Origin of the sequence: Methylobacterium sp. J-043 (genome assembly GCF_022829505.1) — a bacterium.
Taxonomy (GTDB): Bacteria; Pseudomonadota; Alphaproteobacteria; order Rhizobiales; family Beijerinckiaceae; genus Methylobacterium; species Methylobacterium extorquens_A.
The window spans coordinates 114,021-227,053 of record NZ_JAKSYB010000034.1 but is presented as its reverse complement, the minus strand read 5'-3'; the positions used below and the strand labels follow the sequence as shown (position 1 = coordinate 227,053).

At 68.8% G+C, this 113,033-nt stretch carries 106 protein-coding genes, 2 tRNA genes and 1 pseudogene (2 of these 109 cut by a window edge); 59 read left to right on the top strand and 50 right to left on the bottom strand.

What is annotated here, in order from left to right; genetic code table 11:
• Nucleotides 1-1,519 carry the 3' portion of a methyl-accepting chemotaxis protein gene (locus MKK50_RS07760; protein ID WP_499021525.1) on the top strand. 158 nt of this gene lie to the left of the window's left edge, so only the last 1,519 of its 1,677 coding nucleotides appear in the window; its start codon lies off the left edge, out of view; it ends in the stop codon at nt 1,517-1,519.
• Nucleotides 1,520-1,629: 110 nt separating this feature from the next.
• Here MKK50_RS07760 and MKK50_RS07755 read toward each other — a convergent pair whose 3' ends face one another.
• The 3 genes from MKK50_RS07755 to MKK50_RS07745 are packed head-to-tail and all read right to left on the bottom strand — an operon-like array spanning nt 1,630 to nt 4,715.
• On the bottom strand, nt 1,630-2,922 hold the full coding sequence (locus MKK50_RS07755) for a type III PLP-dependent enzyme (RefSeq protein ID WP_499021523.1): 1,293 nt from the start codon (nt 2,920-2,922) through the stop codon (nt 1,630-1,632).
• Between the two features lie 4 nt (nt 2,923-2,926).
• Nucleotides 2,927-4,444, bottom strand: coding sequence for an AMP-binding protein (locus MKK50_RS07750; protein ID WP_499021522.1), 1,518 nt, complete (start codon nt 4,442-4,444; stop codon nt 2,927-2,929).
• Between the two features lie 19 nt (nt 4,445-4,463).
• Nucleotides 4,464-4,715, bottom strand: coding sequence for an acyl carrier protein (locus tag MKK50_RS07745; protein ID WP_003602486.1), 252 nt, complete (start codon nt 4,713-4,715; stop codon nt 4,464-4,466).
• A 969-nt stretch (nt 4,716-5,684) separates the two neighbouring features.
• On the opposite strand from MKK50_RS07745, the gene MKK50_RS07740 reads away from it, so the two are divergent.
• Nucleotides 5,685-6,212 carry a DoxX family protein gene (locus MKK50_RS07740; protein ID WP_499021521.1) on the top strand — a complete coding sequence of 176 codons (528 nt, stop codon included), beginning with the start codon at nt 5,685-5,687 and terminating at the stop codon, nt 6,210-6,212.
• On the opposite strand, the gene MKK50_RS07735 is transcribed toward MKK50_RS07740, so the two are convergent.
• Nucleotides 6,169-7,650 (bottom strand): MFS transporter, encoded by a 1,482-nt coding sequence (locus MKK50_RS07735; protein ID WP_499021604.1) that lies wholly within the window; start codon nt 7,648-7,650, stop codon nt 6,169-6,171. The genes MKK50_RS07740 and MKK50_RS07735 overlap by 44 nt on opposite strands.
• Nucleotides 7,651-7,945: 295 nt before the next feature.
• Here MKK50_RS07735 and MKK50_RS07730 point away from each other — a divergent pair, with 295 nt between their 5' ends.
• Entirely contained in the window at nt 7,946-8,833 is an 888-nt protein-coding gene (locus MKK50_RS07730) for a DUF3313 domain-containing protein (protein ID WP_253370717.1), read from the top strand.
• Between the two features lie 82 nt (nt 8,834-8,915).
• Here the strand turns inward: MKK50_RS07730 and MKK50_RS07725 are convergent, their stop codons facing one another.
• Together MKK50_RS07725 and MKK50_RS07720 are read right to left on the bottom strand one after the other, a co-directional pair.
• On the bottom strand, nt 8,916-10,721 hold the full coding sequence (locus tag MKK50_RS07725; protein ID WP_499021519.1) for an adenine deaminase C-terminal domain-containing protein: 1,806 nt from the start codon (nt 10,719-10,721) through the stop codon (nt 8,916-8,918).
• Nucleotides 10,722-10,806: 85 nt separating this feature from the next.
• Nucleotides 10,807-11,526: an RlmE family RNA methyltransferase gene (locus tag MKK50_RS07720; RefSeq protein ID WP_499021517.1), complete on the bottom strand. Its 720-nt coding sequence runs from the start codon at nt 11,524-11,526 to the stop codon at nt 10,807-10,809.
• A gap of 230 nt (nt 11,527-11,756) precedes the next feature.
• On the opposite strand from MKK50_RS07720, the gene MKK50_RS07715 reads away from it, so the two are divergent.
• On the top strand, nt 11,757-12,206 hold the full coding sequence (locus MKK50_RS07715; RefSeq protein ID WP_499021516.1) for a DUF4440 domain-containing protein: 450 nt from the start codon (nt 11,757-11,759) through the stop codon (nt 12,204-12,206).
• Nucleotides 12,207-12,414: 208 nt separating this feature from the next.
• Here the strand turns inward: MKK50_RS07715 and MKK50_RS07710 are convergent, their stop codons facing one another.
• The 12 genes from MKK50_RS07710 to croR form a co-directional block, all read right to left on the bottom strand.
• Complete coding sequence (locus MKK50_RS07710; protein ID WP_060770772.1) at nt 12,415-13,542, bottom strand: Ppx/GppA phosphatase family protein; 1,128 nt, start codon at nt 13,540-13,542, stop codon at nt 12,415-12,417.
• A gap of 160 nt (nt 13,543-13,702) precedes the next feature.
• Complete coding sequence (locus MKK50_RS07705) at nt 13,703-14,857, bottom strand: glycosyltransferase family 2 protein (protein ID WP_499021515.1); 1,155 nt, start codon at nt 14,855-14,857, stop codon at nt 13,703-13,705.
• Entirely contained in the window at nt 14,854-15,669 is an 816-nt protein-coding gene (locus MKK50_RS07700; RefSeq protein WP_499021514.1) for a lysophospholipid acyltransferase family protein, read from the bottom strand. The genes MKK50_RS07705 and MKK50_RS07700 overlap by 4 nt, the downstream gene beginning before the upstream one ends.
• Nucleotides 15,670-15,680: 11 nt before the next feature.
• Nucleotides 15,681-17,219 (bottom strand): phytoene desaturase family protein, encoded by a 1,539-nt coding sequence (locus MKK50_RS07695; protein WP_253370704.1) that lies wholly within the window; start codon nt 17,217-17,219, stop codon nt 15,681-15,683.
• 70 nt (nt 17,220-17,289) lie between these two features.
• Complete coding sequence (locus MKK50_RS07690) at nt 17,290-18,177, bottom strand: type 1 glutamine amidotransferase (protein ID WP_499021512.1); 888 nt, start codon at nt 18,175-18,177, stop codon at nt 17,290-17,292.
• A 129-nt stretch (nt 18,178-18,306) separates the two neighbouring features.
• The gene (locus tag MKK50_RS07685) at nt 18,307-19,518 is read right to left on the bottom strand and encodes an ABC transporter permease (RefSeq protein WP_499021511.1); all 1,212 of its coding nucleotides are present in this window, start codon (nt 19,516-19,518) and stop codon (nt 18,307-18,309) included.
• Complete coding sequence (locus MKK50_RS07680) at nt 19,515-20,480, bottom strand: ABC transporter ATP-binding protein (RefSeq protein ID WP_499021509.1); 966 nt, start codon at nt 20,478-20,480, stop codon at nt 19,515-19,517. The genes MKK50_RS07685 and MKK50_RS07680 overlap by 4 nt, the downstream gene beginning before the upstream one ends.
• 7 nt (nt 20,481-20,487) lie before the next feature.
• Nucleotides 20,488-20,916, bottom strand: coding sequence for a DUF2141 domain-containing protein (locus MKK50_RS07675; protein ID WP_499021507.1), 429 nt, complete (start codon nt 20,914-20,916; stop codon nt 20,488-20,490).
• Entirely contained in the window at nt 20,916-22,508 is a 1,593-nt protein-coding gene (gene crtI, locus MKK50_RS07670) for a phytoene desaturase family protein (protein ID WP_499021506.1), read from the bottom strand. The genes MKK50_RS07675 and crtI overlap by 1 nt, the downstream gene beginning before the upstream one ends.
• A gap of 133 nt (nt 22,509-22,641) precedes the next feature.
• Nucleotides 22,642-24,141 carry a helicase HerA domain-containing protein gene (locus tag MKK50_RS07665; RefSeq protein WP_499021505.1) on the bottom strand — a complete coding sequence of 500 codons (1,500 nt, stop codon included), beginning with the start codon at nt 24,139-24,141 and terminating at the stop codon, nt 22,642-22,644.
• Between the two features lie 112 nt (nt 24,142-24,253).
• Nucleotides 24,254-25,063: a TrmH family RNA methyltransferase gene (locus tag MKK50_RS07660; RefSeq protein ID WP_499021504.1), complete on the bottom strand. Its 810-nt coding sequence runs from the start codon at nt 25,061-25,063 to the stop codon at nt 24,254-24,256.
• A gap of 6 nt (nt 25,064-25,069) precedes the next feature.
• On the bottom strand, nt 25,070-25,543 hold the full coding sequence (gene croR, locus MKK50_RS07655) for a 3-hydroxybutyryl-CoA dehydratase (protein WP_253370688.1): 474 nt from the start codon (nt 25,541-25,543) through the stop codon (nt 25,070-25,072).
• Between the two features lie 200 nt (nt 25,544-25,743).
• Here croR and MKK50_RS07650 point away from each other — a divergent pair, with 200 nt between their 5' ends.
• The 6 genes from MKK50_RS07650 to MKK50_RS07625 all read left to right on the top strand — a co-directional run bounded on the left by MKK50_RS07650 (nt 25,744) and on the right by MKK50_RS07625 (nt 29,880).
• Nucleotides 25,744-26,361, top strand: coding sequence for a cation efflux transmembrane domain-containing protein (locus MKK50_RS07650; protein WP_499021502.1), 618 nt, complete (start codon nt 25,744-25,746; stop codon nt 26,359-26,361).
• Nucleotides 26,362-26,510: 149 nt separating this feature from the next.
• Nucleotides 26,511-27,359: a metallophosphoesterase gene (locus MKK50_RS07645; protein WP_499021501.1), complete on the top strand. Its 849-nt coding sequence runs from the start codon at nt 26,511-26,513 to the stop codon at nt 27,357-27,359.
• Between the two features lie 93 nt (nt 27,360-27,452).
• Nucleotides 27,453-27,674, top strand: coding sequence for a hypothetical protein (locus MKK50_RS07640; RefSeq protein ID WP_499021500.1), 222 nt, complete (start codon nt 27,453-27,455; stop codon nt 27,672-27,674).
• Between the two features lie 135 nt (nt 27,675-27,809).
• Nucleotides 27,810-28,952 carry a dienelactone hydrolase family protein gene (locus MKK50_RS07635; protein WP_499021499.1) on the top strand — a complete coding sequence of 381 codons (1,143 nt, stop codon included), beginning with the start codon at nt 27,810-27,812 and terminating at the stop codon, nt 28,950-28,952.
• Between the two features lie 35 nt (nt 28,953-28,987).
• A complete protein-coding gene (locus MKK50_RS07630) occupies nt 28,988-29,599 on the top strand; it encodes a glutathione S-transferase (RefSeq protein WP_499021496.1) in 612 nt (203 codons plus the stop codon).
• Between the two features lie 68 nt (nt 29,600-29,667).
• A complete protein-coding gene (locus MKK50_RS07625; protein ID WP_499021494.1) occupies nt 29,668-29,880 on the top strand; it encodes a hypothetical protein in 213 nt (70 codons plus the stop codon).
• A 343-nt stretch (nt 29,881-30,223) separates the two neighbouring features.
• Here MKK50_RS07625 and MKK50_RS07620 read toward each other — a convergent pair whose 3' ends face one another.
• On the bottom strand, nt 30,224-31,414 hold the full coding sequence (locus tag MKK50_RS07620) for an amidinotransferase (protein WP_253370680.1): 1,191 nt from the start codon (nt 31,412-31,414) through the stop codon (nt 30,224-30,226).
• Nucleotides 31,415-31,625: 211 nt separating this feature from the next.
• On the opposite strand from MKK50_RS07620, the gene MKK50_RS07615 reads away from it, so the two are divergent.
• The 6 genes from MKK50_RS07615 to MKK50_RS07590 all read left to right on the top strand — a co-directional run bounded on the left by MKK50_RS07615 (nt 31,626) and on the right by MKK50_RS07590 (nt 37,727).
• Entirely contained in the window at nt 31,626-32,759 is a 1,134-nt protein-coding gene (locus MKK50_RS07615) for an HpnL family protein (RefSeq protein ID WP_499021492.1), read from the top strand.
• On the top strand, nt 32,750-33,373 hold the full coding sequence (locus tag MKK50_RS07610) for an MlaC/ttg2D family ABC transporter substrate-binding protein (RefSeq protein ID WP_253370678.1): 624 nt from the start codon (nt 32,750-32,752) through the stop codon (nt 33,371-33,373). Before MKK50_RS07615 ends, MKK50_RS07610 begins: the two co-directional genes overlap by 10 nt.
• A gap of 183 nt (nt 33,374-33,556) precedes the next feature.
• Nucleotides 33,557-34,753: a bacteriohopanetetrol glucosamine biosynthesis glycosyltransferase HpnI gene (gene hpnI, locus MKK50_RS07605; RefSeq protein ID WP_499021490.1), complete on the top strand. Its 1,197-nt coding sequence runs from the start codon at nt 33,557-33,559 to the stop codon at nt 34,751-34,753.
• A gap of 58 nt (nt 34,754-34,811) precedes the next feature.
• The gene (hpnJ, locus tag MKK50_RS07600; RefSeq protein WP_060770791.1) at nt 34,812-36,236 is read left to right on the top strand and encodes a hopanoid biosynthesis associated radical SAM protein HpnJ; all 1,425 of its coding nucleotides are present in this window, start codon (nt 34,812-34,814) and stop codon (nt 36,234-36,236) included.
• Nucleotides 36,237-36,367: 131 nt separating this feature from the next.
• Nucleotides 36,368-37,210, top strand: a complete 843-nt coding sequence (gene hpnK, locus MKK50_RS07595; protein WP_499021489.1) for a hopanoid biosynthesis-associated protein HpnK — start codon at nt 36,368-36,370, stop codon at nt 37,208-37,210.
• Nucleotides 37,211-37,433: 223 nt separating this feature from the next.
• Nucleotides 37,434-37,727, top strand: coding sequence for a hypothetical protein (locus MKK50_RS07590; protein WP_499021488.1), 294 nt, complete (start codon nt 37,434-37,436; stop codon nt 37,725-37,727).
• 31 nt (nt 37,728-37,758) lie between these two features.
• Here the strand turns inward: MKK50_RS07590 and MKK50_RS07585 are convergent, their stop codons facing one another.
• Complete coding sequence (locus MKK50_RS07585; protein WP_499021487.1) at nt 37,759-40,407, bottom strand: MMPL family transporter; 2,649 nt, start codon at nt 40,405-40,407, stop codon at nt 37,759-37,761.
• Nucleotides 40,408-41,139: 732 nt separating this feature from the next.
• Here MKK50_RS07585 and hpnH point away from each other — a divergent pair.
• Entirely contained in the window at nt 41,140-42,303 is a 1,164-nt protein-coding gene (gene hpnH / locus MKK50_RS07580) for an adenosyl-hopene transferase HpnH (protein WP_253370673.1), read from the top strand.
• Nucleotides 42,304-42,466: 163 nt separating this feature from the next.
• Here hpnH and MKK50_RS07575 read toward each other — a convergent pair whose 3' ends face one another.
• Together MKK50_RS07575 and MKK50_RS07570 are read right to left on the bottom strand one after the other, a co-directional pair.
• A complete protein-coding gene (locus MKK50_RS07575; protein ID WP_499021485.1) occupies nt 42,467-43,174 on the bottom strand; it encodes a phosphorylase in 708 nt (235 codons plus the stop codon).
• The gene (locus MKK50_RS07570) at nt 43,171-44,337 is read right to left on the bottom strand and encodes a polysaccharide biosynthesis/export family protein (protein WP_499021484.1); all 1,167 of its coding nucleotides are present in this window, start codon (nt 44,335-44,337) and stop codon (nt 43,171-43,173) included. Before MKK50_RS07570 ends, MKK50_RS07575 begins: the two co-directional genes overlap by 4 nt.
• Before the next feature lie 302 nt (nt 44,338-44,639).
• On the opposite strand from MKK50_RS07570, the gene MKK50_RS07565 reads away from it, so the two are divergent.
• From MKK50_RS07565 to rpmF, 4 genes are all read left to right on the top strand, one after another.
• Nucleotides 44,640-45,182, top strand: coding sequence for a gluconokinase (locus MKK50_RS07565; protein WP_253370671.1), 543 nt, complete (start codon nt 44,640-44,642; stop codon nt 45,180-45,182).
• Nucleotides 45,183-45,190: 8 nt separating this feature from the next.
• Nucleotides 45,191-45,994 (top strand): Cof-type HAD-IIB family hydrolase, encoded by an 804-nt coding sequence (locus tag MKK50_RS07560; protein ID WP_499021482.1) that lies wholly within the window; start codon nt 45,191-45,193, stop codon nt 45,992-45,994.
• Between the two features lie 249 nt (nt 45,995-46,243).
• Nucleotides 46,244-47,140, top strand: a complete 897-nt coding sequence (locus tag MKK50_RS07555) for a transglycosylase SLT domain-containing protein (protein ID WP_253370668.1) — start codon at nt 46,244-46,246, stop codon at nt 47,138-47,140.
• 259 nt (nt 47,141-47,399) lie between these two features.
• Nucleotides 47,400-47,588 (top strand): 50S ribosomal protein L32, encoded by a 189-nt coding sequence (rpmF, locus tag MKK50_RS07550; protein ID WP_003601373.1) that lies wholly within the window; start codon nt 47,400-47,402, stop codon nt 47,586-47,588.
• Between the two features lie 81 nt (nt 47,589-47,669).
• On the opposite strand, the gene MKK50_RS07545 is transcribed toward rpmF, so the two are convergent.
• Together MKK50_RS07545 and phaR are read right to left on the bottom strand one after the other, a co-directional pair.
• On the bottom strand, nt 47,670-47,918 hold the full coding sequence (locus MKK50_RS07545) for a hypothetical protein (RefSeq protein WP_499021480.1): 249 nt from the start codon (nt 47,916-47,918) through the stop codon (nt 47,670-47,672).
• Between the two features lie 157 nt (nt 47,919-48,075).
• On the bottom strand, nt 48,076-48,687 hold the full coding sequence (gene phaR / locus MKK50_RS07540) for a polyhydroxyalkanoate synthesis repressor PhaR (protein WP_499021478.1): 612 nt from the start codon (nt 48,685-48,687) through the stop codon (nt 48,076-48,078).
• 325 nt (nt 48,688-49,012) lie between these two features.
• Between phaR and MKK50_RS07535 the strand changes: the two genes are divergently transcribed.
• The 3 genes from MKK50_RS07535 (at nt 49,013) to MKK50_RS07525 (ending at nt 52,312) form a co-directional block, all read left to right on the top strand.
• Entirely contained in the window at nt 49,013-50,197 is a 1,185-nt protein-coding gene (locus tag MKK50_RS07535) for an acetyl-CoA C-acetyltransferase (RefSeq protein ID WP_499021477.1), read from the top strand.
• A 260-nt stretch (nt 50,198-50,457) separates the two neighbouring features.
• Nucleotides 50,458-51,186 carry an acetoacetyl-CoA reductase gene (gene phbB / locus MKK50_RS07530; RefSeq protein WP_253370660.1) on the top strand — a complete coding sequence of 243 codons (729 nt, stop codon included), beginning with the start codon at nt 50,458-50,460 and terminating at the stop codon, nt 51,184-51,186.
• Between the two features lie 154 nt (nt 51,187-51,340).
• Entirely contained in the window at nt 51,341-52,312 is a 972-nt protein-coding gene (locus tag MKK50_RS07525) for a lipid A biosynthesis lauroyl acyltransferase (RefSeq protein WP_499021474.1), read from the top strand.
• Between the two features lie 13 nt (nt 52,313-52,325).
• Here MKK50_RS07525 and MKK50_RS07520 read toward each other — a convergent pair whose 3' ends face one another.
• From MKK50_RS07520 to MKK50_RS07500, 5 genes are all read right to left on the bottom strand, one after another.
• On the bottom strand, nt 52,326-52,781 hold the full coding sequence (locus tag MKK50_RS07520; protein WP_499021472.1) for an adenylyltransferase/cytidyltransferase family protein: 456 nt from the start codon (nt 52,779-52,781) through the stop codon (nt 52,326-52,328).
• On the bottom strand, nt 52,778-53,797 hold the full coding sequence (locus MKK50_RS07515; protein ID WP_499021470.1) for a CDP-glycerol glycerophosphotransferase family protein: 1,020 nt from the start codon (nt 53,795-53,797) through the stop codon (nt 52,778-52,780). The genes MKK50_RS07520 and MKK50_RS07515 overlap by 4 nt, the downstream gene beginning before the upstream one ends.
• A 197-nt stretch (nt 53,798-53,994) precedes the next feature.
• On the bottom strand, nt 53,995-55,251 hold the full coding sequence (locus MKK50_RS07510; protein WP_253370653.1) for an aminopeptidase: 1,257 nt from the start codon (nt 55,249-55,251) through the stop codon (nt 53,995-53,997).
• A 78-nt stretch (nt 55,252-55,329) separates the two neighbouring features.
• Entirely contained in the window at nt 55,330-55,623 is a 294-nt protein-coding gene (locus MKK50_RS07505; RefSeq protein WP_056203309.1) for a DUF2218 domain-containing protein, read from the bottom strand.
• A gap of 378 nt (nt 55,624-56,001) precedes the next feature.
• A complete protein-coding gene (locus MKK50_RS07500; RefSeq protein ID WP_499021468.1) occupies nt 56,002-57,456 on the bottom strand; it encodes an FAD-binding oxidoreductase in 1,455 nt (484 codons plus the stop codon).
• A gap of 222 nt (nt 57,457-57,678) precedes the next feature.
• Here MKK50_RS07500 and MKK50_RS07495 point away from each other — a divergent pair, with 222 nt between their 5' ends.
• The 10 genes from MKK50_RS07495 to MKK50_RS07450 all read left to right on the top strand — a co-directional run bounded on the left by MKK50_RS07495 (nt 57,679) and on the right by MKK50_RS07450 (nt 66,548).
• Nucleotides 57,679-58,374: a fumarylacetoacetate hydrolase family protein gene (locus MKK50_RS07495; protein WP_499021466.1), complete on the top strand. Its 696-nt coding sequence runs from the start codon at nt 57,679-57,681 to the stop codon at nt 58,372-58,374.
• A 43-nt stretch (nt 58,375-58,417) separates the two neighbouring features.
• Complete coding sequence (locus tag MKK50_RS07490) at nt 58,418-58,894, top strand: NUDIX domain-containing protein (RefSeq protein ID WP_499021465.1); 477 nt, start codon at nt 58,418-58,420, stop codon at nt 58,892-58,894.
• A 105-nt stretch (nt 58,895-58,999) separates the two neighbouring features.
• Nucleotides 59,000-59,074: transfer RNA gene (locus MKK50_RS07485), tRNA-Gly, on the top strand.
• Between the two features lie 149 nt (nt 59,075-59,223).
• Nucleotides 59,224-61,389: a tetratricopeptide repeat protein gene (locus MKK50_RS07480; RefSeq protein ID WP_499021464.1), complete on the top strand. Its 2,166-nt coding sequence runs from the start codon at nt 59,224-59,226 to the stop codon at nt 61,387-61,389.
• The gene (locus tag MKK50_RS07475) at nt 61,370-62,647 is read left to right on the top strand and encodes a DegT/DnrJ/EryC1/StrS family aminotransferase (protein WP_499021462.1); all 1,278 of its coding nucleotides are present in this window, start codon (nt 61,370-61,372) and stop codon (nt 62,645-62,647) included. Before MKK50_RS07480 ends, MKK50_RS07475 begins: the two co-directional genes overlap by 20 nt.
• Entirely contained in the window at nt 62,644-63,435 is a 792-nt protein-coding gene (locus MKK50_RS07470) for a WbqC family protein (protein ID WP_499021459.1), read from the top strand. The genes MKK50_RS07475 and MKK50_RS07470 overlap by 4 nt, the downstream gene beginning before the upstream one ends.
• Nucleotides 63,369-64,331, top strand: coding sequence for a glycoside hydrolase family protein (locus tag MKK50_RS07465; RefSeq protein WP_499021457.1), 963 nt, complete (start codon nt 63,369-63,371; stop codon nt 64,329-64,331). The genes MKK50_RS07470 and MKK50_RS07465 overlap by 67 nt, the downstream gene beginning before the upstream one ends.
• Nucleotides 64,332-64,345: 14 nt before the next feature.
• Complete coding sequence (locus MKK50_RS07460) at nt 64,346-65,302, top strand: glycoside hydrolase family protein (RefSeq protein ID WP_499021455.1); 957 nt, start codon at nt 64,346-64,348, stop codon at nt 65,300-65,302.
• Nucleotides 65,299-65,799 (top strand): GNAT family N-acetyltransferase, encoded by a 501-nt coding sequence (locus MKK50_RS07455; RefSeq protein ID WP_499021454.1) that lies wholly within the window; start codon nt 65,299-65,301, stop codon nt 65,797-65,799. Before MKK50_RS07460 ends, MKK50_RS07455 begins: the two co-directional genes overlap by 4 nt.
• A complete protein-coding gene (locus tag MKK50_RS07450; RefSeq protein ID WP_499021453.1) occupies nt 65,796-66,548 on the top strand; it encodes a class I SAM-dependent methyltransferase in 753 nt (250 codons plus the stop codon). The genes MKK50_RS07455 and MKK50_RS07450 overlap by 4 nt, the downstream gene beginning before the upstream one ends.
• A gap of 66 nt (nt 66,549-66,614) precedes the next feature.
• Here the strand turns inward: MKK50_RS07450 and MKK50_RS07445 are convergent, their stop codons facing one another.
• Complete coding sequence (locus tag MKK50_RS07445; RefSeq protein WP_499021451.1) at nt 66,615-67,343, bottom strand: recombinase family protein; 729 nt, start codon at nt 67,341-67,343, stop codon at nt 66,615-66,617.
• 116 nt (nt 67,344-67,459) lie between these two features.
• On the opposite strand from MKK50_RS07445, the gene MKK50_RS07440 reads away from it, so the two are divergent.
• The 4 genes from MKK50_RS07440 (at nt 67,460) to MKK50_RS07425 (ending at nt 70,951) form a co-directional block, all read left to right on the top strand.
• Complete coding sequence (locus MKK50_RS07440) at nt 67,460-68,539, top strand: substrate-binding domain-containing protein (protein WP_499021449.1); 1,080 nt, start codon at nt 67,460-67,462, stop codon at nt 68,537-68,539.
• A 496-nt stretch (nt 68,540-69,035) separates the two neighbouring features.
• Complete coding sequence (locus MKK50_RS07435) at nt 69,036-69,785, top strand: Crp/Fnr family transcriptional regulator (RefSeq protein WP_499021602.1); 750 nt, start codon at nt 69,036-69,038, stop codon at nt 69,783-69,785.
• Between the two features lie 361 nt (nt 69,786-70,146).
• Complete coding sequence (locus MKK50_RS07430; protein ID WP_253370623.1) at nt 70,147-70,410, top strand: hypothetical protein; 264 nt, start codon at nt 70,147-70,149, stop codon at nt 70,408-70,410.
• Nucleotides 70,411-70,528: 118 nt separating this feature from the next.
• Nucleotides 70,529-70,951 (top strand): hypothetical protein, encoded by a 423-nt coding sequence (locus tag MKK50_RS07425; RefSeq protein WP_499021448.1) that lies wholly within the window; start codon nt 70,529-70,531, stop codon nt 70,949-70,951.
• A 109-nt stretch (nt 70,952-71,060) separates the two neighbouring features.
• Here MKK50_RS07425 and MKK50_RS07420 read toward each other — a convergent pair whose 3' ends face one another.
• Genes MKK50_RS07420 through MKK50_RS07400 form a run of 5 tightly spaced genes read right to left on the bottom strand, consistent with a single transcriptional unit; the run spans nt 71,061 to nt 75,569 of the window.
• On the bottom strand, nt 71,061-72,137 hold the full coding sequence (locus tag MKK50_RS07420) for an acyl-CoA dehydrogenase family protein (RefSeq protein WP_499021445.1): 1,077 nt from the start codon (nt 72,135-72,137) through the stop codon (nt 71,061-71,063).
• A gap of 5 nt (nt 72,138-72,142) precedes the next feature.
• A complete protein-coding gene (locus tag MKK50_RS07415; protein ID WP_499021443.1) occupies nt 72,143-72,700 on the bottom strand; it encodes an OsmC family protein in 558 nt (185 codons plus the stop codon).
• Between the two features lie 10 nt (nt 72,701-72,710).
• Nucleotides 72,711-73,568, bottom strand: a complete 858-nt coding sequence (locus tag MKK50_RS07410) for an ABC transporter permease (RefSeq protein ID WP_499021442.1) — start codon at nt 73,566-73,568, stop codon at nt 72,711-72,713.
• Complete coding sequence (locus MKK50_RS07405) at nt 73,565-74,791, bottom strand: ABC transporter substrate-binding protein (protein ID WP_499021440.1); 1,227 nt, start codon at nt 74,789-74,791, stop codon at nt 73,565-73,567. Before MKK50_RS07405 ends, MKK50_RS07410 begins: the two co-directional genes overlap by 4 nt.
• Before the next feature lie 22 nt (nt 74,792-74,813).
• Nucleotides 74,814-75,569: an ABC transporter ATP-binding protein gene (locus tag MKK50_RS07400; RefSeq protein WP_499021438.1), complete on the bottom strand. Its 756-nt coding sequence runs from the start codon at nt 75,567-75,569 to the stop codon at nt 74,814-74,816.
• A gap of 686 nt (nt 75,570-76,255) precedes the next feature.
• On the opposite strand from MKK50_RS07400, the gene MKK50_RS07395 reads away from it, so the two are divergent.
• From MKK50_RS07395 to MKK50_RS07355, 9 genes are all read left to right on the top strand, one after another.
• A complete protein-coding gene (locus MKK50_RS07395) occupies nt 76,256-77,710 on the top strand; it encodes a carbohydrate porin (RefSeq protein WP_499021436.1) in 1,455 nt (484 codons plus the stop codon).
• A gap of 50 nt (nt 77,711-77,760) precedes the next feature.
• A complete protein-coding gene (locus tag MKK50_RS07390; protein WP_499021434.1) occupies nt 77,761-79,164 on the top strand; it encodes an LLM class flavin-dependent oxidoreductase in 1,404 nt (467 codons plus the stop codon).
• A gap of 5 nt (nt 79,165-79,169) precedes the next feature.
• Complete coding sequence (locus MKK50_RS07385) at nt 79,170-79,940, top strand: ABC transporter ATP-binding protein (RefSeq protein ID WP_499021433.1); 771 nt, start codon at nt 79,170-79,172, stop codon at nt 79,938-79,940.
• A gap of 10 nt (nt 79,941-79,950) precedes the next feature.
• Nucleotides 79,951-80,832 carry a branched-chain amino acid ABC transporter permease gene (locus MKK50_RS07380; protein WP_499021431.1) on the top strand — a complete coding sequence of 294 codons (882 nt, stop codon included), beginning with the start codon at nt 79,951-79,953 and terminating at the stop codon, nt 80,830-80,832.
• Nucleotides 80,833-80,836: 4 nt separating this feature from the next.
• Complete coding sequence (locus tag MKK50_RS07375) at nt 80,837-81,880, top strand: branched-chain amino acid ABC transporter permease (RefSeq protein ID WP_499021430.1); 1,044 nt, start codon at nt 80,837-80,839, stop codon at nt 81,878-81,880.
• A 35-nt stretch (nt 81,881-81,915) separates the two neighbouring features.
• On the top strand, nt 81,916-83,289 hold the full coding sequence (locus tag MKK50_RS07370) for an ABC transporter substrate-binding protein (protein WP_499021429.1): 1,374 nt from the start codon (nt 81,916-81,918) through the stop codon (nt 83,287-83,289).
• Nucleotides 83,286-84,047, top strand: coding sequence for an ABC transporter ATP-binding protein (locus MKK50_RS07365; RefSeq protein WP_499021427.1), 762 nt, complete (start codon nt 83,286-83,288; stop codon nt 84,045-84,047). The genes MKK50_RS07370 and MKK50_RS07365 overlap by 4 nt, the downstream gene beginning before the upstream one ends.
• Nucleotides 84,048-84,078: 31 nt before the next feature.
• Nucleotides 84,079-85,341, top strand: a complete 1,263-nt coding sequence (locus MKK50_RS07360; RefSeq protein WP_499021425.1) for an acyl-CoA dehydrogenase family protein — start codon at nt 84,079-84,081, stop codon at nt 85,339-85,341.
• 251 nt (nt 85,342-85,592) lie between these two features.
• Nucleotides 85,593-86,594 (top strand): hypothetical protein, encoded by a 1,002-nt coding sequence (locus MKK50_RS07355; protein ID WP_499021423.1) that lies wholly within the window; start codon nt 85,593-85,595, stop codon nt 86,592-86,594.
• Between the two features lie 111 nt (nt 86,595-86,705).
• On the opposite strand, the gene MKK50_RS07350 is transcribed toward MKK50_RS07355, so the two are convergent.
• Nucleotides 86,706-90,404 (bottom strand): flagellin hook IN motif-containing protein, encoded by a 3,699-nt coding sequence (locus tag MKK50_RS07350; RefSeq protein WP_499021421.1) that lies wholly within the window; start codon nt 90,402-90,404, stop codon nt 86,706-86,708.
• Nucleotides 90,405-91,097: 693 nt separating this feature from the next.
• Between MKK50_RS07350 and MKK50_RS07345 the strand changes: the two genes are divergently transcribed.
• Entirely contained in the window at nt 91,098-92,030 is a 933-nt protein-coding gene (locus MKK50_RS07345; protein ID WP_499021420.1) for a helix-turn-helix domain-containing protein, read from the top strand.
• 320 nt (nt 92,031-92,350) lie between these two features.
• Here MKK50_RS07345 and MKK50_RS07340 read toward each other — a convergent pair whose 3' ends face one another.
• Nucleotides 92,351-92,575: a hypothetical protein gene (locus tag MKK50_RS07340; protein WP_253370588.1), complete on the bottom strand. Its 225-nt coding sequence runs from the start codon at nt 92,573-92,575 to the stop codon at nt 92,351-92,353.
• A 406-nt stretch (nt 92,576-92,981) separates the two neighbouring features.
• Here MKK50_RS07340 and MKK50_RS07335 point away from each other — a divergent pair, with 406 nt between their 5' ends.
• Complete coding sequence (locus tag MKK50_RS07335) at nt 92,982-94,037, top strand: HD-GYP domain-containing protein (RefSeq protein ID WP_253370586.1); 1,056 nt, start codon at nt 92,982-92,984, stop codon at nt 94,035-94,037.
• Between the two features lie 205 nt (nt 94,038-94,242).
• On the opposite strand, the gene MKK50_RS07330 is transcribed toward MKK50_RS07335, so the two are convergent.
• The 4 genes from MKK50_RS07330 to MKK50_RS07315 all read right to left on the bottom strand — a co-directional run bounded on the left by MKK50_RS07330 (nt 94,243) and on the right by MKK50_RS07315 (nt 99,836).
• Nucleotides 94,243-96,993, bottom strand: coding sequence for an ATP-binding protein (locus MKK50_RS07330; RefSeq protein ID WP_499021417.1), 2,751 nt, complete (start codon nt 96,991-96,993; stop codon nt 94,243-94,245).
• 66 nt (nt 96,994-97,059) lie between these two features.
• A complete protein-coding gene (locus MKK50_RS07325) occupies nt 97,060-98,481 on the bottom strand; it encodes a TadE/TadG family type IV pilus assembly protein (RefSeq protein ID WP_253370582.1) in 1,422 nt (473 codons plus the stop codon).
• Between the two features lie 198 nt (nt 98,482-98,679).
• Nucleotides 98,680-99,288 carry a TadE/TadG family type IV pilus assembly protein gene (locus MKK50_RS07320; RefSeq protein WP_499021415.1) on the bottom strand — a complete coding sequence of 203 codons (609 nt, stop codon included), beginning with the start codon at nt 99,286-99,288 and terminating at the stop codon, nt 98,680-98,682.
• The gene (locus MKK50_RS07315; protein WP_499021413.1) at nt 99,285-99,836 is read right to left on the bottom strand and encodes a TadE/TadG family type IV pilus assembly protein; all 552 of its coding nucleotides are present in this window, start codon (nt 99,834-99,836) and stop codon (nt 99,285-99,287) included. The genes MKK50_RS07320 and MKK50_RS07315 overlap by 4 nt, the downstream gene beginning before the upstream one ends.
• 314 nt (nt 99,837-100,150) lie before the next feature.
• Here MKK50_RS07315 and MKK50_RS07310 point away from each other — a divergent pair.
• Nucleotides 100,151-100,258, top strand: a pseudogene (locus tag MKK50_RS07310) (IS5/IS1182 family transposase); the annotation flags it as partial.
• A gap of 106 nt (nt 100,259-100,364) precedes the next feature.
• Here the strand turns inward: MKK50_RS07310 and MKK50_RS07305 are convergent.
• The 3 genes from MKK50_RS07305 to MKK50_RS07295 all read right to left on the bottom strand — a co-directional run bounded on the left by MKK50_RS07305 (nt 100,365) and on the right by MKK50_RS07295 (nt 103,559).
• A complete protein-coding gene (locus tag MKK50_RS07305) occupies nt 100,365-102,518 on the bottom strand; it encodes a methyl-accepting chemotaxis protein (RefSeq protein ID WP_499021411.1) in 2,154 nt (717 codons plus the stop codon).
• Between the two features lie 134 nt (nt 102,519-102,652).
• On the bottom strand, nt 102,653-102,910 hold the full coding sequence (locus MKK50_RS07300; protein WP_499021409.1) for a hypothetical protein: 258 nt from the start codon (nt 102,908-102,910) through the stop codon (nt 102,653-102,655).
• A gap of 573 nt (nt 102,911-103,483) precedes the next feature.
• A tRNA-Ile gene (locus MKK50_RS07295) sits at nt 103,484-103,559 on the bottom strand.
• A gap of 630 nt (nt 103,560-104,189) precedes the next feature.
• Here MKK50_RS07295 and MKK50_RS07290 point away from each other — a divergent pair.
• The 4 genes from MKK50_RS07290 (at nt 104,190) to MKK50_RS07275 (ending at nt 106,110) form a co-directional block, all read left to right on the top strand.
• Nucleotides 104,190-104,585, top strand: a complete 396-nt coding sequence (locus MKK50_RS07290) for a hypothetical protein (RefSeq protein ID WP_499021407.1) — start codon at nt 104,190-104,192, stop codon at nt 104,583-104,585.
• 152 nt (nt 104,586-104,737) lie between these two features.
• On the top strand, nt 104,738-105,010 hold the full coding sequence (locus MKK50_RS07285; RefSeq protein ID WP_499021405.1) for a hypothetical protein: 273 nt from the start codon (nt 104,738-104,740) through the stop codon (nt 105,008-105,010).
• 564 nt (nt 105,011-105,574) lie between these two features.
• Entirely contained in the window at nt 105,575-105,793 is a 219-nt protein-coding gene (locus MKK50_RS07280) for a hypothetical protein (RefSeq protein ID WP_499021403.1), read from the top strand.
• Entirely contained in the window at nt 105,790-106,110 is a 321-nt protein-coding gene (locus MKK50_RS07275) for a hypothetical protein (RefSeq protein ID WP_253370563.1), read from the top strand. Before MKK50_RS07280 ends, MKK50_RS07275 begins: the two co-directional genes overlap by 4 nt.
• 138 nt (nt 106,111-106,248) lie before the next feature.
• Here MKK50_RS07275 and MKK50_RS07270 read toward each other — a convergent pair whose 3' ends face one another.
• Nucleotides 106,249-107,295, bottom strand: a complete 1,047-nt coding sequence (locus MKK50_RS07270; protein WP_499021401.1) for an endonuclease/exonuclease/phosphatase family protein — start codon at nt 107,293-107,295, stop codon at nt 106,249-106,251.
• A 45-nt stretch (nt 107,296-107,340) separates the two neighbouring features.
• Nucleotides 107,341-108,051, bottom strand: a complete 711-nt coding sequence (locus MKK50_RS07265) for a L,D-transpeptidase (RefSeq protein WP_253370558.1) — start codon at nt 108,049-108,051, stop codon at nt 107,341-107,343.
• A 370-nt stretch (nt 108,052-108,421) separates the two neighbouring features.
• Here MKK50_RS07265 and MKK50_RS07260 point away from each other — a divergent pair, with 370 nt between their 5' ends.
• The 3 genes from MKK50_RS07260 to MKK50_RS07250 all read left to right on the top strand — a co-directional run bounded on the left by MKK50_RS07260 (nt 108,422) and on the right by MKK50_RS07250 (nt 110,214).
• Entirely contained in the window at nt 108,422-108,784 is a 363-nt protein-coding gene (locus MKK50_RS07260; RefSeq protein WP_499021399.1) for a phage holin family protein, read from the top strand.
• Nucleotides 108,785-109,005: 221 nt separating this feature from the next.
• Nucleotides 109,006-109,461, top strand: a complete 456-nt coding sequence (locus MKK50_RS07255) for a cupredoxin domain-containing protein (protein WP_499021397.1) — start codon at nt 109,006-109,008, stop codon at nt 109,459-109,461.
• 459 nt (nt 109,462-109,920) lie between these two features.
• Complete coding sequence (locus MKK50_RS07250) at nt 109,921-110,214, top strand: hypothetical protein (RefSeq protein ID WP_499021600.1); 294 nt, start codon at nt 109,921-109,923, stop codon at nt 110,212-110,214.
• A 421-nt stretch (nt 110,215-110,635) separates the two neighbouring features.
• On the opposite strand, the gene MKK50_RS07245 is transcribed toward MKK50_RS07250, so the two are convergent.
• Nucleotides 110,636-110,827, bottom strand: a complete 192-nt coding sequence (locus MKK50_RS07245) for a hypothetical protein (RefSeq protein WP_499021396.1) — start codon at nt 110,825-110,827, stop codon at nt 110,636-110,638.
• A gap of 260 nt (nt 110,828-111,087) precedes the next feature.
• On the opposite strand from MKK50_RS07245, the gene MKK50_RS07240 reads away from it, so the two are divergent.
• Nucleotides 111,088-111,294, top strand: coding sequence for a hypothetical protein (locus MKK50_RS07240; protein ID WP_253370547.1), 207 nt, complete (start codon nt 111,088-111,090; stop codon nt 111,292-111,294).
• A 51-nt stretch (nt 111,295-111,345) separates the two neighbouring features.
• Here MKK50_RS07240 and MKK50_RS07235 read toward each other — a convergent pair whose 3' ends face one another.
• The 3 genes from MKK50_RS07235 to mntR all read right to left on the bottom strand — a co-directional run bounded on the left by MKK50_RS07235 (nt 111,346) and on the right by mntR (nt 112,478).
• Entirely contained in the window at nt 111,346-111,549 is a 204-nt protein-coding gene (locus tag MKK50_RS07235) for a hypothetical protein (protein WP_499021394.1), read from the bottom strand.
• An 84-nt stretch (nt 111,550-111,633) separates the two neighbouring features.
• Nucleotides 111,634-111,942: a hypothetical protein gene (locus MKK50_RS07230; RefSeq protein WP_253370543.1), complete on the bottom strand. Its 309-nt coding sequence runs from the start codon at nt 111,940-111,942 to the stop codon at nt 111,634-111,636.
• Between the two features lie 68 nt (nt 111,943-112,010).
• Nucleotides 112,011-112,478, bottom strand: coding sequence for a manganese-binding transcriptional regulator MntR (gene mntR / locus MKK50_RS07225; protein ID WP_253374019.1), 468 nt, complete (start codon nt 112,476-112,478; stop codon nt 112,011-112,013).
• A 390-nt stretch (nt 112,479-112,868) separates the two neighbouring features.
• Between mntR and MKK50_RS07220 the strand changes: the two genes are divergently transcribed.
• Nucleotides 112,869-113,033: the 5' end (the start) of an Nramp family divalent metal transporter gene (locus tag MKK50_RS07220; RefSeq protein WP_499021392.1), read on the top strand. 1,170 nt of this gene lie beyond the right edge of the window; only the first 165 of its 1,335 coding nucleotides appear in the window; its start codon is at nt 112,869-112,871; its stop codon lies beyond the right edge, outside the window.

Genomic DNA, 113,033 nt, shown 5'->3' with positions numbered 1-113,033 from the left:
CCGCATCAACAGGCTCATCCTGCAGGTCAGAACAACTCAGCTGCGCTTCCTGACCGCGCCTAATGATGAAATCAGGAAAGAAGACCTTGCCTTGGCGAATGAGTTGATCGAGGCGCGCAGCTCCGAGATCGCCAAGTATAAGGCTCTCGTCGCCAGCAGCGCCGAGCAGGCTGCCTACGACGACCTCATCCAGAGGGTCGACGTGCTGAAGCAGGACTGGTCCAACCTGCGGCGGCTTGCCGAAACAAACATCGAGCAGGCCTTGGTGATGTTCCGTACGGAGAACCATACGCGGTATCGCGCCGCCGCCGCCGCCGCGACCCGGCTCGTCGATCTGAACTTCGAGGCCAGCAAGGCCGCCGGAGAGGCCGCGCAGATCCAACAATCTGAGGCGATCCGCACGGCCGTCACGATGCTGGCCGTGGGCCTCGTCGTCACGATCCTGGCCATGGCGTTCTCCATCTTCGGCGTGGCCCGGCCGATCCAGCAGATGACGGGCGCGATGCGCGACATCGCGAGCGGCGATACCGAGCGGGAGGTTCCGTCCAAGGGCCGCCGGAACGAGATCGGCGAGATGGCATCCGCCGTCGAGGTGTTCCGCACCAACCTGATCCATACGCGCAAGCTGGAGGAGGACACCGCTCTCGCCCGCGCCTCGGCGGAGGAGCAGCGCAAGGCCGGCATGCGGCAGATGGCCGATCATTTCGAGACGATGGTCAGTGGGATCATCGGCATGGTGACCTCGTCCGCCAGCCAGTTGCAGGCGACGGCTCAGAGCATGTCGGGAACGGCCACCGAGACGGCATCGCAATCCCTGACCGTGGCGTCTGCGGCCGAGGAGGCGGCGGCGAACGTGCAGACCGTTGCCGCCGCAGCCGAGGAACTGGGCGCATCGGTTCAGGAGATCGGCCGCCAGGTGGCGAGTTCGGCGGATCTGGCCGAGAGCGCGGTCGGCGAGGCCGACCATACGGCGGTGCTGGTGCAGAACCTGTCGAACGCCGCCGCCCAGATCAACAACGTCGTTTCGATGATCTCGACGATCGCCGGTCAGACGAACCTGCTGGCGCTGAACGCGACGATCGAGGCCGCCCGTGCCGGCGAGGCGGGCCGCGGCTTCGCCGTCGTCGCGACGGAAGTGAAGGAACTCGCCACCCAGACGTCGCGCGCCACCGACGAGATCGCCGCCCAGATCGGCACGATCCAGGGGGCGACCGGGCAGGCGGTGGCCGCGATCGGCGGCATTGCCGGCCGCATCAGGGAGATCAACGGCGTGGCGTCGAGCATCGCCGCCGCGGTCGAGCAGCAGGGGGCGGCGACCCAGGAGATCGTGCGCAACGTCGCCCAGGCCGCGATCGGCACCGGCGAGGTGACGACGAACATCAGCAGCGTGGCCGGTGCGGCCGAGGAGACGGGGGCTGCCGCGAGCCAGGTCCTGAGCGCTGCCGCGGAGCTGTCACGCCAGTCCGAGACCCTCTCGACGGAGGTTCAGCGCTTCCTCGCCACGGTGCGGGCCGCCTGATCGAAGCGCAAAGCCGCATCGGCACGTCCGAGCGGCACCCGAGGCCCCCGTCGCGCTCGCGCGATGGGGGCTTGCGCAACCGCGCCGCGCGGCCCCGGACAGCGCCAGGATCAAGCCCCGCGCGCCCGGATCTCCCTGGCCTCGCCCCCCTCCACCAGCACCTCGGCCGGCATCGGGTGGCTGAGGAAGCCCGTGGGGCTCGCGGTAAGGCCATAGGCCCCCGATTGCAGCACCGCCACGAGGTCGCCCTCGGCGAGCGGCGGCAGGGGGGCGGCGCGGGCCAGCATGTCCAGCGGCGTGCAGAGCGGTCCGACCACGGCGGTGGGCGCCCGTTCCACCTCGGCCCCCTCAACCACCGCGGCAAGCGGAAAGTCGCGCTTGACGATCTGGCCGAGATTGCCGCTCGCGGCGAGATGGTGATGCATGCCGCCATCGGTGATGACGAAGCGGCTGCCGCGCGATTCCTTCACCGCCAGCACCCGCGCCACGTAGACGCCCGCCGGCCCGGTGAGGTAGCGGCCGGGCTCCAGCACCACGCGGGCGCTCGCCAGCCTCGGGTCCGCCCGCAGGGTGGCGATCAGATCGGGCAGACCGGCCCGGATCGCACCGAGATCGAGGGCGGTGTCGCCGGAGAAGTACGGGATGCCGAGGCCGCCGCCGAGATCGATCGTCTCCAGCGGCCGCCCGATCCTCCCCGCGATCCGCGCGGCAAGCCCGAGCCCGTAGGCCCACTGGCCGAGGAGGGTGTCCGCCTTCAGCCCTTGGGTGCCCGCGAACAGGTGGAGCCCGATGAGCCGCAGGCGCGGTGAGGCTTCCACCGCGTCGATGGCGGCTTCGATGTCTTCCTCGTCGAAGCCGAACGGCGAGGGCTTGCCGCCCATCCGCATCGCCCCGCCCTGCGCGGTCGCGCCGGGATTGACCCGCAGCGCCACCCGCACCCACACGCCGTGGCGCTCGGCCGCCGCTGCGACGCGATCCATCTCCTCGCGGTTTTCGAGATGGATCTCGCCGATGCCGCCGCCGATCACCCGGTCGAGGTCGGCCGCGCCCTTACCCGGACCGGCGAACAGGATCTTGTCCGCAGGGACGCCCGCCCGGATGGCGGCCTCGAACTCGGCACCGGAGGCGATCTCGGCCCCCGCCCCCTCCTCGGAGAAGACGCGGATCACCGCCGGGTTGGGGTTCGCCTTGACCGAAAAATCCACCTCCGCGAAACCGGCGAGTGCCGCGCATAGCGCCCGGTAGGTCCGGCGCATCGTGTCGGCGTCGTAGACGAAGAGCGGCGTGCCGAACTCTTGTGTCAGCTCAGTCAGCGGCAAGCCGCCGACCTGGAGCACGCCGCCCGCATCACGGATAAAATTCTCGGCGATCAGCGCGGCGGCGAGGTCGGGTGCGTCAGCCATCGGCCTAGATCTCCGCCGCCGCGCGCTCGGCAGTGAGGCGCTTGTAATCGACCTTGCCGTTGGGCGTGGTCGGCAGCGCGGCCACCGCCTCGATGGTGCGGGGCACGAGGTGGGGCGCCAGCGCGGTGCGCAAGGCCTGCAGCACGTCCGCCGTGCCCGGCGCGCCCTCGGCGGGGACGGTGACGGCATGGATACGCTGGCCGAGGCTCGGGTCGGGCAGGCCGATCACGGCGGCGGCGCGGAAGGCGCCCGTCTCCATCAAGGCCGCCTCGACCTCGGTGGGGCTCACGCGAAACCCTTGCGTCTTGATCATCGTGTCCTCGCGGCCGATGAACCGGAAGAAGCCCTCAGCATCCTCCACCACGAGGTCGCCGGAGCGGCAGACGAGATCCGGTTCGGCTCCGGGCGGCGGGAACGGGTCGGGCACCAGCACGCGGGCGGTGTCCTCGGGCCGCTTCCAGTAGCCCAGCGAGACGGTGGGGCCACGGTGGTGCAGGATGCCGGGCTCGCCGGGTCGCGCCCGGCGCCCTGCGAGGGTGATGGCGAAGATTTCGGTCTCGGGTATGGCGCGGCCGATCGAGTCCGGCCGCCAGTCGATCTCCTCCGGCGGCAGGTAGGTCGAGCGGAAGGCTTCCGTGAGGCCGTACATCAGCACGACGGCCGTATGCGGCAACCGCGCGCGCAGGCGCTCGATCGTCGGTAGCGCAAGGCTGCCGCCGGAATTGGTGATCGACCGCAGGGCCGAAAGATCCGCCTTGGCCAGATGGGGTGCTGCCCGTGTCAGCAGCGTCCACAGCGTCGGCACGCCGGCCAGCACGGTGATGCGGTGCGCCTCCAGCGCCTGCACCACGTCGTCACCGAGACGCGGCGTCAGCAGCACGATGCGCGCGCCCTGCTCGATGCTGGTGAGGAGCTGGTTGAGGCCGTAATCGAACGAGAACGGCAGCACCGAGAGAAGGCGGTCGCCGGGGCCGATGCCGAGATAGGTCCGCACGATGCGGGTGCCGGCGATCAGGTTGGCGTGGGAGAGCATCACGCCCTTGGGCAGTCCGGTCGAGCCCGAGGTGTAGAGGATCGCCGCCAACCCCTCCGGCGCCGGCTCGCCGGGTTGGAGGGCGGCGCCGTCGTCACCGGTTTCCCCGTCCAAGATTCGCAGATCCGCGAGATCATCCAGCGCGCCTTCGAGCCCAGCGGCGTGGGCGGCATCGGTCAGCAGCACCCGCGCGCCGCTATCGGCGACGATATGGTGGACCTGACGCGGGCGTAAGGATGGGTGGATCGGCACGAACACGCCGCCGGCCGCGCTGGCGGCAAAGATCGCGACGCATTCACGGATCGATTTCGGCAGCAGGATCGCGACCCGGTCGCCGGGCCGCAGGCCGTGGCGCGCCAAGCGCTCCGCCAAGGCGGCGACGCGGGCCCGAAAGGCGCCGTAGGTGAGGGTCTCGCCCCCCTCGACGATCGCGGGGGAATCGTCCGCGCCGGCTCCTTCGAGCAGGTGGTGCAGCAGCGTCGGGGCCATGGGACGGGTCAGGCGCGGATCAGACGTCGGAACGCCGGTCGTCGATGAAATGGGCCAGCGTGTCGACGCTGGCGAAGTTCGCGAGGTCGAAGCTGTCCTCGTCGACCTCGACGCCGAAGCGGTCGCCGAGATGCATCATCAGGTCGAGGATGCCGATCGAATCGAGCGCATCGCTGGTCACAAGGGAAGTCTCCCCGGTGACGGCGCCGGAGGGAAGGCCCGGGTTGCGGGCCGCGATGAAGGCGAAGATCGCCTCCCGCACGTCGGCCATCGACTGAACCACGGCTTGGATGCCCCTCGATCCGTCCTGTGCTGCTCTCGGGTTGCGGACTTAAGCCCAACGCTCGGGCAAGTCCATGGTGGGCCAGCCTAGCACACGCATTTCGGCTTCAGACTTGGGGCCAAACTCTTGGAGGCTTATTTTTCCGAGCGAAATCCCGCGCCGTGAATTGCAAACGCGAAAATCCGCGCTACGTTTGCGAGTGAGGGCCCGCGGGTGGCCGCCCGCGAGCCCTCTTATTGGACCAAGGTTACATCAGCCCGAGCGTGATGGTCACCGACCACTCACCGCTCGGGTTTTTCGTGATGGTGATCCGCAAGAGCGGTATCATCAGCACATCGCTCACCCCCTTCCCGTCTGCCTACTCACACGACAGCGGTCGGCTAAGCCGCCATAAGCTCCGCGAGCCACGGAGCCGTCGCGACAGGAAGTTTCGCGTCCAACGATGATGAGTATGGAGGCGCTTTAGCCAACTTCAACCGCTTTCATCGACTCGAGAGCGTATGTTGGGAGAGCTGTGGCAAAAATGCACTCGCCAAGCGGCGCGCGCATGCCGTCCGAACATTCGAAGTCACAGCGACAATTTTGCAACCCAAGGCGGACCGCCTCATTCCGAGATGCTGAGCGCTGTCATATTCCCAATTACCCACACGTAAAACTCATTAATTTATGACTATAAAATTCCACTGCTTTCGTTGGATATTTTAGCTTTTATCAGAACTCACGACTGAATATCGCATCCTGCCTGTCGCACCGTTATTTTGGGCTCACCTCCGGCGATGCTGAATGATAATCGCGTAGATAGGTTCAGTTGATCCAGGGTCACGACCTTGCCCTGACGGGCACATGGTCCGCGGAAGATCCCCAGGCATCGGCGGTTTAGCGCGGTCCGCTTAACCCGCGATTCACGCTGCCCCCCGAGGCTTCCCGGCATTCCTTCTCGCCCGGAGTCCTCGGCCCGTGTTCGGTTCAGCCCAGAACGGCGTCCTTCTCGCCGCCCGCCTCCTCATGGCCTCGGCCCTGCTGCCGACCGGCATCGCGCGCGCACTCAACGTCTCCGGCTTCGCGGTGACGCTGGCGGGCGCGGGCTGTCCCGCCCCCAACGCGGTCGCGACGGCCGCGGTGATCGTGCAGGTGTTCGGGCCGCTCGCGGTGATCCTCGGCGTGATGCCGCGGCTCACCGGGCTCGCCATGGCCGGTTTCGTCGCCGGCATGGCCGCCCTGCTGCACCCGTTCTGGCTCCATGCCGGGGCCGCCGCGGTGACCGAGCGCAGCTTCCTGCTCGCCGATCTCGGGCTGGCCGGCGCCTTCCTGATGTACGCGATGACCGGCCCCGGCGCCTGGAGCTGGCGCGGGATCTTCAACTCGGGCGAGGCTCCGGCGCCCGTACGCACCCCTGCCAAGGTGGCGGCCAAGGCGCCCGCGCGGCCCAAATCCGGCGGCGTCAAGCGGACGGGCGGCCGGGCTCCGGCGCGGGCTGCGGCGTAACGGGGGCAAGACTCTGAGGCGAGCCGTCAGCGGGTCTCGGCACGGCCGCAGCGACCCGTCGCTGACCCGAGACCTCCGCGCCCGCATCCGGCGCCAGCCGCCGGAACACGAAGAACGAGCCCGCCGAGACCAGAGCTACCCCGATGAAGGCGAGGGAGAAATCCTCCGCCTCGATCCCGGCATGGCCGTGCCAGGCGGCGGCGCCCTCCAGCGCCAGGGCGCCGATGGAGACGCCGAGGCTCAGGGACAATTGCTGCGCGACGCTGGCCAGACTCGTGGCCGCGCTCATCTCCCGCGATTCGAGATCGGCATAGGCGATGGCGTTGACGCAGGTGAATTGCAGCGAGCGCACGCAGCCGCCGAGCAGCAGCACGCCGACGATGATCCAGTGCGGGGTCTCGACCGTGAACAGCCCGTTGGCGGCGAGAAAGGCGGCGGCGACCAGCGCGTTCGTCACCATCACCCGGCGGAAGCCATAAGCCCGCAGGATGCGCGGGCCGACGATCTTGATGAGAAGGGCGCCGGCCGCCGCGGCGAAGGTGATGAGCCCGGAATGCAGGGGATCGAGCCCGAAGCCGATCTGCAGCATCAGCGGCAGCAGGAAGGGGATGGCGCCCGTGCCGATGCGGAACAGGCTTCCCCCCGTCACCGCCGCGCGGAAGGTGTCGTGCTTGAGTAGGTCGAGGCGGATGAGCGGATGCTTGGTGCGCTTGGCGTGGCGCAGATAGAGCCCGATGAGCGCGAGGCCGCCGGCCATGCAGCCCCAGGAGACGCCGTCCGGCAGGAGATGGCGCCCGGTCGCGGCAAAGCCCAGCATCAGCAGGGCGAGCCCGCCGCCCGAAAGCAGGAAGCCCGTCACGTCGAGCGGCGGGCGCGTCTCCTCGCGGATGTCGCCGAAATACAGGGTCGCCAGCACGATGCCGGCGAGCCCGATCGGGATGTTGATGAAGAAGATCCAGCGCCAGTCGGCATAGGTGGTGATGAAGCCGCCGAGCGGCGGCCCGAGAATCGGGCCGATCAGCGCCGGAATCGTGAGGTAGGCCAGCGCCCCGACGAGTTCGGATTTCGGCACCGAGCGCAGGATCACGAGACGGCCGACCGGCACCATCATCGCCCCGCCGACCCCCTGCACGAAGCGGGCGGCGACGAAGCCGGTGAGCGAGTTCGCGGCGGCGCAGGCGAGCGAGCCGGCCATGAACACGCACAGGGCGGCGCGAAAGACGTTGCGGGCGCCGTAGCGGTCGGCGGCCCAGCCCGAGACCGGAATGAAGATCGCCAGACTCACGAGATAGGCCGTGAGCGCCAGCTTGAGGGCGATCGGATCGACGCCGAGGCTCGCCGCGATCGCCGGCAGGGCCGTGGCGATCACCGTCGAGTCGGTGTTCTCCATGAACAAAGCGGTGGCGACGACGAGGGGGACGATCTGGGCGGGACGCATCGGCAGGGACAAGCGCGCGACGCGCCGAAGGGTTGCGCAGGCGCGCGCGTGAGGCGCGAAAGCGTTGCAGGGAGGCGACTCTATGATTCGGCGTTGCGTGGGGTTGGGATGAAACAACGTGGCTGAACGGTCACAGGCCCGCGGGATACGCGCACCGTCCCCCGCCCGATCCTTCCGGGAGTGCCGGCTTAAGGCTAGGCTTCCGCCCGAAAAGCGATGCTGTCCCGCCGGTCTCGGCAGGATGCGCGTCCCCGAGCGTCTTCCGGCGCCGGCCTCCATCCCGCGAAAGAGCCTGATGCCCCTGCGGTCGAACCTTCGTCCCGGCGTTTCCCGTCTCGCGCTCGCCGCCGCCCTGCTCGCCGGGTTGGCCGGCTGCGGCGACGTGGTGCTCACCGACGGCGGCGCCCTCTCGCGCCGCGACCAGTTCGTGGCCAGCGACGCCGTCGCCTCCGAATCCAAGCTGTTCATCGATCCGACCCTGCCGCAGACGGTACGCACCGTGCGCATCGTGCCGACGGTCTTCTCCGAGGCCGTCTCAGGCCCCGGCCTGTCGCCGGTGGAACGGCGCCTGATCGCCAACGCCGCCGACCGGGCGCTCTGCTACGACCTCTCGCTGCGCTACGACGTGGTGTCGTCGGGGCGCGCCGACCTCACGGTGCGCTCGGCGGTGACCCGGGTCGATCTCACCAACGTGCCGGCCTCCGGCGCGACCGTCGCCGCCACGACGGCGATTTCGGTGGCCGGCCAGGTCGGCGTCGGCTTCGCCAACACGATCGGCCGGATTCCGGTGCCGCGGGTGCCGATCGGGCTCGGCAGCCTGACCATCGAGTCCGAGGCGCTCGACACCCGCAACCGCCAGCGCGCGGCGATGATCTGGGCGGGCGCGGCCAACTCCTTCACCAATCAAGCCCGGTTCTCGGCCGCCAGCGATGCCTACGATCTGGCCGGCGAGTTCGGCCAGGATTTCGGCTCCTACCTCGCCACCGGCAAGGATCCGTTCAAGGGCGAGCTGCAGTTGCCCACCTATGACCGGATCCGCATCACCACGCTCGGCGAAGCGCCCCTCGACCCGGATTGCGAGGCCTTCGGCCGGGCGCCCGGCTTCGACGGCATCCTGGCCGACATGATCGGCCTGCCGCCGGAATGGACCGACAAGGGGCCGGGCGTCTCGGCGGCACGCTGAGCCCGCGTTCGATCGCCCAGGTCAACGCGGATCTCCTCTCCCCGCTCGCGGGGAGAGGGGAGAGCCCGCCTCTTCGGCCGTCTCAAGCCGCCTCGAACAGCGGCACCGGGCGCATCTCCGGCACCAGTACCACGCCCTTGTCGGTGATGCGGATCTGCGGGATCACTGCGAGCGGGATCAGGTTGAAGCCCATATAGGGGATGCTGCAGCCCGCCCGCTCCCAGGCGCGCTTGAGCGCCTTCACCTCGTCCGCCACCGCGCCCACGCGCTTGTCGGAGAGGAGGCCCGCCACCGGCAGCGTCACCATCGCGACGACTTGGCCCTCCTCGACGACGCAGACGCCGCCTTGATGCCCGGCGATGACGTCGAGGGCCACCCGCATGTCGGCTTCGTTCAGCCCCGCGACGACGAGGTTGTGCGAATCGTGGCCGACGCTGCTCGCCACCGCGCCGCGCTTCAAGCCGAAGGCCGAGAGCAGCCCGTGGGCGACGCCGCCGGAGCGGCCGTGCCGCTCGACCACCGCGACGTGGCAGAGATCGTGCGCGGCGAGCGTCGCCGCCCAATCCGCGCCGGGGGTGAGCGCGACGCGCTCATGCGTCAGCTCGATGCCCGGCAGCGTGGTGCGGATCGCGTTGACCGTGCAGGGCGCGGGCGGCAGCGCCGGGATCAGCGCGGGAACGGGATCGGGCAGGCGGACCGTGGCGTAGGCCGGCGCCGGGTAGCGGTAGGGCCGGGCCAGCGCCTCTTCGAGCCGCGGCGTCGGTTTACGGTCCTCCACAACCTGCACACCGCCGTACCACGTCGCCTGCGGGACGAGATCGTCGTTCAGGAGCACGAGGTCGGCCCGGCGCCCGCCGCCGAGGCCGCCGACCTCGCCGTCGAGGCCGTAGCGGGTGGCCCCGTGCAGCGAGCCCATCGCCCAGGCGGCGGGTTTCGGAATGCCGCGCGCCACCGCCTCGCGCACCACCCAGTCGAGGCCGAAGGCGAGGAGGTCGTCGGCGTCGCGATCGTCGGTGCAGGCACAGACCCGCTTCCAGGCGGCGCCGTACTCGGTGACGGTGCCGATCGCCTTCGGCAGCGAGTGCCAGGGCGTGGTGGGCGGCCCCCCGCGCAGGAAGATCCAGAGGCCGGCCTCCAAGAGGTCGTCGGCGATGTCGGCATCCACCGCCTCATGGGTGTCGGTGACGCCGCTCGCGGCGTAGGCCGCCACGAAGTCACGGCCGTAGACGTGACCCGAGACCGGGCGGCCCCGTTCCAGCGCGGCGCGGATGATGGCGTGCGCCCGCTCGTCCCCGGCGGCCACCGCGACGAAATCCATCTTCTCGCCGAGCCCGATCGCCTCGGGCCACGCATCGAACAGGGCGCCGATCTTCTCCGCCGTCAGGTCGCCGCCCGCGGTCTCGAGATCCGGCGTGGTGGCGGGCACCGTGCTCGGCACGGTCAGGAAGATGTTGAGGGGCGCCGCGCGGGCATCCTCCAGCATCCATTCCACGCCGTTCACGTCGAGCACGTTGCCGATCTCGTGGCTGTCGCAGACGATCGTGGTGGTGCCGTTGATCAGCGCGGCCTCGGCATAGGCGCAGGCCGTCACCATGCTGCTCTCGATGTGCAGGTGCGGATCGACCAGCCCCGGCGCGATCAGGCCGCCGCGCGCGTCGTAGCGTGGAGCGGCGCCGCGATGGTGGCCCGCCGGCTTCAACGCAGCGATGCGCCCGCCCGCGATCCAGATCTCGCGGTCGGGCAGGATGCGTTCGGAATAGGTCGAGAGCACCCGCGCACCCGTGATCACCAGATCAGGCTCGGCGCGGCCTGCGGCGACATCGGCGAGGCGCCGCGTCATTTGGGCCAGGGGCGCGACGGTGAAGCGGGTGAGGGGTTGGGCGGTCATCGGGGCCTTCCTTGCACGGCTCTCGGGCAGGACGCGCAGGCATCGTGCCACGAAAGGAAGGAAGGGTGCAGCCGCCCGTGACAGATCAGTCGTCTTCGTCCGCCGCATCCCCTGCGCCGGTCTCACCGCGGAAGCCGGTGGCCAGCACGTAGAGCTCGCTCGAATCCGCCCGGCTCGCCTGCGGCTTGACGTGGCGCACGCTGGCGAAGTCGCGCTTCAGCTCGGTCAACAGGTCGCCCTCGGTGCCGCCCTGGAACACCTTGGCGAGATAGGCGCCGCCCGGCGCCAGGATCTCGCGGGCGAAGGCGGCGGCGGTCTCGGCCAGACCGATGATGCGCAGGTGGTCGGTCTTCTTGTGGCCGGTGGTGTTGGCGGCCATGTCGGAGAGAACGAGGTCGGCCCGGCCGCCCAGCAACTCGGTCAGGCGCTCGGGGGCGGAAGGATCGAGGAAGTCGAGGGTGATGAAGGTCGCGCCCGGCATCGGCTCGATCTCGAGCAGATCGATGCCGACGATGCAGCCGCTCTCGCCGAGGATCCGCGCCGCCACCTGCGACCAGCCGCCGGGCGCCGCGCCGAGATCGACGATCCGCTGGCCAGGCTTCAAGAGCTTGAAGCGCTCGTCGATTTCGAGAAGCTTGAACGCCGCGCGGGAGCGGTAGCCCTCGCGCTTGGCGCGGGCGACGTAGGGGTCGTTGAGCTGGCGTTCCAGCCAGCGCTTCTGGGAGAGGGTGCGCCCGCGGCCGGTCTTCACCCGCTGCTTCAGGTCGCCGCGCAGGCCGCCTGTCCCGCCTCGCCGGTCGCTCATGGTCCTGTCCCCAAGCATCGGCACGCGCCGATGCGCTCGCAGCCGCAGGATGGTCCCTATCCCGCCGCAGCGAGCGCGTGAAGCCGGTATCCCGGCGCGAGCTGTGATGAGGACGGCGTAGCTCCCGGATGACGAGCGTATTTGATACGTTATAACACTACGCTCGCTACCTCGGTTCGATGAACGGACCAGGCCCCGAGGAGCGTCGGACCAGGGAGACGGGAATGATCATGGCGGATGACACGCTGGAGGCCGCTACGCGGACGGATGCGGGGGAGCGGACGGTCGGCGCCTGCCTATCCGAGGCGGGCAAGGTGCTGTTGAGATGGGCCGAGACCGTCGGAACCCGCAACGTCGATGCAGTGCTCGCGCTCTACGCCCCCGACGCCATCCTCGTGCCGACGATGTCGGACGACGTCCGGGGCCGCGAGGCTGATCGTCGGCGCTACTTCGAGATCTTTCTCGACAATGACGGCATGAGTTGCGGCGTGACCGTGCAGAAACAGCGGGTGAGCCGAAAGCTCGGCACCGTCGTGATCGGTGGACTTTACACCTTCCAGATCCGCCGCAATGGCGAGGAGACGGTGGTGCCGGCCCGGTTTCTCTTCACCTTCGAGGAAATCGACGGGCGTTGGCTGATAACGGGACACCATTCCTCAAAAGCGATCGAGGATGTCTGATACGGCGCCCACCGGATGAAAGCGGGCACCGTTTCGAGCCCGCGCGGGACATGAAGAGAAATCCCATCGCGTGAGCGCGATGGGGCCCCGCAAAGCGTCAGGTACAGATTACGAAGCGACCAACCGGATTCCGTACCAATCCGATCGACCGGCATCCGCTCTTCACGCCGTGGGCAGAGCGAGGGTCAGCCCGCGGGACGGCCCATCCCTACCGATACCGCCCGCGGCGCCAGACGCCGTCCTCGCGCATCATGTTCATGAGAAGGCCCTCGCGCAGGCCCCGGTCGGCGATGCGCAGGCGCTCGGACGGGAACACCCGGCGGATCGCCTCCAGGATGGCGCAGCCAGCGAGGACGAGGTCGGCCCGGTCGCGGCCGATGCAGGGGTTGTCGGCGCGCTGTTCGAGGCGGGTGTCGAGCAGATCCTCGATCGCGTCGCCGACCTCGTCGTCGCTCATCCAGAGGCCATCGACCCGGCGCCGCTCGTAGCGGGCGAGCCGCAGATGCATGGCCGCGAGCGTGGTCACGGTGCCCGAGGTGCCGAGCAGGTGGAAATAGGGGGCGGTGGCGGCCGCCGCAGCGCGGATCGCGAAGGGGGAGATGAGGTCGCCGACCTCCTCGACCATGCCCTCGAAGGTCCGCCGCGTCACCTCGGTGCCGCCGTGGCGCTCGGCCAGCGTCACCACGCCGACGGGCAGGGAATCCCAAGCGCGGATGCGCAAGGTCGGGTCGGTCGAGGGGTTGGCCGCCGCCCCGTCGAGCCATGCGATCTCGGTGGAGCCGCCGCCGATGTCGAAGATCACGACCGATTCCGCCCGCGGGTCGGCGAGCGCGGCGCAGCCGGTCACGGCGAGATAGGCCTCCGTCTGCCGGTCCACGATCTCGAGGTCGAGCCCGACCTCGGCGCGCACCCGCGCCACGAACTCGGCACCGTTGACGGCAAGCCGGCACGCTTCGGTGGCGATGACCTTGGAGCGGGCCACCGCACGGGACTTCATCTTGCCCCGGCAGATGCGCAGGGCCTCCACCGTGCGCTCGATCGCCGCCTCGGTGAGGCGGTTGGAATTGCCCAGTCCCTCGCCGAGCCGGACGATGCGGGAAAAGGCGTCGATCACCCGGAAGCCGTTGGGCGTCGGCTCGGCGACGAGCAGGCGGCAATTGTTGGTGCCGAGATCGAGCGCGGCATAGGCGTCGCGGCGGCCGTGACGACCGGTCTCGTAGCGGGGGGGGAAGCTCTCGATCGGGCGTCCGCCCGTGACCGTGCGGGAGCCCTCCCGCGATGTCTGCGGGTCGGCGGTGGGGCGGGCCGACACGGCGGCGGCGCTCTCATCCCTCATCGACGCGACCGAACTTCCTGGCGATGCGACCCGGCAAGGCACCGAGCCGTCGTGGCACCAAGGCTACAGGCGTTATTCAGGAACTGCAAAGGCTGGATGGCCGACGTTACACGATTTGCCGCATGGATTGTGCCCGGATGAAATTCGTCCGTGACCTTTCTCAGCCTGGATCCCGCTGCGGCTTCGGCGCTCCGCCCACCGCGTAGCTGCGCCCCTTCCATACCGCCCGGCCGGCCCGTCCCGGGCGCAGCAGCACGTTCCACTGGATCGCCAGCGCCGTGCCGACGGTGGCCGGGTGCAGGAGGATCGTCGCGAGCGGCTCGGCGACCCTCAGCGTGATCGCCGCCCGCGTCGCGAGCGAGACGACGACGACGGCCCCGGCCAAGACGGCGGGCGTGCCGGCGCCCAGCACCAGGGCGGCGGCGAGAACGAGCCAGGGCAGGATATGGCCGCCGAACAGCAGCACCGTCCAGACCGGGAGTGCGGCGGGCGTCGCCATGCCCTCATGCGCGTTCTTCGAGAAGCCGGCCCAGCTCTGGGGAAAATCCCGGTACATCCGGCAGGCGGCGAGCGCGTGGCCCGCGACGAGATCGGTGCGTAAGCCCTGCTCGCGGAACAGCCGCGGCAGGCGCACGCCATCGTGCAGCGAAGTGCGGATCGCGCCGTGGCCGCCGGTGGCGGCATAGGCGTCGCGCGCGATCAGGATCATCTGCCCGCAGGCGGCGCCGAGCGCGGTGCGGGGCGAGGCGCGCATCAGGGCGATCGGCAGGTAGCCGAGCAGCAGGAAATCGATCATCGGCACGGTCAGGCGCTCGCCCAGGGTCTCCATCACCTGCCGGGGCACGCCGCTGACGAGATCGGCACCGCTCCTGACGGCATGGGCGGCCAGCGCCGCCGCGCCCTCGGGCGCCAGCGTTACGTCGGCATCGAGGAACAGCAGGCGCTCGCCGCGCGCCGCCTCGGAGAGGGCGGTGCAGGCGTGGTTCTTGCCGGTCCAGCCCTCGGGCAGGGCGGGCACGGAAATCAGCCGCAGGCGCGGATCGGTGCGGGCGATGCGCGTAACGATTTCGGCGGTCGCGTCGGTCGAGTGGTCGTCGCCGACGATGACCTCGACCGGGACGCCGCGGCTCGCGAGTGCGGCCCGCACCGTACCCTCGATCACGGCGGCCTCGTTGCGGGCGGGGATCAGGATCGAGACGAGCCCGTCGCTCGGTGTGGGTTCGGGGCTGCGCAGGATCGCGAGGTTGACCGCCGCGAGGCCCGCCGGGAGCAGGGCCAGCGCAAGGGCTGCGAGCGCGAGGAGGGTGAGTGTCATCGGGTCCGCGTCTCCTCGGCGTCGCCGTCCCGGTGCCCCGGCTCGAAGCGGCGGCCGGTCAGCAGGGCCGCGAACCGCCGCCAGCCGTCATACACGCCGCCGACCCCGCGCCGACCCGCCAGCAGCGTCTCGAACCGGGCGGAGTCGCGGGCGATCACGTCCGCCGAGAGCCGGTCGAGGGTGGCAGTCAACGCCGCCTCCATCCGGGCGAGGCGCTCGGGGCGGGGCAGTTCGAGCAATTCGGCGGAGGTGAGCGGCGCGCCGAAGGCGAGGAAGGCTTCCGCCCCGCGCTCGTCCCAGAAGGCGTATTCCACGGCAAGCGGCAGGAAGGTCGCCTCGGGCGCGATCTCCGCGAGCCGCGCGACGCCGGGCTTCAACCCGAGGGGGCGGGTCCGCACGTCGGCGAAGCGCCCCTGGGCGGTGATCCAGAGGACGCGGTCGGGTCGCGCGAGGATCGCACGGGAGGCGGACAGGAATTGCGCGCCGCCCCGCGCGCTGTCGAGATCAACGGGGAAGGCGCCCATCTTCCGGAAGATGCCGTACTTCTCCAGCATCGCGGCCTCGATCGGCGCGAAGCTCTCGCGCCCCGGAAACAGCCGGTCGGTGGCCACGACCAGCACCGCCGCGTCCCACCACGAAGGATGGTTGGCGTAGATCACCAACGGCGCCGCGTCCGTGATACCGGCCGGAACGCCCCAGCGCGCGAGGCGCAGGGCGTTCAGATGGCGCCGGACGAAGCGGTCGAAATAAGCGGCCATGAACCGCCAGAGCGGGGCCGAGCGCTCGGGCGGCAGCGGTTTCGCCCGTACCATGACGGAGTGACTCAGGCGGTCTTGCGCAGCTCCGGTTCCCCGCTGCCGCGCAGATCCTGATCGAGGGCGTCGGCGGCGATCCAGCCGGACATCATCACCATCGGCATGCCCGGCCCCGGATGGGCGGCGCCGCCCGCGAGGTAAAGGCCGCGCACCTCCCGCGAGCGGTTGCCGGGCTTGAACGCGCCCATCATACGCCCGTGCGAGGCCAGCCCGTAGATCGCGCCGTTGAGCACCTTGTAGCGGTCGTGGATGTCCTGCGGGGTGAGATGACGCTCGACGACGATGCGCTCCTCGAGGTCCGGCATGCCGCCGGTGCGCTTGAGCTTCTCCAGGATCGTCCGGCGATAGGCCGGAAACATCTTCGACCAATCGTGGTGCGGCCGCAGATACGGCGTGTGGACGAGGACGTAGAGCGCCTCGCCGCCCTCCGGCGCCACGCTCGGATCGGTGGAGGAGGGGGCGGCGAGATAGGCGGTCGGGTCGGGGGCCGGCTCGCCCTTGCGGTAGATGAAGTCGAACTCCTCCTCCGGGTCGCGGGAGAAGACGAAATCGTGGTGGTTCAGGTGCTCGTAGCGCTTGTTCAGCCCGAGATAGAGCACCACGCCGGAGCAGGCCGGCTCGAAGGACTTCTTCTCGTAGGTTTTGCCGACCTCGCCGCCGACGAGTTCGCGGTAGGTGCGCACCGAATCCATGTTGGAGATCACGGCGTCGTAAGGCGTGATGCCGTCGCGGGTGCGCAGGCCGCGGAGCTGGCCCGCGGCAATGTCGAGGCCCAGCACCTCGTCGGCAGGCTTCATCGTGGCGCCGAGTTCGGTGGCGAGCCGCATCAGCCCCTCGGCGACCGCGCGGGTGCCGCCCATCGGGTACCACACGCCTTCGGCCGTCTGCATGTGGGCGATGGCGCAGAGCACCGCCGGCGCACCGTAGGGCGAGGAGCCGACATACTGCACGAAGTGGTCGAGCATCTGGGCGAGGCGCGCATCCTTCACCTTGCCGCGGATCGTGCTCGCGACGGTGGCGTGCATACGCAGGGACAGCACATCGCGGAGCGTGCCGGGGTTCATGTTGGCGCGGATATCGATCGTATCGAACAGATCCTGCACCGCCTTCCAGAAGAAGAACCGCTCCGAGACGCCGTGCAGATGCTCGGAGACCGCGATGAACTTCTTGTAGCCGTCGCCCACCCCTTGGCCGGGCGCGAACCGGTCCATGGAGGCGGCCATGGCGTCCACGTCCTCGATCAGGTCGACGCGCGAGCCGTCATCGAAGAAGCAGCGCCATTGCGGGTCGAGGCGGCGCAGATCCATGTAATCGTGCACCGAGCGCCCGGCCTCGGAGAAGATGCGCTCCAGCACCCGCGGTACGGTGAGGATGGTCGGGCCCATGTCGAAGCGGAAGCCGCCCTCGTGCAGAACCGCCGCCTTGCCGCCCATCCAGTCGTTCTTGTCGTAGACCGTGACGCGATGGCCGCGCGCGGCCGCCACGCAGGCCGAGGCCAACCCACCGAGCCCGCTTCCGACGACCGCGACCGAAGAACCCTGGCTCATTGGAAACGCGTCTCCCGCGCGGCCTGAAAGGAAGGCCGACAAAGCAAAGCTAGATGCGCAGCAGGGCGGGTCAACGTGCCACCCGGTCGCGCTCGGTCCATTCCACGCCGCGGGCTGTGGACAGAGACGCGAGAAAATTGCCGATTTCCCGGCGCCGCTGCCCGGATTCGAGCACGTCCGCGCCGATTCCGAGACGCCAGGCGCGATGGCGGCGGGCGGCGCCCTCGCTCCCGTCGAGATCCGAAATCTCGCCCGCATAGGCTTCGACCGCGGCGGGATCGGCGGCCAGCCCGGCGGAGACGACGTCCTCAGCGCTCAGGCGCAGCATCGCGGCGAGTTCGTCGAGGTCGGTTTCCGGGTGGTACTGCGTGCCCCAGAACAGCCCACGCCCGTAGCGAATCTCGATCGCCTGCACGTCGAGCACGGCGTTCGCCGCGAGCACCCGCGCACCGGACGGCGCGCCGACGACCGCATCGCAATGGATCGCGGGCGCGTCCCAGGCCGGTGCGCGACCGGCCAGCAGCGGGTGGGCGGCTCCGTCTCCCGTGGCGGTGAGGCGCCGGGCGAAACCGTATTCCGGCCCGCGCGGGTTCTCGCCGACATCCCCGCCCGCGATCGCCGCGGCGACCTGCATGCCCCAGCACGAGCCGAAGACCGGCAACCCGGCCTCCAGCGCCGCGCGCATCAGGTCGAGTTGGCGCCGCACCGCCGGCCCGCCATCGGCGAGCCGCAGGGTGGAGCCGGTGAGCACCATCCCGTCGAACCCGGCGAGATCGGACCCGATCCCGGCCTCGGCATCGGCGGGGTTCACCAGCGTGCAGGCCGCCTCGGGTGCGAGGTCGGCGACCACGGCGGCAAAGGCCTGCGAGGTGGTCCGACCGACGGCGGCCTCGCGCTTCGCACGGCCGTCGCGGTCGTTGCCGTCGGCGATCAGCAGGCGCAGCATCGCATTGGTCATGGGGTTGGGGCGGCTCCGAAGGCATCGGGCAAGAAGGCATCCGGCAAGCGTGCCTGCGGATGAGACCGAAGGCCCTGCCCGATCTGCCCGGCGCCGTCGCGGAGACGGGTCGCCACGGGTCAATCCGCCTCAGACCGTCCTCCGGCCCACCACTCCTACGGCCACCGCCAGCCCCGCCACCGCCAGGCCCGCGAGCACACCCCAGGCCGGCAGAGCGGCGGAGACACCCTCGCCGAGGGCGGCCTGGTAAGCCTCGATCGCCCAGGCGTTGGGCGTGAGCCAGCCGGCCTGCTGCAGCCAGGGGGGCATGAGGAAGCGGGGCACCATGCTGCCGCCGACCGCCGAGAGCAGCAGTACGCCGAAGGTCGCGGCCAGATGCGCCTGCTGGCGGGTGGCCGAGAGCGCGCAGGCGGCGAGCGCAAGGCCGGCCGCCATGGCGGAAACGAGGATCGAGGTGACGAGCCAGCCGATCCAGTGGCCGGAGACATCGACGCCGTGCAGCAGAGCGGCGGCGGAAAAGATCAGCCCGGCCTGGACCACGCCCTGGCCGAGCAGGAACAGGAATTTGCCCAGCACGATCACGGGCAGGCCGCCGGGGCCGGCGGCGAGGCGGTCGGCCAGCCCGCCCTCGCGCTCGTCCACCAGGGAGAGCGCCCCCTGCATCGCCGCGAACAGCAGGAACACGGCGGCGATGGCGCCCGCGTAGTAGCTCACCCGCTCGTTGCCGCGCCCGCTCGCGGTGGTGCGGGTCTCGACGAGACGGGTGAAGGAGAACGGCTCCTTCTTCGCCCGCTGCTCGGCGAAGGCCTCGTCGAGGAAGGCGCGCTCGTCCGGCCCGATCTTGCCGGAGCGCTCGACGTCCGCGACGATGCGCGAGAGCACGACATCGGGCAGGGCGTCGTTGAGGGCGCGCTGAAGCTGGCCCAGCGCGATCGGCGTGGCGAGCGCCCGCGACGGGCTCTCGATCAGCAGCACCGGCTGGCGCGCCGCCGCGCTCCCCTTGTCCGTGCCGGCGGGCGCTGCGAGGTCGCTGCGCAGCACCAGAGCCACATCGACTTCGCCCCGGCGCACGGCGCGGACGGCCGCCGCCTCGTCCGCCACGTCAAGGCGGGCGATGCGCAAGGACGGCTCGGCCTCCAGCGCGGTCACGAGGCGTTGCGTGGTGGCGGTGCCCGCGAGGTCGGCAAGCCCGAGATGGATGCGGATGCGGTCGCCGATCGCGCCGGAAAAGATCGCCGCGAAAATCGCGAAGATGACGGTCGGCAGCACAAAGGCCATGGTCAGCGCCGCGCGGTCGCGCACGAGCGAGAGCCACATCACACGGAACGCCGCCGCGATCACGCCGCCGTCTCCAGGCCCGAACGGTCGGTGAGACTGTCGCGGTAGAGGGTTTCCAGGCCGGGGCGGCGCACGCGGATCTCGGCGACCGGCACGCCGGCTCCCCGCAGGGCGGCGAGCAGAGCTGCGCCGTCGAGCCCGCCGACGGCACCGTGGTCGGCGCGCCAGATGCGCGCGTCGCCTGCGAGCGGCGAGAAGCCGGATCGCCGCAGGGCCGCCTCGGCGGCGTCCGGGAGGCTCTCCAGCACCGCCTCGTGCTCGGGCGGGGCGGCCTCGAGCGGGCGCATCAGCGCCGGCAGGGCGCCTTCGAGCCGGACCCGCCCGTCGGCCAGGATAGCGACGCGGTCCGCAAGGCGCTCGGCTTCGGAGAAATCGTGGGTGCTGACGACGAGCCCAGCGCCACCCGCGCGCAAGGTCGCCAGCACCGCGTGGATCGCTGCGCGGGCGTCGAGATCGACGCCCTGCGTCGGCTCGTCGAGCAGGATCAGGTCGGGCTCGCCGAGCAAGCTCACGGCGATGTTGACCCGGCGCTGGTAGCCGCCCGAGAGCGTGGCGACGAGCCGCCCCGCCACCTCGGCCAGCGCACAGCGCCCGATCGCCGCCGCGACCGCCTCGCGCCGCTCCCCGCGCTTCAGGCCGGCGAGCCGGGCGAACACGTCGAGATTCTCCGCGACGGTGAGGCGGGGATAGAGCGCGATCTCCTGCGGCACGAAGCCGATCCGCTTGCGGGTCGCGCGGTCGGCATGGGGATCGCCGTCGAGAATGCGAACGCGTCCGGCATCGGGCTTGAGCCGCCCGGCCAGCAGGCGGATCAAGCTGGTCTTGCCAGCCCCGTTCGGCCCGAGAAGGGCCAGCGTCGTGCCGCGGACGAGGGTGAGGTCGAGCCCGCGCAGGGCCGGACGGCCGCGATAGGCGAGGGCGGCGCCCTCGACGGAGACGAGGGGCGGGGCCTTGCTGTCCATCATCCGCCCGTCAGCGCCGCGGCAGGGGACGGGCGATACGGATCCGTACGGCAGCGCCGGGTTCGCGCAGGGCGAAGCTCGCGCTGGCAAAGTCCGGCCGGGCCCGGCGCGCGACCGCGCCGGAGAAACCGTAAGGCTCCAGCGGCAGGCCGAGCCCGGTGCGATCGAGCCGGCCGTTGCCGTTCTCGTCCTGAAAGGCGGCGACCGCCCAGACGCCCGCGGGCACGTCGGTGAAGACGAAGCGCTCGGCCGCAGCGCGGGCCGGAACGCTCCGGCCGATCGGGCAGGCGGCCTCGCTCAGCCCGCCCTGACACAGGGTGACGTAGACTTCGCCTGCCCCCGGCTCGGCGCCCTCGACGATCACCTCCACGCTCGCCGCCCGCGCCGAACCCGCAAGGGCGGCCAGCACGGCGAGCCCCGGGAGAAGCGCCGCCCGCATCAGCTCGGGTCGCCCTGCGTGGCGAGCGGCGAGGTCGTCGGCAGGTCCGCCAGGATCGCGGGCGCCTTCTCCTTGGCGAGATCCTCGATCAGGAGCCGGGCCGAGATGCGCGCACCCTCGTAGATCACGGGAAGGCCCGAGCCCGGATGGGTGCCGCCGCCGACGAGGTAGAGCCCCGGCCCGAAGCGGTTATGGGGCCGGAACCACAGCATCTGCATGAGGTCGTGGGCGAGGTTGAAGGTTGCGCCCTCGTGCACGGCGAACTCGTCGCGCCAATCGCGGGGATCGACCACGCGCTCGTAGCGGATGCGGCTCTCGATGTCGGGAAGGCCGAGAAGCTTCAGGCGCTCCAGAATCAGCTTGCGATAGCTCGGGCCGACCGCCTCCCAATCGATGCCCGCCTTCAGGTTCGGCACCGGCACCAGCACGTAGAGGGCGGTGTGGCCGGGGGGCGCCATGCCGCCATCGGTGAAGCCGGCGTGCTGCACGTAGATCGAAGGCTCCATCGGCAGCGTGCCGCCGGTGATCTCCTTGATGTTGCGCTCGTATTCCTTGGACAGCAGGATGGTGTGGTGGCCGAGACTCTCGGGCATTTTGCCCTCCAGCCCCAAGTAGAGCATGAACGTCGAGCAGGAGAGCCGGGCCTTGGCGATCTTGGCATCGCGCCAGCGCGGGCGGCGCTTCTCCGGCACGAGATCAGGCATCACCTTGGCGAAGTCGCCGTTCACGACGACCGCGTCGGCCTTCAGCGTCTCGCCGCCGACGACCACGCCGCAGGCGCGCTTGCCCTCGAACAGGATCCGCTCGACCGATTGCCCGAGGCGGATGTCGACGCCCATGCGGCGGGCCAGCCCCGCCATCGCCTCCGAGACCGCGCCGCAGCCGCCGACCGGGTGGTAGACCCCGTGCTCGTATTCAAGGAACGAGAGGATCGTGAACAGGCTAGGGCAGCGGAAAGGGCTCATCCCGAGATATTTGGTCTGGAACGAGAAGGCGAGGCGCACCCGCGGGTCGGCGAAGTAGCGCTTGAGATCCCGGTCCACGCTGCGGCCGGGATGAAGATGGGGCAGGGCCGCCAGCATGGCCGGGCTCGCCATCGATAGAAAATTGTCGAAGGGCTGCTCCAGCACCGGTTTGAAGTAGTTCAGCTTGGTCCGGTTCTCTTCGAAGAATTTCTCGACGTTCTCGGCATCGGCGGGTGCGAGGCGGGCGATCTCGGCCTTCAGCCGCGGCACGTCGCCGGTGGCACGGATCTGACCCGAGACGCTGCCCTCACCCTCGAAGACGAGGTTGTATTGCGGGTCGAGCCGCTCCAGCCGGACATGGTCCTCCAGGCGCTCGCCGCAGGATTCGAAGATGTCGGCGAGGATCTGCGGATAGAGGAAGAAGGTCGGGCCGATGTCGAAGCGGTAGCCGCCCGGCGCCTCGACCGTCTTGGTGCGTCCGCCGACTTGGGCATCCTTCTCAATCAGCGTGACGTGCAGTCCGGCCTTGGCCAGGAGCAGCGCAGTGGCCAGCCCGCCGGGGCCGGCCCCGACGACGATGGTGCGGCGGCCCGACAGGGTACGCAAACCTTCCCGCGACTGCAGCAACGCCCCAAGACTCCCAACCTGACATCGTCGGCGCAATCTTGGCCGGAAGCGGGCCAGGGGCAAGAGGCACGGATTGTCGCGTGCCGCCGGTCTCAACAGGTTCCGGCCATCGATCGGCCGAAACCGTCCGCGTTCAGGGCCGTCGCCGACGAAGCGGGAGCACGGCGGCCGCGCCGATCTGCGGGCCGGTCTCGGCATCGAGATCGGGCACGGCGATGATCGGCGCGCCGCGCAGATCCCGGCGCATGACGATGGCGCCGCGCTCCTCGAGATAGCCGAGCATGCGCCGGGCGCGGCCCGCCGAGGAGGTGCCGTAGGCCTCCGCGAGCGCCGCGTCGGACGGGCAGGGGGAGCCTTCGAGCGCCGTGCGGGCGATGAGCAGGAACAGCCCGGCCAAATCCTCCGGCAGGCCGGCGGCGATCCCCTGCGCCCGCTCCCAGCCGGGTCCTTCCGCGGTGGCCCCCTGGACGCCGGCCCGCGCCACGGCGAGCCGCCGCTTGAACTCGGGCAGCCCCATCGCCTCGCCGCCGATCCGGCGGATGCGGCAGCGGACGGTGAAGTCCTGGTAGAGGGTGGCGGGCGTGCAGGCGGCCGCATCCGAATCCGCGAGCACCGAGGCGAGGATTTCGGCCATCGCCACCTCGCGCTCGGCCGGGTCCATCGGCTCCTCCTCCGGCAGATCCTCGCGCACCGGCGGGCGGTAATTGGCGAGCTGGACCAGCACGTCGGGGCCGGGCGCGCGCACGGGCTTGGGCCGGGGGCTGAGCAGCGGCCGGGCCTCCTCCTCGGCCGACGCCGTCATGATCAAGGCGCGTGCCTCCTCGCCCATGGTGGGCAGGGGGAGCAAGTCGGGGGCGGCGTTGCGGCTCTCGGTCACCGTCGGGCCGATGGCGATGGGCAGCGGGCGCTTCGAGAGTGCGGGACCCAGGCCGACGAAATGCCCGCGGGCGAGGTCGCGGAACATCTCGGCCCCGCGGCGGTCGATGCCGAGCAGGTCGGCGGCGCGCGCCATGTCGATGTCGAGGAAGGTGCGACCCATCAGGAAGTTCGAGGCTTCCGCCGCGACGTTCTTGGCGAGCTTGGCCAGACGCTGCGTGGCGATGATGCCGGCCAAGCCCCGCTTTCGCCCGCGGCACATCAGGTTGGTCATGGCGCCGAGCGACAGGCGGCGGGCCTCGTCGGAGACCTCGCCCGCGGCGGCCGGGGCGAAGAGCTGCGCCTCGTCCACCACCACGAGCATCGGGTACCAGAGCGAGCGGTCGGCATCGAACAGCCCGCCGAGGAAGGCGGCGGCAGCGCGCATCTGGTCCTCGGCGTCGAGCCCTTCGAGGGACAGCACGACGGAGACCCGGTGCTCGCGCACGCGGGCGGCGATGCGCAGCAATTCAGCCTCGTTGCCGTCTGCCTCGACCACGACGTGGCCGTAGCGTTCGGCCAGCGTGACGAAATCGCCCTCGGGGTCGATGATCGCCTGCTGCACGAGGCCCGCGCTCTGTTCGAGCAGGCGGCGCAACAGGTGCGACTTGCCCGAACCGGAATTGCCCTGGACGAGGAGACGCGTCGCCAGCAGTTCGGTGAGGTCCATCGTCCCGGGCCTATCGCCGGCCCGCCCCAGATCGATCTCGTAGCCCATCCCGTACCCCGCTGGCGCCCGCTGCTTCTAACATGCGCGGGCCGGCCAGGGTCCGCGAGGGCCCGAGCCGTCCACAGGCGGGAGGCCGCAGCCGTGCCCCGAGGATCCGGCTTCAGCCCGCGAGCCGCCGTCCGGCCAGATGATGCAGCGCGATCGCCCCCGCCGTCGCGACATTGAGCGAGTCGAAGCCCGGCGCCATGGCGATACGCACGCGGCGGGCGCGGGCCATCAGCGATTCAGGCAGTCCGGGCCCCTCGGTGCCGAGCAGCAGCAGCGTGCGGGACGGCGGCTCGAGGGCGTCGAGGGTCTCGCGGCCACCGGGGGTCAGCGCCAGCGGCGTCAGGCCATGGTGTTCGGCAAGGTCGAGCAGCGCCGCCCCGCTCCGCGCGCGGGCGAAGGGCACGGTCAGCGCCGCGCCAGCCGAGACGCGGATCGCCTTGCGGTAGAGCGGATCGCAGGTCTCGGCGTCGAGCCAGACCGCGTCGGCGCCGAAGGCGGCGGCGTTGCGAAACAGACCGCCGACATTGTCGTGGTTGGTCAACCCGACGAGCCCGACGACGAGAGCCGGCGCAGGGGCGGGCGGGATCAGGGACTCGGGCGGAGGCTCCTGGCCGCGCAGCCCCACCGCCAGCACGCCGCGATGGATCGGAAAGCCCGCGACCGCGCTCATCACGTCCTTGCCGGCGAGATAGACCAGCGGCCCATCCCCATTCAGCAGAGCCGAAAAGCCCGGCCAGCGCTCGGGCGCCAGCAGCACCGATTCCGCGGCGAAGCGGGCATCCCCTGAGAACAGCAGCCGCAGGGTCACCTCGCCCTCGACGATGAAGCGGCCCTGCCGGCCCACGAGGTCGCGCTCGCGCACGTCTCGGTAGGCGGAGAGCCGCGGGTCGTCGGGATCGTCGATGGTGATCGGTTCGGGCAAGCGTTTTTAAACGCGGCCGCCGCCCATGCGCATGGCGAGCGGGTCGGCCTCTTCCTTCTTCGGCACCTTCACCAGGGCCTCGCCGTCGAGCACCACCTCGTCGCCGACGGAGCAGGTGCAGGCGAGCCGGGCGCGGCGGCGCTCGGGGATCAGCTCGGCGACCTCGACCTTCACCTCGACGATGTCGCCGATGCGCACCGGCGCGCGGAAGTTCAGGGTCTGCGAGATGTAGACCGCGCCCGGCCCCGGCAGGCGGGTGCCGAGCACCGCCGAGATCAGGCCCGCGGTGTAGAGGCCGTGGGCGATGCGGGTGCCGAACGGCGTGCGCGCGGCGAAGTGCTCGGAGAGGTGGATCGGGTTGCGGTCGCCGGTGATCTCGGCAAAGCCCACCACGTCGGAGGAGGAGATCTCTTTCTTCAGGATCTCCGTCAGTCCGACTTCGAGATCCTCGAAATAGAGCACGCGCAGTTCGGGCAACATGTCCAACGCCTCCCCGGTCCGGATCGCCGCTCGATAGGCGGCTTGGCTGTCCTTCGGCAGATCTCTCGCCTTGCACAGCCGCGCGTGCAAATCCAGCCGGACAATAGGCCGAGAGGCCCTACGGCCGGGAAGGGCCTCGACAGGGCAGGGTGCCTCGGTCCATCACCGGCCCGCTTCGCTCCACCCCCGGGAACCCGCCGGTGCCTCGTCTCCCGCCCTCGCCGAGTCTGCGCCCGGTCGTCGCCCGCGTGGCGGCGCTGAACCTCGGCTATTTCGGCATCGAGATCGCGGTGGCGCTCGCGATCGGCTCGGTGGCGCTGATCGCCGACAGCCTCGACTTCCTGGAGGATGCCGCGATCAACCTGCTGATCTTTGCAGGAATCGGCTGGAGCGTGCGCAACCGGGCGCGGCTCGGTGCGGGGCTCGCCGGCATCCTGCTGGTGCCGGGCCTCGCCACGGCCTGGGCGGCCTACGAAAAATTCTCGGAATTCACCGCGCCGGCCCCCGTGCCGCTGACGCTGACCGGCCTCGGCGCGCTTCTCGTCAACCTCGCCTGCGCGCTGATGCTCGCCCGCCACCGCGACGGCCATGGCAGCCTCACCCGCGCGGCCTACCTCTCGGCCCGCAACGATGTCGCCGCCAATGTCGCGATCATCGTTGCGGGGCTTGCGACCGCGCTGACCCGCTCTCCCTGGCCCGACCTCGTTGCGGCAGGCGGCATCGCCGTCCTCAACGCCGATTCCGCCTTCGACGTGCTCAAGGCCGCCCGCCGCGAATGGCGTGCCGCAGCCGAGGAGGCGGCACAGGCCCGCGCCTGACGCCTTCTACCAAGCGGAACGGCAGCCGACCCATGGTCGGTTGCCATGCATCCGGCGGACGCTCGCCGCCCCGCAGTCGCGGGGGCAATCGGCAATGATCGGCATCATTGGCGATTGGTATTCCTCTATCTCTCGAACCGACGGACGCCGTGCTGCGCCTCTTTCCCCTCTCCGATCTGCATCTCGAACGTCGCCGCCCGGAGATGATCCCGCCGCCCGAGGCCGCCTTCGACGTGCTCGTCTGCGCCGGCGACCTGCACGAGGGCCAGCCCGAGGCCGGGCTCGCCACGGTGCTGGCGCTGGCGGGCGAGCGGCCGGTGGTACTGGTGCCGGGCAACCACGAGCACTACGCCCCGACCGGTGACCCACGCACCGCGCCCGAACTCCTCGCCGCCCTCGAACGTGAGGTCGCCCGGCTGAATGGGCTGGGGAGCCGCATCCACCTGCTGCAAGGCGGGCAGGCGGCGGTGATCGGCGGCGTGCGCTTCGTCGGCACGACGCTCTGGAGCGACTGGTCGCTCGCCGGGCGCTGGCTCACCGACGACACGCCCGACCGGCCCGACGACCCGGTCGCCTATGCGGCGGCGCGGATGACCGACCCCGTCACCGGATCACGGGAATACCGCGGCTCGATCCGCCGGGCCGACCGCGAACCCTGGTCACCGACCGACGCGATGGAGGCGCACCTCAGAGAGCGGACGGCCTTCCTCGAAATGCTGTCCCAGCCCCACCAGGGCCCGACAGTCGCCGTCACGCACCACCCGCCGAGCCCGCTCGCCGCCGACGCGTTCCGCGACAGCCCCGGCGTGCCGTGGTGGGTGCCGGCCTTCTACGCCACCACCGTTCTCGACGACCTGCCCGACGCGGACCGTCCCGATCTCTGGATCTCCGGCCACTTCCATGCCGGGCACGACCTGCGGATCGGGCGCACCCGCTGGGTTGCCAACCCGGTGGAGGGAAAGACGTTTCGCAACGATCTCATCGTCGAGGTGGGATAGCGTTCACACGGGCGAAACCCGACGCCGGCCTCGTGCGTAAGGCTCCGACTCGCCACAGGCGGGACAAGCCAACAAAAAAACGGGAGATTCGCCATGAACGCCTTCATCGCCGTCGTGCTCGTCTGCGCCAACGGAATCCCGCAGCAGGAGTGCAACGACGAGCGGGCGAGCGAGGTGCGCAAGGTTCGCGTCGCGAACGAACTCGGCTGCACCAACGGCTGGCAGGAGATCATCGCCCGCACCGATCTGCGCGACGAAGTCGGCAAGACGAGCTACCTTAAGACCGAGTGCCGCCGGGTGAAGGAGCCCGAATAGCGCGCACCGTTGCCCCTGCGGCGTCGCCTCCGCGCCGGAATCTGCTATTCAGGCGCGGTCGAGCCCTGACATTCATGTGAGCGCACGTGAGCGGAGGGGATCGGCACAGCGTTTCGCCGATCGCCCGAGAGACTGATGCGCCCGAAATCCGGACTTGCCGCCCTGCGTTGGCCCAGCCTGGGCATGCTGGCCGCCCTGTCCGTGGCCGGGCCGGTCTTCGCCGCCGCGCCCCCGGCCCAGCCGACGGAGGGACCCGGCGGCGTCGGCGACAGGGCCGCGACCATCACCAAGCGCGCGGTCGGCAAGGCGAGTGCTGCAACCTACGCGTTCTACAAGGCGGGCCCGGCGCCCGAAGGCGGGCGGCCGGTGGCGGTGTTCCTCCACGCCTGGGGCGCACCGAACCCGCAGGCCTACGGCGCCTGGATCGACCATCTCGCCCGCCACGGCTGGCTCGTGCTGTTCCCCCGCTTCCAGGAGGTGAACCGCACCCGGCCCTCCGACGCGCCGGCCATCGCCGCGCGCCTGCTGAAATCCGCGCTGGCGGATCTCGCAGGCGACGCCGACGCGAAGCCGGATACGGGCCGCCTCGCCCTGATCGGCCACTTGGCCGGCGCGCCGCTCGCGGCCCACCTCGCGGCGGAAGCCGCACAGGACGGCCTGCCGGCGCCGAAGCTCGTCTATGTCGTGATGCCCGGTGGCATCGCCCGGGACGCCAAGTCCCGCGGCATCCCGCTCGGCGATCTCGACGGCATGTCGCCCAAGACCCTGCTGGTGACGGTGATCGGCGACCGCGACGCGCGGGCCGCCGACGCCGCCGCCCGGCGCATCCTGCGCGACGCCCATTCCGTGCCGCCGGAGCGCAAGCTGCTCGTGCGGGCGCTCTCGGACGACCACGGCTTTCCAGCGCTCACCGCGACGCTCGCCTCGCCCGCCGGGCTCGACGCGGCCTATGACGGCGGCGCGATCAAGCTGCCGCCCGACCCGCCCGGTGAGAAGCCGCCGCCCTTCCGCTGGTCGGCCGACATGTCGCTCTCGGGCGAGCAGACCACGCTGGTCTCGCAGATCAACAACGCCCGCGCCGACAGCCTCGATTTCCTCGCCTACTGGCGCACCTTCGACATGGCGGCGACGGCTGCCTTCGCCGGCAAGGACGCCCAGAGCCTCAAGAACGATCCCGCCTTCAGCGACATGCGCCGCTGGGGCGACGGCTGGCCGGTCAAGCGCCTCGGCGTCGAGACGCCGAAGGTGCCGGCGACGCCCGCCGCCGTGCAGCGCTGAGCGCCCCGAAACCTCAACAGGATTTTTGCAAGCCGATGAAGCTGTTCCACTCGCACAGCTCGCCTTTCGTGCGGAAGGTGATGGTGGTCGCCCACGAACTCGGCCTCGCCGAGCGACTGGAGCTGCTGCCGAGCGCCGTCCACCCGGTCAAGCGCGACCGCTCGGTGCTGGCGCAGCACCCGCTCGCGCAGGTGCCGACCTTGGTCCTCGATAACGGCGAGGGCCTCGCCGACAGCCGGGTGATCTGCGAGTATCTCGACGCAGAGGCCGGCGGCCGGCTGTTCCCGGCCGGGGGCGACGCGCGCTGGCGGGCGCTCAACGAGCAATCCACCGCCGACGGCGTGCTCGATGCGGCCCTGCTGATCCGCTACGAACTGACCGCACGCCCCGAATCCGAGCGCTCGGCCGCCTGGATCGAGGGGCAGACCGCCAAGATCGAGAGCGCGCTGGCGTGGTTCGAGGAGCAGGCGGAGGCTTTGGGCGATCGGGTCGATATCGGCACCATCGCGCTCGCCTGCGCGCTCGGCTACCTCGACCTGCGCTTCTCCGACATCGCCTGGCGCGACGACGCCCCCCGGCTCGCCGCGTGGTTCGCGCGGTTCGAGGAGCGGCCCGCCATGGTCGCGACGCGCCCGCCCGCCGGGTAGCCTATCGGGGATCCTCCGGCTGGCTCGGCCCTTGCTAAGCTTGGGCTGTCCCTGTCGGGAGACCCACCATGCCCGATTTCGTCGCCGCTTCGCTCGCCTCCGCCGTCTTCTGCCTCGCGATCATCGCGCTCAATGCGCTGACCCGCCTCGCACTTCAGACCCCGCTCGCGCCGGACGGGCTCGCCGAGAACGGCTTTCTGCAATATGGTGGCGCGCTGGCGCTCGCCGGGACGACCTACCGGCGGGCGACGCGACTGCCCGGACGATATGTCGGCGAGTGAACCTGCCTCTGCAGGTAAAAGCGTTCCAGCCGAAAGGCTTATCCTGCAACGCTCAGCGTCCGGATGACGTCGCGGACGCGCGCGCTGACGGGGAGGGCGCTCCGCACCGTCAGCGCGAGGCGGAGCCCAGGCAATCCGGAAGCATGAAGATCACCGAAACGAAAAGAGCCTGCCACGAGGCATTCGCGGCAGGCTCCGGATCGATGATGTGCCCCGCCCGCTGCCGGGCCGGGCCGCTTTCCTAGAGCATCGTCCTGGATATCGGATCCAAGATGGTGCTCTAGGCTTTTGTTTTTGCATCATCTTTTTCCGAAAGCCGGCAACCAGCTTTCGGGATGATGCTCTAGAAGTACGACTTCAGCACGCCGCGGCGGCGCACGTCGAGCGTGGCGCAGTGGAACGAGCCGCCGAACGGGCCGTAGGACAGGAACGGCGCCGGGATCGGGTCGAAGCCCCAATCCTTCAGGGCCTTGATCAGGGTCGGCTGGCTCTGGTCGACGACGATCTTCTTCTCGTCGATGGCGAGCACGTTGATCGAGGTCCAGGGCGAGCACATCGAGATCTTGCTCATGAAGCCCTCGACCGGGTCGGGGCGCGGGGCGATCAGCACGTCCCACTTCTTGAGCACCGCCGGCAACTTCTCGACGTCGATGTAGTCGGGGTTGACCAGCACCTTGCCGGGCGCCAGCGGCATGAACGACGAATCGATGTGCATGGGCTGCGGGCAGCGGCTCTCGATCTCGTGGATGCGGAAGCCGGGGCCGAGATGGCGGCGCAGCCACTCGATGCCCATCAGGTTCGTCACGTTCGAGCGGGTCACGAACAGGTCGCGGCCGCAGCGCACGAAGTCGGCGGCGTCGAAGACCGGCTCGAATTCGTTGACCGTGAACTGCATCGGTTCGCCGGCCTTCAGGTTCGGCACCCGGTAGTCGTAGTTGTAGAGGTCATCCGTCAACTGGGGACGCGGTGCGGAGGTCCACCGCGCGCCATTGCGAAAATATTCCTTGAACAGCGAGCGGTAGGCATCGCCCTCGAAGTAGCGCGAGCGCCAGCACATCGGGCTCTCGATGATCTCGTCGCCGATCACGAGATACGGGTCGCGCGGGCAGGCGACGCAGAACCCGCGCGAGGTCCAGCGCGGCGCCTTGAATTTCTTCGAGAAATCGACCGTATCCGGGCGGCGCACCTTCACGCCCTCGCCGGCCAGGATCGAGATGAAGTTGTCGAGCTCGGCCTGTGCGAGCTTCTTCATGAACTTCGGGTATTTCCAGCCGGAGGCGAAGCGGTAGAACGGCTGGGCCGCCCGCGGCAGGTTGAAGATCACGGTCAGGTGGTGGGTCGGGATCGTGGCGCCGTCGAGCGAGCCGACGATCACCTCCTCCAGCGGATCCCACTCGTTCCAGGCCATCACCGGGCTGCGGGTGGCGGGGGAATGTCCCCCCAGCTCACGGCCCTCGTAGCCCTGCGAAAAACCCGTCGACGAGGCGTCGTCGACCAAGGCGGAATCCGCCGTGATCTGCGGCTCGCGATCCATTTGAGGCTCCCTAGAAGCGGCATCGCGCGACAATCGTCGCCAGCGTTCACCGCGGGCGCCGCTTTGCTCCCCGGTGTGTCAATCGGGTGATAGACAGGGCAGATCAAAGCTGCAACCTGCCGGAACGCTTCCCACCACCGGCTAAGCTTCGATGGTCGCTTCGGGTGGGATTTCGACAACACAAGCCTTCGCCGATGATCGAAAGAGGCTGATGAAGCGTCTCACAACTTTGGCATCGATCGTTGGACTGGGCACGGCGCTCGCGCTGTTCCTGTCTTCCGGCGTGTCCGATGTCACCGCCGCGGTCGTGAGCGCGGGCTGGGGCACGCTCGCCGTCGTGCTCGCCCGCTTCCTAGCGGTCGCCTGGGCGGGCCTCGGCTGGCATGTGCTGTTCCCCCGCGGCGCCGGCCCCACCCTGCGCGACTGCATCTCGCTGCGCTTCGTGCGCGAGGGCATCAACACGCTCCTGCCGGTGGCGCAGGTCGGCGGCGACTTCATCGGCGCGCGCCTGCTCACCCGAACGGGCACGCCCGGCGGCATGGCCGGCGCCAGCATGTTCGTCGATCTGATGACCCAGGCGGTCACGCAGCTCGTCTTCACCATCGCCGGGCTTCTCCTGCTGATGCAGATCACCGGCGACGGGCCGATGGTCCGCACCGTCGCGGGCGGCGTGCTGGTCGCCATCCCGGCGCTGGCCGCCTTCTACGTCATCCAGCGCCGCAGCGGTCACCGCCTGATCGAGGCGGCGCTCAGCCGCTTCGCTGCGGGCCGCGAGTGGCGCGCGCTCGGCGCGATCGACGTGCTCTACGAGAACCTGCGTCGCCTCTACGGCAACCGCGCCCGCGTCGGCGCGGCGCTGCTGATCCACCTCGTCGGCTGGGTCATCGGCACCGTCGAGGTGTGGATCGCGCTGAACGCGATGGGCTATTCCATCAGCTTCCTCGACGCCCTGGTGATCGAGAGCCTCGCCCAGGCCGTGCGCGGTGCCGCCTTCGTCGTGCCCGGCGCCATCGGCGCCCAAGAGGGCGGCCTGATCGCCCTCGGCGCCCTGTTCGGCATCCCGCCGGAGGCTGCGCTGGCCCTCTCGCTCGTCAAGCGCGTCGCCGACCTCGCCGTCGGCCTCCCGAGCCTCGCTCTGTGGAACCTGATGGAGCGCAAAGGCGCGGCGCCTGCCGAAACCGACGGCACCGAGACGGTGCGTGAGGGGCTCGGGGCGATCCGGGCGCGGCTCGGCCGCCGCTCGGGCGCTGCCCCGCTCGCCCCGGCCTACGGCTTCTCCGCCGCCCGGAACCCTGCCCCCCTTTCCTCCGACAACGAAGCTGGAGCGCTCCAGAAGTGCGCCTGAACCGCCGCAGCCTCCTTGCCGCCGCCGTGGCGATGCTCGCCCTCACGGCGACGCCGCACCCCGTCCGAGCCGCCGACGATCCGGCCGTGGTGCCGATCCAGCGCCTCTATGCCAAGTTCGAAGAGGCGCTGAAGAACGGCGCGGGCGATCTCAAGAGCCGGCTGGCGATCGTCGGCGAGACCCTGGCCGAGACCTTCGACACGCCCGCCATGGTGCGCACCGCCGTCGGGCCGAAGTGGAAGACGTTCAAGCCCGAGCAGCAGGACGCGCTGACCGAGACCTTCGGCCGGTACTTCGTCACGCTCTACGCCAACCGCCTCTCGCAGGCGGCGGGCGGCAAGTTCCAGATCGAGCCGAAGAGCGAGGAGCGCGGGCCCAACCGTGTCGTCTCGACCCGCGTCTCGAACAAGGACGGCGACGATTCGGAGGTCGATTACGTCGTCAACGCCGGCAACAAGGTGCAGGACGTGCTGCTCAACGGCAATGTCAGCGAGGTCGCCTCGATGCGGGCGAGCTTCGCCGACCCGCTCAAGGGTGGCGCCGACAGCCTGCTGAAATTTATGCGCGAACGCACCGATGGGATGCTCGCCGCCAAAGTCTCGCCCAGACAATAGGGCCAGAGACGAGGGATTGAGAAGCACGCCGCCGGGTCGAACCCGCCATCGATTCGGCAGCAACGAGACCACCGACAAGGCCTGGAGCCGACCGCGACCCGTTTGGGGCGGCGTCCGGGCCTCACCGTCTTCAGACCGCCGCCCGCGGCCCCGCCCCAAGACAGCAGCGAGCAACGCCGCGCCATGGACCTGAACGAGCTGCCAGCCTGGATCGCATCCGTGCTTCTGCTGATGGCGCTCGCCGGTTGCGTCTATGCCCTGCTCGCGGCTTGGCTCGTCGGCCGTTTCGCTGCGCGGCCGTCGCCCGCGCTCGCGGCCGATGCGCCCCGCCCCGGCGTGACGATCCTCAAGCCGCTCTGCGGCCTGGAGCCGGACCTGTTCGAGAACCTCGAAAGCTTCTGCCGCCAGGATTATGCGGGCTCGGTGCAGGTCGTGTTCGGCGTCCAGAACGCTGCCGACCCGGCGGTTGCCGTGGTGCAGCGCCTGCGGGAAGCCCATCCGCGCTTGCGCCTCGACCTCGTGGTCGATGCGAGCCAGCACGGCTCGAACCGCAAGGTCTCCAACCTGATCAACATGTCGGAGCGGATCGCCCACCCCGTCGTGGTGCTGGCCGATAGCGACATGTCGGTGAAGCCCGATTATCTCGAGCGCGTCGTCGCCGCCCTGTCGCAGCCGGGTGTGGCCGGCGTGACCTGCCTCTATCACGGCGTGCCGGGCGACCGGGGCCTATGCGCCCAGCTCGCCGCGCTCGCCATCGACGTGCAGTTCGTGCCCAACGTGATCCTCGGCACCACCTTCGATCTCGCCCGGCCCTGCTTCGGCTCGACCATCGCGATGACGGCCGAATCGCTGGCCCGCATCGGCGGCTTCCGCGCCTTCAAGGACGATCTGGCCGACGATTACGCCATCGGCGAAGCCCTGCGCGCCGAGGGCGGCACCGTGGCGATTCCCGCGCTCACCATCGGCCACGCCTGCGTCGACACCGAGCTGTCCGGCCTGTGGCGGCACGAGCTGCGCTGGAACCGCACCATCCGCAACGTCGATCCGAAGGGCTATGCCGGCTCGGTCGTGACCCACGCCTTCCCGCTGGCACTGCTCGCTGCGCTGATGCCCTGCGCAGGCGCCGGCGCGCTCGCGGTCGCCGCCCTGGCCCTCACCTGCCGCATCCTGCTGTGCCTGCGCATCGAGCGGGCCTTCGGGCTCGCTCCCCACGCCTACTGGCTGTTGCCGATTCGTGACATGCTGTCCTTCATCAACTTCACTTGGAGCTTCGTCTCGGGTGCGGTGACATGGAAAGGTCACGATTACCGTGTGGTTGCGGACGGTACGCTGATTCCGGAGCACGGCCTCGGTCGCGAGTCGCGCGCGACTTCGGTCTAAGCTTCAAACCATTCGCCCTTATACATTCCAACGCTCGAGCCTTGAGGCCTTGAACCCCATGCGCACGCTCTTCCTGCAGGCCCCCACCTTCGACGGCTTCGATGGCGGCGCCGGCTCGCGCTACCAGGCCAAGCGCGAGATCAAGTCGTTCTGGTACCCGACCTGGCTGGCCCAGCCGGCGGCCCTGGTACCGAACTCGAAGCTGATCGACGCGCCGCCGCACAACATCAAGCTCGAAGAGATCGTGGCCCAGGCCAACGACTTCGACCTCGTGGTGCTCCACACCTCGGTCCCGTCCTTCAAGTCCGACGTGAAGACCGTCGAGGCGCTCAAGGCGGCCAATCCGCGGCTGATCGCCGGCCTGATCGGCGCCAAGGTGGCGGTGGATGCCGCGGGCTCCATGGCCCAGGCGCCGTGCATCGACTTCTGCGCCCGCAACGAGTTCGACTTCACCGTCAAGGAAGTCGCCGACGGCGTGCCGATGTCGGAGATCAAGGGTCTGTCCTATCGTGATGCCAACGGCGTCGTGGTCCATAACGAGGACCGCGAGATCATGACGGACATGGACCAGCTTCCCTTCGTCACGAGCGTGTACAAGCGCGATCTCGAGATGGAGAAGTACTTCATCGGGTACCTCAAGCACCCTTACATCTCGTTCTATTCCGGCCGCGGCTGCAAGAGCCGCTGCACGTTCTGCCTCTGGCCGCAGACCGTCGGCGGGCACACCTACCGCACCCGCTCGGTCGCGCACGTCATCGAAGAGATCAAGTATTGCCTGAAGGAATTCCCTCAGACGAAGGAGTTCTTCTTCGACGACGACACCTTCACCGATAACCTGCCGCGCGCCGAAGAGATCGCCCGCGAGCTGGGCAAGCTCGGCGTGACGTGGTCCTGCAACGCCAAGGCCAACGTGCCCTACGAGACCTTGAAGGTTCTGCGTGACAACGGCCTGCGCCTGCTGCTCGTCGGCTACGAGTCCGGCAACCAGCAGATCCTGAACAACATCAAGAAGGGCATGCGCGTCGAAGTCGCGGAGAAGTTCACCAAGAACTGCCACGAGCTCGGCATCGCCATCCACGGCACCTTCATCGTCGGCCTGCCGGGCGAGACGAAGGAGACGATCCAGGAGACGATCGCGTTCGCCAAGCGCATCAACCCGCACACGATCCAGGTCTCGCTGGCCGCGCCCTATCCGGGCACCTTCCTCTACAAGCAGGCGGTGGAGAATGGCTGGCTCGACGTCGAGAACGCCGAACTGGTGGACGAGAACGGTGTGCAGATCGCCCCGCTGCACTACCCGCACCTGTCGCACTCGGAGATCTTCTCCGCGGTCGAAGAGTTCTACCGGAAGTTCTACTTCCGCGCGCCGAAGATCGCCTCGATCGTCAACGAGATGGTCCGCTCGCCCGAGATGATGAAGCGGCGGCTCCGCGAGGGCGTCGAGTTCTGGCACTTCCTCCGCGACCGCAAGGCCGCCGCGTAACGCTGCGCCGCCGGCTCCATTGAGCAAACAAGAAAGGCCGGGCACCCGCCCGGCCTTTCTTGCTTCAAGGGCTCCGCCCTGGACCCGCGAGAGGGCTGGCCCTCTCGACACCCGTGACGAGAAGAATTCCCTTGAAGCGATTGGTCGTCACCGCCGACGATTTCGGCCTCAGCCGTGAGGTCAACGAGGCCGTTGAGCAGGCCCATCGCGGCGGCATCCTCACCGCGGCGAGCCTGATGGTGTCGGCGCCCGGCGCCGCGGACGCCGTCGCCCGCGCGCGGCGGACGCCCTCGCTCCGCATCGGGCTGCATCTGGTTCTGGTCGAGGCGTGGCCGACACTGTCAGCCGCGGAACTGCCCGACCTGACGGATGCGCAGGGGCTGATGCGGCGCGACATGGAGCGGCTCGGACTCGACCTCGCCCTGAAGGCAAGCGCCCGGCGGCAGCTCGCCGCCGAGATCCGGGCGCAGTTCGAGGCGTTCCGCGCGACCGGCCTGCCGCTCGATCACGTCAACGCGCACAAGCACTTCCACATCCACCCGCTCATCGCCGGGATGGTGCTGCGGATCGGCCGCGATTACGGGATGCGGGCGCTGCGGGTGCCGCGTGAGCCGCGCGATCTGCTGGCGCGCGCCGAGCCCGGCTTCCAGGCCAAGCCCGCTCTCGACACCGCGCCGTGGGCGGCCCTGCTGGCCGTGCGGGCCCGTCAGGCGGGCCTGCTGATCCCAACCCGGACCCTTGGCCTTGCCTGGTCCGGTGCGATGACGCCGGAGCGCGTCACCGCCCTGCTGCGCCACCTGCCGGACGGGCTCACCGAACTCTACACCCACCCTGCCACCGCGGGCGGTTTCCCCAGCGAAGCCCCGGGCTACCAATATGCGGCCGAGCGGGACGCTCTGATCGCGCCGCAGGCGCGGGAGGCCGTCGAGCGGAGCGGAGCGGTCCGGGGCGGCTTCTCGGATTTTCTGCCATAGGCGTCCGCGCGAAGGGCGCCGGTATCCGGCCCCATTAAGCGATCGGGCGATTGGATCGGCGTGAGGGAAGGCCGTCGAGCGCGATCGGCCTGGCTCACTGAGGTCGGCTCAGGCGCGATGATGCGCCAACGCCGTCCTCACCCAGGCGATCGTCTCGCCGCAACCCGAGACGAACGCAGGCACGGCGCTCGCATCCGCCATACAGCGTCTCAGGGCCCAGGGCGTGCCGCGCGCGGTCATCGTCGATCGCGCGGTCGCCATGTGCTGCCCGCTCGTGGACCGGGATGAAAGCCTGACGCTCGATCGACAGCGCGAGGCTGTCCGACGCTTTGCCTCCGCGCTGACGAGCCTCGTCTATGATCCCCCCGGCCCGAACGAGGGCAAGAGCGCGTTCATCCTGAGCCTGCCGGTCAAGCCGGCTTTGTCGCTGCAGATCGATGCCGCCGCCGCCAAAACAGGCAAGACTCGCGAGACCTGGATCCTAGAGGCGATCCAGGCCCGGTCGGCGAGCGACTGACGCCGAACCGCCAACCGGACAGGTCCGGCAGCTACTTCGCCGTCGCGTGCTCGCGGGCGACCGTGCCCGGCGGGCGGCCGGCTTCCTTGCCCTCGGGGCGGTCGGCATCCGGCTGCTTCGGCGGCGGCCCGAGGAAGGCCGGGACCACGAAGAAGGCCGCGATCAGCGTGAAGAACAGCGACAGCGCGAGCAGCTCGCCCATGCTGGCGGTGCCGGGATGGCTCGACAGCATCAGCGAACCGAAGGCGGTGCCCGTGGTCAGCGCCGAGAAGAAGATCGCCCGCGTCAGGCTGGAGGCCAGCATATCGACGACGCCGGCCCGCCACGCGATCACGTAGTAGATGTGGAAGGCCACACCTACCGCCAGCATCAGGGGCAGGGCGATGATGTTGGCGAAGTTCAGCGGCATGCCGATGACCTTGAGCGCCATCAGCGTCCACAGGGTCGCCAGCACCAGCGGCCCGAGCGTCATCGCCACGTCCCAGGGTTTGCGCAGTGCGACCGAGAGCAGGATGAAGATCAGCGCAAGCGCCGTCAGGCCCGCCTGCACGAAGGCGCCGAGGATGGTGTAGCTCGACTCGGTCGTGGCGATCGGCGCGCCCGTGGCGTGGGGATCGACCGTCTGCACTTCCTTGGCGAAGCGGCGCAGCACCTCGTCGTCATTCGAGTCGCCCTTCGGGTGGACCTCGATGCGGGCGCGGCCGTCGCTCGTCACCCACTCGGCCTTCAGCGGCTTGGGCAGGTTGTCGAGGGTGATCTTCTTCGGATCGAGCAGCCCGGACAGGCGGCTCATCAGCGTCTTCAGATCGGTGGTCAGCGCGACGCTGGCCGCCTCGCGCTTCTCCGCCGGGGCGGCGGCGAGGGTGTCGAGGGTGCCCGACAGGCGGTCCGCCGCCTTGGCGCCGGCCGAATCACCGTTCGCGATGGTCTTCAGCGCCGCGGCCGTCTCCTTGAGCGCCTTGACGTTCTCCGCATCGGTCGGCGGCGGCGGCTTACGCGCCGGGTTGAGGGCGGGGGCGAGGAGCTGCGCCGTCTCTTGGATCGTAGCGAGCTTCTGATCCTGATCGCGGGGCACGAAGGTGTCGATCGAGATCACCTTGGCGACCGCCTCGAGCCCTTGCAGGCGTTTGGACAGGGCAGGCACCCCATCGACGGTCGGGGCGAGCACGTCGATCGAGTTCGGGCTGGTGGCCGGGTCCTTGATCAGGTCGAGATAGGTCGCGATCGATTCCACCTTCGGGCTGCGAAGGTGCATCGGGTTGGAATCGAACGGCAGCTTCAACAGCAGCGGGATGCCGGCGACGGTGATCAGGCCGACGAAGATCAGCACCCACTTGCGGTGCTCGATGATCCAGTGATCGACGCCCGCCATCCACGTCGTCTCGACCGCCCGCTTCTCACCGCGCGGGTTGAACACCGCGATCAGGGCCGGGAGCAGGGTGAGCGAGAACAGGTAGGCCACGATCATGCCGACGCCGGCGATCAGGCCGAGTTCGGACACGCCGCGGAACTGGGTCGGCAGGAAGGCGAAGAAGCCGGCCAGCAGTGAGACCGCCGCGAGCGTCAGAGACCAGCCGACACCCCGCGCCGCGCCGCGAAGCGCCGCATCGACGCTGCCGAGTTCGTAGCGGTCGGCCCGGTAGCGCACGGCGAACTGGATGCCGAAATCGATGCCGAGCCCGACGAACAGGGCGGCGAAGGCCACCGAGATCGGGTTCAGCTCGCCCACCATGATGAGGCCGAGGGCGGCCGTCACGATGAGACCCGCGAAGGTCGTGATCAGGACCGAGATGACGAGGGGGCCGGAGCGCAGCGCCAACGCCAGGAACAGGACGATGGCGGCGGTCGTCAGCGAGTAGTTCAGGAAGGCGTCGTCGGCGAGCGTCGCGAACTCGTCGTCGGCCACCGCCACCGGCCCGGTCAGGCGGATGCGAAGGCCGTGCGCCGCGTCGATGTTCTGCTCGGCGGCCACGCGCCGGATCAGCTTGGTCGCCTCGCGGCCCGGCTCCAGGGCGTTGTAGTCGAGCACCGGCTGGATCATCACGAACTTGCGCTTGTCCGTGGTCTCGCTGCGTCCGCCCGCGAGCAGGGTCTGCCACGACATCCGGGCGCGCTGTCCGTCGAGGGCCTTGCGCAGGGTCTCGTCGATCTGCCCCATCGGCTGGGCGAGGTCTTCGAGCTTGGCGTCGCCGCTCTTGACGCCCTTCACGCCGAGCGAGAGCACTCGCATCACGCCTCGCAGAGACGGGTCGGCGGCCAGCGGCCCGAGAAGGCCCTGTTGCTCGATCAGCCGCTGCGTCGTCTGCTCCAGCTCCTCCTGCGACATCAGCAGCAGGCCGTTGCGGTCGAAGAACGGGCCGCCGTCGGGCCGGTAGACGGTCTCGATCTCGGAGCGGTGCGACTTCAACGCCTCGGCGAAGCGCGCGGCGGCCTCCTCGGCGATCTCCGGCGTCTCACCGTCGATCACCGCGGCCACGAGGTTCGTGCGCTGCGGAAACGCCTTCTCGAAGGCGATCTCGTCCTGGCGCCAGGGGACGCTCGGCTCGATCAGCCGCTCGACATCGGTATTGATGCGGAACAGGTGAGCCGCCGCGCCTGCGCCCGCGACCGTGAGGAGCGCCGCAGCCACCAGTACCAGCCAGCGGCGCCTGACGGAAAACGCGACGAGACGTTCGATCACGTAAAACCCTGTCTGCCTAACGATCCGACCTGTCCCCGCGTGACGACGGCCGGGACGCTTGGTCCCGTTCTCCCCGCGACACAGGACGCGGCGTCCTCAGCAGGCGGCGACGCGCCGAATCGATCCTCGTCTTGGCCCGCGGGACGTGACCCTCGCGAGCGGGAAACCGGGAAGGGCGCCGACGGCCGGCGACCCTCTTCCGGTGAACACGGAACACGCGAAGAGCTTGATAGAGACTCCACGCCGATCATTCGTGTCGTTGGGGCGCTACCTACTTGCCCCGGCGAGGGAATGCAACGCGCCCCGGCAAACCGGTCGGATCCGGCGGCGGCGGTGCGATTGCGCACTGCAACCGGATTGTGCGAGGACATTGCTTCGCACAAACATTCCGGACGATGTCGGCTTCATGACGGGGCAGCGGACGCCGCACGAGAAATCGTGAACATGTTTCGCCCGCTTTCGCCCCTTGCGGTTGTCCGTGAAGAGGGACGGTCAAAAATCTGCCGCAGAATGCGGAAATCAGACGATCATTCCCGGTTCGGATCGCGCGACCACCGGCTTCGTCCCCGAAGCGGGTGGCCGGCCGCGAGACCGGTACGCCACACTCCCCCGAAATCGCGCTCCCCGCGCGTCCTCTCGGAACGGTTCCAGCCTAATGCGCTGGAACTCCTGTCCTTCTCACGCTAAGCAGCCCGGCTAAGTCCGGAACCCGCGCATCCAAGGAGCCGCGTCTTGGGAATCCCCATACGGTACGTCGCGAAGATCGGCGGTTACATCCTCAAGCAGCACATCACGGGGCGTAAGCGCTACCCGCTCGTCATGATGATGGAGCCGCTGTTCCGCTGCAATCTCGCCTGCGCCGGCTGCGGGAAAATCGATTACCCGGACGAGATCCTGAACAAGCGCCTTCCGGTGGACGAGGCGCTCGAATCCGTGCGCGAGTGCGGTGCACCGGTGGTCGTGATCGCCGGCGGCGAGCCGCTTCTCCACAAGGATCTGCCGCAGATCGTGCAGGGCATCATCGCGCAGAAGAAGTTCGCGATCGTCTGCACCAACGCGCTGCTGCTCGAGAAGAAGATCAAGGACTACAAGCCGAGCCCGTATTTCACCTGGTCGATCCATCTCGATGGCGACAAGGAGATGCACGACGGCTCGGTGTGCCAGCGCGGCGTCTACGACAAGGCGGTGGCGGCGATCGCGAAGGCCAAGGAGATGGGCTTCCGCGTCACCATCAACTGCACCTTCTTCAACAATTCCTCGCCGGACAAGATCGCCGACTTCTTCGATTCGGTGACCCGCATGGGCATCGACGGCATCACCGTCTCGCCGGGCTACGCCTACGAGCGTGCGCCGGACCAGAAGCACTTCCTCAACCGCAAGGCGACCAAGGACCTGTTCCGCGGCGTGTTCCGGCACGGCAAGGAGAAGGGCCGCGAGAAGTGGACCTTCCAGCAGTCGGGCCTGTTCCTCGACTTCCTCGCCGGCAACCAGACCTATCACTGCACCCCGTGGGGCAACCCGACCCGCACCGTGTTCGGCTGGCAGAAGCCCTGCTACCTGCTCGGCGAGGGTTACGCGGCGACCTTCAAGGAGCTGATGGAAGAGACCGACTGGGACGCCTACGGCACCGGCAACTACGAGAAGTGCGCCGACTGCATGGTCCACTCGGGCTACGAGGCCTCCTCGGTGGTCGATTCGGTCAAGAAGCCGTGGAAGCCCCTCGTGCACGCGATCCGCGGCATCAAGACGGAAGGCGACATGGCCCCCGAGATCAACCTCGAAAACCAACGCCCGGCCGAGTTCGTGTTCTCCCGCAACGTCGCCCAGAAGCTCTCCGAGATCAAAGCCTCGGGCGTCGACACCAAGCAGGAAGCCCGCAAGCGCACCGCCGCCTGAGCGACGCGCTCCTTCGCTTCCAATGAAAGACCCGCGCGGCACCGGCCGCGCGGGTCTTTTCGTTTCGAGGCGTCGCGTTTGAGATTTCTCGCCTCGCGGATAACGCGCGCGCTGCCGCCATCGCGACGCAGGGGCCGCGACAGGGGAGCCCCGCAAGGCGGTCTTACAGCAGCCCGAGTCCCGGTCCGAGCCGTGCCCGGCAGCGGGCGAGCGCCGCGAAGGCCGCCGAGGAATCGCGGCCGAGCCGAATCAGCTCGCCGATCCGGGCTTGCCCGCGCAGAAGCGCACCGAGCACCGCCCGGATGTCCGGCTCCCCCTCCGGCGTCAGGGCCGAGGCCGCGAAGGCGGGCAGGGCGCGTCCGGCGGGGTCACAGACCACCCGGACCGCCGCGAAGGGGAGGGCGTGGCGTGCGGCGTAGGCGGCGGCCACATGCGATTCCATATCGACCGCCAGGGCGCCGGTGCGCGCATGCAGCGCCGCCTTGTCGGCAACGGTCATGACCGCGACCGCAGAGCCCACGAGGCCGCCTGCAACGACGCGGTCCGGCGAGCCGGTCAGGCGCTCGGACAGGCGGCGGGCAAGCTCGGGATCGGCCGGGAAATGCTGGTCCGCGTCGAGATGCGTGCCGACGACGATGTCGCCCGGCCGCAGGGCTGGGTCGAGCCCCCCGGCGATTCCGAAGCTGACGACCGCGCGCAGATCACCGGGAGACCGCCGGTCGAGTGCGGCCCGCAACCGCTCGGGGTTGCCGCCGGCCTGGATCGTCTCGACGCCCGGCCCGGCGGCGATGCGGGCCTCTCGGGCCAATCCCGCGACCGCGAGGACCGCTCCGCCCGTCACGGCGCCGGACGCCACCGGATGCTGAATCACCGCGTAACGGTGTAGATCGAGGCGCCCGCCGCGATGGGCGAGGCCACGGTCGAGAACACGCTCAGCACCTTGCCGAGTTCGGCGAACGGCGAACTCGACACGTAGACGAGGTCGCGGTTCCGCATGCGGAAGCTCTGGGTCAGGAACATCCCCTGTGGGTCGCGCAGATTCACCCGGTACACCACCGGCACCTGCGGAGAGGACAGCAGCGGCGAGTTCGGCCGCAGCCGCCGCACCACCGCTGCCGGCTCGTAGCGGAAGATGAACACGCCCGCCGGATCGGCCTGGAGTTCGCGCAGACCGGAGGCGCGTGCCAGCGCCTGCGACAGCGTCAGCCCGTCCGCCGAGAACGGCACCTCGGTGGTGTTGCCGAGCGCCCCCACCGAGAGGAAGGTCTGCGGATCGCGCACCAGGGTCAGCGTATCGTTCGGCCGCACGTAGATGTTCTCGCGCGGGTTGGAGACCACCGTGGTCATCGGCACGGTGACGGTGCGGTTGCCGCGCGACAGGCGCACGAAGGTCTCGGCCACCGGGGTGCGCACGCCGCCGGCCTGGGCGATGACGTCGAGCAGGCGGTCGCCGCGGCCCGAGAGCGGCACGCGCATGCCGGTGGCCGCCTCGCCGGTAACGGTGACCGATTGCGAGACCGGCTTGGTGACGGAGACCAGCACCTGCGGCTGAATCGCCTTGCCGGCGAGTTCGGTCTCGATCAGCGCCTGGACATCCTGGGTGCGGCGTCCGACGACCTTGATCCGGCCGGCGTAAGGAACGGTGATGCCGCCGTCGGGCCCGACCACCTGCTCGGGGATCGTGGCGGACTTCGATCCCGCCGAGAAGCGGTCGGAGACGAGCGGGCCGGAGAACAGACCGCCGGCCCCGGCCTCCCAGACCTGAACCGCCACGTAGTCGCCGACGCCGATCACCGGCTCGAGCGCGGGGCGGTTGTCGCCGAAGGTGACGAGGAGGCTGTCGAGGGGGCGGGTGCGCAGGGCCTCGACGAGGGCGGGGGTGATGTCGATGATCTCGTAGCGGGCGAACAGGCCCTCGGCGGTGGCGACGTCGGCGCCGCCTTCGATCGCCGAGGTGGTCGGCCCCGCGGCCGGCAGGATGGAGCACCCCGACACCGCCGTAGCGGTGAGGAGGGCAATGGCTAGAGCGCGCATTCAGGCCGCCTGACGGTTTTTCTCATCGGGGTGGGTAGCTGAAACCGGCCAAGCTGTCCGTGGCGAGGCCGCCACACCGGGCCGGGGAGCACGGAATGGGGCCGCCTTTCCCCGCAGCCCACACTGATCCCGCCCTCATCGAGGCGAGGCTCGACGAATCGCAAGAAGGGCGGAGAAGAGGCGAAGGATGGTCCTGGCGCCGAACTCCGCTACCTGTCTGCATCCGGCCAAGCCTGCGCCGCCCGATCCAGGACAGGGCAGGGCGTCCGGCGCTGGCCCACATTGCTCCTTCAAGGCGTTGGATGACCGCTCCCCGATCCTCCGCCCCGACCGTCCTCGTGGTGATGGGCGTCTCGGGCTCCGGCAAGAGCACCGTGGCCGCGCTGGTGGCCGAGCGGCTCGGCTGGACCTTCGCCGACGGCGACGATTTCCACACGCCCGAGAGCATTGCCCGGATGCAGGAAGGGCACCCGCTCGACGACGCGGCACGTCAGCCCTGGCTCGGCCGCATCCGCGCCTGGATCGACGCGCGGGTCGCGGCCGGCGAGAACGCCGTGGTCGCCTGCTCGGCCCTCAAGCGGGCCTACCGCCGGACCCTGATCGGCGATCCCAGGCGGGTGCGTATCGTCTTCCTTGAAGGGAGCCGGGCGGTCATCCAGGACCGGATTCTGGCGCGGCACGGCCATTTCATGCCGGCCTCGCTCCTCGACAGCCAGTTCGCCGCCCTCGAACCGCCCGGCCCGGAGGAAGACCCGATCACCGTCGGCATCGAGGACGGGCCCGACGCCATCGTTGCGGCGGTCGCCACCCGCCTCGACATCCCCGCGGGCGACATCTGCGGATAGGAGAGAGCATGGCCATCGCCCTCGTCGTCTCCGACGTCGACGGAACGCTCGTCACCGACGGCAAGCGGCTCACGCCGGCTGCGATCGAGGCGGTGCGGCGGCTCGGCTCCGCCGGGATCGGCTTCACCCTGGCCTCCAGCCGCCCGCCGGCCGGCCTGCGCCACCTCGCCGAGGCGCTCGACCTGCGGCTGCCGCTGGGCGCCTTCAACGGCAGCACCGTTTGTACGCCCGATCTCCGGCCGATCTCGGAGCGGCTGATCCCCGAATCGGTCGCCCGCGAAGCCGCCGCGCGCCTCGACGCGGCCGGGATCGACCTCTGGGTGTTCGCGGACGGCGCCTGGAACCTGCGCGACGGCCAAGCTCCCTATACCGACCTCGAGCGCCGCACCTTGCAGACGGAGCCGAGCGTCGTGCCGGACCTGTCGCCCCTGCTCGGCCGGGCGGCCAAGATCGTCGGCGTGAGCCGCGACCATGCCGGCCTCGCGCGGCTGGAAGAGGCGCTCGCGGCGGAGCTGGAGGGGCGGGCCGCCGTGCATTGCTCGCAGCCCTACTACCTCGACGTGACGCCGCCCGGCATCGACAAGGGCAGCTTCGTCGCCGATCTCGGCCGGCAGCTCGGCGTCCCGCGGCAACGAATCGCCACGCTGGGCGATGCGGCCAACGACATCGCCCTATTCCGGGAGAGTGGGTTGTCGATCGCCATGGGCAACGCCGCCCCCGCGGTCCGGCAGGCGGCCTCAGCGGAGACCCGAAGCAACAACGAGGACGGTTTCGCCCGCGCGATCAACCGGTTCGTGTTCGGGGACACCTGAAATCGGCGCCCACGGCCAGGCGGAGGGCTGTGCCCCTTCTGCGACAGGGTCGCCGCCGCGGGTGTCAGCATCCGCAGGGAATTGCCGGGACTCCACGTTCCCGCCTCATTTGGCCCCGACCCAGGACAGACAAACTGAGCCGTAACGAGTGACCCTCGCCCGGCTCCCGCGGCACCCGCCCCCTCTCGAGAGGGAAAAGCGCCGGCCAACGGGAGACGGAGCGAGGCACCCCAAACGACCGGGTCCCCCATGCGTCTTGTCCTCGCCGCCCTTCTTGCCGCCGCCCCGGCGTCGGCCTTCGCCCAGGAGGCGGCACGGGACAACATCGATGCGCTGATCGCCGAGCAGGCCCGGGCCAACAAGGTGCCCGAGGCGTTCGTCCATCGCGTGGTCAAGCGGGAGAGCAACTACAACGCCCGCGCCAAGGGCGGCTCGGCGCTCGGCCTGATGCAGATCAAGCACGCCACGGCCCGCGGCCTCGGCTATACCGGCGACGCGGCCGGGCTCTACAATCCCGAGACCAACCTGAAATACGGCATCGCCTATCTCGCCGGCGCCTACCGCGCCGCCAAGGGCGATCTGGAGCAGGCCTACCGCTACTACAACCGCGGCTACTACTACGCCGCCAAGCGCCTCGGCATCGACGCCACCCCGCCCGACGCCGAGAGCGCGACGACCGTCGCTTCGGCCACGAGCCCCGCCACTGCGAATGCCCGGTCAGCCAACGGCTTCGACGGCATGTTCGCCCTGCGCGGCAATGCGTCCGCCGCGGGCACCCAGCAGGCGCTGGCCTACGCCGCGCCGGGCCCCGGCCCGACCGACGCCGTCGAGGTGCCGCTGCCGCCGCGCCGGCCGACCGCTCTCTCTGCCGAGCCCTTGCAGGTCGCGAGCCTCGCCCAGCCGACCGCTCCGCAGCCGCAGGCCTCCCTCCAACCGCAAGCTGCTACCGCGCAAGCCGCCGCCCCGCAGGTCGCCGCGGCGCAGGCGATGACCGCCGTGGATGCCGTCGAGGTGCCGCTGCCGCCGCGCCGCCCCTCCGAGACCGTGCTCGCGGCGATCCCGCGTCCGGCGATCGCCGTCGCGGCGCGCAAACTCGCCGAGCCCGCCCCGATCCGGGAGGCCTCGGCCGCCCCCGTCACGCCTTGAGGCGATAGCCTGTCCATCGAGAAACCGGCACTCCGGAGCATCGTCCCGGATCCGGTATCCGGGACGATGCTCCAGTCTGTTGTTATTGCATCGTCTTTTTCCGAAAGCCGGTAGCCACCTTTCGGGACGATGCTCTAGCCAGTCGCCGTTCCTGCGGTTATACAGCCCGCCTCGAATCTCCGTTACTCAACGCGGTGCCATCGGCGATCCTCGGACATGAGGATGCCTTGGGCGCCCTTTTTGCCTGAGGTACACTCCCATGGCCGTTCCGAAGCGAAAGACCTCCCCCTCCCGCCGCGGCATGCGCCGCTCCGCCGACGCCCTCAAGGCCCCGACCTATGTCGAGGACAAGGACTCGGGCGAACTGCGCCGTCCGCACCACATCGACCTGAAGACCGGCATGTATCGCGGCCGTCAGGTTCTGAAGGTGAAGTCCGCCGAGGCGTAAGGAAACCACCCGAGCGCCGACCGCCTGATTTGGGCCGGAACGGCGCAGCGAGTGTCCTGCCAAAATGCGAAGAACCGGCCGTCAGGCCCGTTTTGCGAAGGCCGCATTCCGCGCGTAGAGCGCGGTTGCGGCCTTCGTGCGTTCCAGGCGTGCGGGACGCAAGGCGGGATCGGCGCTGACGATCAGTTGGGTCAGAAAGCCCGCCATCGGGCGGCGCCCCCGGATGCGGGGACCGGTGCCGATGGGCGTTTCGGCAACGAGGGCACGCGAGGACGAGTCCAGGCGGGCGCCATGGTCCTGATCGGCACAATCGGTCTCGAAACGGTCCATTTGCGTCACGCCTCCGGCCTCGCACGCGTTCTCGTGCAAAGCCGGGGCCGACGTTAACCGGATCTTAACGATCTGTCTCGCCCCACCGGGCGCGACTTCGCCCTCTCGCCGGCGTCGCCCGACAAGAGAGGCGGCAACCGTCCTTCGGGACGGTGCCCTACTTGCGCGCCAGGGACTCGAGGCGGGCCTGCATCTCCGCCATCTGCTTCTTCAGCTCGTCGAGGTCGGCCGGGCCGCTGACGGCGGCGGCCGGAGCAGGGGCGGGGGGCGCGGCGGGCATCGTTCCCGGCGGCGGTCCGCCGGGACCGAAGCCGCCGGTGAACATCTTCATCGCATCGCCGAAGAAGGTCATGTTGGCCCGCACCTGCTCCTGCAGCGCCTGCTGGAAGGCGGAGGGGCCGAAGCTCTGGGCCATCTTCTCGCGAAGGCCGTCCTGATCCTTGGCGAAGTTGGCCATGGAGAATTCGAGGAAGCTCGGCACCATCGTGCGCATGCTGTCGCCGTAGAAACGGATCAGCTGCCGCAGGAAGGCCACCGGCAGCAGGTTGTCGTCGCCGGCCTTGTTCTCCTGCTCGAAGATGATCTGCGTCAGCACCGAGCGAGTGATGTCGTCGCCCGAGCGTGCGTCGTAGACGATGAAGTCTTCGCCGTTCTGCACCATCGTCGCGAGGTCTTCGAGCGTGACGTAGGTGGAGGTGCCGGTGTGATAGAGCCGGCGATTGGCGTACTTCTTGATGACGGTCTGATGCGCCCTGCCGTTCTCGGCCATTGTTGCGACACCTCCCGCTTCGCTCATGTGTCTGCGCAAAGCTCAACGCTCCGCCACGATCGGCTGCCCGCCTGCGCAGGCGGGGCTCAACATTCGTCGGAACCAACCTTAAGGCTTTCGCGGCGCGGCGAAAACAGCAATTTATCCCTGTCCCCGCAGAATCCGGTGCACTCGGGCGCGGTCGTCTGCGCGACGTTCCGCCCATGTTGTCCGTAAGCACGCTTGACTTCGAGAGGTGTGCGCTCTTCATCCGGTGAACGGCAGGCCGCGCCCCAGACATTCTGGTCTACCAAATATCGCGCCGCCGAATGAGGAGAACGTCACGATGGCAGCCAGTGAAGATATCGTCATTGTCGGAGCGGCGCGCACGCCGGTCGGCTCGTTCGCCGGCGCCTTCGGTGCCGTGCCGGCCCACGAACTCGGCGCCACAGCGATCAAGGCCGCACTGGAGCGCGCGGGCGTTTCACCGGACGACGTGGACGAGGTGATCTTCGGCCAGGTACTCACCGCCGCCGCCGGGCAGAACCCGGCCCGCCAGGCCGCCATCGCCGCCGGCATCCCCGAGAAGGCGACCGCCTGGGGTCTCAATCAGGTCTGCGGCTCGGGCCTGCGCACCGTCGCGGTCGGCATGCAGCAGATCGCCAACGGCGACGCCAAGGTGATCGTCGCCGGCGGCCAGGAATCGATGTCGCTCAGCCCGCACGCCCAGTACCTGCGCGGCGGCCAGAAGATGGGCGACCTCAAGCTCGTCGACACCATGATCAAGGACGGCCTGTGGGACGCCTTCAACGGCTACCACATGGGCCAGACCGCCGAGAACGTCGCCCAGGCCTTCCAGCTCACCCGCGAGCAGCAGGACCAGTTCGCGGTCCGCTCGCAGAACAAGGCCGAGGCCGCCCGCAAGGAAGGCCGCTTCAAGGACGAGATCGTCCCCGTCACCGTGAAGGGCCGCAAGGGCGACACGATCGTCGATACCGACGAGTACATCCGTGACGGCGCCACCGTCGAGGCGATGGCCAAGCTCAAGCCCGCCTTCGCCAAGGACGGCACCGTGACCGCGGCCAACGCTTCGGGCCTCAACGACGGCGCTGCCGCGCTCGTGCTGATGTCGGCGTCCGAGGCCGAGCGCCGGGGCATCACGCCGCTCGCGCGGATCGTCTCCTGGGCGACCGCGGGCGTCGATCCCAAGGTGATGGGCACGGGCCCGATCCCGGCCTCGCGCAAGGCCCTGGAGAAGGCCGGCTGGAAGCCCGCCGACCTCGACCTGATCGAGGCGAACGAAGCCTTCGCCGCCCAGGCTCTGGCCGTGAACAAGGACATGGGCTGGGACGACGAGAAGGTGAACGTCAACGGCGGCGCCATCGCCATCGGCCACCCGATCGGCGCCTCGGGCGCCCGCGTCCTCATCACCCTGCTGCACGAGCTGAAGCGCCGCGACGCCAAGAAGGGCCTCGCCACGCTCTGCATCGGCGGCGGCATGGGTGTCGCCATGTGTGTCGAGCGGGTCTGAGCGACCGGCTCCGTGGGAAGGGCGCTCGATGCCCTTCCCACGGAAAACCTAAAGGTGAATTTGACGAAACCAGCTTGAGGGTTTGTGAAATTTAAATGCGATGCGGGCTCGCGGTCGCCCGGATAAACAGTCCGGGACGACGCGCGGCGCCCCGCGCCTGCGAAGGCGGTGACAGGATCGTTGCCCTGTCCGCTGCACGCCTAGCGGGTGTTTCGCGAACCGGCTTAACAACAACCCGATACGGGATCACGGAGGAAACTATGGCTCAGGAACGCGTCGCCCTCGTCACGGGCGGAACGCGCGGCATCGGCGCCGCGATCTCGAAGCGCCTGAAGGACAAGGGCTACAAGGTCGCCGCCAATTACGGCGGCAACGACGAGGCGGCCAACGCCTTCAAGGCCGAGACCGGCATCCCGGTGTTCAAGTTCGACGTCGGCGATCTCGCCAGCTGCGAGGCCGGCATCAAGGCGATCGAAGCCGAACTCGGCCCGATCGACATCCTCGTGAACAATGCCGGCATCACCCGCGACGGCGCCTTCCACAAGATGACCTTCGAGAAGTGGCAGGCGGTGATCCGCACCAACCTCGACTCGATGTTCACCTGCACCCGCCCGCTGATCGAGGGCATGCGCTCGCGCAATTTCGGGCGCATCATCATCATTTCGTCGATCAACGGCCAGAAGGGCCAGGCCGGCCAAACCAACTACTCGGCGGCCAAGGCCGGCGTGATCGGCTTCGCCAAGGCGCTGGCGCAGGAAAGCGCCTCGAAGGGGGTGACCGTGAACGTGGTGGCCCCCGGCTACATCGCCACCGAGATGGTGATGGCGGTGCCGGAAGACATCCGCAACAAGATCATCTCGACGATCCCGACCGGCCGCCTCGGCGAGGCCGACGAGATCGCCCACGCGGTCGAGTATCTCGCCAGCGAAGAGGCCGGCTTCGTCAACGGCTCGACGCTGACGATCAACGGCGGCCAGCACTTCGTCTGATCGACCGCAACGCACCACGCCGTCCGGAGGCCGCCGATCCGCTCAGACGGGTCGGCGGCCTCCGCCGTTTCGCGGCAAGCGCGCTCGCTTGGCCGGAAAAAATACTTTATGCCGCCTGGAAACCTCCCCCGATTGCTCTCTGAATGAACCGGCTGTGCTGCGCCTCGCGCTGATCCTGCGGCGGAACCTGCCTCGGCTGGCAGGTCTCGCGACCATCCCGCTGATCCGGGCGGTGTTCCTGTTCGCGCGGATGCTCGGCACCGACCGGGCGAGCGCGGCCGGCGGCCGGCTCGTTCGCCTCATTGGCCCGTTCCTGCCCTCGCACCGCACGGCGATGGCCAATCTCCGCGCGGCCTATCCGAAGGAGGACGAGCGGCGGCTGCGGGCGATCGCGGGGGAGGCGTGGGACAATCTCGGGCGCACCGGGGCCGAATACGCCCATCTCGACACGATCTTCGATTACGACCCGGAGAACCTCGCGACCCAGCGCATGGAGGTGCGCGGGCTGGAGCAGTTCTTCGCGATCCGCGACGACGGCCGGCCGGGGCTTATCTTTTCAGCCCATCTCGCCAACTGGGAGCTGCCCGCGATCTGCGCGGAAAAGTTCGGGCTCGAGACCACCGCCGTGTTCCGGCCGCCGAACAATCCGGCCGCCGCCCAGCTGGTGCAGGAGGTGCGCCGCAAGACCATGGGGGGCTTGGCGGCCTCCGGCCCCGGCGCCGTCTTCGCCATGCAGGGCGTGGTGGAGCGCGGCGGCCATCTCGGCCAACTCATCGACCAGCACTTCACCCGCGGCGTCGTGGTGCAGTTCTTCGGCCGGCCGGTGCTGGTCAACCCGCTACTCGGCAAGCTCGCACGGCACCACGATTGCCCGGTCCACGGCGCGCGCGTGGTGCGCAAGGCCGGCGGGCGCTTCCTGCTCGAACTGACGCCGCCGCTCGACCTGCCCCGAGGCCCCGACGGGCTGATCGAGGTTCAGGGCGCGATGCAGGCGATGACGCGCGTGATCGAGGGCTGGGTGCGCGAGCATCCCGGCCAGTGGCTGTGGATGCACCGCCGCTGGCGGCCCAACATGCTGCCGAAGGCAAAACCCGCCGAGGGGCCGCTAGAATCGTCCGCGTCGTGACCGCACCCTGCGTCTAACCGGCGGTCAGGCGTTGGCGCAGGAGCGTCGAGGAGATGCCGGGGGTATAGGGTACGACCGCGCGCATCGCTTCCGGCAGGTCGGCGCAATCGGCAAGCTTCGTGGCCAGTTCGGCCTCGTGGGCCGCGCCGAACGCGTAGAGGTCGTAGCCGAACCGCGCCATGAAGGCGCGGTCGATCACGCGGGGACCATCGGTGACCACTGCATCGACCCAGCGGCAGGCCGCCACGATCTCGACGCGCTCGTCCAGGGTGAGAACCGGCGGGCGTCCCTTGTAGGCCGTCACCCGCGCGTCGGGGACGACGCAGACCGTCAGTCGCCCGCCCAGGGCACGGGCCGCGGCGAAGAAGCGGACATGGCCGGGATGGAGCAGATCGACCACGACCTTGGCGTAGACGGACACGCCTGCCGTTCCCGCTCCGCTCATGCCCGCCGTTCCCGCTCCGCTCATGGCCGGCTTCCCTCCTTCAGGATTTCGTCCACGGCGGCCGCCACCCGGTCGCGGGCGCAGCCGTCGGTGAACGCACCGAACAGAGCCGCCCGGCGGGCGAGGCGCGCCGCCTCGTACCGGTTCGGCTCGGCGAGGGACAGGGCCACCGCCGCACGCAGCGTGTCGACCTGCTCGACGCGGGGACCGATGTCGCGCCACTGCCACTCGATCCCCTCCGCGTCGTAACTCAGCGGCGACGCGAACCGTTCGGGATTGTCGATGAGCACGATCGGGCGATTCAGGGCGAGGTAATGGAAGATCGCGCTGGAGGCGTCCGAGATCATCAGGTCGGCCCCGAGCAAGGCGGGGATCAGGTCGGAATCGGGCGGATGCAGCACGACGTTCGCGTGCCGCTCAGCGAGAATGCGCCACCTTTCGATCAGGTCCGGTGCACTCACGGCGATATGGGGATGGGGCTTGATGACGATCCCGATCCCGGCCTCGTCCCCGCGGATCAGCGCGACGAGATCGTCGCCGAGCATCTCGGCCGACGACAGCAGCGGCGTCCAGGTCGGGGCGTAGACGATACTCACCGCGCAACCGGGGACCCGGACACCCTGCGCGCGCGGCGTGTTCCGGAACAGGAGATCGCTCTGGATCAGTCCCGTCGGAAGATAGGCCCGCCTCGGAACATGCCCCTGCGCGGTGAGGCGCTCGGCGATCGCCGCACTCGCGACGCAGACGTAATCGGCCGCGTGATACGCCATGGCCGGACCGTTCTTGCTGATAAGACCGTGCCCGACATGCAGGATCGTCGCGTCGGGCAGGCTCCGCCGCAGGACGACCGCCGTGCCGGCATCGGCGACGATGACAAGGTCAGCGCCCCGGCCCGCCGCCTCCTGTCCGTCTTCGAAAGCCGCCATCGAGAGGCGCACGACGTCATGGCGGGCCGAGAGCAGATCGGCGAGCGGATCGAGGATGGGGGCGTGCCACGCGTACTGGTCAATGACCAGGATGGAGAAGGTACCCGCTGTCATAGCCCGCCGTCCCGGCCTGGTCCTCACGCCGGCCAACGGGCCCCGTCACACTGGGAGGCGTTGTCCGCTCGGGCCCGCTGTCCACCATCGTCGCACCCGTTGCAAGACCACGGGAACCGACGCCAGGGACCGGTGAGGAAGGGTCCGAGACGAACGTGGTCTCGGCCGCGGCCGATGCTGCGTCGAGGACGGGCGCGTCAGACCCACTCGCCGCGGCGCATCACCGGCACCGCCTCGCCCGAGGCGGTAAGGCCGTCCACGTCGATCCCGGCCGAGCCGATCATCCAGTCGATATGGATCAGGCTGCGGTTGGCGCCGCGCTCGGCGAGATCCGCCTCGCTCAGGCCCTCGCCGCCGTTGCGGAAGCATTTCGAGTAGGCCTGCCCCAGGGCGATGTGGCTCGCGGCGTTCTCGTCGTAGAGCGTGTTGTAGAACAGGAGACCCGAGGCCGAGATCGCCGAGGAGGCGGGCACCAGGGCCACCTCGCCGAGGCGGGCGGCGCCCTCGTCGGTATCGAGCACCTTGGCGAGCACGTCGCTGCCGGTGCGCGCCTGCGCCTCGACGATTCGCCCCTCGGAAAAGCGGACGCGGATGTCGTCGATCAGGGTGCCCTGGTAGGAGAGCGGCTTGGTGCTGGCGACGTATCCCTCCACCCGTGCCCGGTGCGGCGTGGTGAACACCTCCTCTGTCGGGATGTTGGCGTTGCAGACGATGCCGTTCTTGGCGGACGTGGCGCCGCCGCACCATTCGTGATCGTCTGCGAGCCCCACGGTGAGGTCGGTGCCGGGGCCGCGGAAGCGCAGGGCGGAGAAGCGGGCACCGTTGAGCCGCTCGGTGCGGCGGGCGAGATCGCGGTTATGCGCGCCCCAGGCCGCGACGGGGTCGGGTCCATCGATGCGCGAGGCGGAAAACACCGCGTCCCACAGGCGCGCGACCGCCTCGTCCTCGGGCAGATCGGGGAAGACCGTGCGCGCCCAGGGCTTGGTTGCGGCCGAGACAATGGTCCAGTTGGTGGAGAAGCCGGCGATCAGTTCCAGCGCCGGCACATAGGCCTGCGAGCGCGAACGGTTGGCGCGGGCGACCTTGGACGGGTCCTGACCCGCCAGCAGGGACGGGTCGTCGCCCGAGATGGCGAGCCGGGCCGCTCCGTTGCGGTAGGCGTCGGCCATGCCGGCATAGAGCCAGCCGGCGGCCCGGTCGAACGCCTCGTCGGGCGCGTGGGCGAAGCGCGCCAGCGTCGCGGCGTCGTCCGCGTAGAAGGTGGTGACCAGCGCGGCGCCGGCCTTGTAGGCCTGCTCGGTGATGGCGCGGGCCAGCGGCACTGCTTCGAGCGGCGCCGTCATCACCAGTTCCTGGCCCGCCTGCAACCCGAGGCCGACCCGCACGGCGACTTCCGCCAGCCGGTCGAGGCGCTCGGTGAAGGGGAGGGCGGCCGTGCCCGGCGTCTGGCTCATGGAATGGGTTCTCCAGGCTGTCTCGCCGCGCACCGTCTTCCCGGCCCAAGAACCGATCCCGTCAGACCGATCCGCGGCTCAGGCCGCGCGCGACCACGTGATGTCACCCAGATTTTCGCGGAAGGCAAAGCGCAGGAGATGGTCGGAGACCACATTCTCCAGCCGTGTCAGGCCGGCTGGGTCGGGCGTGGCCACCTGCATCACCAGGGCATCGGGGCTCGCCTCGAAGGTGCAGATCCGGTCCTCGCCGAACGGAACCCGGCCCTTGTCGCCGCTCTCCTCGACCGGGAACTTGTGGCTCCAATGGCGGCAGAGCTGCTTCAGGTAGCGGCTGGCTTCCGCAGTCGGCACCCGGGCCTGTGAGATGGGCATCAATGGTCTCCTTCTAAGTCGGTGCGGACGGGAATGTTCGGGGCGCGCGCCGCAGAGTACGCGTCGAATGGCTCGCCCCCATCGCCCGCCGCTGCGGCGGGTCGCCTTCGGGAGAAGGTGCACCGCACTGCGGTATGTGGGACGAGGGCGTAAAATCGTCATGCGACTAAACCGAGGCGGGCTCTCTCGCCGCCGGCCGCCGCAGAGGGCGATTGTCGCGTCGCAAGGGTTAACGATTTCACCATCCGGGCTTCATTCCGGTTGCGCGCAAGGCTGATTCCCGGCCCTGTGACCCGGATCATGCAGCCATCTTGTGCGTTGCACAACAACCCATCGACGTCGCCGTGCGTTCCCGCGTGCGCGCCGTCACACCGACCCTCAGACCGGAAGAGCCGGCGGCGGATCGTCCGAGAGGGCCACGACCTTGCCCGGATTGAGGCCGTCGTGCGGGTCGAGGGCGGCCTTCAACCGGCGCATCAGGTCGAGGCCGACGGGGTCGGCAGTGCGGGCGAGTTCGTCGCGCTTGATCAGGCCGATGCCGTGCTCGGCGGCGATCGAGCCATCCATGCGCTCGACGATGCCGTGGACGATGGCGTTGAAGCGGCCCCACTGGCTCAGGAACGCCGCCTTCTCCATGCCGACCGGCTGGGTCAGGTTGAAGTGGATGTTGCCGTCGCCGAAATGCCCGAACGGGCAGGGGCGCAGGCCCGGCATCGCCGCCTCGCAGGCCGCGCTCGCCTCTTCCAAGAAGTCGGCGAGGCGGGAGAGCGGCAGCGAGACGTCGTGCTTGATCGAGCCGCCCTCCGCCTTCTGCACCTCGGGCAGCAACTCGCGCAGGCGCCACAGGGCGGCGTCCTGGGCCGCGCTGCCGCCGATCACCGCATCCTCCACCAGTCCCGCCTCCATCGCCTCGGCCAGGAGCGCCTCCATCTCGCCGCGGGTGTCGGAGCCGGGGCGGGGCGAGGACAGCTCCACCAGGGCGTAGGCCGCGTGAGGGCCGGCGAGCGGCGGACGCACGTCGATCCCATGTCTCAGCACCATCTCCAGGCCGAAGCGGGGGATGTACTCGAAGGCCGTCAGCCCCCGGTCGGCGCCGGCCCGGAGCCGTGCGAACAGACTAAGCGCCACCCGCGCCGACGGGAGGCCGACGAAGCCGACGCAGGTCGAGAGGGGTTTGGGGTACAGCTTCAGGGTCGCGGCGGTGATGATGCCGAGCGTGCCCTCCGAGCCGACGAACAGGTGCTTGAGGTCGTAGCCGGCGTTGTTCTTGCGCAGCGCCTTCAGTCCGTTCCAGACCCGTCCGTCCGCAAGCACCACTTCGAGCCCGAGCACGAGATCGCGGGCATTGCCGTAGGCCAGCACCGCCAGTCCCCCGGCATTGGTGGCGAGGCCGCCACCGATCCGGGCCGTGCCCTCCGCCGCCCAGGAGAGCGGGAACAGCATCCCCGCCGCGTCGGCGGCGGCCTGCACGTCGGCGAGGACCATGCCGGCTTCCACCGTCATGCTGGCGCCGAGGGGATCGACCGCGCGCAGCCGGTCGAGGCGGTTCAGGGACAGTACGATCCCGCCGAAGGGCACGCCGCCGCCGACGAGCCCGGTATTGCCGCCCTGCGCCACCACCGGCACCCGCGCCGCGGCGCAGGTTCGGACGGTGAAGGCGACCTCCTCGGTCGTGCCCGGCGCCACGACGGCCAGCGCATGGCCGCGATAGAGCCCGCGCGACTCGACGAGATGCGGTGCGAGATCGGCCGGATCGGTGCGCACGTGCCGGCCCCCGAGCCGCTCTGAGAGCGTGGCGAGGAGGCGATCGTGGGAGAGGGTTGTGTCGGTCATCGATGGAGCGGGCGGCGGGGCCGAATGAAGGCGTCGTCTGGCTGAGATAGGCCGGGGGAACGGCATTTGCACCGAGGGGCGGAGATGCGGGGACGGGGGAGGCCGGGAAAGGCATGCGGGGGGATGGCACGCACCGGGCGCTTGCGGGTTTTCCTTGCGCAGCGGATCGCGGCCCGATCCAACCGTGTTTTCCGTCCCTCCGAAGACGAGGCTTGAGGCGCTATGCTGTCCGTGATTCCGAACCCGCCGCGCACGGCGCTGCCGATCCACGGCAGTTCCGACCTGTTTCCCGTGCGCCGGGTCTATTGCGTGGGCCGCAACTACCGAGCCCATGCCCGCGAGATGGGCGCCGACGAACGCGACCCGCCCTTCTTCTTCCTCAAGCCCGCCGACACGCTTCAGATCGTGCCCGAGGGCGCGACGATCGAGCATCCCTATCCGCCGCGCACCGAGAACTACCATTTCGAGGTGGAACTGGTAGCGGCCCTCGGCCGGGGCGGGCGCGACATCCCGGTGGAGAGCGCCGGCACGCATGTCTACGGCTACGCGGTCGGCCTCGACATGACCCGGCGCGACCTTCAGGACGAGGCCAAGCGGCAGGCGCGCCCCTGGGAGCTCGGCAAGGCGGCGGATTTCTCCGCCCCCATCGGCGCCCTGCGGCCGGCGGGCGTCATCGGCCACCCCCGCTCGGGCGCGGTCACGCTCGCCGTCGATGGCGCCGAGCGCCAGCGGGGCGACCTCTCCGAGATGATCTGGTCGGTGCCGGAGCAGGTCGCGCTGCTCTCGACCTATTTCGAGCTTCATCCCGGCGACCTGATCCTCACCGGCACGCCCTCGGGCGTCGGGGCGGTGCAACGCGGCCAGACCATGAGCGCGCGGATCGAGGGTGTCGGAGCGATCGCGCTCAAGGTCGTGTGAGCGGGCCGGGACGGAGGGGGCGCCACCGTCTACAAGACCCGGCATGATCCCGAATCTCGACCGCCCCTGGCTCCACCGCCTGTCCCTCCGGGTCGCGCTCCTGACCCGCGGCATGACACTGGGCGTGCGCGGCGTCGCCATCGACGGGCAGGGGCGGATCTGCCTCGTGCGCCATACCTATGTCGGCGGCTGGCATCTGCCGGGGGGCGGGATCGATCCGGGCGAGAGCGGCCCCGCCGCCATGATCCGCGAGTTCCGCGAAGAGGCCGAGATCGTGGTGACACCCGACGGCGGCATGCGGTTGCACGGCTTCTTCCTGAACCCCGGCGCGCAGCGCCGCGATCACATCGCCGTCTACGTCGTCCCGGCTTTCACGGTGGCGGGCCCGAAGCGACCGGACCGCGAGATCGCCGAGGCCGGCTTCTTCCCCCTCGATGCGCTGCCGGCCGACACCACCCGCGCCACCCGCGCCCGTCTCGAGGAAATCCGCGGCGGCCAGCCTCCGGCCGAGCTTTGGTGAGCCGCGCAAAAAAATCCGACCTTGGCGCTTGCATCCCCGGCCGGGATAGTGTTTACCAGCGCCACCGACGGACGCGCCCACGGCGCCGGACGGACGGACAAGAGAGCGGGTGTAGCTCAGGGGTAGAGCACAACCTTGCCAAGGTTGGGGTCGAGGGTTCGAATCCCTTCGCCCGCTCCAGTTTCCTCAAAAGAACTGACCGACCTACGAAAAGCCGCCGCAAGGCGGCTTTCGTCGTTTTTGACCTGCCGCATAAAGCGGTCATCGCAGCGTTAACGATCTGTTAGCCAAACAATTCCTAACGTCCGGCCGGTGCAGGAAGGCCGGGCATGCTCGAACATCGTACAACGCGCACGGTCGGGAGGGCGTCCGGGAAGGCGTCAGCCGCGGAGCCGGTCGAACGCTACCTCGCCAAGGCCGCGACCCACCGGGCTTCCGGCCGCTTCGACAAGGCCCGCCGCAACCTCCAGCTCGCGCTCGAAGCCGCACCCGGCCACGCCGCGGCGCATTTCGAACTCGGGGTGTTCACCAGCCGGATCGAAGCGCCGGCCTCGGCGGTGCCGCACTTCGTCGCCGCTCTCAGGGCCGCGCCCGAGCGTCCGGCCTACTGGCTCGCCCTCGCCAGCACGCTGCTGACGTTGAATCGGGTGAGCGAGGCGCGTGCGCTCATGGAGCGCTTCCGCGACCAGGGACTGCCCGACGACGAGACCCGCAAGGTCCTCAAGGACTTCGTTGACCAGGCCTTCAACCTGGGCCGGGCGCATTACGAGGCGGACGATCTGCCCACCGCCGAGATCCTGTTCGACCTCGTCATCGGCCTGGACGACACCCACGCCAAGGCGACCCATCTCGCGGGCGCCGCCGCCGCCCGGGGCGGCCGTCATGAGCAGGCCTACGATCTGTTCAGCATCGCGATCTACCGCGAGCCCGACAACGCCAGCTTCTTCAGCAGCCTCGGTGCCCTCCTCATCACGCGCGGCGATCACCCGGCCGCGATCTCGGCGCTGGAAAAGGCGATCGAGCTCGATCCGGATCTGGCCATCGCGCATTCGAATCTGGCCGGCGCATTCCAGCGCGTGAGCCATCACGCCTCGGCCGTGAGCCACGCCCAGCGCTCGATCGAGCTCAATCCGAAATTCTCCGGCGCCCACATCAATCTTGGATGCGGCCTGAAGAGCCTCGGGCGCCTGCCCGAGGCGATCGCGAGCTTCGACCGGGCTCTGGCGCTCGATCCGCGCAACGTCGCAGCGCATTCCAATCGGCTCTTCGCCAAGCTCTACGCCGAGGGCATCCCACCGACGGAGTACGCCGCCGACGCCCGGAGCTTCGGGACGCGCCTCGCCGACCCGCTCCTGCGGCGGCGCCCCTTTGCCAACGACCGCGATCCCGACCGGCGCCTGCGGATCGGGTTCGTCTCGGCCGACCTCTGCACCCACGCCGTGGCGCGGTTCATCGAGCCGTTCCTGCGCCACTTCGACCGTACGGGGTTCGAGACGCGCGCCTACATGACCCAGGCGGCCGAGGACGGCGTCTCGGCGCGCCTGCGCCCGCTGTTCGACGACTGGCACAACATCGCCGCCCTGGACGACGACGCGGCCGCCAACCTGATCGAGGCGCACGCCATCGACATCCTCGTCGATCTGTCGGGTCACAGCGCCGGCCACCGGCTGCTCGTCTTCGCCCGCAAGCCGGCGCCGGTTCAGGTCACGTGGATCGGCCACCCCGCCACCACCGGCCTGCGCGCCATGGATTACCGCCTGACCGATCTCGGCCACGACGAGCCAGGCCTGTCGGACACGCTGCATACGGAGACCCTGTGGCGGCTGCCCGGCGTGTCGGCCACCTACGAGGCCCCCGGCGACATCCCGCCGGTGCGCGAGCGGGCACCTTTCGAGGATAACGGCTTCGTCACCTTCGGCACGATGAACCGCTTCGAGAAGATCGGCGACCGGGCGCTGGAAGCCTGGGCCGAGATCCTGAGGGCGCTGCCCGATGCGCGCTTGTTCATGGTCGCCGCCGATGTGGATACACCGGAGATCCGGGCGCAGGTCGAGGCACGCCTGTCGCGGGCCGGACTGCCGCTCGACCGGGTGCGCCTGCACCCGCGCGTCACCAGCGGCTACTACGCGCTCTACCACGAGATCGACATCGCCTTGGATTCCTTCCCCTATAACGGGGGAACGACGAGCTGCGACACGCTCGCCATGGGCGTGCCTTTGATCGCCCTGGCAGGCACTCACGCTGCCGCGCGCACGGGCATTGCTGCCTTGCGAGCGGTCGGGCTCGAGGAACTCGCGGCAGCAACGCCGGAAGATTACACGGCCCGCGCCGTCGCCCTCGCCAGCGATCGCAATCGTCTGCGCGCCATTCGCTCAGGGCTTCGCGAACGGGTCTTCGCCAGCGCGCTGATGGATCACGCCCGCTTCGCCGGGGAGGTCGGTGACGCCTTCCGCACCATGTGGGGGCGCTGGGTCGATGCGAACCGCGCCGCTTGATCCGACTTTTGAGGCAGACAGCCTCCCGTCCCGTGCCCCTCAGGGTGGGCTTCCCGTGCAGGCGACCCTTCGTCGGCTGGAGCAGGAATTCGCGCAAGTCCTCGACGCCGCCGTAGAAGCAGCCCCGCAGGCGGCCTCAGGAGCGGAGTGCGGCGCCGATCCGGTCTACGTCACCCGCCCGTTCCTGCCGCCGTTCGAAGAGTTCGAACCGCTGCTGCGGCAGATCTGGCAGACGCGGATCCTGACCAATGGCGGCCCGTTCCATCAGGAGCTGGAAGCGCGCCTGAGCGGCCATCTCGGCGTGCCGCAGGTGGCCCTGTTCAACAACGCGACGACGGCGCTGATCATGGCCCTGCGGGCGCTCGACCTCACGGGCGAGGTGATCACGACGCCCTATTCCTTCGTCGCGACCTCGCACGCTCTGCTCTGGAGCGGGCTCACCCCCGTCTTCGTCGACATTGACCCGGTAACCCTCAACCTCGATCCCGCCCGGATCGAAGCTGCGATCACCCCGCGCACCAGCGCGATCCTGCCGGTCCATTGCTATGGCCGGCCCTGCGACGTCGAGGCGATTGCGGACATCGCTGCCCGGCACGGGCTCAAGGTGATCTACGACGCCGCCCACGCCTTCGGCGTGCGCCACGGCGATGGAAGCGTGCTGAACCACGGCGACCTGTCGGTCCTGAGCTTCCACGCCACCAAGGTGTTCAACACCTTCGAGGGCGGCGCCATCGTCTGCGCCGATCCGGTGATGAAGGGCCGAATCGACAAGCTCAAGAACTTCGGACACGACGGCGAGACGGCGGTGCCCGATGTCGGCCTCAACGGAAAGATGAGCGAGTTGAACGCGGCGCTCGGCCTCGTCCAGCTCCGGCATATCGGCACGGCGCTGGCGGGCCGGCAGGCGATCGATGCCGCCTACCATGCGGGATTGCGGGGCGTTCCCGGCATTCGCTGCCTGGATTTCTCCGGGGAGGGCGCGGCCAACTACGCCTATTTCCCGATCCTGGTCGGCCCCGATTATCCGATGGGCCGCGACGCACTCTACGACGCACTCAAGCGCGACGGCATCCACCCACGGCGCTACTTCTATCCCCTGATCTCGGATTTTCCGATGTACCGGACGCTACCAAGCGCCCGGCGGGAGGATCTGCCCGTCGCGGCCGCAGCCGCCGACCGGGTTTTGTGTCTGCCGATCTATCCGGACCTCGAACCGGCCGTCGTAGCCCGGATCGTCCGGCGGATCGCCCGGCCATGACGGTGCCCGCCACGGCAGCGATCATGCAGCCGTATCTCTTCCCCTATATCGGCTACTTCCAGCTCATCGCGGCCGTCGATCAGTTCGTAATCTACGACACCGTGAAGTACACCAAGAAGGGTTGGATCAACCGCAACCGCTTCTTGCGCGACGGCGCGCCGGTGACCTTCACGCTGCCGCTGGAGAAGGACTCGGACCATCTCGACATCCGCGAGCGGCGCGTCGCGGCAGGGTTCGAACCGGACCGACTCTGCGCCCAGATCGCCCAGGCCTACCGCCACGCGCCGCATCGGCGCGAGACGATGCCCCTCGTCGAGGACGTTCTGGGCTACCGGAGCGCCGACCTGTTCGACCATCTGCGGCACGGATTGCTGCGGACCTGCGCGCATCTCTCCATCGCCACGCCGATCCGCACCGCCTCCACGATCGAGGGCGTGACGGACCTGAAGCGGCAAGACCGGGTGATCGATCTCTGCGAGCGGCTGGGAGCCGCGACCTACGTCAACCCGATCGGCGGCACGACCCTCTACGATCCGGCCGCCTTCGCGCAGCGGGGGATCGCTTTGCGCTTCCTGCGGGCCCGGCCCTTCGACTATGCGCAAGGTCCGCATCCGTTCGTGCCGTGGCTGTCGATCCTCGACGTGCTGATGTTCAACCCGCGATCCGCGCTCCCAGCCCTGCTGGCCGGCGGCTACGATCTCATCGAGGGGGAGGATGCCCTGTGCCCCGCTGGCGTAAGCTCGGCCGCGTCTTCGATCCCGCAAGCGTCGGCGGCCGCCCTTGGCTGAAATCCTTCGCGCAGGCACCCGCCGCCCTGATCTGCGACGACGTGGTGCGGATGTACTTCTCCTGCCGTCCGGACGCCGACGCCAAGGGACAATACGTCAGCTACAGCGCCTACGTCGATCTCGACCGCCAGCACCTGTTCAAGGTTCGCGCGGTCGCCGAGGAACCGATTCTGCCGCTCGGCGGAACCGGCACTTTCGACGAATTCGGGGTCTATCCGGTATCGGTGATCCGCACGGATGAAGAGGTGCGTGCCTACTATGCCGGTTGGACGCGCTGCGTCTCGGTTCCCTTCAATACGGCGATCGGCTGCGCGGTGAGCCGCGACGGCGGGCGCCGCTTCGAGCGACTGGGGCCGGGACCGATCCTGCCCTACTCGCCGGACGAGCCCTTCGTGATGAGTGGACCCAAGGTCCGGCGCTTCGGCGGGACGTGGTATCTGTTCTACATCGCCGGAAGTGCCTGGAAACGGGTCGAGGGCCGGGCCGAGCCGGTCTACCGCATCCGCATGGCAACCTCGCCGGACGGTCTCACTTGGACCAAAGCGAACCGCGACCTGATCCCGCCGCGGATCGAGGCGGACGAAGCCCAGGCGAGCCCCGACGTATTCGAGGCCGGCGGGCGCTACCACATGTATTTCTGCTACCGCTACAGCACCGGCTTCCGTAGCCGCGAGCGCGGCTACCGCATCGGCTACGCCTGGAGCACCGACCTCGTGAGCTGGACCCGCGACGACGCGCGCTGCGGCATCGACGTGTCGGAGGAGGGCTGGGACGCGCAGATGATCAGCTACCCCCACGTCTTCACCGTCGATGGCCGGACCTATCTCGCCTATCTCGGCAACGAGGTCGGCCGCGGCGGCTTCGGCCTCGCCGCGCTCGACGGCGCCTTCGATTGACCGGCCGGAACGCCATGCGGTGGACCAAGCTCGGCCTCGTCTTCGATCTGCGGGCGCACCCGCTTCCCTTCGGAAGCGGCGGCTTCGCGCAATCGCCGCAGGCGCTCGTCCTCGACGACCGGGTGCGGATCTTCTTCTCGACCCGCAGCCGCGAGCCGGACGGGCTGTATCTGAGCCACGTCGCCTTCGTCGACATGCGCAAGGATCTGAGCGCGGTGCTCGGCGTGGCGCACAGGCCCGTCATCGCCGCGGGCGATCTCGGCGCCTTCGACGAGCACGGCATCTTTCCGATGAACGTGCTGCGCCATGACGGCGTCGTCTACGGCTACACCACGGGCTGGAGCCGGCGCGTCTCGGTACCGGTGGAGACCGGCATCGGTCTCGCCGTCAGTCGGGACGAAGGGCTGAGCTTCGAGCGGCACGGGGCGGGGCCGGTCCTCTCCGCCACGCTCAACGAGCCGTTCCTCGTCGCTGACGGCTTCGTGCGGGTGATCGATGGTCTGTTCCACATGTGGTACATCTTCGGCACCGCCTGGAGCGACGCGGGCGCTGGCGCGGCGCCGGAGCGGGTCTACAAGATCGGGCACGCCACCTCCGCCGACGGCATCGCCTGGACCAAGGAGGAGGGACGCCGGATCGTCGCCGACCGGCTCGGCCCGGAGGAGGCCCAAGCGCTGCCCTGTGTGTTCGACAGCGGCACCCGCCGGCACATGCTGTTCTGCTACCGCGAGCCCGTGGGCTTCCGCACCGATCCCGGCCGCGGCTACCGGATCGGGCATGCCTGGTCCGACGACCTCGTGGACTGGACGCGGGACGACGCGGTGCTGCCCCTCGCCGGCACGCCGGGGGAATGGGACGCGGACATGCAGTGCTACCCGCACGTCTTCACCTGCGAGGGGACGACCTACCTCCTCTACAACGGCAACGCCTTCGGCCGCTTCGGCTTCGGCGCGGCGCGGCTCGACCCGTGAGCGGGCCCGCCATCGCGCGGAACCGCGCCCGGCCGGCGGATGTGGAGGCCCATCTGACGGCTTGCGCGCAAAGCTTCACGCCGCCGCTCGGCGAGCGGCTGGCAATTCCCGACTACGCGGCAAAGCTGGTCGCCCGCGCCGAGCGGTTCGAGGCGTGGGAGGGTCCAGCCCTGATTGGTCTGGTCGCGGTCTACTGCAACGATCCGGCCCGCATTGCGGCCTTCGTGACGAACGTCAGCGTCGTGCCGGCGCGGACAGGGATCGGCCTCGGGCGCCGCCTGCTCGCGGCGGCGATCACCTATGCGCGCGCTCTCGGCTTCGCGCGGATGGCGCTGAGCGTGGATCGCGTGGCGGCGGCGCTGCGCCTCTATCGCAGCCTCGGCTTCGCCGAAGACAAGCGGGACGGGGACACGCTGCATCTCTCCCTCGCCCTGAGGGCGCAGAGACCCGGCGCGGGATCCGCATCACAGGAACAAGACAGGGAGGCCCGGCCATGAGCGCGGCGCGCGACTTCGACCGTGAGACGCAGGACGCCGCGGGTCACCGCTACGCCTACGACTTCGACCTCGACGTGATGCACAAATACATGGTGCGCGCGTTCGAGCCGTTCTTCCGGCCTGGACGGCTGCTCGAACTCGGCAGCTTCCGCGGTGACTTCACCCAGCGCCTGACGCCGTTCTTCGACGACATCACCTGCGTCGAGGCCTCAGGGGAAGCGATCGCGGCGGCGCGGGGAGCGTTCGGCGAGCGTGTCCGCTTCGTCCACGCGACCTTCGAGGAAGTGGCGCTGCCCGAACGCTACGACACGATCGTCCTCACCCACGTGCTCGAACATCTCGACGACCCGGTGGGAACCCTCGCCCGCATCGACCGGGAATGGCTCGCCGAGGGCGGACGCCTGCTGCTGGCCTGCCCGAACGCCAACGCGCCCTCCCGGCAGATCGCGGTGAAGATGGGCCTGATCCCGCACAACGCCGCCGTCACCGAGGCCGAGCGGCAGCACGGCCACCGCTGCACCTACAGCCTCGACACACTGGAACGGGACGCCGCCGCCGCGGGCCTTCGGGTGATCCATCGCTCCGGCGTCTTCTTCAAGGCGCTGGCGAACTTCCAGTGGGACGCCCTGCTGAAGACCGACATCGTCTCACCGGCCTATCTCGACGGCTGCTACGCCCTGGGGCAACTCTATCCGGATCTTTGCGCGAGCATCTATCTCGTATGCGAACGGGGCTCGCAGGACGGTTAGGGTGCCCCACGATACGTCCGTTACAGATCGCCTCTTGGCGCGATCGTCAGGGTGACGCGACGGCGGTCAGCCCACGCCGGCGAGGCGCTTCTCGATCCGTGTCACCTGCATCGGATACCAGCGGCTTCCCCGCGCCGAGGGAATGCCCAGGGCGTTGAGGGCGTTGGCGACCTGCTCCAGCGTCAGCGCGCCCGCGGCACGGATCTCGCTGAGGATCGGCGCCACCTCCTGCGCCCGCTCCCGGCTCCGCGGCAGGGTCTCGCCCCGCCCCAGACTCTCCGCCAGAGGGCGCGGATCCGCGACGGATGGGCCGGCCCTGTCGAACGGAGCCCGCGCGCGGCGCTCGTCGGTGAAGCGCGCGTAGAACGCTCGGCGGCGGGCCAGCGTCTCGGGGGTGCGGCGCACCCCGAGTCGGTCCTCGGCCTCCGCCACCGCGGCCATGATGCCGAGGGTCGCCTCGCTCACTTCCGGGCTGTCGGCGACGGCAAAGTGCAGGTTCAGGCGGCGCAGATCACGGCTCAGAGCACGCAGGAAGCCCGGATCCTGATCGGAAGCCCCGAGTTCCGCCATGAGCAGCACCGCACCGTGCCGGCGGCACAGGGCCAGGGCCTCATCCAGAGCCGGTCGCTCCGCACCGGCATCGCCGGACTCTCGCTCAACGCACTCGGCGGCCAGCCGGCCGCGCCTTGCGAGGTGGCGGTCGATCGCGGCGCGCTGCGATGTCAGAGCGATCTCCGGCGCCCCCTGTCCCAACAGGGCGGGACGGAGGTAGGAAACAAAGCGGTCTGAGGACATCTGAGTCGGCCGGTCGCGCGTCTTGGAGCGAGCACGGAGCCGACGCAACGCCTCGGGGGTTTCGCCCCGGTGGCGGCGCCGTTCCGAAACAAGGCCCCGATAAGGGAAAACCGGTTGTGAACGACAGCTATTATGCCATCAATATGAACCATGCTTCCGATGAAGCGGCCATCTCCGTCGTTCTTGGCTTGGGCGGCACGATCCGGATCGGCGCGAGCGCACTCGCGGTGTCCGACCTGACGGTAATGTTCGACGCGATCACACGGACCGGCTCGGTGCAGGGCTTTGCCGACGCCCTCGGCCTGTCCTATCGCGCGGCCTGGGCGCGCCTCCAGGCCTACGAAACGGCGCTGGGCCGTCCCCTGGTGCGCAAGACACGCGGCCACGGCACCGCCCTGACGGAGTTCGGGGCTGCCTTGGCGGAAGCCTTCACCGCCGCCGCCGCGACATTGGAGGCTGGCCTCGGCCGCGAGACCCGTGCCGTCGAGCATCACCTGCGCCGTCTCATGAGCGGCAGGGCCGGAGCACTGACACTGGCTGCGAGCCACGATCCGTTGCTGGTGGAGGTCCTGGCCGAGGCGATGGGCGGGGAACCGGGTGCGGAGACGGGCATCGAACTGTCCGTGACGGGCAGCAGCGCGGCGGTGCAGCGCCTGCTCGACGGCGGAGCCGACGCGGCGGGCTTCCATTGCGGAGCCCTCACGCCGGAAGCGGCGGGTGCTCCGTTCTCGGCGATCCATGCCGGCGCCGGCCTCGTGCTGCATCCCCTGTTCGAGCGCGAGCAGGGCCTGCTGCTGGCCCCCGGCAACCCACGCGGCATCCGCACCTTGGCCGACCTGACCGGGCCCGGACTGCGCTACGTCAACCGCCAGAAGGGATCGGGCACGCGGGACTGGTTCGACCGCATGCTGGCGCAGGCCGGCCTGCCGGCTGCCGCGATCCACGGGTACACGGTCGAGGAATTCACCCATCAGGCAGTCGCGGCGGTCATCGCCTGCGGCGCGGCGGATGCCGGACTGGGTGTCCGGGCAGCGGCCGACCGACTCGGCCTCGACTTCCTCTCGGTCGGTTGGGAGACCTATTATCTCGCCGCCAGCCGCTCCCTCACCAGCCCGGCGCTCGACGCCCTCGTCGCCGCAGCGAGACGGTGCGCAAGCTGTACCCCGGGCTATCGGGCGGCCGCCGCGGATCTTTGACAGGTAAAAACGCCCGATCGGCACAACAACGACCTCTATTATCTTTTATTGATGTAGAGCCCATCAGAATACAACTCTGAAATACAAATTGATACAAATAAGTGTTGTTCGGATTTATCAGCTGGAGTATCGACGGCCACCGCATTGTCGGGAATCGCACAGAGGGCGGCACCCGGCTTACATGTCGATCGGCCGCCCCCTAGTATTCAAACTCCGATGACCCTCACGGTCGCCGAGCACTTCGCTTTTCGAGAACGAGCATGAACCGGACTCCCGCTCGGGCGGCGCTCGATCTCGCAACGGCGGACCATGATGGCTGGCGACGGGCCCGGCGCTTTCGCCGAGGCGGCGCGCCATTCCGCGTCGACGCCGAGCGCGCGAAGTCTTCCGGCTCTTTCACCGAATTCACGAACGCGCCGCGCCGAACCAAACCGGCCTGGCAGAGCGGCGTCATCCCTACGCCGGGTGAACGGGCCGCGTGGGCGGGACAAGCCGAATGAAGGTCTTGGTAGGCAATGGAACGGCGGTGAGCGGGCCCTTGCTGCGCAAGCTGCAAGGCCTCGGCAAGCTGGAGGAAGCGGACACGGCCGCCTTGGCGATCGTCGAGGCGGGGACACGGCTGATACCGGCCGGCACGGACCTGATCCGTGAGGGCGACCGGCCCGAGGGGATGATCGCGATCACGGAAGGCTTCGCCTGCCGCTACAAGCTGCGGGCGAACGGCGCGCGTCAGATCACGGCCTACCTCATCCCGGGGGATATCTGCGACTTCGATACCTCGGTCCTGAGCCGGATCGATCACACCATCGGCACGCTCTCCAACTGCCGCGTCGCGCGGATCGGCCCTGAGGCCGGGCGGGAATTGCGTCGACGCCCCGCTCTCGCCCGCAGCCTGCGCAAGGTCGCCTTTATCGACGAGGCAACCCTCGGCGAGTGGCTGATGAATATCGGCCGGCGCTCGGCCGTGGAGCGCCTTGCGCACCTGCTCTGCGAATTGCACGTGCGCCTGCGGGCGGTGGGGCTGACGAGCGGCAACAGCTTCGACCTGCCGATTACGCAAATCGACCTCGCCGACACCACCGGCATGACCAGTGTGCACGTGAACCGCTCTCTCAGCGAACTCAAGCACGCAGGGCTGATCGAGCGTAAGGGCAAGCGCGTAACGCTCTGCGATCTGCCCCGACTCGTCGAGTTGGCCGAATTCCGGTCGAATTATCTGAATTGCGAGACGCAAACCGCTGCGTAAGTTCGAGCATAAACCGAGAATCACGTCCGGCCACACCATGATCGCGGGCGGTTCTCGGCCTCGATAGAACGGGGATACTCAGCAATCGCGTGTCTTCGTGGTTCGGAAACCCTGGTTCATGCTGCCCTCCGCGGCAGGGGACGCCCCCGGCACGCCCGTGTTGCCTGAGCCGCCGCCCATCTCTCCCGTCCTCATCGCGTCACCCTTCTGCATCTCGCCCGCCGTCTCGGTTGCGATCGGGCGCCGAACGGTCATCGAGCCGGTCTGCAGGCCCACGGAACGAGCCGTCCGCTTATGGCGTTCACCGTCGGACCTTAGCCGAGCATCAAGGCCCGGCCGACATGAGATCAGGAGACGTTCGATGGTGAAGATCGGAACCCGCACGATGCTGGCTCTGATCGCCTTCTCGGCCGCCGGCACGACCAGCGTGAGGGCCGGTGAGGAGGAGCAGGCTGCGCTCTGCCGCGACGATGTCATGCGGCTGTGCCTGACATCGATCCCCGATCGCGGCCGCATCGTCAGTTGCATGAAGGCGCAACGGGCGAGCCTGAGCCCCGGATGCCGGGCCGCCTTCGACGAAGGGACCGCCTCCTCGGCCGGTCGGCGCTCGGCGAGCCTTCGCTGAAAATCGGGAAGCGCCGCTCTCGAACTTCGGCTTGGCCGTCATGCGCGCATGACGGCTGAACGGCGCCGGGACCGCACCCGCGCCTGATTTCGATCCACGACAGGAGATACGGCTCCCGATGAACCGTTCGCTTCTCCCCCTCCTTCTGGTCACCACCCTGGCAATGCCCGCGCTCAGCCAGACCGCTTCCGCGGTCGAGAGCTCACCGATGCTGCTGCACGGCAATTACTGCGGGCCCGGCAACAATGGGCCGGCGGCGCCCGTCGATGCCCTGGACGCGGCCTGCGCCCGCCACGACGCCTGCACGCCGGACGGTGCCCTGGCCCCGAAGGCCTGCAACCTGCGGCTCCAAGTGGATGCCGAGCGCGTGGCCGACGATCCGCGCCAGCCGCAGGACTTGCGGATGATGGCCGGGCTGGTCGCCTCGGGCGCAGCGATGATGCCCTCGGCACCGGCATCCCGACTGCGTGCTCCTGCCGTTGCCCCTCCCGAGGCCGTCGAGATCGAGAGCCCGCCAGAGGCAGACCTTCTCCCGGAATAGGCTGCGCCGACTTGGCGAGCGTTTCATTTCGTCGCTCACGCAACATCCGCTTCGCCGTCGCAATCCGCAGGAGGAGCGGCCCTCAGCAGCGGGCGCGTCGGGAGACCTTTCAGCGGCCTCGCGCGAGTTCCGTCGTGATGTGCTTCACCGACGGCGTGACGATCGCCACGAACTGCGCCTCGCGCAGGCGCCGGAATGTCTCCGCACCCTCCAGATAGCCGCGCGCACCCGCCTGGAGCATGGCGGCCTGCGCCGCCTCCAGGGCCAGCCACGACACGTCGAGGCGCAGACGCAGGGTCTCGAGGAAGGTCGCGCGGTCGGTCTCGGCATGCACTTGTGCCGCGGCGGCGACGCGCTCGCGCAGAGCGTCCGCCCGCCCCTCGATCGCGTCCGGCCCGAGCGGCAGATACGCCGCGTTCGTCCGGCCGCGGGCATCCGCGCGCATCAGCGCCGCGACCCCGCGGGCGAGGCCGAGCCCCATCCCGGTCTGGAGCAGCACGAAGCCGTTGCGGATGCGCGGCACGAAGGCGGCGGCATCGTGCGTGATCACATCGGCATCGGATAGATGCGCGTCGCGGATCATCACCGTGTAGGTGCCGGTGCCTTCGAGCGCGACGAAGCGGGCATTGGCCGCGATCGAGACAGTCTCGGCGCCGGCTTCGAACAGCCCCATCACCCGCCGCCCGTCGGGCAGCGAGGCGATGCCGGCGAAACGCTGGCCGGGGCCGAGGTTCGAGACCCAGGGCAGGCGCCCGCGCACCCGGTAGCCGTCGCCCGCGCGCTCAGCCTGGAGCGCCAGCGGCTCGATGCCTGCGAGCGCCTTCATCGGGTTGGACAACCCGGTGCCGCCGAGCGCCGCACCCGAAGCGATCGCCGCAAGATGGCGGCGCGGGCCGTCTTCGTCGCCTTGGGCGAGGTACCAGACCAGCGCGTCCTGGCACCACATGCAGAAGGCGGTCGAGAGGCAGGCCCGCCCCGCCTCCGTCATCGCGTCGATGGCGGCCAGCAGGCCTGCCGCCGTGCCGTCGGCGTGGTGGGCGTAGGCGCCGGCCGCCCCGAGCGCCCGCAGGATGTCGGCGGGATAGTCCCCGGCATCGATCGCGGCGAGACGCGGGCGCAAAGCGTCGCGCACGATCCCGGCGACGTCGAGCGGGGCGGATTCCGCGATGCGGGCGGTGGCGGCCATCGGGCTCAGGCCCGCGCCAGGGTGATGGCGACGGGGTTCTTCACCGTGTTGAGCACCGGCGACCACTGCCCGGCATGGGCGACGAGTTCGTCGAGTTCGGCCGGGCTCGCGCCCTCGACGTCGAGATGCACCTTGAGCCGCACCGCGCTGAGCCCGACCGGCTTCTCCGAGAGGTCGCCGGTACCCCAGACCGAGGTGATGTTGATGTCGCCCTCCGACTCGACCTCGATGCCCTTCACGGTCCAGCCGCGGGCGATGGCGTTGGCCTGAAGGCCGACCGCGACGCAGGTGCCGAGCGCGGCGAGCAGGGCCTCGGTCGGGTTCGGGGCGGTGTCGTCGCCCAGCAGGGCCGGTGGCTCGTCGACGACGTGCGCGTCGAGGCTGCGGATGTAGTTGAGGTGGCGGAAGCGGCGCCCCTCGGCGACGGTGCGGGCGCGCACGGTCTTCACCACGCTCGGGTCGGCGCGGCCCTTCTCGGAGAGGGCGTGCAGCCTTTCGCGGTCGATCGGCTCGAACACCTTCTCGAAGGTCTGGACGATTTCCTGGGCGGCAGTCGCGGTCATTGTCGTGTCCTCAGGTTGCGGGAATCCAGCGGGCGCGGGCGGCCAGCCGCCCGAGACCCGTGTCGAGGGCGTAGCCGATCCCTCCGATCAGCAGGACGAGGGCGGCGAGCCGGTCGTAGGAGAGGGTGTCGCGGGCGTCGTTGATGGCGTAGCCGAGCCCGCTCGTGACCCCGAGATACTCGGCCGGCACCAGCACGATCCAGGCAACACCCAGCGCGAGCCGCAGGCCGGTCAGGATGTCCTGCAGCACCGCCGGGACGATGACGGCGCGCAGAGCCGCGAACCGGCCGGCGCCGAGGTTGCGCGCCATGGCGAGCCAGACCGGATCGACCCGCTTCACGCCCGCCGCGGTGGCAAACAGGATCGGCCAGATCGCGGCGGCGGCGATCAGGAAGACGATGGCCCCGTCCCAGCTCGGGAAGGCGAGCACCGCCACCGGCATCCAAGCCAGCGGCGAGATCATCCGCAGGAGCTGGAACGGCGGCTGCAGGATGCGCTCGGCGAGCGGCACCGAGCCGACGAGGAGCCCGAGCGGCGCGCCGAGCCCGAACGCCACCGCGAGGCCCTGGCCGATCCGGGCGAGGCTCGGCGCGGCGGCCCGCCATGCTTCGCCGGAGGTCAGAAGTTCGGCGAAGGAGGCCAGCGCAGGCCCCGGCGCGAAACCGGCAAAGGCGGCGTAGGCCGGCACGCTCTCCAGAACCAGCCCGCCCGCGAACCACAGGGCGAGCAGCCCCGCAAGGCCGACGAGCGGGGCCAGCCGGTCGAAGGCCGAGGCACCGAACCGGGCACCGATCCCGGCCCGGCTCGGCGCCGGGGCCGCGACCTCTCGCTCGACGGCGAGCGCCGCCTCGATCGCGCCCCCGCTCACAGGCTCAGGGTCTCCTGGCGGGTGAGCGCGGCCTCGTCCGCCGCCCCCGGCCATTCAGGGTAGCGTTTGAGCGAGGCCCGCACGAAGCGGTCGTCCACGAGATCGCGGGCGACGAAATCCGGGTCGAGCCCTTTGAGGAAGCCGGCATCGCCCTCGACCACGGTGTTGCCCATCGCCTCGACGATCAGCTTTGTGGCCGACGGGTAGGGCCAGGGCTGGAAGTCGATGCGTTGCGCCGCCCAGTCGCGGTGGCGGATCGCGCCGCTCGCCTCGTAGGCCGGGCCGTAATCGGTGGTGGCCTTGATGACGACGTCGGCCGGCATCGGCAGGTAGCCGCGCCCCTCCTTCGAGATCAGCCGGGCGACCTCCTCGCGGTTCTTCACGCAATAGGCCTGCGCCCGCACGATGGCATCGACCGCCTTGCCGGCCCATTCCGGCTTGGCGGCGATCTGGCTCTCATGCGCGACCACGACGCAGCAGGGATGGTTCTTCCAGATGTCGCCGGTGAAGCGCAGCATCCGCGCGCCGGCCTTGATCTCGCCGAGCGCGTTGAACGGCTCGGCGACGATGTAGCCGTCGATCTTGCCCGCCGCGAGCGCCGCCGGCATCTCGGGCGGCGCCAGGATCTGAAGCGCGCATTCGTTCGGCCCGGCATCCCCCCGGATCACCGGCGTGACGCCGGATTCGCGCAGCGCGTATTGCAGCACGACGTTGTGCATCGAGTACCAGTAGGGCACCGCGACGCGCTTGCCTGCCAGCCCCTTGAAGTCCTCGATCCCGCTCTTGCCCCCGACGACGATGCCCGAGCCGTTGGTGTGGGCCCAGGCCAGGATCTTGACCGGAAACTTGTTGTTGTAGCGCATCCAGACCGGGATGGGCTTCAAGAGGTGGGCGAGGTTGAACTTGCCCGCGGCAAACCCCTCCACCAGCGCCGACCACGAGCGCACCGGGGTCGGCTCGGCGACCTTCAGGCCGGCTTCCTCGAAATAGCCCTTGGCATGGGCCACCAGAAGCGCGGTCGCGTCGGTGATCGGCAGGTAGCCGATGCGCACGGTGTCGTCCTCCGCGGCGTGCACCGCGGGGCCGGACAGGGCGAGCCCGCCGCCGCCGAGCAGGGCGGCGAGACCGCCGCGGGCGAGCGCGTCGAGGGTGTTGCGGCGCGTCCAGTCGGCGCGTGCCCATTCGTGGGTCCAGAGGGCGGAGAGGTCGTCGGGGGCGCTCATCGTGGGGTCTCGGTGAGGGAAATCAGGCGGCACGGCTGGTCACGCCGGACGCGTCGCGGGCCAGGGAACCGAGACGGCGGCGCAATTCGGCCTCCGCCTCGTCACCGAGGGCAAAGTCCGCGGCGATGCGGGCCGGGCGCCCGTCGAGCACCACGGCGCGGGCTGCCAGCGCCGCGACGTCGGCGAGGTCGTGGGTGACGACGATCAGCGTCAGGTCGCGGGCGCGGGCGAGCCGCAGCACGTCGGCCCGAAGCGACGCGCGCATCTCGGGATCGAGCGCCGAAAACGGCTCGTCGAGGAGCAGGATCGACGGCTCGCTCGCCAGCGCGCGGGCGAGCGCCACCCGCTGCTGCTGACCGCCCGAAAGCTGGTGCGGCTTGGCGCCAGCGCGCTCGCCGAGGCCGAGATCGTCGAGGAGGCGGCGCGCATCCGCCTCGCAGGCCGCACGGTCGCGGGCGAGGCGCCCCGAGAGGCGGGCGGGCAGCAGCACGTTGTCGCGCACGCTCGCCCAGGGCAGCAGGGCCGGGCGCTGGAACATCACCGTGCAGCCCGGCACCGGCCCGCGCGCGGGCGTGCCGTCGAGCCGCACGGTGCCGGCGGAGGGCGCGACGAGCCCGGCCATGATCTGCAGGAGAGTCGATTTTCCGACGCCGGAGCGGCCGAGGATGCCGATGCGCTCGCCCGCCGCGATTTCGAGATCGATACGGTCGAGCACCGGGCTCGGGCCGTAGCGGTAGGCGACGGCCGCGAGGGCGAGACGGGGGAGGGGACGCGACATCGAACCTGAAATCGAACCTGAACACGTCGGGCAGGACCGGCCTTGAGGGCCGGCCGTGCGGCAGAGCGGCGCCCGTCAAAATGACCGACCAGACCTCCCAAGATCAATGAATGTAATATTCAAATATTGATACGAATTAGCATCATCGTTCTCCAGAAACCGGCCGCCGCGAGAGGATTATTCCTCCTTGTCATCCGTCCGGGCCTCGATTGGTTCTACGGCGCGTCGGCGCCGATCCCTGGGCCGCAAGGCCTCTCGGGGCTGACATCGTCCGGAGCCCATTCCCTTCGCCACTCCGATGCAACGTGGAAGCGTTTTTCTTCGCCGACCGACGATCCACACGTGCCTTCAACGGTACCGATACGTCTCCGTCCCCCTTTTCGGCGCAAAGGGGGAAATGTTGTCCCAGCATCGCGCTCAAAAATGGCAATCGCTTTTATTGACGCGCTAGTGTTCATTGTCGAATATCGCTTCACATTCGGCGAGCATCAAACGAAGACAAGCAGATCTTCGTCGGGCTCTCGATGACGCGCCGGTCAGGCGGGCGGATCGACATCCTGCCCGGACCGGCTGCCCCGCCGAGGTCCCGCATTCCGCGGGCCGACGCTTCTCCTCCCGATCCGCCTCACGTGCCTGCGTCCGCGCTGGTCCGATGACCCCTGCGCGACTGCCTGAAGACGAGTCCGATGCCGAACGTCCTGTCCCCGCCGGCCCGCCTCCTGCTCCTAGGCGCCGGCCTCGCCTGTGCCCTGCCGCTCATCGAGACGCCCGCCCTGGCGCAATCGCCGAGCGCGGTGGAGAGCTTCACCGGGGAGGCCGGTCCCCGCACCAACCCGGAGGCGATCGGCGTCGCGCCGGACGGAAAGGTGAAGTGGCACGGGCCGCTGGCGCCCTACGCCGCCTCGCTGGCGCTCGCTGGATTGAGCTTCGACGTCAACGTCTACGACTTCTTCTTCTCGAACCCGAGCGCGGGCCTGCGGCCCGGACAACTCTCGAACTCGGCCTATTACCTGCTGAGCCTCGATGCGGATCTCGACAAGTTGGCGGGTATACCCGGCGGCTGGTTCCACATCACCCAGACCTTCTTCGGCCTGCGCTGGAACAACCGCAACATGGGCGCCGACATCGGCGATACCACGATCGGCTACCAGCCGACCTTCAACCGCGATTTCGCCCGCCTCTCGATCCTCACCTACGAGCAGCGGCTGCTCGACGACCGCCTCGCCATCGAGATCGGGCGCACCCATCCGAACCGCTACTACGCGCTGCCACCCTGCCAATCGAGCGTGAGCTGCTTCCAGGACATCTTGCAGATCAATGCCGGGCTCAGCTCGCCGCTCTACGGTGTCTGGGGCGCCAACGTCGCCTACAAGACCTCTCCGGACGACTACATCCAGGCCGGCGCCTTCGCGGTGACGGGCCGCGCCAACTTCACCTCCGGCTGGGATTTCGGCCACGAACCACTCAACGGCGTCGTGACGCTCGCGGAGATCGGACACGCCACTACCTTCGTCACCGATCCCTATCCGAGTCGCGTGGCGCTGACCGGCTTCTACAATACAGCCGACCACGAGGATAACCTCAGGACGGCCTTCGGCACCTCGAAGGGGCTCAATCCCGGCGATCCGGTGCGGCTGCGCTCCGGCACCTCGGGCGTGATCCTCACCGGCTCGCAGGTCGTGTGGCGCGCCGACGGCGGGGCGGAGGCGGGCAACCTCAACCCGACCTCGATCCAGGCCTATACCAGCCTCGCCTACGCGCCCGACCCGACGGTGCCGATCCGCTGGAGCGCGCTTGCCGGCCTCACGCTGCAAGCGCCCGACCAGAGCCGGCCGCTCGACCGCTACGGCGTCAAGGTCAACTGGCAGCGCATCTCCGCCGACTACGCGCAGTTCCTCTCCGATGCGAACTTCATCTCCGGCGGCAGCGGCGAACTCTATTCCCGCGACAAGCTGATCTTCGAGGCCAACGCGCATCTGGCGCTCGGCAAGGGCATCTTCTTCGAGCCGGTGGTCCAGTACCTCGTCAACGGCAACTCCTACTGGAACCCCTTCACCCCCAACCGCACCAAGGACGGCTTCTACGTCGGCGCCACCCTGATCGTGCCGCTCGGCCAGTTGCTCGGCCTCGCGCCGGGCTGAGCCCCCGCCGAGCCTTCCCGCCGCGCCGCCCCCTCAACGGACGAAGCCTCATGACGCGCCAAATTCGCTTCAACGCCTTCGACATGAACTGCGTCGGGCACCAGTCGCCGGGCCTGTGGGCTCATCCGCGCGACCGCTCGTGGCAGTACAAGGACCTCGAATACTGGCAGGATCTCGCCCGCACCCTCGAACGCGGGATCTTCGACGGGATCTTCATCGCCGACGTCGTCGGCTACTATGATGTCTACAAGGGTTCGAACTGGCACGCCCTGCATCAGGCGGCGCAGATCCCGGTCAACGATCCGCTCCAGCTCGCCGCTCCGATCGCGCTGGCCACAGAACATCTCGGCATCGGCATCACCGCCTCGACCTCGTTCGAGCACCCCTACACCTTCGCCCGCCGCCTCTCGACTGCGGATCACCATACCAAGGGCCGCGTCGGCTGGAACATCGTCACCTCGTATCTCGAGAGCGGCGCCAAGAACGTCGGCCAGTCGGGGCTCGCGCGCCACGACAACCGCTACGAGGTCGCCGCCGAATACGTCGAAGTGCTCTACAAGCTGTTCGAGGGCAGCTGGGAACCTGGCGCCGTCCTGCGCGACCGCGAGCGGCGGATCTTCACCGATCCGTCGAAGGTGCACGAGATCGACCATCGCGGCCGGCACTTCACCGTACCGGGCTACCATCTCTGCGAGCCGTCGCCCCAGCGCACCCCGGTGCTCTACCAAGCCGGCGCCTCCGGGCCCGGCAAGGCTTTTGCGGCGGGCCATGCCGAGTGCGTGTTCGTCGGCGCGCCGCTCAAATCCATGCTCAAGGCCTATGTCGCGGATGTCCGGGCAAAAGCCGTCTCTGCCGGCCGCTCGGCCCGCGACGTGCTGATCTACAACCTCACCACAATCATCGTCGCCGAAACCGACGAGGCCGCGCAGAAGAAGTTCGAGGAATACCAAACCTATACGTCGTATGACGGCGCGCTGGTGTTCATGTCGGGTTGGAGCGGGATCGATTTCGGCCAGTACGCGCCGACCGATCTGGTGAAGAAGGTCGAGACCAACGCCATCGTCTCGATGGTCGAGAGCTTCTCCTCGGCCGAGAAGCCCTGGTCGATCGCGGAGCTCGCCCGCTGGGGCGGCATCGGCGGGATCGGGCCGGTCTTCGTCGGCTCGCCCTCGACGGTGGCAGACATCCTCCAGCAATGGGTCGAGGAGACCGACGTCGACGGCTTCAACCTCGCCTACGCGGTGACGCCGGAGACCTTCGAGGATGCGGTCAACCTGCTGGTGCCCGAACTCCAGCGCCGCGGCGTCTACCCGAAGGCCTACCGCCCCGGAACCTTACGCGAGAAGCTGTTCGGGCGCGGGCCCCTCCTGCCGGAGACGCACCCGGCCCACGGCTACCGCGACATCGAGGCGGTGAAGGCCCGCGAGGCAAACCGCCTCGAAGCGGCGGAGTGAGAGCGATGGCCGACCCGATCCTCGAACTCTCCGACGTCTCGCTCTCGTTCAAGGGGCTCAAGGCGATCAACGCCCTGAGCTTCTCGGTCGAGCGTGGCGAGATCTGCGCCCTGATCGGCCCCAACGGGGCGGGTAAGTCCTCGGCGCTCAACATCCTCAACGGCGTCTACCGGGCCGATTCCGGCCATGTCGCCTTCGAGGGGAAGCGTCTGCGCTCGATCCGGCCGGGGGCTGCGGCGCGGCGCGGGATCGGGCGCACCTTCCAGCACGCGGCCCTGTTCTCGGGCCTCAGCGTCCTCGACAACGTGCTGGCCGGGCTCGCGCGCCACAGCCGCACCACCCTGATCGAGCACGCGCTGGGCTTGCCCCGCGATGCAGCCGAGACGCGCCGCTTCCGGGAGGCGGCGGAGGAGACGCTGAGTTTCCTCGAACTCACCGCCTACCGCGACCGCATCGTCGCCACGCTCCCCTACGGCATCCAGAAGCGGGTCGATCTCGCCCGCGCGCTGGTGGCGCGGCCCACGCTGCTGCTGCTCGACGAACCGATGGCCGGCATGAACGGCGAGGAGAAGCGCACGATCGCCCGCTTCATCGCGGCGGCGCGCGACAGCCTCGGCACCACCATCGTGCTGATCGAGCACGATATCGGCGTCGTCATGAGCCTGTCGGACCACGTCGTGGTGCTCGATTACGGCCGCAAGGTCGGCGACGGCCCACCCGAGGCGATCCGCAACGACCCGGCCGTGATCGCGGCCTATCTCGGCAAGCCGCATTAAGGGCCGATCCATGAGCTTCTTTCTGGAAACGCTCGCGGGCGGCCTGCTCGCCGGCGTGATGTACGCCCTCGTCGCGATCGGCTTCGTGCTGATCTACAAGGCGTCCGGCGTGTTCAACTTCGCGCAAGGGGCGATGGTGCTCTGCGCCGCGCTCACCTTCGTGACGCTCACCGAACGCGACGTGCCGTTCTGGCTCGCCGGCCTGATCACGCTGGCGATCATGGTGACGCTGGCGGTCGCCGTCGAGCGGGTGGTGCTGCGGCCCCTCGTGAACCGCTCGCAGATCACGCTGTTCATGGCGACGCTCGGCCTGTCCTACGTGATCGAGGGCGGCTCACAGCTCGTGATGGGCGCCAGCGTCCACGAGCTCGACCTCGGCATCAGCGACCTGCCGGTGGCGATCGGCCCGGTCCAGCTCAGCTCCTTCGATCTCGTGGCGGCCCTGACCGCGGGCGCACTGGTGCTCGCCCTATGGCTGTTCTTCGAGCGCACCCGGATCGGCGTCTCGCTGCGGGCGGTGGCCGACGACCCGCAGGCGGCGCTTTCCATCGGCATCCGGCTGCCCGTGCTCTGGGCCTCGGTCTGGGCGGTCGCCGGCTTCGTGGCGCTGGTGGCGGGCCTGCTCTGGGGCGCGCGCCAGGGCGTGCAGTTCTCCCTCACCTTCGTGGTGCTCAAGGCGCTCCCGGTGCTCATCATCGGCGGCTTCACCTCGATCACCGGCGCCGTCGTCGGTGGCCTCATCGTCGGCGCGGCCGATGCGCTCGCCGAAATCTATCTCGGGCCGCTGCTCGGCGGCTCCGTCTCCACCTGGTTCGCCTACGGGCTCGCCGTCGCCTTCCTGCTGGTGCGCCCGGCCGGATTGTTCGGCGAACGCGCCATCGAGAGAGTCTGACGCCATGCCTCCCGCCCTCGCTGCCGCCCTCGCGCCGGGCCGGCGCCTCACGCTGCCCGCTCTGCCCCTGCGCGGCGCCGGCCTTGCTCTCCTCCTCGGCCTCGCCTTCGTGGCGATCCCGCTCACTGCTACCGATTACTGGTACAACGCGATCCTGATCCCGTTCCTGATCATGGCGCTCGCCGGACTCGGCCTGAACCTGACCATGGGCTATGCGGGCCAAGCCTCGCTCGGCACCGGCGCCTTCATGGCGGTGGGGGCCTACGCCACCTACAACCTGCTGCTGCGCCTGCCCGAGCTGCCGCTGCCGTTCAGCCTTGCCGGCGGCGGGCTCATCGCTGGAGCGGTCGGGCTCGTCGTCGGCCTGCCGTCACTCCGCATCAAGGGCTTCTACCTGATCGCGCCGACGCTGGCGGCGCAGTTCCTGATCGAGTGGGTCTTCAATCAGGTCGGCTGGTTCTCGAACTACGCCTCGTCCAGCGCGATCTCGGCGCCCCGGCTCGTGTTCCTCGGCCACGACCTGTCGAGCCCGGCCGGACGCTACGCCCTCACGCTGACCAGCGTCACCGTCGTCACGGTGCTGGCGTGGCGTCTCGTCGGAAGCCAGACCGGCCGCAACTGGCGGGCGGTGCGCGACGGCGAGACCGCGGCGGCCGTCATCGGCGTGCCGGTGGCGCGGGCCAAGCTCTCGGCCTTCTTCGTCGGCGCCGCGGTGAGCGGTGTCGCCGGGGCGCTCTGGGCGTTCGCCTATCTCGGCACGGTCGATGCCCGCAGCTTCGATCTCGACCGCTCGTTCCAGGCGATGTTCATCATCATCATCGGGGGCTTGAGCAGCCTGTCGGGCAGCTTCATCGGCGCGGCCTTCATCGTCCTGACCCCGATCCTGCTGACCCATCTGTCGAACGCCGTGCTCGGCGGCAGCCTCGATGGCGGGCAGGTCTCGAACCTCCAACGCATCCTCTTCGGCGCGCTCATCATCGGCTTCCTGATCAAGGAGCCGAACGGGCTGGCCGCGCTGCTCGGCCGGCTGCGCCGCCCCGCCCGCTGATCCCCTCCCTCGAAGCTCTCCCGGAGAACCGAACGATGACCCGCCTGTCCCGCGCCCTTCGCGCCGTCGCCCTCGCCGCGAGCCTGACCGCCGCGCCCAACCTCGTGCCCACCGCCTCCGCGCAAGAATCCGGTGCTCAAGCGGCCAAGCAGTACATCCCCCTCGCCACCTACCGGGTCGGCGCCTACGCCTCGTCCGGGACGCCGGTCTGGGGCGGGACCATCGACTACCTGCGCTACCTCAACGAGGTCGAGGGCGGGATCAACGGCGTCAAGCTGACCTGGGAGGAGTGCGAGACCGAGTGGGCGGTCGAGAAGGGCGTCGAGTGCTACGAGCGGCTGAAGGGCGGCCGTGACGGCTCGCCGGTGCCGCTGTTCCTGCCGCACGGCGACCCGATCACCAAGGCGCTCACGGAAAAGTCCGCCGCCGACAAGATCCCGCTGCTCACCACCGGCTACGGCCGCACCGAGGCGATCGACGGGCGCGTCTTCCCCTACAGCTTCACCGCTTTGTTCAGTTTCTGGAGCGAGGCGTCCTCGGCAGTGAACTACATCGCCGAGCAGGTCGGGGGTAAGGACAAGCTCAAGGGTCTCAAGATCGCGACCGTCTACCACGACTCTCCCTACGGCAAGGAGACGCAAGTCCCGCTCGACCTGCTGGCCAAGACCTACGGCTTCGAGAACATCCAGATCGCGGTGCCGCATCCCGGCAACGACCAGTCGGCGCAATGGGCCCGCATCCGCCAGATTAAGCCGGACTGGGTGTTTCTGCGCGGCTGGGGCGTGATGACCCCGGTGGCGATCAAGACGGCGGCCAAGACGGGTTTCCCCGTCGATCACATCATCGGCGGCATCTGGTCGGGCTCTGAAGAGGACGTGCGACCGGCCGGAAGCGTCGGCAAGGGCTATCTCGCCATCACCCCGTTCCCCGCCGGGGCCGAGTTCGGCATCCTGAAGAAGATCAAGGCGGCGATCATCGATCAGGGCAAGAGCGACCTGAAGGATCTCAAGAGCTTCGGTTCGGTCTACTACAATTCCGGTGTGATCGAGACGATCATCGCCGTCGAGGCAATCCGCACGGCTCAAGCACGCTTCGGCAAGCGCCCCCTCAACGGCGAGGAGACGCAGTGGGGCCTCGAACACCTCGTGCTCGACGAGGCGCGCCTGAAGGAACTCGGCGCGGACGGCCTCGTCCAGCCGCTCCGCCTCTCGATCAAGGACCACGAGGGCGGCGGTGCCGGCAAGGTGCTGCAATGGGACGGCGCGAAGTGGAACATCGTCAGCAACGGCTGGGTCAAGTCCGACCGTGAACTGCTCCTGCCCGTCATCTACGAGCGCGCGGCGGCCTATGCCCGGGAGAAGGGCATCACGCCCCGCTCCGAGGACACGGCGGAGGCGAGCGCGAAATGAGCGCGCCCTTCCTCGACGTCGAATCCATCGAGGCGGTTTACGGCGCCTCGATCCTGGGCTTGCGCGACGTGTCGCTGAGCGTCGCCAAGGGGGAGATCGTCGCGCTGATCGGCCCCAACGGCGCCGGCAAGACCACGACCCTGCGGGCGATCTCGAACCTGCTCGGCGCACAGCGCGGCCATGTGCGGCGCGGCGCCATCCGCTGGCAGGGCGAGGCGACCGGGCGGCTCGACCCGGCCGACCTCGTCGCCCGCGGCATCGTGCAGGTGCTGGAGGGCCGCCACGTCTTCGGCCAGCTCACGGTGGAAGAGAACCTGCTGACGGGCGGCTACCTCCGCCGCCCGAGCCGGCGGCAACTCGCTGAAGATCTGGAGCGGATCTACGCGTGGTTCCCGCGCCTTAAGCAGCGGCGCGGGGCGAAAGCCGGCCTCACCTCCGGCGGCGAGCAGCAGATGGTGGCGATTGGGCGCGCCCTGATGACCCACCCGACCCTGCTGCTCCTCGACGAGCCCTCCATGGGGCTCGCGCCGATCATCGTCGCCGAGATCTTCGAGATCGTCGCCCGGCTCAACCGCGAGGAGGGCGTGAGCGTCCTCGTCGCCGAGCAGAACGCCAACCTCGTGCTCGAGGTCGCCCACCGCGCCGTCGTGCTCGAGAGCGGGCGCGTGGTGGCCTCCGGCTCCAGCGCGGAACTCGCCGCGAGCGGGCGGCTCGGCGCGCTCTACCTCGGCGGCGCCGAGGCCGGGACCCGGCACTGATGTTTTGCACCCGCACCGAACGAGACAGCCGATGAGCGAACCCGAAGCCACCTCATGGACCTCTCCTTGGGCTGCCTGGGGCACGCCCCCGAGCCCGCGCTACGAGGGCCTCGCCAGGCGCTTCCGGCCGATCTTTGCCCGCATCCGCGAGGGGGCGCTTGCGCGTGAAGGTAAGCGCGATCTGCCCTACACGGCGATCGGGTGGCTGCGCGAAGCCCGCTTCGGCGCCCTGCGGGTGCCGGAGGACGAGGGTGGCTTCGGCGCGAGCCTGCCCGACCTGTTCGGGCTGCTGGCCGAACTGGCGGAGGCCGATTCCAACCTGCCGCAGGCCCTGCGCAACCATTTCGGCTTTGCCGAGGACACCGTCGGCAGTCCAGCGGGGGAGCGCCGGGCGCACTGGATCGAACGCCTCGCGGCCGGCGACCTGTTCGGCGGGGCGTGGTCCGAGACCGGGACCGCCGCGGTCGGCACCTTCGAGACCCGCATCCATCGCAGCGGCGCGGGCTGGGGACTGACGGGCAAGAAATACTACACCACGGGCTCGCTCTTCGCCGACTGGATCGACGTCGTCGGCACCGGCGAGGCGGGGGAGGAGACCTCGGTGGTGGTACCGGCCAAGGCGCCGGGTGTCGAGATCCTCGACGATTGGGACGGGTTCGGCCAGCGGCTCACGGCCAGCGGCACCGCCCTGTTCGAGGACGCCCCCGCGTTCGGCGAGCCGCTGCCGACCGCGGATCGCTTCCCCTACGGCCCCGCCTTCTTCCAAGCGGTGCATCTGGCCACTCTCACCGGCATAGCCCGGGCGGCGGCGGGCGAGGTCGCTCGCGCTGTGCGCGAGCGCGCGCGCACCTACTCCCACGCCGCCGGGGCGCGCCCCAGCGCCGACCCGCAGGTGCTTCAGGTCGTGGGCCGGGTGCACGGCCTCGCCTATGCCGCCGGTGCGATCAACGGGCAGGCGGCGCAGGCCGTGCAGCGCGCCTACGAGGCGCGCGTCGCCGACCTGCCCGAGGAAGAGGCGCACGCGATCAACGTCGCCGCGGAGATCGAGCTGGCCCAGGCCCAGAGCGTGCTGACCGGCCTCGTGCTGGATGCCGGCACGATCCTGTTCGACGCGCTCGGCGCCTCGGCCACGCGCCGCGGCCTCGCGCTCGACCGCCACTGGCGCAACGCCCGCACGATCGCCTCGCACAATCCGCGCATCTTCAAGGACCGCGTCGTCGGCGATTACGCCGTCAACGGCACCGAGCCGCCGTTCCAGTGGAAGATCGGGCGCGTGCCGAAGAGCCGCGGCTGAGAGCGTGGCAGGGGCCCTGGCCGGGAGTGGTGCTCGCGCTCCGGCAGCGTCGCGAGGAAGTGAGCCCTACGCGGTCGGCCGGAGCTTGCAAAAGCCTCCGCACTAACTCTAACCCAATGCAACCTCACCAGGTCAAAGTCGGTGGTTGTGGGTATGCCGGAGAGGGTTTTGGGCCGGATCGAGCCTGGGCCGGCAAGCCGCCGCGGCTCCGGCGTCCGGCCCTCGCACTGAAGCCGAGACGCACAGAATACATGTCGAAGACGGGTGGTTCCGCGCCGAGCGAAGGAACGGACGAGAGAGCGGCCGGCCACGGCACCTTCGATCCACTTCCGCCGGAGCCGTCGCAATTCCGGCGCTTCCTCCCCGACATCGCGCATCGCACCAGCGGTGAGATCCTGATCCATCCCGATTTCGCGCGGATGCGACCGCGTTACGTCGCCATCACGATGGCGTGCTACGAGATCGCGAACTTCCCCGGGGGATGGCAGAGCGCGGCCTATCGGGTCGCCACGATCAGCGCGATCGTCTGCCTCCATGCGGCCTGGGATCCGGCGGACCGGGCGACGTGGCCGACGCTCGCGCGGCTCAAGGAGGCGGGAGCGTCCTTCGGGCTCTCGAGTCCTCGGCAAATCGACGATCTCATCGCCCGCCTCGTCGAGACCGATCACGTCGTTCTGGAGCGTCCCACTGCCGACGGCCGGCTGCGGCTGCTGGTGCCGACGGACAAGCTTCTGGCCTGGGATCGGGCCTTGCTGTCCTCCTATTACAGCGTGCTGCAGGAACTCTATCCGGAACCCGGATACGGTCTCGCCGTGTCCCGCGACCCGGCCTTCCATCTGGCTCACCGCCGCGTCTCGGTCGGCATGTTCGACGTCATCGGTCGGTTCCTCGCACAGAACGGCGACATCCTCCCGTTCCTCCAGATGTATCAAGGCTTCCATGTCCTGGCGCGGGTGATCCTGCTGAAGGAGGCGGACGCGCAGGCCGCCATCCGCGAGAGCGACTTTTCCGACATCGTCGCGCGGTTCGGGGTGTCCCGGTCGCATGTCCGCAACATCCTGGCGGCAGCGGAGACCGGCGGCCTCCTCACTTCGGCCGGCCGGAGCCTGAAACATCTCGCCCCGACAGCCCGCGGCTTGGCGGCCGTGGACCGCTTCATCGCCGACACCCTGTCCTCCCACGACATGACCTATCGCATGGCGCTGGCGAGCCGGGAGGCGGAACCGGCCCGGCCGGCGGGAACAGCCTCCTGATCCGATGGCGCCTCCCGCTCGCCGCTTGCACCGGTCAAGACGAAACGGGCCGGCTCCCCGAGGAAGCCGGCCCGTCCCTGTCGTCTCGATGCGCGCCGGGCGCGGATCGCGTTACCGCAGGAGCTGCAGGATGCCCTGCTGCGACTGGTTGGCCAGCGACAGCGCCGAGATCGCCAGCGAGTTGCGGGTCGAGAGCGCCTGGGAGTTGGCCGCCTCCTCGTTGAGGTCGGCACTGGTCAGGTTGGCAGCCCCCGTATCGAGCACGTTGATGATCTGCTTGGTGAAGTCCTGCCGGTTCTGCACCACCGCGAGGTTCGAGCCGAGCGCGGCCGCGCGCGACTGGAGCTGGCTGCCGGCGCTGTTGATCTGATCGACGATCTTCTTGATGGCGCTGCTCTCCTGGAAGTTGGTCTGGCCCACCGCCGAGAGGCCGAGGCTGGCCGCGTTGGTGGCGCTGCCCTGGACCTTGAGCGAGGACGAGCCCTTCTCGTTGAAGTTGATCGTGAGGTTGTCGCCCGACAGCAGGTTCACGCCGTTGAACCCGGCATCCGAGGCGAGCTGGTCCATTTGCTTGAGCAGGTCGTTGTAGGTCTGCACGAGGTTGTTGCGGGCGTTGAGGCCGTCGCCGCCGAGATTGGCCGCCGCCGTACCGGTGGTGAACGGGTTGCCGGCGCCATTGGCGATGATCGACAGGTTTTGGGCGCCGACGTCGTTGGAGGTGGTGATCGAGATCTTGCCGGTCAGCGAGTCGATCGTCGCCTGGGCGTTGGCGGGGGCCAGCGCCTCGTTGAGCTGGGCCAGCGTCGAGACCTGCCCCGGCGCGTTTCCAAACGTGATGGTGGCCGTGTTCATGGCCGTGCCGCTGCCGACCTGAACGGTCAGCGACTTGCCCGCGAGCGCACTCTGCGAGCCCGGCTTGCCGCCGCCCGCCGCGAAGTTCGTGGCGGTGTAGCCGAGATTGGCGACCTTCGACGTGGCGGTGGAGCCGTCCCCGAGTTGCACCGCGGTGTTCGAGTCGGCGGCGGTGAAGCTGAACTTGTTGGCCGCCGCGTCGTAGCTTGCGGTCACCGAGCCGTTGGTCGCCGCGCCGACCTTCTGGACGAGCGAGCCGATCGTGTCGGTCGCCGTTAGGTTCACGGTCTGGCCGTTGACCGAGAAGCTGTCGCCGCCCTGGAAGCCGAGGGTCGAGATCAGCGTGGTCTGGCCCGGGTCGAAGGTGCCGGCAACCGAGGCTTCGGTGCTGGCGAGCCCCAGCGTGTTGTGCTCCGAGCCCTTGATCGTGAAGGCGTAGCCGTCGGCACTCCCCTTGAACGTCAGCTTGGTACCGGCGGTGTCCTTGTCCGCAGTGACGCCGGTGACCGAACTTTTCGCGTTGATGGTGGCGATCGCCTGATCGAGCGTGGCGGAGGCCGCAATCTCGATGGCGGTGCCGTTCACCGTCACGGTCTGAGCCGCGCCCTGGTTGTTGTTGACCTGCTGCGTGATGCCCGAGAACCCGGAGGAGGCGGCGTTGCTCGACTGCACGGTGAAGGCCGCGCCGTCGGACTTGCCGGTGAGCTTAATCCTGCCGGCATTGTCGGGATCGATGCCGGCGCTGACGCCCGTGGCCGTGGCGCCGGTATTGGCGTCATTGATGGCGGTGATCACCGCCGCCTGGCTCGCACCGGCCGCGATGGTGATGTCCTTGCCGTTGATCGTCAGCGTCTGGGCGGTGGGCGCCACGCCGTTTTCCACGGTCTGCTTGCTGGTCGAGAAGCCGAGCGTGTTGTTCGCACCGCCCTGGACCGTGAAGGCCGCACCCGAGTTCGCACCCTTGAGCACGATCTTGCCGTCCGCCGAGCTCGAGGCGGTGACGCCGGTGATGGACGACTGATCGTTGATCGCCTTGAGGGCGCCGGCCAGGACCGAGGCCGCACTGTCGCCGGCATTCCCGCCGCTGATGGTGATGCTGGTCGTGCTGGTGGTGCTGGGGCTTCCGATGGTCAGCGTCTGGGTCTTCGCCTCCGTCCGGGCCGCGGTCAGCGCCGTCGCCGAGAAGCCTGCACCGTCGCCGGTGATGCTCAGCGCATCGCCGTTGCTCTTGCCGGTGATCTTGATCTTGTTCGTCGAGTCGATCGCGGCCGTGATCCCGGCCGCGCTGCCCGCGGTGTTGATCTTCGAGATCGCCGTCTCGAGCGTGTCGTTCGCGGCGAGGCTGACCGAGATGTTCGTCGTCGTGCTGCCCGTGGATGCGATCGCGATCGTCACGGCGGCGCTCGTCGGCGTGTAGGCGCCGCCCGTCACCGTGCCGGCGACCGCGTTGGCCGGGCCGGTGAAGGCGCTGGCGCCGGTCGCCGCGGCGGGCGTTCCCGTCGGCGTATAGGCGCCGCTCACCGTCGCCGCGAGGCTGGTGCTCGTCGGCGTCGCCGAGAAGCCGCTGGAGGCCGGGTTGGAGGAGGCGACGGTGAAGGCCGAGCCGTCGGACTTGCCGGTGAGCAGCAGGCGGGTGGCGTCGGCGGGATCCTTGGCCGCGCTCACGCCGGTGGTGCCGGTCTGGCGGTTGATCGCCGTGACGGCATCGTCGATGGAGCCGCCGCCCGCGATGGTGATCTGCGTGCCGCCGATCGTCAGCGTCTGGCTCGCCGCCGCGGCGCCGTTGCCGGTCGTCGTCGGACTCGAAGCGAAGCCGAGGCTGTTGCCGGCCTCGCCGGTCACCGTGAAGTTCGAGCCGTCGGCCTTGCCCGTCAGCGCCAGCCGCGAGGTGCCGCCCACCGTCTCGATGCTGGCGGTGACGCCGGTCGCGGTGGTTTTGGCATTGATCGCGTCGACGGCGGCCTTCGTCACGTCGGCAGCCGTCGCGCCGGCACTCCCGCCCGCGATGGTGATCAGCTCGCCGTTGATCGTCAGCTTCTGGCTCGCCGCCGCGACGTTGCCGCTCGACGCAGCGCTCGTGCCCGTGGTGAAGCCGGTCTCCGAGGTTCCCTGCGCCGTGGTCTTGACCGAGAAGGCGGAGCCGTCGGCTTTGCCGGTGAACGAGAGCTTGCCGCTATCGTTCTTGGCCGTGATCCCGAGGCTGCCAAGCTGGCCATTGAGCTTGGTCACGGCGGCGTCGACGGTGTCGCCGACCGCCAGGCTGATGCTGGTGGTGGTGGTGCTCGTGGGGCTGGTGGCGTACGTCACCTCGATCGTTGCGGCCGAGGTGAGCGTCGTGAAAGCGGTGCCCGTCGCCGTACCGGCGACGGCGTTGGCCGGTGTCGAGAAGGTCGAGGTGCCCGTCGCCTTGGCGAGGCTCGGCGTGGTCGCGGCGAAGGTCGCGCCGCGCATCGTCGCCGGGGCGGCGGTCGGCTTGTAATCGACGCTGCCGGTCACCGTCGCCGGCACCGCGGCGCTCGGCTGACCGTTGGTGAGCGTGCCGATCGCCTTGTCGGAGAGCGCCGCGGTCGGGCCGGTGGACAGCAGATTGGCGGCGGTCGCCCCCGCGAGCCCCGTCGAGACCGAGGCGGCTTTGGAGGTGAAGGCACTGGTGGCGGCCAGCGCCTGCTGCGCCGTCGACTTGAGCTGGCTCGTGAGATTCTGGAGCTTGGAAAGACCTGTATTGGCCGCCTGGATGGTCTGGACGCCGTTCGAGATGCCGTCGAGCAGAGACGACAGCTCGGTCGAGCGCGACGACAGGTTGCTGGCGGTGAAGAAGTTGATCGGGTTGTCGAGGGCCGAGTTGACCTTCTTGCCCGTCGAGAGCCGGCTCTGCGTCGTCGCGAGCAGGCTCGCCGTGTCCTGAAGCGAGAGCAGGTTCTGCCGCGTCGCGGCCGAGAGCGTGATGCTGGAAGACATGGGGCGACTCGATCCTCGGGGAGCCGACGTGTCGGCGGTGAGGGGATGAAGCGCCCGACGCAATTGATGAGGATCTAAGTATTTTTGCCAGATACCGCCGATTATGTCTCAATATGTCTCAGGATAGCGGAGTATAGTCTCAAAGCTATATCGTGTATCAAAGCATATCTCAAAAGTCGCACTCCGTCTCAAATGCGGTGCCGACGCCGCCATCCGGCATTTGCCGGCCGTGCCGCGCTCTTGCACATCCAAAGGGTGGTTGGGGGTTTGACCCGATATCCGGGCCGATCGCGACAACCGGTGTCTTCCAGAGCCGAAAGCCGAAGCGTCCGAAGATCGTCGCAAAATTTGACACGGCGGCCCGATTGTCCAATTTCGGGACAAGCGGTACCTCTTGATTGATTGGACGAAGGCGACTGGAATGACCTGAAAATCAGTATAAACGATCATTTATGCGTTATAGATCGCAATACCCGGATAGATTAGGAATCCGAGAAGCATGTTCACCTTCGAGATGCGTATCGAGTCCCACTCCGACAATGCCACCGAACATGTGATCAGCAGACAAGCTTAGGCTTGCGACAAGCCGCAACCTCCTTTCTCAGAGACCATTTGGATATGTCGACGATTCTTCGAAGCTGTTTCGATCCGCCGACGGATCCCGTCGCTTTACGCGAGGCCTGGACTGCAGCCATGTCGCCGATCTTCCAGGCCACCCTGCCGAGCGGACGCCTGCTGTCCGGTCCGATCACGATGGACAACTATCATCTCGGCGATCTGCTCGTCGGCGAGGTTCGGGCGCCGGCTCAGATCCTGGAGCGGACGCCGCGCATGGTGGCGCAACAGGGCCTCGACCATCTGTTGCTTCAGTTCTACCATTCCGGCACCAGCCGGGTCGAAGTGGCTTGGGGCGAAACCGATGTCGCCCGGAACGCCTGCGTGCTGTTCGACCTCGCCCAGCCGGTGACCGTGGTCGCCGAGCCGATCCACGCGACCAATCTCCTCCTTCCACGCGCCCTCATTGCCGAGAAGGTGCCGAATATCGAGGCGCTGCACGGCCGCGCCTTCGATTACGCGACGGATCGCATCAGCCGGCTATTCTTCACCTGCGTGCGCGAACTCGTCGACTGCGTCGATGTTCTCGACGTCCACCAGCTTCCGCATGTGAGCCAAGCCGTGGCGATGCTCGGCAGCGCCTGCCTGCGCGGGCAGGTGGCGGACCGGCCGGCGAGCGAAGTGCAACTCAGCATCACGATCCGGCAATACATCGAGAAGGAACTGGCCTCGCCGAGCCTCGATGCCGAGACGCTCGCGCACCGGTTTGGCCTCTCCCGCGCGACCCTCTACCGGCAATTCGCCTCGGAGGGCGGGGTGCAACGCTTCATCCGCGAACGGCGCCTGCTGCGGGCGATCAAGATGCTGACGCAGGCCGGTCCGGCGGGGCGCCCGCGGATCTCCACGGTCGCCTATGCCACCGGCTTCTCCGACGAGAAGACCTTCAGCCGTGCCTTCAAGCGCCGATTCGGCTTCCTGCCGCGGGAAACCGAGATCGGCTCCAGCGTCTGGGGCCGGACGGCCGAGGCGCAGCCGGTTCTCCAATCGTGGCTCAAGGAACTCGCGGCTTAAGATCCCGTCGGTGACGGGTCGCCGTCATCGCCGAGCGATCCTGTCGGAGCGCTCCGACGGGTGGCCACCGGGTCTCGGGGCGATGCTCTCGACGACAGGGATGAGCAGGCCGCCAACATGGCCGCCGCCCGCTTGATCCATCTCAACGCCGAGCCTGCGCCCGGGCGGCAGTCTCTCCCGAACGGCTGACCGGCCGCATGGTAGAACATGGGTGCGAGTCCCAGCGCCGCCAGCAGATGTCGTCCATTTCCCGCCTCAAGCGCCGCGCGGGCTGGCTGATACGGTCCCCGCTCGGATCAAGCGGAAACCGGATCAGGCGTTCAGAAGGCCAGCCAGAACAGCGCGATCGTCGCCACCGAGGCGGTAGCGGCCAAGCCCAGCGCCTGCAGGCTGCCGATGGTCCGGTAGCGGGCGATGTCCCTGACGACGCCTGCGACCACCGGCATGCCGGCTCCGGCCGCCGTCTCGGCGTGCGGCACGGGCCCGGCCGTCGCCCGCACGTAGCGCACCGTCTCGATTTCGATGGATCGAAGCACCACACTCATCGCCTGCTCCCGTCTTCGTCCGACGGGCGCCATCCTGCCGCGCCGGCCGCACGACGCCTTGATTCAACTCAAGGCGTCGTCCCACGGGCCCCGGCATCATTGCCTCGCGGGAGCGCCGGAACCGGATCCCCCCCATAGGATCGACCTGGGGGTCTTGCGCTGGATCAACGCGAATGCGGGTCGGGCTGGGGGTTCGTCAACGAACTCGTCGGGCGGGCAGGTTTCGAGCACTCCGCCAAGCTTTCGCTAACGCTCACGCACGAGGCGGCGACCGCATCGGCGGGGAACCGGAGCCGGCTTCACCTTTCAGCAACGGACGGGGGTGTTAGTGGGCGCGTCCACCATAGGGTTGCCATCCAAGCGCCCAGTTGGGCGAGGGGTGCCGACAGGCCTGGGACAAAGCTCGATGCTCGCTCTCGTCCTCGACGATGCCGAGATGAACAACTTGGTGATGGTCGCCTCGTTGCGGCCGCTCGCCGGCTGCACGCCGCAGGCCTTCACCGTGCCGGCCGAGGCGCTCGCCTTCGCGGAGACGCGGGCGTCCGAGATCGGCGTCGTCATCACCGACTACGAGATGCCGGGCATGAACGGCGTCGAGTTCATCCGGGCGGTGCGTCGCATTCCCGGCCTCACCAACGTCCCCACGGTCATGGTGACGAGCCACGACCAGCGGAGCCTGCGCCGCGAGGCGCTGGAGGCGGGGGCGACCGACTTCCTCACCAAGCCCGCCGACGCGGTCGAGATCCGTGCCCGCGTCACGAACCTGCTCGCCCTCTCCGAGGCCCACCGGGCGCAGCGCGATCACGCCGCACAGCTCGCCCGCGAGGTCGCGGCGGCGGTGGCGATGGTCGAGGAGCGCGAGCGCGAGATCGTCTCGACCCTCATGCGCGCCGCCGAGCACCGCGATTCCGACACCGGCGATCACATCGCCCGCGTCTCCGCCTATGTCGGGCTGATCGCCGAGGCGATGCGGATGTCCCCCTCCGATGCCCGGCAGCTCTGTCTGGCCGCGACCATGCACGACGTCGGCAAGATCGCCGTGCCGGACGCGATCCTGCTCAAGCCGGGCGCGCTCTCTCCCGAGGAGCGCCGGGAGATGGAGCAGCACGCCGACCGGGGACGGCGCATCCTGGGCGGCAGCGACTCGCCGGTCATGCGGCTCGCCGCCGAAATCGCGGGAAGCCACCACGAGCGCTGGGACGGGACCGGCTACCCGTATCGCCTGAAGGGCGAGGCCATCCCCCTGTCCGGCCGCATCGTCGCAGTGGCCGACGTCTTCGACGCGCTGACGACCCAGCGTCCCTACAAGCAGGCCTGGTCACCGGAGCGTGCGCGGGACTTTCTGCAGGAGAACGCCGGCTCCCACTTCGACCCGGCCATCGTCGAGGCGTTCCTGAGCCGCTGGGCGGGGGTCCAGACCTTCCTCGATCTCGGCCGCGACACCGCATCCGCGGCCGCCTGATACGGCGCTTCGCCCGCCCGGCCCGTCGCGGCGGCGTCCGGCCTAGCCGGGGACCGGACACGGCATCGGCATGACACTGTGAGCATCGTCCTGGATCCGACATCCATGACGATACTCGAGGCCTTTGTTCTCGCATCATCCTTTCCGAAAGCCGGTGGCTACCTTTCGGGACGATGCCCTCGTCCGTCGCCGGCTCATCCGACCCTCAGCCAGCTTCGCGCCGCCCGCCGATCGCGTGAGCCATCTCGCTCTGTTCGCCCTCGGCGCTCCCGATGGGCACGTCGAGACGGAGGTGGAGTGCGCCGACGGTGCGGGTGAGCAGGCCGTCCAGGCCGGACGCCGTGTCGGCGAGGCGGGTCAGGTCGCCGTCGCGCGCCATGCGCTCGATGGCGCCCGCGCGATCCTTCACCTGCGCCGCACCGATATTGGCGCTCATCGACTTGAGGCCGTGGGCGGCGCGGGACACGGCCGGGGCGTCGCCGCGGGCGAGGGCGGTTTCGAGCTCCAAGAGCGCCTGAGGCGCCTGGGCAATGTAGAGCCGAAGGATGCGCGCGAGGAAGTCGCGGTCGCCGAGCTCTTCCAAATTGGCGATCGTCTGTTCGTCGAGCAGCACATCGTCCGAAATCCTCGGCGCCGGCGCCTCCGACGTCACGATCTCCGCCGGATCGCGCCAAGGGGCGGCCGCGAGATGCCGCGCCAGCAGGCCGCCGAGCTGCGCCAGCGTGAACGGCTTGGCGAGCATGCCGTCCATCCCCGCCGCCTGCCAGGATTCGGCGCCGTCGCCGACGACATGCGCGGTCAGGGCCACGATCGGCACGCGGTCCGCCCCGTCCCGCACCTCCCGGGCGCGAATGGCGACGGCCGCGCTGAACCCGTCCAGCACGGGCATGCTGCCATCCATCAGCACGAGATCGAAGCGGCTCGCGGCGGTCGCCTCCACCGCGGCCCCGCCATCCTCGACGCAGACGATGTCGTGGATGCCGAAGCGGCCGAGCGCTTCGGACGCAACCTCGCGGTTGACGGCGCTGTCGTCGGCGAGCAGCACCCGCGCGCCGGGAAAGGAGGGCAGGGCGGCCGCAGCGCTCTCGTCGGCTGATGGGGCCTCGATAGCGAGGGTCGTGCCCTCTGTGAGGGCGGCCAGCAGCGGGCGCCACTCGGCCTGGGCGAGGGGACGGCGCAGCACGGCGTCGGCAAAGCCCGCTCGCATGAGTTCAGGCCCGGAGGCGTCGCCGATCGGCACCAGGGCGATGACCCGGCCGGCACCTTCCGGGCGGCGACCGCTTGCCAGAAGCTCGGCCGCCTCGACGATCCAGTGACCCTCCCCGGATTCGACGGGGTGGAAGCCCGCGGCCCGAAGATCGGCCGTGAGCGCCGCGCGCGTCGCACCGCCGAGCGCACCGAGGCGGACAGCGGTGGGCAAAGCGGGTGCGCGGCGGAGCGCGGGCTCGGCGCCCTCCGCGCCCTCGACAGGGATACGCGCCCAGAACGTCGAGCCCTCGCCGATTCGGCTCTCGACGCCGACGCGACCGCCCATGGCGACGATCAGGCGCTCGGCGATCGACAGCCCGAGCCCGGTGCCGCCGAACCGGCGCGCGATCGACTGGTCGGCCTGGGTGAAAGCGGTGAAGATCCCCGACAGCCGGTCCTGCGGGATGCCGATGCCGGTGTCCGACACGGCGATGCGCAGGACCGGACCGGACGCCTCCTGCTCCATTTCCATCCGCACCAGGACATGGCCGGCGGCAGTAAATTTGAGCGCGTTCGAGACGAAGTTGCCGAGCACCTGCCCGAGGCGCACCGGATCGCCGAGGAAGGCGCGCGGCACGTCGCCGTCGATCTGCGCCGCCAGATCGAGCCCCGCCGACCGGGCCCGCTCGGCGAACAGGGTGACGACGGTGTCGGCGACGTCGCGCGGGCTCAGCGGGATCCGTTCCACCTCCAGGCGTCCGGCCTCCACCTTCGCGAAATCGAGGATGTCGTTGATGATGGCGAGCAGGGATTGGCCGGAGCGGGCGATGACCTTGGCGTAGCGTTGCTGGCGCGGGGGCAGATCGGCCGAGGCCAGGAGTTCCGCCATCACCAGCATGCCGTTCATCGGCGTGCGGATCTCGTGGCTCATGGTGGCGAGGAACACGGACTTGGCGGCGTTGGCCTCGTCGGCGGATTGCTTGGCCTCGATCAGGTCGTGGGTCCGCAGCCGGATCTCTTCTTCCAGGCCCGCATTGTAGCGCGCGATCGCCCGGTCGCGCTCGTTCACCGCCCCCAAGAGGTCGTTGAAGCTCTCGGCCAGCGCGCCGACCTCGCCGCTGCCGCCCTCCGCGCGCCGGGAATAGTCGTGGCCGAGGCGCACCCCATCCATGGTCCGGGCCAGAGCCGCCAGCGGCCGGGTGACGCTGCGCTGCAGGCCCATCGAGACGGCAAGCCCAAGCGCCAGGGCGAGCAGCCCGGCGAGCCCCGCCGTGAGGCCGACCTCCGTGACGCGCTCGGCCAAATCGCGGTTGTCCGAGACCAGGACGACGCGGCCGATGGGGCGGGCGTTCTCCAGGATCGGAACCGAGACGCGCAGCGTCCGCGTCGTCATGAGATCGAGAGGCGAGACGGAGCCCCCATCGAGATCGATGTCGTTCGAGAGGCGCAATCCGATGCCCTGCTCGGCGAGGATGTCCCCGTCACCCCGCTCGACCGATGCGTAGACCAGGGCCTCCCCGTGGGCGATCGCCCGCAGGGTGCTCTGCGCCGCCGCCTCGTCGCCCTGGGCGGTCGCCTGCGCGGCGCTCGCGGCCAGGATCTGCGCCGTCATCCGAAGAAGGTCCCGCTTGGCCGCGGCGTAGCGCTCGACCTCGCGCCAGGTCGATAGACCGGTCAGGAGCAGCAGCGCGATGGCGACCGCACTGGCCACCGCCATGGCCAGCCGCCCGGACAGCGAGCGGATCGGGTTCGAGAGGGGCGCACGCACGGGTTATGTCTCGCGGCAAAGGTCGCGCGACGGGGCGGATCGGTACCCCGGCGCGGATCGCGATGGTTACTGGCTGATGACGAGCCGCCCCGAAATCGGGCCGACCCCCTTGGGGATCGGGACGCTCGAACGGTTGTAGTCCGCGTTGAGGAAGAGGTTCGGACCCTCGTAGAGATTGATCTGCTGGGCCACGACGACGGTATAGGCGGAGAGATCCGCCACGGGCCGCTGCGAGTCGATCACGAGGCGGCCGGCCGGCAGGTAGATGGTCCCGAGCATGGTGCGGGTGTTGTCGCTGATGATGCGGTAGGTCCGCATCGGCTTGCTTGCGCCGAGCGGAGGGGGGGTCGGCGCGATGATGTCGCCGAGAAGCGTCTCGGCGGCCCGCACCGGATCGATCGACAGGGTAACGGAGGGGTCCTCCGCCATCAGGAGGCCCGCCATCGCACCCGTCGTCGGCGCCGACAGATCGACGGTCGTCTTCTTGTCGAAGAGAAGGCCGCTGTTGTTTCCGATGAAGTAGAAGCCGACATCCTTGCCCGTCATCGTCGCCTTCTTGTCGACGATGAGCGGGCCGTCCTTCATGACGTAGATGCCCGGCCGCAGTGTGACGACGGCATTCTTCGTGATGTGCAAGCCGCCGCAATAGGTGCCGGGATCGAGGGTGGTCGTCTCCGCGATGGCGTTGCTGCCCTTGCTCTTGCCGGTCAGCACATCGGCAAGGCGGAGGATATCCGGCAGGTTTATACAACTCCCGACCGGCGGGGCCGGCCGGTTGCGGAGCGGATCCTCGATGACGGGACAGCTCGTCTGCGGGTTGGGCGTGAAGTTCGCCCGGTCGTCCTTGAAGCCTCCCGCGGAGCAGATCGTCTGCGCCCGGGCGAGCGCGCCGTCGCGACCGACCATTCCCGAGCGGCTGACGGAGTTCGAGTAGAGGGCGCAATCGTAGGCCGTGACCTGAGCGTTGCGCTCCAAGTTGAACGCTCCCGCCGCCGCGGGATCGAGCGCCAGCATGCACAGGCGCATCCGCCCCACGACGCTCGCCCGGGCGCGCGCTGCGATCGGAATCGAAGCCATGCCGACGAAGGCCCCGAACGTGAGCTTGATGACCTGTTGGGCGCGCGCCTCGACGCTCGTCTTGTCGGAGGCGACGGTGACTTGGATGGAGACCGGGGTGTCGGGACCGGCTTTCGCCTCGGCCTGGATCGTCTGCGTCGTCAGGCCGACGATGGACTCGCTGCTCGACACGACCAGCTTGAGGGCGTTGCCGCCGGCCAGCACGCCGGCATCGACCGCGCTTTGCAGATTGGTGCGCGCAGAGGCGAACCGGGCGTAATCGATCGCCCCTACGACCAGGCCGACCAGGGTGGAAGCCGCCAGCCCGAAGATCACCGCGACCGAGCCGTCGCTCTGCCGGCCCAGGCGCGCGAAGGGCTGCACCCACCGGATCGTGCGCGTCGACCCTCGGTTTGCGTCTCGCGCCACCATCGTGACTGTTGCCCTTTGACCGACTGCGTCCTTGTTCGAAGGGATAATTCTCCCGCGTTAATAGGACCTGCTGCGCAAAGACGGAGCGATGCTCGTACGGTTTACGCACCCTTCACGACGAGAAGCCCCTGCTTCCGCGTCACGGAAAGCGGGCTCGACCAGTCGGCCCAACAACGCGATCGGATGATGCGGTCCGGATCAAGGCGGGCATGGCTTTCCGCCCGGCAAGACAACTTCAGCCTGTCCATTGGTGGCGACCCCGTCGCGCACCGGCCAGGCGGTCCTGCCCGTGAAGGTCAAGTTGTTGAGAAACGGAAAGAAGGAAAACAGCGGTCGGTAGGACAGCCGCGTTTCGGCCATGACGAAACGGTCGCCTTTCGAGGCCGTCCCCGCCGGCGGCGGCCCGATATCGGAACCGACGATGCGCGCCTTGTCCCCCAGTTGGACGCTGGAGCAGACCCTGGCCACGAAGTCGTTGCCCACCTTGTAGACGCCGCCCGCGGTCAGCACGATGCCGGTTCCGGCCAAGCTGTAGGGGGCGGCCACGACTTGAGCGGCCGCAAACACATCGTTGATGTCAGCGTAATCGCTCTTGGAGGCAAGGTCGGCCATCGCGATGGTTGCTTGGGCCAGACGGTTGTTGGTCGCGATCGCCCGCGGAATCTCGATCGTCGCAATGAACAGGAGCACGAGAACCGGTGCGATGAACGCAAATTCGATGGCGCTCACGCCGCCTTCGGCCCGAGCGAACGCATGCGCGGTCGCTGCGGCGCGCCTTCCTGTCCAAGGGTGACGCCGTGGCCTCATGCACACGGCTTTTCCGCGTAATCCTCCGTGCGGAAGACAGCCGTCGCCGTGAGGAGTTGCTTGCCGCCGGGCATGCGCTGGCCGGTGAAGTCGAGAAAGCTGAAGGGCCGCAAGATCGGCACGGCAGCACGCAGGACATGGATGCCGCCGCCCGTTGGACAGGTGAACTGAGTACCGAACCCGGCTGCCCAGTCGCCGCGGCCGGCATCGTAGGCCGGCGTGATCTGTTTGATGGCGAAGGCGGCGGTGCGCATGAGATCGACCCGCATCTCATCGCATTGGTAGAGCCGAACGCCCGAGCCACAGAGCAAACCACGCAGGTACCGCGCCGGGTCGGCGCCGTTCGCCTCCTCTTGGAACGCCCCGGTGCGGAGGAGGCGTGCCGCCCGCTGAACCGCGATATCGAACTGCTGCTGGGCGAAGACGAAGATCGACGCCTCCGCGATCACCATCACCAAGATGAAGAGCGGTAAGATCAAGAGCGAGAGCTCGACCGCAGCGATACCACTCACGTCGCCGAGGAACCGCAACCTCAATGTGCCCGGCATCTGGCGGGTTCGATTGGGCGGGGCAGGGCAAGAGGGTTCCAATAACTTCGTCTTCGCTACTGTCGCCCCTGTACAGCCCCGACTGCGTGGTGAAACATTTGGGCAGAGGTTACGCTCGTCTGACAACGATAAGATGGGGCGTCTTTACGCTCCGTGAATGCGGGCAGGAGAATTGTGCAAACCGATCAAATGAGACCCCGTACCTGCTTCGCCCCCTTCTGCCGTTCACGAGCTTCGAACGGCGGCACGTCGGGGCGGTTGAGACGCTGGTGAGTATGGTCGGACCGGCTCGGCCCGACGATCCTTGAACCGGCATCACCCCGCTTTCGCCGGTGTCGCGGCCACGCCCGAACGTCGGACACCGTCCGATCGAGAACCGTGCCGCCCGCACCGGCATCCTGTTCGGGCTGCGCTCCGCGCTACGAGGCGGGCGCCTTCGGAGGTGCGGACCAGGGCAGGAATAGTCCGGGCTGTCCGCGAAGCGCCGCGCCGCCTTCCCGGCGCGACGGTTTATGAATGCGTGCCGCCTTATGCGGCACGCACATTGGCCAGGAAGTTCTCGACCTCGGATCGCAGGACGGCCGACTGGTCCGCGAGGCCATCGGCGGCGGTTGCGACCGCTCGGGCGGCCTGTCCGGCGCCTTCGGCCTCTTGTGCGACCTCGGCGATGTTGGTCGTCACCTCGACGGTTCCCGTCGATGCCTGGGACATGCTGCGCACGATCTCCTGGGTGGTCGCACCCTGCTCCTCGATCGCCGTCGCGATATTCGTCGTGACGCTGCGCATCGTCTGAATCTGCCGTGCGATGTCTTGGATCGCCTGCGAGGCGCCCTCAGTTGCCCCCTGGATTGCGGTGATCTGCTGGCCGATCTCGTCGGTGGCCCGCGCCGTCTGGCTGGCGAGTTCCTTCACCTCGGCCGCGACGACCGCGAAGCCGCGCCCGGCTTCGCCCGCACGTGCCGCCTCGATCGTGGCGTTGAGCGCCAGGAGGTTGGTCTGGCTGGCGATGGTCGAGACCAAACCGACCACGTCCCCGATACGGGTCGCGGCTTGGGCGAGCGCGGCCATCGTCTGCTCGGTGCGGGAAGCCGCCTGTACGGCGGCGGCGGACATGCCGGTGGCCTGCTCCACTTGCCGGCCGATCTCCTCGACGGTCGCGCCGAGTTCTTCCGCCGCCGCCGCCACGGCATTGACGTTGCTGGCCGTCTGCTGAGCGGCGCCGGCCACGCTGGTCGAGCGTTGCGCGGTCCCCGATACCGCATTTTGCATCGTAGCGGCCGAGTTCTGCAGCCCCGCGACGGCATGCGCCACCCCGGCGACGATGCCACCCACGGAGTGCTCGAAGCGGTCGGCGAGGTCGCGCAGAAGGGTGCGGCGCGCCTGCTCTTCGCGCAGCCGTGCGGCTTCCGTCGTCTTGAGCTGCTGAGCAGCCTCTTCCAAAGACATGTCGCGGATGGTCACCACGGCACGGGCGATGTCGCCGATCTCGTCCCGGCGTCGACTGCCCGGCACCTCAGCCAGCGTTTCGCGAGCGGCGAGCGCGGTCAGGGCCCGGGTGAGCGCGCTGAGCGGCCGGACGATCGAGCGGGCGAGGAGCAGCCCGAGGATGGCCGTTCCCAGGAGCACGACGAGCGCGGTGAGGGCGAGCGTGCGCGAGAGGGTCTGCGCCGCACCCACGGCTTCCGCCTCCGTCTGCTCCGCCACCACCGTCCAGGGCGCGCCCAGCACCGAAACCGTGGTGCTCGCCGCCATGTGGCGTCCGTCCGCAGCCGGATAGGCGAAGCTTCCGCCCGATAGTTGCGAGGCAGAGAAGCCGAGATCCGAGATCGGCGCGCCGGCCTTCACGAGCGGGTTGAGGGGAGGATTCGAGCGGAGGCGGCCATCGGCGCCCGCTGCCAGGATTTGCCCGGTCTCGCCCAGACCTGCCCTTTTGGCGAGCGTCCGGTCGAACAGAGCAGGCGTCACACGAAGGACGACGAAGCCGATCCGCTCCACCGCCTGCGCGGTGCCCATGGCGACGTTGGCTCGCTTAGTCATTGCCCGGCCGATGAAGGCCGAGGGTCCGCCGCCGACGGGATAGGCCGCGAAATCCTCGAACACCATCGCCGCCGGATCCTGGCTCTTCAGGCGCTCGACGAGGCGCGCGAGCCCGGTTTCCTTGAGGTCCGGATCGTGCAGCGACTTGGCGAAGTCCTTGCCTTTGGTCGTCGTGTAAACGATGCGTCCGCTCTCATCGAGAAAGATCAGATCGGCATATCCCGGTTCGGCGACGATTCGCCGGGCCACTTCCTGCACCTTCACGTGCCGTCGACCGTACATCGCGGTCGCGGGCGTGCTGTCCAAAGCAACGCGTGCCTCGACCGTCTGGGGGCTCTGGAACGCCTCGACGATGCCGGCAAAATCGGGCTTCGACGGGTCGAGGTTCTCGACGAGATCGGGGAAGTTCGAGACGATCTGCGGGTGACCGGCGGCTGTCAGAAAGTCTGCCTGCATTCGGTCTGCCACAAGCTCGATACCATCGCGTCGCGCGGCCGCCGCGAGTTCGAGACGAGCCCCAGCCGCCTCGATGAGACCTGACTTGGCCGACGACCAGCTGAAACCGCCCATCGCCGCAGCGCTCAAGAGGGCAAGACCAATGGTTGTCGCAGGCAAACGGACCCCGAGACGGGATATAGAGATCATAGTTAGGCAAGCCAGGTTGCAATTCGACGACCCAGGTGATGCCCAGCCGAGATTAAGATTTTAATAAGGACCGCTCGGCTCCCAACACAAATTCCTACTCAAGAAGCGATTATCCGGCCGGCTTCAACACGCCCTCAATGCAAGCGATGAGGACTTGGCGCGCTGAGGTATGTACTGATCGTCACTTCCAACACGGTGATTTTCAGGCGCAGTCGAAGAATGACCGGCGCGATCAACTCCGGATCAACACCGTCAATCGCTACCTCATGTAGCTCCGTGAGCAAACGGTAGATTTCGATCAAGTCGTCATCGGGTATGAGGTGAAAATCGTCCTGCCTCAATGAATTATGCACCCTGATGAGCGCAAGCACCCGCTCAACGAGAAGATCCAAGTCGGCGAAAATTATAATTGTTTCTGTTGCTGATTTGAGATCCATAATTCCACGGCTGGCGACGCATCCCTGCGAAGCTCAACCGTATTCAACGAGGGCACGAAGATCTATGGAAGGCCGCTGGCGCCGCTATCTGGCATTTCAGGGTAGGACTATCTTATGAAACTCGCACAAACCGGTCTGTGCGGTCGCACACTCCAAGTAAATATCTTAGATACGCAGGATAAATAATCTTCGGAACCGAACGTGGCCTCAACAAAAAATCATTGAGTTATTCACTCCAACTGATTTGGACATCCCTCGAAACAGACGTGACATTCTGCGCTACGCGTTTGCCGAATTAGCCCGTTGAGCGCTCGTGGCTGATGTCGTGCCGAAGGGCGGAGAGGATGAAATGCTGCAGAAAGTCTACGGCCATCACCATTTCGATTCCCAGAACGAGGCGGCCGCAGTATTCAAAAACCGGCGCCGAAGACCGCGGCCTCTGATCAGAACATTGATTGAAGCGAACCAAGCCGAAACGCAGACTTACCGCGATCGACAATTTAATTATCTATATGAATGTGTTGGGTTTGGTGGGCCCGGCAGGACTCGAACCTGCAACCAGACCGTTATGAGCGGTCGGCTCTAACCATTGAGCTACAGGCCCTAACCGTTTCCGATCAGATACTTGGACTTGCCTCCGGGCTCCGGCGACAGATTGCTCTACCGAAATCCCCATAGAAGCCCTGGATGTGAGTAGCCGGGGAGAGAGCTTCCGGCAAGTCTCCCGCACGCTGCGCGGGCCGCGCTGTGCAACGCGGGATAGGCTTGCGCCATGGGCGATCCCAGCCCCTCGCCAACCCCGCGCACTGTGCCAGGATCCAATCTGAGCAAAGGGTCTGCAACGCGATGATCAGCAAGCGATCGACCGATCTGCGGACTTCCGTAGCGGCCCGAGTGGCAGCGATCAGGCGGGGTGCGGTCGGAGCCTCGCGGTTGGAGCGGTGGTCGTTGGTGCGCTGGGCGTCGGCGCTTTTGCGATCGGGCGGCTTTCGGTCGAGCGAGCCCGGTTCGGCCGCCTGGAGATCGGCGAACTCACGGTCGATCGGCTTCGCATCCGACGTGAGGAGCGACGCCAATCTCCGTCGGTGAATGAGCGCCCTCGAAACCTTCGGTGCCGGCATGGGCCGTACTCTGTGCGTACAGGGCGGGTGCAGCTCTTTTCGCCTGCGACCGGCAAGGCTGAGGTAAGCAACGGAATCTATGTCGGCCGGCCCCGTCGCAGCCGGCAGCACCGATGCTCCTTCCCGAACTTGCGCCCGACCCGCTCCCGCCCCAAGCAGCCGAATGGCGCAAAGCCTTCGGCGCACTCCGTCCGACTGCACCACCCTGCCGGCATCTCGGCACCACGGCCTGGGCGAACATTTACGAGGCCTGCACCGACTTCATCGAGCGCTTCGGCGCCGAGGCCGTGCGCCTGGGCTGGACCGCGCCGCAGATTTTCGGCGTCCATCCCGAGCACGGTACGCTGCGCGTGGATTGGTGCGGGGTGATGATCACGGGAGGACACAAGGCGATCGGCATCGAGCCGAGCCGGATTCTGTTCGGCAATGTGAGCGGCTACCGCAACACGCCCGGCGTACCGACCGGCCTGCCGATCTGGGAGTTCGCGGCCCGTCGCGGGGGGAAGTGACCGACGACGCACCAGACGCGCTTGGAGCGCATTCCGACGAAGTGGCCACCGGTTCGTCGAAAGAATGCGCGCGACAACAAAGACCGAGAGACGCCGGCCTGATGCCATCAGGTCGGATACGGCTCTCGTCGAGCCCGAGATCGCGACCGCCGGTGAGCACGCCGCCCCACATCCATGGAACGGCGGCCGGCTGGAGCATCATCCCGAAAGGTGGTTGCCGGCTTTCGGAAGATGAGGATGCAAAAATAAGAGGCGAGAGCATCGTCCCGGATCCGATATCCAGGACGATGCTCTATCGTGCGGGCGCTCCGGAGGATGCGGGCGGCTTCGAGGAGCGAAGCTTCGAAGGCGCACCCGGCTCGGCCGGATCGGGGCAGGCACCGGCCTGCGCTCCCGTTTCGCAGGCCGTCTTCGGTTCGGCGTGACCGAGGCGTGTCGTCGCCGCCGCACTCGACAGCACGAGAACGACCGCAACGAGCAGGCGGTACAGAGGGAGACCGATCATCGTCGTGGCTCGGGCGGGGACGAGAATGGCGGGATCAGCGCGGCTGCGGCGCGGGCACGCGAATCGTGACCATCTGGCCGCTGATCGGATCGAAGACGGTGAGAGTCATCGCGGATGCTCGTGAACGTGGCGGGATCGACGTGTCCGGCTAACGCCTTTGTCCGCGATGGTTTCCGCGTCCTGTTCGGATGTGGTTAGCCATCCGTTAAGGCTGATCCGTCGGGGAGCGCCGCCTCACCAGGGCAGGAAGCGATCGGAAGCCGGTCGCCCGGCCACCATGAATGCGATCGCGCCGACAACACCTGCAAGCACGACAAAAACCTCGACCCCGAACATGCTTTCCCCCTCGGCCCGGCTTGGGCGAGGTGCGTCTGGAGCAAGGTTGAGGCGGCAACGCGACCCGCGAAGCGTCCTCTTCGTCGCAGCCGGGGTGGCGGGGACAAGAACCGCTCGCATCGCCTGATCCCCGAAAGTAGGTTGCGGAATGCTCGCTGCCCGCTGCATCCACTACATTGGCTTCAAGGACGACCGCTACTGGAACGCCTTCCGGATCTGGGGCGGCCCCACGATGATCCATCGGCGCTGGGACCGCATTGCCAAGCACGACATCGGCCCGGACGACGTGGCGATCTTCGCCGAAGGCGATGAGCACCAGCCATTGGCGGACTACAACGCGACCGACATCGACGAGCGATGGCTATGACGAACATCATCCGCCCCAACTTCGGTGGCCGCGACCGCCAAGCTGAGCCATCCACGGCGGACGCCGTCGAAGCGTACGAGCCGATCCACGTCTACGGGAGCGCGGCGGGCTATCTCGTGGCTCTGCTGGAGGACGCACACGGGCCCGAAGGGCGATGCCTCAAGGTCGTCACCGGCTCCGTCGGCGGAAACGTGTTCGAGACCGTCGCCGCGACACCCGCCACGGACGAAGGACGCATCGATGCCGATATGGCCGCCATGGCGGTTCTGCGCGCGCTGGAAATCGTCGAGCAAGGCAGCGGGCCGGCCTCTGCCTGAGGCGCTGCGGGGTCAACGAAAACGCTGTGTCGGCTCCGCTGCGCAGGGTTTAGGGAAGCGCGGTCCCGCAGCCTTGAAGACATCCCGCGTGCTGGCCTTCGGCCCCCTCGAGGGTGGCGCCGTCGATCGCTCCCTCCATCACTGCACCGCCTCGATCGCCTTCTGGGCATCCCGATGGTCCTGCTCGGAGGCTTCGGGTGCGTCTTGTCGCGCCGGTGCCTGCGGCGCCCGGCATAGATCGACCCAGATCGGGAAATGATCGGACCCGACATCGTTCAGGCGCTGCATGTCGCTCAAGAGAAAATGCTCGCTGAAGAAGATGTGGTCGAGGGGCCAGCGTGCAAACGGATATTGCGCATGGAAGGTCGAGAACAGGCCGCGCCCCTGACGGGGATCGAGAAGGCCGCTGATGTTCTGGAACAGTCGATTCGTGTGTGACCAGGCCACGTCGTTGAGGTCGCCGGCGACGATGGTCGACCCCTTGGTTTTCGCGACCTCTCGGGCGACCACGACGAGCTCGGCATCGCGCGGCGCGCTGCTATGGCCCGGATGGGGTGGCCGTGGGTGCAGCCCGTAGAACGTGACCGGCTCGCCGCTGGGCAGAACCACCGTTGTGCGTAACGACGGAACGTCCTCCTGCAGCAGGAAGCGGATCGTCGGATCGCGCAAGGGAAGGCGGGAGTAGAACAGCAGCCCGTAGGTGTTGTCCTGCGGATGTTCGACGCGATGCGGATAATGCGCGCGCAGCGGAGCCATCGCAGCGTGCCATCCCGCATCGGTTTCGAGCAGCAACACCAGATCGGGCGTCTTGGCAGCGATGAGATCGAGGGCCGAACCGTACGCGCGGTTCGATTGGAGGACGTTGAGGACGAGCAGGCTGACACGCTCACCCGCGTGGCACGAACCGGCTGCCTTTGCCTGGGGCGCCGCCACGCGCGTGAACGGCAGGATATAGCTGGCTTGCAGGGCAAGAGCTGCGACCATGGCCACGGCCAGAGTCAGAGCCGTGCCGTCCCGGGAGATCGCGAGAAGCCCGACGCTGCTGACAGCCAGCGCGACCGCGATCTGAAGCCGGGGAAAGTCCAGGCTGCGGATGATACCAAAGTTCGTCGGGATCAAGGGTAGCAACGTCGCGACAACCAGCAGTAGCGCGACAATTTTCAAGGCGATCGACAAATAAGCCAAGTCTCTTCCAATCAATCGGAGCCCAACCAGCGCCGATGCATGCCGCTATGCCGGCAGGACCACGACTTTCGTCTTCACCGGGGTTCGCGCGTAGAGGTGGATCATATCCTGACTGAGCAAGCCGACACAGCCGCTTGTGATGCCACTTCCGATCGATTCGGGGTCGCTGCTGGCGTAGATCGTGTAGAGCGTGTAGGCGCCGCCCTGATAGAGGTGCAGGGTGCGGGCACCGAGCGGGTTGTCGAGGCCGCCCGGCATCCCACGGGCGTATTGAGCGGCCTCGGGCTGGCGCCGGATCATCTCTTTAGGCGGCGTCCAAGTGGCCCATTCGGACTTGCGACCGACATACGCGTCGCCGCTCCACAAGAACCCCTCGCGTCCGACATTGGCGCCGTAGCGGGTGGCGGAACCGTCGCCCTCGACGCGGTAGACGTAGTAGTTGCGCGGGTCGACGATGATCGTCCCGGCCGCCTCTTTGGTTTCGTAGCGAACCGTCCGGCGATAATACTTCGGATTGACCTTGCTGATATCGACCGCCGGGATCGGGAATTTCTCGTCCGGCATCGGCCCGTAGACCTTCGCCGCATCGGCGAGCATCGTGCCGTCGGACGTCACGCAACCGCCGAGCCCGAATGCGCCGAGGGTGGCGGCCGAGCCGACCAGAAACGAGCGGCGGCCAAGACGGCGGGACCGGCATCCGAGCAAAGCCATCTCGTCCGAACCGCCGGCGTCAGCGGGCGCACCATCCATCGTCATGCTTTTAGGGCTTTCCATATCCTGCGGCCCGATGGGCGATGCATCGGCATACACCCGGTCATCGTAAGGCCAAGCTGAGAGTGCGGCGACTCGGGCCGCCTGGCAAGTGCGGCGCTCGCTGCCTCGGCAACGCGGCCGGCCGCTCCGCTCCGAAACGCGAACGGCCGGTAAGCACCTGATTCGCGCGGCTCAATGCGCGACGACTGTCGCGGGGCGCACCGGCGGCGAACCTTTGTCGCGAGCGCTGCCGGTCCGGATGTCGCCCTGCGGAAGCTTCGCGCTAGCTGTAGGCCGCGGGCCGCTTTGAGGACCGCGCGGACTCTCGTGCCTGCGAAGGACGAGAGGCTCGGGGAACGGTGAGGACACACCCTTGAACGAACAGACCAATCAAAAAGGTCAGCCGGGCGAAGATCCTCGCACCACCGCCGTCCTGATCCTCGTCGCGATACGCGAGGCCGGCACCCACCTCGGCAAGCTGCTCCGGCTGGCGCGAACGGAGGTCCGCGGCAACCTCCGTGTGCTTGCCCTGCTTGTTCTGCTGTTCGGCGGGGCGCTGCTGCTGGTCCTCACCGCGCTGGTCCTGTTTCTGATCGCCCTGCGGGACGCACTGGCCGCGCTGATCGGCAACGAGGCGCTGGCGGCGGTGATCGTGGCCATGCCGTTCGCCTCCGCCACCGCGATTCTGACCTATCTCGGCGTTAGATGGATGAGCCTACGCGCGCCGGAGGCCTGAGCTGTCTGCCGAGGGCGGTAAACGGACCCTGGCACGCACCAAGTCCGGCAGCGCCTTCATCGTGAGATCAGGCAGAAATCCCGCGGTTGCCCGCCCGGCTTCGTGCCCTGCCAGTCGACGGATGCCACGAACCTGCCCCGCCCTGGGGCAGCCTGCGGCGTCACGTCCAGGAACAGGCCGTCGGCGTTCGCCTTGCCCCTCCAACTCCCAAGGAGATCGATGTGAGACGATACGCCGTAAGAACGCTGGGCACCCTGTGCCTCATGCTGTCCGCCAACCTCGCCCATGCGGAAGGAAAGCCGCTGCCCCCGCCAGCCTCTGACGGGCAGCCCGTGATGGAACTGACGATGGAAAAAAAGGATGGCAAGATCGTCTGCGCGCCCGCCGAGCTTCGCTTGCCCGCGAATACGAATGCCGAGCTACGGGTGATCAACAAAGCCGACCAGCCCGTGACCCTGACCATGGATGGCCAGTTCGAGAACGGCCTCGTGCAGCATGTGGACGGTAACCAGGGCCACTCCGCGAGCGAAAAGGGGTACACCATCAAGCTGAACGGCAAAGCCACGCTCAAGTTCAGGACGATGGCGGCGGGCGAACATCCCTACGGATGCACGGGCGTGAACAGCCAGAGCGATCCCTTCGTGGGCCAGTACATTCTCGTTCCGCCGGCCGGCTGAGGCGCAGAGGCGATCGAACAGCCCCGGAACCGAGCCTGCCGCCGAGGTTTGGCTCGGTATCGCATCCCACCCGCAAGCGAGGAACGCCATGTCGAGCGACACCCAAAAGCATCACGAACTCCTCAGTGCCGTCAGAGCGGCTCAGGGCAGGCAGGACGGGTCCTTCGAAACGGCTGTGACACGCGCTTTCGAACACGTCTTCGAGCACTTGGAGCGGCTGAACTCCCACGTTTCGACCGGTGGTTCCGAGGGTGAAGAGCGGCCGCTCAAGCCAGACGAGTCTCCGACGCTTCGCTGACTGGCGGAGATCTCAGACCGAATCCGGTTGATCCCTTCGGGATGGCGGATTTGGGCGTCAGCGGGATCCCATCGCGCTGGGGCGATTCGGGCGGTGGCCTGAACGAACCGGGCAACCCCGGCGTTGATCCTGCTCAACGACGAACAGGGATGGAAACGACCATGCAGACCAAGACAATCGCGCTTGCCACAGCGCTGACACTCGCCTTTTCGGGAGCCGCTCTGGCTCAAACCCCTTCCGGCGGCGGAAGTGCGGAGGGCAACATGAATAACCCAGGCAGCGTGAAGAGCAATTCCGACAAGAGCATGGAGCGCGCAACGGGATCGACGACCGGCAGCACGACCGGGACCGGCATGGCCCCGGCGGCGCCTGGTGCCGCTGGCGGCACGTCCGGCGGCAGCATGGGCACTGGTACAGGCACCAGCGGTGCCGGTGGTGCGGCGAGCGGTCGCTGACCGATTCACGGCGAGATGAGCTTGGGAGGGTCGGCGAGATGCCGGCCCTCATTTGTCAGGATCCCTTGCTCACTTGGCCATCTTGGAGTGGCGTGGGCCCGCTCTCACCCTCAACCATGACCGTTGCTTTGCAAGTAATGTCTTCCGATGGCAGGGTCGGGAGGGCAGCCTTCTTAATATAAAAGCCGTTTAACCCGTTCCTATTGCGGCACCGCATCGATCCCTTCAGGAAACGTCGAGCGAGGATACTGAGAGAACCTCCGGAGCAAATCGTGGGTTCACCGCATTTCACGCCCTCACTTCGGCTATTCTCCTTGAGGGCTCAAAGAATAGCCGAGTGCAAGTGACCTGCTTCCCGCGCTATGCGTGAGCCGTTGCGGACATCGACACCGCGTTAGACCCGCAGGCGTACGTTCCGCAATCAGCGTTTCGACTGCCGGTCGTCCGGTGTCTCCGGCTTGAAATCCTTCGAGGGATCGGGGTTGTCCTCGGGCTTGAGCGTCGCCCCGGACGTGCCTTTGCCGGGGTGACCCGTCTGCTCGTCGATGTTTCCGAGTGCGCCGCCCTTGTGCGTCTTGTCGGCGTCTGCACCCGGCTTCTCCGGCTTCCTCATGACGTTCTCCCGTTCGCAGCGCGAAGCGCTTCAAGCCGGGGAACGCGCAGCAAGCCTCAAGGAGCCATCTCTTCGGCATTATGGTGCAGATTTGATCGGCCGGACCCGATATACCGCTCGCCGGGCAGCGGTGATGCCCCCGACATCACGATCGCCGAAGAGGCCTCGCGAAGCCTCCGATCCGCGACACGTTCGACTTCGGGACGGCTCGCGATCCATGAGCGGCGGCCCTATCTTCGTGCACCGAACAGGAGAACGTCATGCGCTATACCGTTCACTGGACCGCCCCTTCGGGTCCTTCCATGGAACCGCACGCCCTCGGGGCGAGGGCCGCCGAGCGGGCCATGACCTTTGCGAGCATGGGCGCCTCGGAGGTCTACGTGGAGACCAGCGACGGACGGGTGTTCCGGGCGCCGGCGCAGATGGCCGCCCTGGTTCAGTACGCGCAGACCGCCGACGCCGAGTAGCGCCGAAGCGGAGGGCGGCAATGCCCACGGCCCGCTTCCGAGGAGAGCCGGTCAGGAGCCGACGAGTTGCCATTCGAAGACGAGTTGGCGAAGCCGCGTCTGAGCGGCGCGGCGAGCCTCGTCGAAGGTCGCGTAGCTCTGGGCGGCGTAGCGCCGTGGCTCCCCCTTCTCGACGATGGAGCAGACGAAGCGGCCCGGACGCCGCCAGCAGGGTCTCACATCGATGGAGTAGGGATGGTCGTTCCGGTCAGCCATGGGGGCATGGTGCCATGCCCTGCAGCAGCGACCAAGGCGCGACGCGGGGCAATGTTCACGTTCACAGGCTGCGGGGCGGCGACCTCAGGTCTCTTCCTGATCCTGCGCGGGACGTAAGGAGCGCTCGATCGTCTCCAGAACGGTCGTTGCGAGCACCGCATCCGGATCGTCGCGGAACAGCACGTCGCGCAGCATGGCGAGGTAGCCTTCGAGGCGCTCGTCGTAGTGATCGGAATCGATCGAACGCAGCACGCTGGCCAGGAAGCCCACCGCCATCTGGTGGGCCACCTGCTTGGCGCCGAGTTCGGCGAGCCCTTCGGCGAGGTTCGTTACCGCCGCGTCGTGCCGGGCGCTGACGGCGGCGAGCGCCGTCAGTTGCTGGGTCTGGTCCATCGGGTCGGGTCCTCGGAAGCACGTCGAGAGGGAGGGTGGGACGCGCGCGGCGCGGTCGGGATCGAAGCTTACAGCTTCGCGTCGGCGAAGCGGCGGAACGCTTCCAGCGTCTCGGCGCTGACATGGTGCTCGATCCCCTCCGCGTCGCGCCGCGCCGTCTCGGCACTGACGCCAACGGCGCGCAGGAAGCGCTCGACGATGCGGTGGCGCTCCCGCGACTGTTCGGCCAAAGCCTGCCCCGCCGGGGTAAGGAACACGCCGCGATAGGGCCGCTGCTGCACGAGGCCGTCCTCGGCGAGCCGCTTGAGCATCTTGGCGACCGTCGGCTGGGCCACGCCGAGGCGGGCGGCGATATCGACCTGCCGGGCCTCGCCGCCATCGCCGATCAGGTCGGCGATCAGCTCGACGTAATCCTCGACGAGTTCGAGACGGCGCGCCTCGCGGGCCTGGCGGAAGCTCTCGACATGGACCTCCGCATCGACGAGCGGAGCATCCGCGCCCGCCGGGTGCGCCTCGGGTGCCGGCTTCTGCCCCATCTCTCGCCCCATATCTCGCGATGCGTCCTGCATGAGGCGGCGGGCTCCTCCATTTCGGGCGCGGCCTGATTGGCGCACGCCTCGTAGGGTCGTCAAACGGCTTCGCGAAACACCCGGCGCACGGATCGTGCCGCGGCAGATGCGACGGCAAGCGCGATCGATCCGCCCGGTGTCTCGTAGGTACCGTGCCGACGTGTTTAACCTATGCGCCCCACGGCCGGGAACCCGGCTGGAAGGCCCTTGATCTCAGCTTCGGCACAGCTTTATAGCTGAGGCTATAAGGCTATGTCGTGCGTGCGGGCATTGATGGCGCGCACGGCTCTCCTGCCGGCCCGCTCCGTCGGAGCGAGGGGCAGGGGACACAGGCCCCCGATGCGAATGGAAGCGGTGATGGATCAGGTTCGGCCGGCACCGCCCGGGCAAGCCCCTGCGGAACCGAGCCTCGGCGCGCTCAACGGCAGCGTGCCGGTGCGGGCGGGCGGCTCCTGGCTCTGGCGTCTCTTCGCCTTCATCGGGCCGGGCTACATGATCTCGGTCGGCTACATGGACCCGGGC

Bases quoted from the DNA above. Each gene is read 5' to 3' on its own strand.
- MKK50_RS07755 (WP_499021523.1), bottom strand. From the start codon at position 2,922: ATGGCTGACGCACCCGACCTCGCCGCCGCGCTGATCGCCGAGAATTTT.
- MKK50_RS07750 (WP_499021522.1), bottom strand. From the start codon at position 4,444: ATGGCCCCGACGCTGCTGCACCACCTGCTCGAAGGAGCCGGCGCGGAC.
- MKK50_RS07745 (WP_003602486.1), bottom strand. From the start codon at position 4,715: ATGGCCGACGTGCGGGAGGCGATCTTCGCCTTCATCGCGGCCCGCAAC.
- MKK50_RS07735 (WP_499021604.1), bottom strand. From the start codon at position 7,650: ATGCGTCCCGCCCAGATCGTCCCCCTCGTCGTCGCCACCGCTTTGTTC.
- MKK50_RS07730 (WP_253370717.1), top strand. From the start codon at position 7,946: ATGCCCCTGCGGTCGAACCTTCGTCCCGGCGTTTCCCGTCTCGCGCTC.
- MKK50_RS07725 (WP_499021519.1), bottom strand. From the start codon at position 10,721: ATGACCGCCCAACCCCTCACCCGCTTCACCGTCGCGCCCCTGGCCCAA.
- MKK50_RS07720 (WP_499021517.1), bottom strand. From the start codon at position 11,526: ATGAGCGACCGGCGAGGCGGGACAGGCGGCCTGCGCGGCGACCTGAAG.
- MKK50_RS07715 (WP_499021516.1), top strand. From the start codon at position 11,757: ATGGCGGATGACACGCTGGAGGCCGCTACGCGGACGGATGCGGGGGAG.
- MKK50_RS07710 (WP_060770772.1), bottom strand. From the start codon at position 13,542: ATGAGGGATGAGAGCGCCGCCGCCGTGTCGGCCCGCCCCACCGCCGAC.
- MKK50_RS07705 (WP_499021515.1), bottom strand. From the start codon at position 14,857: ATGACACTCACCCTCCTCGCGCTCGCAGCCCTTGCGCTGGCCCTGCTC.
- MKK50_RS07700 (WP_499021514.1), bottom strand. From the start codon at position 15,669: ATGGTACGGGCGAAACCGCTGCCGCCCGAGCGCTCGGCCCCGCTCTGG.
- MKK50_RS07695 (WP_253370704.1), bottom strand. From the start codon at position 17,219: ATGAGCCAGGGTTCTTCGGTCGCGGTCGTCGGAAGCGGGCTCGGTGGG.
- MKK50_RS07690 (WP_499021512.1), bottom strand. From the start codon at position 18,177: ATGACCAATGCGATGCTGCGCCTGCTGATCGCCGACGGCAACGACCGC.
- MKK50_RS07680 (WP_499021509.1), bottom strand. From the start codon at position 20,480: ATGATGGACAGCAAGGCCCCGCCCCTCGTCTCCGTCGAGGGCGCCGCC.
- MKK50_RS07675 (WP_499021507.1), bottom strand. From the start codon at position 20,916: ATGCGGGCGGCGCTTCTCCCGGGGCTCGCCGTGCTGGCCGCCCTTGCG.
- MKK50_RS07665 (WP_499021505.1), bottom strand. From the start codon at position 24,141: ATGGGCTACGAGATCGATCTGGGGCGGGCCGGCGATAGGCCCGGGACG.
- croR (WP_253370688.1), bottom strand. From the start codon at position 25,543: ATGTTGCCCGAACTGCGCGTGCTCTATTTCGAGGATCTCGAAGTCGGA.
- MKK50_RS07640 (WP_499021500.1), top strand. From the start codon at position 27,453: ATGAACGCCTTCATCGCCGTCGTGCTCGTCTGCGCCAACGGAATCCCG.
- MKK50_RS07635 (WP_499021499.1), top strand. From the start codon at position 27,810: ATGCGCCCGAAATCCGGACTTGCCGCCCTGCGTTGGCCCAGCCTGGGC.
- MKK50_RS07630 (WP_499021496.1), top strand. From the start codon at position 28,988: ATGAAGCTGTTCCACTCGCACAGCTCGCCTTTCGTGCGGAAGGTGATG.
- MKK50_RS07625 (WP_499021494.1), top strand. From the start codon at position 29,668: ATGCCCGATTTCGTCGCCGCTTCGCTCGCCTCCGCCGTCTTCTGCCTC.
- MKK50_RS07620 (WP_253370680.1), bottom strand. From the start codon at position 31,414: ATGGATCGCGAGCCGCAGATCACGGCGGATTCCGCCTTGGTCGACGAC.
- MKK50_RS07615 (WP_499021492.1), top strand. From the start codon at position 31,626: ATGAAGCGTCTCACAACTTTGGCATCGATCGTTGGACTGGGCACGGCG.
- hpnI (WP_499021490.1), top strand. From the start codon at position 33,557: ATGGACCTGAACGAGCTGCCAGCCTGGATCGCATCCGTGCTTCTGCTG.
- hpnJ (WP_060770791.1), top strand. From the start codon at position 34,812: ATGCGCACGCTCTTCCTGCAGGCCCCCACCTTCGACGGCTTCGATGGC.
- MKK50_RS07570 (WP_499021484.1), bottom strand. From the start codon at position 44,337: ATGCGCGCTCTAGCCATTGCCCTCCTCACCGCTACGGCGGTGTCGGGG.
- MKK50_RS07565 (WP_253370671.1), top strand. From the start codon at position 44,640: ATGACCGCTCCCCGATCCTCCGCCCCGACCGTCCTCGTGGTGATGGGC.
- MKK50_RS07560 (WP_499021482.1), top strand. From the start codon at position 45,191: ATGGCCATCGCCCTCGTCGTCTCCGACGTCGACGGAACGCTCGTCACC.
- MKK50_RS07555 (WP_253370668.1), top strand. From the start codon at position 46,244: ATGCGTCTTGTCCTCGCCGCCCTTCTTGCCGCCGCCCCGGCGTCGGCC.
- rpmF (WP_003601373.1), top strand. From the start codon at position 47,400: ATGGCCGTTCCGAAGCGAAAGACCTCCCCCTCCCGCCGCGGCATGCGC.
- MKK50_RS07545 (WP_499021480.1), bottom strand. From the start codon at position 47,918: ATGGACCGTTTCGAGACCGATTGTGCCGATCAGGACCATGGCGCCCGC.
- phaR (WP_499021478.1), bottom strand. From the start codon at position 48,687: ATGGCCGAGAACGGCAGGGCGCATCAGACCGTCATCAAGAAGTACGCC.
- MKK50_RS07535 (WP_499021477.1), top strand. From the start codon at position 49,013: ATGGCAGCCAGTGAAGATATCGTCATTGTCGGAGCGGCGCGCACGCCG.
- phbB (WP_253370660.1), top strand. From the start codon at position 50,458: ATGGCTCAGGAACGCGTCGCCCTCGTCACGGGCGGAACGCGCGGCATC.
- MKK50_RS07520 (WP_499021472.1), bottom strand. From the start codon at position 52,781: ATGAGCGGAGCGGGAACGGCGGGCATGAGCGGAGCGGGAACGGCAGGC.
- MKK50_RS07515 (WP_499021470.1), bottom strand. From the start codon at position 53,797: ATGACAGCGGGTACCTTCTCCATCCTGGTCATTGACCAGTACGCGTGG.
- MKK50_RS07510 (WP_253370653.1), bottom strand. From the start codon at position 55,251: ATGAGCCAGACGCCGGGCACGGCCGCCCTCCCCTTCACCGAGCGCCTC.
- MKK50_RS07505 (WP_056203309.1), bottom strand. From the start codon at position 55,623: ATGCCCATCTCACAGGCCCGGGTGCCGACTGCGGAAGCCAGCCGCTAC.
- MKK50_RS07500 (WP_499021468.1), bottom strand. From the start codon at position 57,456: ATGACCGACACAACCCTCTCCCACGATCGCCTCCTCGCCACGCTCTCA.
- MKK50_RS07495 (WP_499021466.1), top strand. From the start codon at position 57,679: ATGCTGTCCGTGATTCCGAACCCGCCGCGCACGGCGCTGCCGATCCAC.
- MKK50_RS07490 (WP_499021465.1), top strand. From the start codon at position 58,418: ATGATCCCGAATCTCGACCGCCCCTGGCTCCACCGCCTGTCCCTCCGG.
- MKK50_RS07480 (WP_499021464.1), top strand. From the start codon at position 59,224: ATGCTCGAACATCGTACAACGCGCACGGTCGGGAGGGCGTCCGGGAAG.
- MKK50_RS07475 (WP_499021462.1), top strand. From the start codon at position 61,370: ATGCGAACCGCGCCGCTTGATCCGACTTTTGAGGCAGACAGCCTCCCG.
- MKK50_RS07470 (WP_499021459.1), top strand. From the start codon at position 62,644: ATGACGGTGCCCGCCACGGCAGCGATCATGCAGCCGTATCTCTTCCCC.
- MKK50_RS07460 (WP_499021455.1), top strand. From the start codon at position 64,346: ATGCGGTGGACCAAGCTCGGCCTCGTCTTCGATCTGCGGGCGCACCCG.
- MKK50_RS07450 (WP_499021453.1), top strand. From the start codon at position 65,796: ATGAGCGCGGCGCGCGACTTCGACCGTGAGACGCAGGACGCCGCGGGT.
- MKK50_RS07445 (WP_499021451.1), bottom strand. From the start codon at position 67,343: ATGTCCTCAGACCGCTTTGTTTCCTACCTCCGTCCCGCCCTGTTGGGA.
- MKK50_RS07435 (WP_499021602.1), top strand. From the start codon at position 69,036: ATGAAGGTCTTGGTAGGCAATGGAACGGCGGTGAGCGGGCCCTTGCTG.
- MKK50_RS07430 (WP_253370623.1), top strand. From the start codon at position 70,147: ATGGTGAAGATCGGAACCCGCACGATGCTGGCTCTGATCGCCTTCTCG.
- MKK50_RS07425 (WP_499021448.1), top strand. From the start codon at position 70,529: ATGAACCGTTCGCTTCTCCCCCTCCTTCTGGTCACCACCCTGGCAATG.
- MKK50_RS07420 (WP_499021445.1), bottom strand. From the start codon at position 72,137: ATGGCCGCCACCGCCCGCATCGCGGAATCCGCCCCGCTCGACGTCGCC.
- MKK50_RS07415 (WP_499021443.1), bottom strand. From the start codon at position 72,700: ATGACCGCGACTGCCGCCCAGGAAATCGTCCAGACCTTCGAGAAGGTG.
- MKK50_RS07405 (WP_499021440.1), bottom strand. From the start codon at position 74,791: ATGAGCGCCCCCGACGACCTCTCCGCCCTCTGGACCCACGAATGGGCA.
- MKK50_RS07400 (WP_499021438.1), bottom strand. From the start codon at position 75,569: ATGTCGCGTCCCCTCCCCCGTCTCGCCCTCGCGGCCGTCGCCTACCGC.
- MKK50_RS07395 (WP_499021436.1), top strand. From the start codon at position 76,256: ATGCCGAACGTCCTGTCCCCGCCGGCCCGCCTCCTGCTCCTAGGCGCC.
- MKK50_RS07390 (WP_499021434.1), top strand. From the start codon at position 77,761: ATGACGCGCCAAATTCGCTTCAACGCCTTCGACATGAACTGCGTCGGG.
- MKK50_RS07385 (WP_499021433.1), top strand. From the start codon at position 79,170: ATGGCCGACCCGATCCTCGAACTCTCCGACGTCTCGCTCTCGTTCAAG.
- MKK50_RS07380 (WP_499021431.1), top strand. From the start codon at position 79,951: ATGAGCTTCTTTCTGGAAACGCTCGCGGGCGGCCTGCTCGCCGGCGTG.
- MKK50_RS07375 (WP_499021430.1), top strand. From the start codon at position 80,837: ATGCCTCCCGCCCTCGCTGCCGCCCTCGCGCCGGGCCGGCGCCTCACG.
- MKK50_RS07370 (WP_499021429.1), top strand. From the start codon at position 81,916: ATGACCCGCCTGTCCCGCGCCCTTCGCGCCGTCGCCCTCGCCGCGAGC.
- MKK50_RS07365 (WP_499021427.1), top strand. From the start codon at position 83,286: ATGAGCGCGCCCTTCCTCGACGTCGAATCCATCGAGGCGGTTTACGGC.
- MKK50_RS07360 (WP_499021425.1), top strand. From the start codon at position 84,079: ATGAGCGAACCCGAAGCCACCTCATGGACCTCTCCTTGGGCTGCCTGG.
- MKK50_RS07355 (WP_499021423.1), top strand. From the start codon at position 85,593: ATGTCGAAGACGGGTGGTTCCGCGCCGAGCGAAGGAACGGACGAGAGA.
- MKK50_RS07350 (WP_499021421.1), bottom strand. From the start codon at position 90,404: ATGTCTTCCAGCATCACGCTCTCGGCCGCGACGCGGCAGAACCTGCTC.
- MKK50_RS07345 (WP_499021420.1), top strand. From the start codon at position 91,098: ATGTCGCCGATCTTCCAGGCCACCCTGCCGAGCGGACGCCTGCTGTCC.
- MKK50_RS07340 (WP_253370588.1), bottom strand. From the start codon at position 92,575: ATGAGTGTGGTGCTTCGATCCATCGAAATCGAGACGGTGCGCTACGTG.
- MKK50_RS07335 (WP_253370586.1), top strand. From the start codon at position 92,982: ATGCTCGCTCTCGTCCTCGACGATGCCGAGATGAACAACTTGGTGATG.
- MKK50_RS07325 (WP_253370582.1), bottom strand. From the start codon at position 98,481: ATGGTGGCGCGAGACGCAAACCGAGGGTCGACGCGCACGATCCGGTGG.
- MKK50_RS07320 (WP_499021415.1), bottom strand. From the start codon at position 99,288: ATGAGGCCACGGCGTCACCCTTGGACAGGAAGGCGCGCCGCAGCGACC.
- MKK50_RS07315 (WP_499021413.1), bottom strand. From the start codon at position 99,836: ATGCCGGGCACATTGAGGTTGCGGTTCCTCGGCGACGTGAGTGGTATC.
- MKK50_RS07305 (WP_499021411.1), bottom strand. From the start codon at position 102,518: ATGATCTCTATATCCCGTCTCGGGGTCCGTTTGCCTGCGACAACCATT.
- MKK50_RS07290 (WP_499021407.1), top strand. From the start codon at position 104,190: ATGCTCCTTCCCGAACTTGCGCCCGACCCGCTCCCGCCCCAAGCAGCC.
- MKK50_RS07280 (WP_499021403.1), top strand. From the start codon at position 105,575: ATGCTCGCTGCCCGCTGCATCCACTACATTGGCTTCAAGGACGACCGC.
- MKK50_RS07275 (WP_253370563.1), top strand. From the start codon at position 105,790: ATGACGAACATCATCCGCCCCAACTTCGGTGGCCGCGACCGCCAAGCT.
- MKK50_RS07265 (WP_253370558.1), bottom strand. From the start codon at position 108,051: ATGACGATGGATGGTGCGCCCGCTGACGCCGGCGGTTCGGACGAGATG.
- MKK50_RS07250 (WP_499021600.1), top strand. From the start codon at position 109,921: ATGCAGACCAAGACAATCGCGCTTGCCACAGCGCTGACACTCGCCTTT.
- MKK50_RS07245 (WP_499021396.1), bottom strand. From the start codon at position 110,827: ATGAGGAAGCCGGAGAAGCCGGGTGCAGACGCCGACAAGACGCACAAG.
- MKK50_RS07240 (WP_253370547.1), top strand. From the start codon at position 111,088: ATGCGCTATACCGTTCACTGGACCGCCCCTTCGGGTCCTTCCATGGAA.
- MKK50_RS07235 (WP_499021394.1), bottom strand. From the start codon at position 111,549: ATGGCTGACCGGAACGACCATCCCTACTCCATCGATGTGAGACCCTGC.
- MKK50_RS07230 (WP_253370543.1), bottom strand. From the start codon at position 111,942: ATGGACCAGACCCAGCAACTGACGGCGCTCGCCGCCGTCAGCGCCCGG.
- mntR (WP_253374019.1), bottom strand. From the start codon at position 112,478: ATGGGGCAGAAGCCGGCACCCGAGGCGCACCCGGCGGGCGCGGATGCT.